102 protein-coding genes (2 of these 102 running past the window's edge) are annotated in these 115,343 nt (G+C 64.8%); 43 read left to right on the forward strand and 59 right to left on the reverse strand.

Annotation, left to right across the window (positions count from 1 at the left end):
• On the forward strand, window positions 1–133 hold the 3' portion of the coding sequence (gene rocD / locus K359_RS0103490; RefSeq protein ID WP_029078105.1) for an ornithine--oxo-acid transaminase. The gene continues 1,082 nt to the left of window position 1, outside the view; 133 of the gene's 1,215 nt are visible here — the last part of the coding sequence; the start codon falls outside the window, past its left edge; the stop codon is at window positions 131–133.
• Window positions 134–157: 24 nt separating this feature from the next.
• On the opposite strand, the gene K359_RS0103495 is transcribed toward rocD, so the two are convergent.
• The 10 genes from K359_RS0103495 to K359_RS0103540 all read right to left on the reverse strand — a co-directional run bounded on the left by K359_RS0103495 (window position 158) and on the right by K359_RS0103540 (window position 11,008).
• Window positions 158–1,303 (reverse strand): alpha-hydroxy acid oxidase, encoded by a 1,146-nt coding sequence (locus K359_RS0103495; RefSeq protein ID WP_029078106.1) that lies wholly within the window; start codon window positions 1,301–1,303, stop codon window positions 158–160.
• Window positions 1,304–1,415: 112 nt separating this feature from the next.
• Complete coding sequence (locus K359_RS0103500; RefSeq protein ID WP_029078107.1) at window positions 1,416–2,279, reverse strand: sugar phosphate isomerase/epimerase; 864 nt, start codon at window positions 2,277–2,279, stop codon at window positions 1,416–1,418.
• A complete protein-coding gene (locus K359_RS0103505; RefSeq protein WP_029078108.1) occupies window positions 2,279–3,472 on the reverse strand; it encodes a dihydrodipicolinate synthase family protein in 1,194 nt (397 codons plus the stop codon). Before K359_RS0103505 ends, K359_RS0103500 begins: the two co-directional genes overlap by 1 nt.
• Before the next feature lie 14 nt (window positions 3,473–3,486).
• Window positions 3,487–4,638, reverse strand: coding sequence for a Gfo/Idh/MocA family protein (locus K359_RS0103510; RefSeq protein ID WP_029078109.1), 1,152 nt, complete (start codon window positions 4,636–4,638; stop codon window positions 3,487–3,489).
• The gene (locus tag K359_RS0103515; protein WP_029078110.1) at window positions 4,635–6,041 is read right to left on the reverse strand and encodes a hypothetical protein; all 1,407 of its coding nucleotides are present in this window, start codon (window positions 6,039–6,041) and stop codon (window positions 4,635–4,637) included. Before K359_RS0103515 ends, K359_RS0103510 begins: the two co-directional genes overlap by 4 nt.
• Before the next feature lie 14 nt (window positions 6,042–6,055).
• Window positions 6,056–6,904 (reverse strand): ABC transporter ATP-binding protein, encoded by an 849-nt coding sequence (locus K359_RS0103520; RefSeq protein ID WP_029078111.1) that lies wholly within the window; start codon window positions 6,902–6,904, stop codon window positions 6,056–6,058.
• 169 nt (window positions 6,905–7,073) lie between these two features.
• Complete coding sequence (locus K359_RS0103525; protein ID WP_029078112.1) at window positions 7,074–8,072, reverse strand: ABC transporter substrate-binding protein; 999 nt, start codon at window positions 8,070–8,072, stop codon at window positions 7,074–7,076.
• A 58-nt stretch (window positions 8,073–8,130) separates the two neighbouring features.
• Window positions 8,131–8,940, reverse strand: a complete 810-nt coding sequence (locus K359_RS0103530) for an ABC transporter permease (RefSeq protein WP_029078113.1) — start codon at window positions 8,938–8,940, stop codon at window positions 8,131–8,133.
• Window positions 8,941–9,176: 236 nt separating this feature from the next.
• Entirely contained in the window at window positions 9,177–9,833 is a 657-nt protein-coding gene (locus tag K359_RS0103535; RefSeq protein ID WP_035975980.1) for a TetR/AcrR family transcriptional regulator, read from the reverse strand.
• A 314-nt stretch (window positions 9,834–10,147) separates the two neighbouring features.
• The gene (locus K359_RS0103540) at window positions 10,148–11,008 is read right to left on the reverse strand and encodes a VOC family protein (protein WP_029078115.1); all 861 of its coding nucleotides are present in this window, start codon (window positions 11,006–11,008) and stop codon (window positions 10,148–10,150) included.
• Window positions 11,009–11,342: 334 nt separating this feature from the next.
• Between K359_RS0103540 and K359_RS0103545 the strand changes: the two genes are divergently transcribed.
• Entirely contained in the window at window positions 11,343–12,236 is an 894-nt protein-coding gene (locus tag K359_RS0103545) for a sugar kinase (RefSeq protein WP_029078116.1), read from the forward strand.
• A gap of 22 nt (window positions 12,237–12,258) precedes the next feature.
• On the forward strand, window positions 12,259–13,194 hold the full coding sequence (locus K359_RS0103550; protein WP_029078117.1) for a ribokinase: 936 nt from the start codon (window positions 12,259–12,261) through the stop codon (window positions 13,192–13,194).
• Between the two features lie 94 nt (window positions 13,195–13,288).
• Here K359_RS0103550 and K359_RS0103555 read toward each other — a convergent pair whose 3' ends face one another.
• Window positions 13,289–14,506 (reverse strand): NAD(P)/FAD-dependent oxidoreductase, encoded by a 1,218-nt coding sequence (locus K359_RS0103555; protein ID WP_029078118.1) that lies wholly within the window; start codon window positions 14,504–14,506, stop codon window positions 13,289–13,291.
• A 257-nt stretch (window positions 14,507–14,763) separates the two neighbouring features.
• Between K359_RS0103555 and K359_RS0103560 the strand changes: the two genes are divergently transcribed.
• Entirely contained in the window at window positions 14,764–15,555 is a 792-nt protein-coding gene (locus tag K359_RS0103560; RefSeq protein WP_029078119.1) for an enoyl-CoA hydratase/isomerase family protein, read from the forward strand.
• 3 nt (window positions 15,556–15,558) lie between these two features.
• Here the strand turns inward: K359_RS0103560 and K359_RS0103565 are convergent, their stop codons facing one another.
• The 4 genes from K359_RS0103565 to K359_RS0103580 form a co-directional block, all read right to left on the reverse strand.
• Entirely contained in the window at window positions 15,559–16,899 is a 1,341-nt protein-coding gene (locus tag K359_RS0103565) for a TRAP transporter large permease (protein WP_029078120.1), read from the reverse strand.
• Window positions 16,896–17,480 carry a TRAP transporter small permease gene (locus K359_RS0103570; RefSeq protein ID WP_029078121.1) on the reverse strand — a complete coding sequence of 195 codons (585 nt, stop codon included), beginning with the start codon at window positions 17,478–17,480 and terminating at the stop codon, window positions 16,896–16,898. The genes K359_RS0103565 and K359_RS0103570 overlap by 4 nt, the downstream gene beginning before the upstream one ends.
• Before the next feature lie 181 nt (window positions 17,481–17,661).
• Complete coding sequence (locus K359_RS0103575; RefSeq protein WP_029078122.1) at window positions 17,662–18,663, reverse strand: TRAP transporter substrate-binding protein; 1,002 nt, start codon at window positions 18,661–18,663, stop codon at window positions 17,662–17,664.
• A 164-nt stretch (window positions 18,664–18,827) separates the two neighbouring features.
• Complete coding sequence (locus K359_RS0103580) at window positions 18,828–20,531, reverse strand: IlvD/Edd family dehydratase (protein ID WP_029078123.1); 1,704 nt, start codon at window positions 20,529–20,531, stop codon at window positions 18,828–18,830.
• A 172-nt stretch (window positions 20,532–20,703) separates the two neighbouring features.
• Here K359_RS0103580 and K359_RS0103585 point away from each other — a divergent pair, with 172 nt between their 5' ends.
• A complete protein-coding gene (locus K359_RS0103585) occupies window positions 20,704–21,396 on the forward strand; it encodes a GntR family transcriptional regulator (protein ID WP_035975986.1) in 693 nt (230 codons plus the stop codon).
• A gap of 34 nt (window positions 21,397–21,430) precedes the next feature.
• On the forward strand, window positions 21,431–22,000 hold the full coding sequence (locus tag K359_RS0103590; RefSeq protein WP_156928338.1) for an invasion associated locus B family protein: 570 nt from the start codon (window positions 21,431–21,433) through the stop codon (window positions 21,998–22,000).
• Here K359_RS0103590 and K359_RS0103595 read toward each other — a convergent pair whose 3' ends face one another.
• Window positions 22,001–22,822, reverse strand: a complete 822-nt coding sequence (locus K359_RS0103595) for an NAD(P)-dependent oxidoreductase (protein ID WP_029078126.1) — start codon at window positions 22,820–22,822, stop codon at window positions 22,001–22,003.
• A 125-nt stretch (window positions 22,823–22,947) separates the two neighbouring features.
• Between K359_RS0103595 and K359_RS0103600 the strand changes: the two genes are divergently transcribed.
• On the forward strand, window positions 22,948–23,910 hold the full coding sequence (locus tag K359_RS0103600; RefSeq protein ID WP_029078127.1) for an SMP-30/gluconolactonase/LRE family protein: 963 nt from the start codon (window positions 22,948–22,950) through the stop codon (window positions 23,908–23,910).
• A 231-nt stretch (window positions 23,911–24,141) separates the two neighbouring features.
• Here K359_RS0103600 and K359_RS0103605 read toward each other — a convergent pair whose 3' ends face one another.
• Both K359_RS0103605 and K359_RS0103610 read right to left on the reverse strand, forming a co-directional pair.
• Window positions 24,142–25,575 carry an aldehyde dehydrogenase family protein gene (locus K359_RS0103605; RefSeq protein WP_029078128.1) on the reverse strand — a complete coding sequence of 478 codons (1,434 nt, stop codon included), beginning with the start codon at window positions 25,573–25,575 and terminating at the stop codon, window positions 24,142–24,144.
• Between the two features lie 322 nt (window positions 25,576–25,897).
• Entirely contained in the window at window positions 25,898–28,264 is a 2,367-nt protein-coding gene (locus K359_RS0103610; protein ID WP_029078129.1) for a transketolase, read from the reverse strand.
• 142 nt (window positions 28,265–28,406) lie between these two features.
• Here K359_RS0103610 and K359_RS0103615 point away from each other — a divergent pair, with 142 nt between their 5' ends.
• Window positions 28,407–28,868, forward strand: a complete 462-nt coding sequence (locus K359_RS0103615) for an Lrp/AsnC family transcriptional regulator (RefSeq protein WP_029078130.1) — start codon at window positions 28,407–28,409, stop codon at window positions 28,866–28,868.
• A 237-nt stretch (window positions 28,869–29,105) separates the two neighbouring features.
• Complete coding sequence (locus K359_RS0103620; protein WP_156928339.1) at window positions 29,106–29,333, forward strand: hypothetical protein; 228 nt, start codon at window positions 29,106–29,108, stop codon at window positions 29,331–29,333.
• 470 nt (window positions 29,334–29,803) lie between these two features.
• Here the strand turns inward: K359_RS0103620 and K359_RS0103630 are convergent, their stop codons facing one another.
• A complete protein-coding gene (locus tag K359_RS0103630) occupies window positions 29,804–30,976 on the reverse strand; it encodes a fumarylacetoacetate hydrolase family protein (RefSeq protein WP_029078132.1) in 1,173 nt (390 codons plus the stop codon).
• 241 nt (window positions 30,977–31,217) lie between these two features.
• Here K359_RS0103630 and ppk2 point away from each other — a divergent pair, with 241 nt between their 5' ends.
• The 3 genes from ppk2 to K359_RS0103645 all read left to right on the forward strand — a co-directional run bounded on the left by ppk2 (window position 31,218) and on the right by K359_RS0103645 (window position 33,697).
• Window positions 31,218–32,081, forward strand: a complete 864-nt coding sequence (ppk2, locus tag K359_RS0103635) for a polyphosphate kinase 2 (protein WP_051345996.1) — start codon at window positions 31,218–31,220, stop codon at window positions 32,079–32,081.
• 141 nt (window positions 32,082–32,222) lie between these two features.
• Window positions 32,223–32,645, forward strand: a complete 423-nt coding sequence (locus K359_RS0103640) for a DUF6294 family protein (protein WP_029078134.1) — start codon at window positions 32,223–32,225, stop codon at window positions 32,643–32,645.
• 173 nt (window positions 32,646–32,818) lie between these two features.
• A complete protein-coding gene (locus K359_RS0103645) occupies window positions 32,819–33,697 on the forward strand; it encodes a transporter substrate-binding domain-containing protein (RefSeq protein ID WP_029078135.1) in 879 nt (292 codons plus the stop codon).
• A 192-nt stretch (window positions 33,698–33,889) separates the two neighbouring features.
• Here K359_RS0103645 and K359_RS0103650 read toward each other — a convergent pair whose 3' ends face one another.
• Window positions 33,890–34,558: an amino acid ABC transporter permease gene (locus K359_RS0103650; RefSeq protein ID WP_029078136.1), complete on the reverse strand. Its 669-nt coding sequence runs from the start codon at window positions 34,556–34,558 to the stop codon at window positions 33,890–33,892.
• Window positions 34,559–34,668: 110 nt separating this feature from the next.
• Entirely contained in the window at window positions 34,669–34,848 is a 180-nt protein-coding gene (locus K359_RS61045) for a hypothetical protein (RefSeq protein ID WP_245284499.1), read from the reverse strand.
• Between K359_RS61045 and K359_RS0103655 the strand changes: the two genes are divergently transcribed.
• Both K359_RS0103655 and K359_RS50970 read left to right on the forward strand, forming a co-directional pair.
• Window positions 34,836–35,594, forward strand: coding sequence for an SDR family NAD(P)-dependent oxidoreductase (locus tag K359_RS0103655; protein WP_029078137.1), 759 nt, complete (start codon window positions 34,836–34,838; stop codon window positions 35,592–35,594). The genes K359_RS61045 and K359_RS0103655 overlap by 13 nt on opposite strands.
• A 4-nt stretch (window positions 35,595–35,598) precedes the next feature.
• Window positions 35,599–36,747: an FAD-binding oxidoreductase gene (locus K359_RS50970; RefSeq protein ID WP_245284500.1), complete on the forward strand. Its 1,149-nt coding sequence runs from the start codon at window positions 35,599–35,601 to the stop codon at window positions 36,745–36,747.
• 172 nt (window positions 36,748–36,919) lie between these two features.
• Here the strand turns inward: K359_RS50970 and K359_RS0103665 are convergent, their stop codons facing one another.
• The 5 genes from K359_RS0103665 to K359_RS0103685 form a co-directional block, all read right to left on the reverse strand.
• Window positions 36,920–38,002 carry a zinc-binding dehydrogenase gene (locus K359_RS0103665; protein WP_029078138.1) on the reverse strand — a complete coding sequence of 361 codons (1,083 nt, stop codon included), beginning with the start codon at window positions 38,000–38,002 and terminating at the stop codon, window positions 36,920–36,922.
• A gap of 90 nt (window positions 38,003–38,092) precedes the next feature.
• The gene (locus tag K359_RS0103670; protein ID WP_245284501.1) at window positions 38,093–41,929 is read right to left on the reverse strand and encodes an autotransporter domain-containing protein; all 3,837 of its coding nucleotides are present in this window, start codon (window positions 41,927–41,929) and stop codon (window positions 38,093–38,095) included.
• Between the two features lie 190 nt (window positions 41,930–42,119).
• A complete protein-coding gene (locus K359_RS0103675; protein WP_051345958.1) occupies window positions 42,120–43,073 on the reverse strand; it encodes a DMT family transporter in 954 nt (317 codons plus the stop codon).
• A 255-nt stretch (window positions 43,074–43,328) separates the two neighbouring features.
• Window positions 43,329–44,168 carry an aldo/keto reductase gene (locus K359_RS0103680; RefSeq protein WP_029078141.1) on the reverse strand — a complete coding sequence of 280 codons (840 nt, stop codon included), beginning with the start codon at window positions 44,166–44,168 and terminating at the stop codon, window positions 43,329–43,331.
• Window positions 44,169–44,441: 273 nt separating this feature from the next.
• Window positions 44,442–45,926, reverse strand: coding sequence for an aldehyde dehydrogenase family protein (locus tag K359_RS0103685; RefSeq protein WP_029078142.1), 1,485 nt, complete (start codon window positions 45,924–45,926; stop codon window positions 44,442–44,444).
• Between the two features lie 117 nt (window positions 45,927–46,043).
• On the opposite strand from K359_RS0103685, the gene K359_RS0103690 reads away from it, so the two are divergent.
• Entirely contained in the window at window positions 46,044–47,129 is a 1,086-nt protein-coding gene (locus tag K359_RS0103690; protein WP_029078143.1) for a substrate-binding domain-containing protein, read from the forward strand.
• Between the two features lie 60 nt (window positions 47,130–47,189).
• Here K359_RS0103690 and K359_RS0103695 read toward each other — a convergent pair whose 3' ends face one another.
• Genes K359_RS0103695 through K359_RS0103705 form a run of 4 tightly spaced genes read right to left on the reverse strand, consistent with a single transcriptional unit; the run spans window position 47,190 to window position 50,089 of the window.
• Window positions 47,190–47,642: a DoxX family protein gene (locus K359_RS0103695; protein ID WP_051345959.1), complete on the reverse strand. Its 453-nt coding sequence runs from the start codon at window positions 47,640–47,642 to the stop codon at window positions 47,190–47,192.
• A 56-nt stretch (window positions 47,643–47,698) separates the two neighbouring features.
• Window positions 47,699–48,844: an MFS transporter gene (locus K359_RS50975; RefSeq protein WP_371261126.1), complete on the reverse strand. Its 1,146-nt coding sequence runs from the start codon at window positions 48,842–48,844 to the stop codon at window positions 47,699–47,701.
• A complete protein-coding gene (locus K359_RS64225; RefSeq protein ID WP_051345961.1) occupies window positions 48,742–49,056 on the reverse strand; it encodes an MFS transporter in 315 nt (104 codons plus the stop codon). The genes K359_RS50975 and K359_RS64225 overlap by 103 nt, the downstream gene beginning before the upstream one ends.
• 58 nt (window positions 49,057–49,114) lie before the next feature.
• Entirely contained in the window at window positions 49,115–50,089 is a 975-nt protein-coding gene (locus tag K359_RS0103705) for an amidohydrolase family protein (protein ID WP_029078145.1), read from the reverse strand.
• Between the two features lie 184 nt (window positions 50,090–50,273).
• Here K359_RS0103705 and K359_RS63115 point away from each other — a divergent pair, with 184 nt between their 5' ends.
• Window positions 50,274–50,825 carry a MarR family winged helix-turn-helix transcriptional regulator gene (locus tag K359_RS63115; RefSeq protein WP_051345962.1) on the forward strand — a complete coding sequence of 184 codons (552 nt, stop codon included), beginning with the start codon at window positions 50,274–50,276 and terminating at the stop codon, window positions 50,823–50,825.
• Window positions 50,826–50,846: 21 nt separating this feature from the next.
• Window positions 50,847–52,046 (forward strand): 3-hydroxybenzoate 6-monooxygenase, encoded by a 1,200-nt coding sequence (locus tag K359_RS0103715; RefSeq protein ID WP_029078146.1) that lies wholly within the window; start codon window positions 50,847–50,849, stop codon window positions 52,044–52,046.
• A 14-nt stretch (window positions 52,047–52,060) separates the two neighbouring features.
• Here the strand turns inward: K359_RS0103715 and K359_RS0103720 are convergent, their stop codons facing one another.
• The 6 genes from K359_RS0103720 to K359_RS0103745 all read right to left on the reverse strand — a co-directional run bounded on the left by K359_RS0103720 (window position 52,061) and on the right by K359_RS0103745 (window position 58,037).
• A complete protein-coding gene (locus K359_RS0103720; RefSeq protein ID WP_029078147.1) occupies window positions 52,061–52,960 on the reverse strand; it encodes an SMP-30/gluconolactonase/LRE family protein in 900 nt (299 codons plus the stop codon).
• 202 nt (window positions 52,961–53,162) lie between these two features.
• Window positions 53,163–53,585, reverse strand: coding sequence for a globin family protein (locus K359_RS0103725; protein ID WP_029078148.1), 423 nt, complete (start codon window positions 53,583–53,585; stop codon window positions 53,163–53,165).
• 102 nt (window positions 53,586–53,687) lie between these two features.
• Window positions 53,688–54,482 (reverse strand): ABC transporter ATP-binding protein, encoded by a 795-nt coding sequence (locus K359_RS0103730; protein WP_029078149.1) that lies wholly within the window; start codon window positions 54,480–54,482, stop codon window positions 53,688–53,690.
• Between the two features lie 11 nt (window positions 54,483–54,493).
• Complete coding sequence (gene ntrB, locus K359_RS0103735; RefSeq protein WP_029078150.1) at window positions 54,494–55,396, reverse strand: nitrate ABC transporter permease; 903 nt, start codon at window positions 55,394–55,396, stop codon at window positions 54,494–54,496.
• 64 nt (window positions 55,397–55,460) lie between these two features.
• Window positions 55,461–56,777 (reverse strand): CmpA/NrtA family ABC transporter substrate-binding protein, encoded by a 1,317-nt coding sequence (locus tag K359_RS0103740; protein ID WP_029078151.1) that lies wholly within the window; start codon window positions 56,775–56,777, stop codon window positions 55,461–55,463.
• Window positions 56,778–57,122: 345 nt separating this feature from the next.
• The gene (locus K359_RS0103745) at window positions 57,123–58,037 is read right to left on the reverse strand and encodes an intradiol ring-cleavage dioxygenase (protein ID WP_029078152.1); all 915 of its coding nucleotides are present in this window, start codon (window positions 58,035–58,037) and stop codon (window positions 57,123–57,125) included.
• A 144-nt stretch (window positions 58,038–58,181) separates the two neighbouring features.
• Between K359_RS0103745 and K359_RS0103750 the strand changes: the two genes are divergently transcribed.
• From K359_RS0103750 to K359_RS0103760, 3 genes are all read left to right on the forward strand, one after another.
• Entirely contained in the window at window positions 58,182–59,456 is a 1,275-nt protein-coding gene (locus K359_RS0103750) for a serine hydrolase (protein WP_029078153.1), read from the forward strand.
• A 177-nt stretch (window positions 59,457–59,633) separates the two neighbouring features.
• Window positions 59,634–61,142: a sensor histidine kinase gene (locus tag K359_RS0103755; protein ID WP_029078154.1), complete on the forward strand. Its 1,509-nt coding sequence runs from the start codon at window positions 59,634–59,636 to the stop codon at window positions 61,140–61,142.
• Between the two features lie 88 nt (window positions 61,143–61,230).
• On the forward strand, window positions 61,231–62,550 hold the full coding sequence (locus K359_RS0103760) for a dicarboxylate/amino acid:cation symporter (protein ID WP_029078155.1): 1,320 nt from the start codon (window positions 61,231–61,233) through the stop codon (window positions 62,548–62,550).
• Window positions 62,551–62,595: 45 nt separating this feature from the next.
• On the opposite strand, the gene K359_RS0103765 is transcribed toward K359_RS0103760, so the two are convergent.
• On the reverse strand, window positions 62,596–62,850 hold the full coding sequence (locus K359_RS0103765) for a hypothetical protein (RefSeq protein ID WP_084518272.1): 255 nt from the start codon (window positions 62,848–62,850) through the stop codon (window positions 62,596–62,598).
• A 640-nt stretch (window positions 62,851–63,490) separates the two neighbouring features.
• Between K359_RS0103765 and K359_RS0103770 the strand changes: the two genes are divergently transcribed.
• Window positions 63,491–63,886, forward strand: a complete 396-nt coding sequence (locus K359_RS0103770; protein ID WP_016844123.1) for a helix-turn-helix domain-containing protein — start codon at window positions 63,491–63,493, stop codon at window positions 63,884–63,886.
• A gap of 523 nt (window positions 63,887–64,409) precedes the next feature.
• Window positions 64,410–64,742, forward strand: a complete 333-nt coding sequence (locus K359_RS50985; protein ID WP_051345964.1) for a hypothetical protein — start codon at window positions 64,410–64,412, stop codon at window positions 64,740–64,742.
• Window positions 64,743–64,781: 39 nt separating this feature from the next.
• Here K359_RS50985 and K359_RS0103780 read toward each other — a convergent pair whose 3' ends face one another.
• The 8 genes from K359_RS0103780 to K359_RS0103815 form a co-directional block, all read right to left on the reverse strand.
• Window positions 64,782–65,864, reverse strand: a complete 1,083-nt coding sequence (locus tag K359_RS0103780) for an isocitrate/isopropylmalate dehydrogenase family protein (RefSeq protein ID WP_029078157.1) — start codon at window positions 65,862–65,864, stop codon at window positions 64,782–64,784.
• Between the two features lie 114 nt (window positions 65,865–65,978).
• Complete coding sequence (locus tag K359_RS0103785; protein ID WP_029078158.1) at window positions 65,979–67,049, reverse strand: alcohol dehydrogenase; 1,071 nt, start codon at window positions 67,047–67,049, stop codon at window positions 65,979–65,981.
• A gap of 84 nt (window positions 67,050–67,133) precedes the next feature.
• Entirely contained in the window at window positions 67,134–68,102 is a 969-nt protein-coding gene (locus K359_RS0103790) for an ABC transporter ATP-binding protein (RefSeq protein WP_029078159.1), read from the reverse strand.
• Entirely contained in the window at window positions 68,099–69,085 is a 987-nt protein-coding gene (locus K359_RS0103795) for an ABC transporter ATP-binding protein (protein WP_029078160.1), read from the reverse strand. The genes K359_RS0103790 and K359_RS0103795 overlap by 4 nt, the downstream gene beginning before the upstream one ends.
• On the reverse strand, window positions 69,082–69,951 hold the full coding sequence (locus K359_RS0103800; protein WP_029078161.1) for an ABC transporter permease: 870 nt from the start codon (window positions 69,949–69,951) through the stop codon (window positions 69,082–69,084). The genes K359_RS0103795 and K359_RS0103800 overlap by 4 nt, the downstream gene beginning before the upstream one ends.
• Window positions 69,938–70,888 (reverse strand): ABC transporter permease, encoded by a 951-nt coding sequence (locus tag K359_RS0103805; protein WP_029078162.1) that lies wholly within the window; start codon window positions 70,886–70,888, stop codon window positions 69,938–69,940. The genes K359_RS0103800 and K359_RS0103805 overlap by 14 nt, the downstream gene beginning before the upstream one ends.
• 6 nt (window positions 70,889–70,894) lie before the next feature.
• Window positions 70,895–72,436 (reverse strand): ABC transporter substrate-binding protein, encoded by a 1,542-nt coding sequence (locus K359_RS0103810; protein ID WP_029078163.1) that lies wholly within the window; start codon window positions 72,434–72,436, stop codon window positions 70,895–70,897.
• 236 nt (window positions 72,437–72,672) lie between these two features.
• Entirely contained in the window at window positions 72,673–73,848 is a 1,176-nt protein-coding gene (locus tag K359_RS0103815) for a CaiB/BaiF CoA-transferase family protein (protein WP_198031099.1), read from the reverse strand.
• 208 nt (window positions 73,849–74,056) lie between these two features.
• Here K359_RS0103815 and glgA point away from each other — a divergent pair, with 208 nt between their 5' ends.
• Together glgA and K359_RS0103825 are read left to right on the forward strand one after the other, a co-directional pair.
• Window positions 74,057–75,484, forward strand: a complete 1,428-nt coding sequence (gene glgA, locus K359_RS0103820; protein WP_035976088.1) for a glycogen synthase GlgA — start codon at window positions 74,057–74,059, stop codon at window positions 75,482–75,484.
• 181 nt (window positions 75,485–75,665) lie between these two features.
• Window positions 75,666–76,724 carry a class I SAM-dependent methyltransferase gene (locus K359_RS0103825; protein ID WP_035975996.1) on the forward strand — a complete coding sequence of 353 codons (1,059 nt, stop codon included), beginning with the start codon at window positions 75,666–75,668 and terminating at the stop codon, window positions 76,722–76,724.
• A 107-nt stretch (window positions 76,725–76,831) separates the two neighbouring features.
• On the opposite strand, the gene K359_RS0103830 is transcribed toward K359_RS0103825, so the two are convergent.
• The 5 genes from K359_RS0103830 to K359_RS0103850 all read right to left on the reverse strand — a co-directional run bounded on the left by K359_RS0103830 (window position 76,832) and on the right by K359_RS0103850 (window position 84,617).
• Window positions 76,832–78,460 (reverse strand): L,D-transpeptidase, encoded by a 1,629-nt coding sequence (locus K359_RS0103830; RefSeq protein WP_029078167.1) that lies wholly within the window; start codon window positions 78,458–78,460, stop codon window positions 76,832–76,834.
• 222 nt (window positions 78,461–78,682) lie between these two features.
• Window positions 78,683–79,921: an MFS transporter gene (locus tag K359_RS50990; RefSeq protein WP_035975997.1), complete on the reverse strand. Its 1,239-nt coding sequence runs from the start codon at window positions 79,919–79,921 to the stop codon at window positions 78,683–78,685.
• An 88-nt stretch (window positions 79,922–80,009) separates the two neighbouring features.
• Window positions 80,010–80,522, reverse strand: a complete 513-nt coding sequence (locus K359_RS0103840) for a PRC-barrel domain-containing protein (protein WP_029078168.1) — start codon at window positions 80,520–80,522, stop codon at window positions 80,010–80,012.
• A 48-nt stretch (window positions 80,523–80,570) separates the two neighbouring features.
• A complete protein-coding gene (locus K359_RS0103845; protein ID WP_029078169.1) occupies window positions 80,571–82,772 on the reverse strand; it encodes an amylo-alpha-1,6-glucosidase in 2,202 nt (733 codons plus the stop codon).
• 81 nt (window positions 82,773–82,853) lie between these two features.
• The gene (locus K359_RS0103850; RefSeq protein WP_029078170.1) at window positions 82,854–84,617 is read right to left on the reverse strand and encodes an ABC transporter ATP-binding protein; all 1,764 of its coding nucleotides are present in this window, start codon (window positions 84,615–84,617) and stop codon (window positions 82,854–82,856) included.
• A gap of 316 nt (window positions 84,618–84,933) precedes the next feature.
• Here K359_RS0103850 and K359_RS0103855 point away from each other — a divergent pair, with 316 nt between their 5' ends.
• The 6 genes from K359_RS0103855 to K359_RS0103880 all read left to right on the forward strand — a co-directional run bounded on the left by K359_RS0103855 (window position 84,934) and on the right by K359_RS0103880 (window position 90,885).
• Window positions 84,934–86,001 carry a glycosyltransferase family 4 protein gene (locus K359_RS0103855; protein WP_029078171.1) on the forward strand — a complete coding sequence of 356 codons (1,068 nt, stop codon included), beginning with the start codon at window positions 84,934–84,936 and terminating at the stop codon, window positions 85,999–86,001.
• Between the two features lie 301 nt (window positions 86,002–86,302).
• Window positions 86,303–87,556 carry an ABC transporter substrate-binding protein gene (locus K359_RS0103860; protein ID WP_029078172.1) on the forward strand — a complete coding sequence of 418 codons (1,254 nt, stop codon included), beginning with the start codon at window positions 86,303–86,305 and terminating at the stop codon, window positions 87,554–87,556.
• Window positions 87,557–87,572: 16 nt separating this feature from the next.
• Window positions 87,573–88,442 (forward strand): branched-chain amino acid ABC transporter permease, encoded by an 870-nt coding sequence (locus tag K359_RS0103865; protein ID WP_029078173.1) that lies wholly within the window; start codon window positions 87,573–87,575, stop codon window positions 88,440–88,442.
• Entirely contained in the window at window positions 88,442–89,428 is a 987-nt protein-coding gene (locus tag K359_RS0103870) for a branched-chain amino acid ABC transporter permease (protein WP_029078174.1), read from the forward strand. The genes K359_RS0103865 and K359_RS0103870 overlap by 1 nt, the downstream gene beginning before the upstream one ends.
• Window positions 89,429–89,438: 10 nt before the next feature.
• Complete coding sequence (locus tag K359_RS0103875) at window positions 89,439–90,188, forward strand: ABC transporter ATP-binding protein (protein WP_029078175.1); 750 nt, start codon at window positions 89,439–89,441, stop codon at window positions 90,186–90,188.
• Window positions 90,181–90,885, forward strand: a complete 705-nt coding sequence (locus tag K359_RS0103880) for an ABC transporter ATP-binding protein (protein WP_029078176.1) — start codon at window positions 90,181–90,183, stop codon at window positions 90,883–90,885. Before K359_RS0103875 ends, K359_RS0103880 begins: the two co-directional genes overlap by 8 nt.
• A gap of 143 nt (window positions 90,886–91,028) precedes the next feature.
• Here K359_RS0103880 and K359_RS0103885 read toward each other — a convergent pair whose 3' ends face one another.
• From K359_RS0103885 to K359_RS0103895, 3 genes are read right to left on the reverse strand one after another with little or no spacing between them, the layout of a single operon-like run.
• The gene (locus K359_RS0103885; protein WP_029078177.1) at window positions 91,029–92,972 is read right to left on the reverse strand and encodes an alkyl/aryl-sulfatase; all 1,944 of its coding nucleotides are present in this window, start codon (window positions 92,970–92,972) and stop codon (window positions 91,029–91,031) included.
• A 49-nt stretch (window positions 92,973–93,021) separates the two neighbouring features.
• Complete coding sequence (locus K359_RS0103890) at window positions 93,022–94,842, reverse strand: NAD(P)/FAD-dependent oxidoreductase (RefSeq protein ID WP_029078178.1); 1,821 nt, start codon at window positions 94,840–94,842, stop codon at window positions 93,022–93,024.
• 46 nt (window positions 94,843–94,888) lie between these two features.
• Complete coding sequence (locus K359_RS0103895) at window positions 94,889–96,133, reverse strand: acyl-CoA dehydrogenase family protein (protein WP_029078179.1); 1,245 nt, start codon at window positions 96,131–96,133, stop codon at window positions 94,889–94,891.
• A gap of 104 nt (window positions 96,134–96,237) precedes the next feature.
• On the opposite strand from K359_RS0103895, the gene K359_RS0103900 reads away from it, so the two are divergent.
• Window positions 96,238–97,026 carry an IclR family transcriptional regulator gene (locus K359_RS0103900; protein WP_029078180.1) on the forward strand — a complete coding sequence of 263 codons (789 nt, stop codon included), beginning with the start codon at window positions 96,238–96,240 and terminating at the stop codon, window positions 97,024–97,026.
• Between the two features lie 96 nt (window positions 97,027–97,122).
• Window positions 97,123–98,103: a tripartite tricarboxylate transporter substrate binding protein gene (locus tag K359_RS50995; protein ID WP_051345966.1), complete on the forward strand. Its 981-nt coding sequence runs from the start codon at window positions 97,123–97,125 to the stop codon at window positions 98,101–98,103.
• A 54-nt stretch (window positions 98,104–98,157) separates the two neighbouring features.
• Here K359_RS50995 and K359_RS0103910 read toward each other — a convergent pair whose 3' ends face one another.
• The 5 genes from K359_RS0103910 to K359_RS0103930 all read right to left on the reverse strand — a co-directional run bounded on the left by K359_RS0103910 (window position 98,158) and on the right by K359_RS0103930 (window position 104,289).
• Window positions 98,158–99,321, reverse strand: a complete 1,164-nt coding sequence (locus tag K359_RS0103910) for a GGDEF domain-containing protein (protein ID WP_029078181.1) — start codon at window positions 99,319–99,321, stop codon at window positions 98,158–98,160.
• Window positions 99,322–99,444: 123 nt separating this feature from the next.
• Entirely contained in the window at window positions 99,445–100,548 is a 1,104-nt protein-coding gene (locus tag K359_RS0103915; RefSeq protein ID WP_029078182.1) for an ABC transporter ATP-binding protein, read from the reverse strand.
• A 15-nt stretch (window positions 100,549–100,563) separates the two neighbouring features.
• Window positions 100,564–101,601 (reverse strand): ABC transporter substrate-binding protein, encoded by a 1,038-nt coding sequence (locus K359_RS0103920; RefSeq protein WP_245284502.1) that lies wholly within the window; start codon window positions 101,599–101,601, stop codon window positions 100,564–100,566.
• A gap of 25 nt (window positions 101,602–101,626) precedes the next feature.
• On the reverse strand, window positions 101,627–103,402 hold the full coding sequence (locus K359_RS0103925) for an iron ABC transporter permease (RefSeq protein ID WP_245284503.1): 1,776 nt from the start codon (window positions 103,400–103,402) through the stop codon (window positions 101,627–101,629).
• Window positions 103,403–103,926: 524 nt separating this feature from the next.
• Window positions 103,927–104,289 (reverse strand): darcynin family protein, encoded by a 363-nt coding sequence (locus K359_RS0103930; protein ID WP_029078185.1) that lies wholly within the window; start codon window positions 104,287–104,289, stop codon window positions 103,927–103,929.
• Between the two features lie 76 nt (window positions 104,290–104,365).
• Between K359_RS0103930 and K359_RS51000 the strand changes: the two genes are divergently transcribed.
• From K359_RS51000 to soxA, 9 genes are all read left to right on the forward strand, one after another.
• The gene (locus K359_RS51000) at window positions 104,366–104,989 is read left to right on the forward strand and encodes a TetR/AcrR family transcriptional regulator (protein WP_035976004.1); all 624 of its coding nucleotides are present in this window, start codon (window positions 104,366–104,368) and stop codon (window positions 104,987–104,989) included.
• A gap of 95 nt (window positions 104,990–105,084) precedes the next feature.
• Window positions 105,085–106,485: an MFS transporter gene (locus K359_RS0103940; protein WP_029078186.1), complete on the forward strand. Its 1,401-nt coding sequence runs from the start codon at window positions 105,085–105,087 to the stop codon at window positions 106,483–106,485.
• 155 nt (window positions 106,486–106,640) lie between these two features.
• The gene (locus K359_RS0103945) at window positions 106,641–107,090 is read left to right on the forward strand and encodes a (2Fe-2S)-binding protein (RefSeq protein ID WP_029078187.1); all 450 of its coding nucleotides are present in this window, start codon (window positions 106,641–106,643) and stop codon (window positions 107,088–107,090) included.
• A 10-nt stretch (window positions 107,091–107,100) separates the two neighbouring features.
• Entirely contained in the window at window positions 107,101–109,299 is a 2,199-nt protein-coding gene (locus K359_RS0103950) for a xanthine dehydrogenase family protein molybdopterin-binding subunit (RefSeq protein ID WP_029078188.1), read from the forward strand.
• Window positions 109,300–109,355: 56 nt separating this feature from the next.
• On the forward strand, window positions 109,356–110,630 hold the full coding sequence (locus K359_RS0103955; protein WP_029078189.1) for an NAD(P)/FAD-dependent oxidoreductase: 1,275 nt from the start codon (window positions 109,356–109,358) through the stop codon (window positions 110,628–110,630).
• 10 nt (window positions 110,631–110,640) lie between these two features.
• On the forward strand, window positions 110,641–111,072 hold the full coding sequence (gene soxX, locus K359_RS0103960) for a sulfur oxidation c-type cytochrome SoxX (RefSeq protein ID WP_035976008.1): 432 nt from the start codon (window positions 110,641–110,643) through the stop codon (window positions 111,070–111,072).
• Window positions 111,073–111,081: 9 nt separating this feature from the next.
• Window positions 111,082–111,546 carry a SoxY-related AACIE arm protein gene (locus K359_RS0103965; protein WP_029078191.1) on the forward strand — a complete coding sequence of 155 codons (465 nt, stop codon included), beginning with the start codon at window positions 111,082–111,084 and terminating at the stop codon, window positions 111,544–111,546.
• A complete protein-coding gene (gene soxZ, locus K359_RS0103970; RefSeq protein ID WP_029078192.1) occupies window positions 111,546–111,866 on the forward strand; it encodes a thiosulfate oxidation carrier complex protein SoxZ in 321 nt (106 codons plus the stop codon). Before K359_RS0103965 ends, soxZ begins: the two co-directional genes overlap by 1 nt.
• Window positions 111,863–112,636, forward strand: coding sequence for a sulfur oxidation c-type cytochrome SoxA (gene soxA / locus K359_RS0103975; protein WP_029078193.1), 774 nt, complete (start codon window positions 111,863–111,865; stop codon window positions 112,634–112,636). The genes soxZ and soxA overlap by 4 nt, the downstream gene beginning before the upstream one ends.
• 148 nt (window positions 112,637–112,784) lie before the next feature.
• Here soxA and K359_RS0103980 read toward each other — a convergent pair whose 3' ends face one another.
• Window positions 112,785–113,558, reverse strand: a complete 774-nt coding sequence (locus tag K359_RS0103980; protein ID WP_029078194.1) for a ferredoxin--NADP reductase — start codon at window positions 113,556–113,558, stop codon at window positions 112,785–112,787.
• A gap of 172 nt (window positions 113,559–113,730) precedes the next feature.
• Between K359_RS0103980 and K359_RS0103985 the strand changes: the two genes are divergently transcribed.
• Both K359_RS0103985 and K359_RS0103990 read left to right on the forward strand, forming a co-directional pair.
• Window positions 113,731–114,927 (forward strand): amidohydrolase family protein, encoded by a 1,197-nt coding sequence (locus K359_RS0103985; RefSeq protein WP_029078195.1) that lies wholly within the window; start codon window positions 113,731–113,733, stop codon window positions 114,925–114,927.
• Window positions 114,928–115,185: 258 nt separating this feature from the next.
• Window positions 115,186–115,343, forward strand: the 5' end (the start) of a protein-coding gene (locus K359_RS0103990) for a selenium-binding protein SBP56-related protein (protein WP_029078196.1). 1,243 nt of this gene lie beyond the right edge of the window; the window shows 158 of its 1,401 coding nt (coding positions 1–158); it begins with the start codon at window positions 115,186–115,188; its stop codon lies off the right edge, out of view.

The raw sequence follows: 115,343 nt of genomic DNA on the forward strand, positions 1-115,343 counted from the left end.
GGAGAAAGGCATCCTTGCCAAGGACACCCATGACCACACCATCCGCATCGCCCCGCCGCTGGTGATTACGCCCGATCAGGTCGATTGGGCACTGGAGCAGATCGGCGGCGCGTTGACGCAGGACCTCTCGTGACCGCGAGGTCGGCAGGATCAGCGGCTATCTGAACCGCAGGTTAGCGCGGGAGAGCTGGCTGATCGAGGAACACCCCATCAGCCGCATGTCCCGCACCAGCTCCGCCTGCAGCAGACCAAGCGCCCGCTCGACGCCGGCCTGGCCGGCCGATGCCAGCGGATAGAGATAGAAGCGTCCGAGGCCGACGGCCTTGGCACCCAGCGACAATGCTTTCAGCACATGGCTGCCCCGCTTGATGCCGCCGTCCATCATCACATCGATCCGGTCACCGACGGCATCGACGATCTCGGCCAGCTGATCGAACGCCGCCCGCGAGCCATCGAGCTGCCGTCCGCCGTGGTTGGACAGAATGATGCCGGTGCAGCCGATCTCGACCGCGCGTTTGGCATCCTCAACCGACATGACGCCCTTCAGGCAGAACTGGCCGTTCCACTGCCGGACCATTTGCGCGACGTCGTCCCATGTCATCGCGGGATCGAGCATTTCCGTGAAATAACGCCCGATCGACATGGCACCGCCGCTCATGTCGACATGCTCGTCGAGTTGCGGCAGCTTGAAGCTTTCATGGGTGACGTAGTTGATGGCCCACGCCGGCTTGATGGCGAATTGCAGCATGCCGCCAAGCGTGAGCCTGAAAGGAATCGAAAACCCGGTGCGCAGGTCGCGTTCGCGGTTGCCGCCGGTGATGCTGTCAACGGTCAACATCATCACGTCGACGCCGGCCTGCTTGGCGCGCTGCATCATCGCCGTGTTCAGGCCCCGATCCCGGTGGAAATAGAACTGATAGACCTGCGGCGTCGCGTAGGCCTTGCGCAATTCCTCCAGGCTCACGGTGCCGAGCGAGGACACGCCAAACATCGTACCGTATTTCGCCGCCGCGGCAGCGACGGCCCGTTCACCCTGATGATGAAACAGACGCTGCAGCGCGGTTGGCGAACAATAGAACGGCGTCGCAAGCTTCTGTCCCATCACGGTGACCGAGAGATCGACGTTCTCCACGCCGCGCAGGACATTGGGCACCAGATCGCAACGCTCAAAGCTTGCGGTGTTCTGCCGAAGCGTCGCCTCATCATCTGCCCCGCCGTCGATATAATCGAAGATCGGCCCCGGAAGGCGCCGCCTCGCCAGTTCGCGGAAGTCATGAAAATTGTGGCAATCGCTCAAACGCATGTCGTGCTCCGAAGGTCCGGACCGCGGAGTTCAACGGCCCCAGTGCGGTTCACACCCGCAGCACCCGGAATAACGGGCACGCTTCGCCTTGTCCACTGAACCTCTCGTTGGGTCAAACCACCGAGCGATGCCGCTCGATGCATGTCGTCAGGACCACATCCATCGGCTTCGTCCACCAGTCATTCGAAAAGATCTCTATTTCCGAATAGCCGGCAAAGCCCTGCGCCTCGACCGCTGCCCGCACCGATCTGATGTCGATCACACCGTCGCCCATCATGCCGCGGTCGTTGAGGATGTCCCTGGTCGGTACCAGCCAGTCGCAGACGTGGAACGCGAGCAGGCGGTCCTTGCCGGCGCGCGCGATCTGGCTCATCAGCTCGGGATCCCACCAGATGTGATAGACGTCGAGCGCGACGCCGAGCGCGCCGGTGCGGCCGGGGTCGAGCGCGTCGCAGATATCGAGCGCGTGCCTTGTAGTGTTCACGCAGGCGCGGTCGGCGGCATAGGCCGGATGCAGCGGCTCAATCGCGAGCGGCAGCTTTGCCTGTTTGGCATATTCCAGCATCTCGGCAATGCCGTCATGCACCAGGTTGCGTGCCGCCGCGATGTCCCTGGACGCGGTACTGCCCGGCCGTGAATATTGCGGCAGGCCGCCGGCGACGAGCACAATGCAGGGCGCGCCCAGCGCTATCGCCTCATCGACCGCGCGGCGGTTGTCGTCGCGCGCCTCGCCGCGATGCGCGCCGTCAGCCGTGAACATGCCGCCGCGGCAATAGCCTGACAGATCGAGCCCGGCGTCCTTGACCGCGCGCACGGCGCGATCGAGGCCGACGCTAGCGACCTGGTCGCGCCAGGGATCGATGGCGCGGATGCCATGCCGCGCGCAGGCCTCAATGATGGCGAGGAGGTCGCCCTGCTTGCGGACCGTCGCCGTGTTCAGCGAGAGCCAGCGATGGTCGTTGGAAAAATCGCGCATCAGGGCTCAACGCCGCGTGTGGCCAGGATCGTCGCCATCCGACGCGTCGCGGCTTCCGGATTGGCGAGCAGCCCCGCCCGGTCGGCGAGCCGGAACAGCTCGGCGAGATGCAAGGTCGAGCGCGCGCTCTCCTGTCCGCCGACCATCGTGAAGTGATCCTGGTGGCCGTTGAGGTAGGCCATGAACACGATGCCGGTCTTGTAGAAACGCGTCGGCGCCTTGAAGATGTGGCGCGACAGCGGCACCGTCGTCCCCAGCACATCGTGGAAGCCGGCCTCATCGCCCGCAGCCAGCCGCGACAGCGCGTAGGACGCAGCCGGCGCGATCGCATCGAAGATACCGAGCAGCGCGTGGGAAAATCCCCTGTCATCGCCGGCGATCAGTTCGGCATAGTTGAAGTCGTCGCCGGTGTACATTTTCACGCTGCTGTCGAGCCGCCGCCGCATGTCGATCTCGCGCTGCTTGTCGAGCAGCGACACTTTCACGCCATCAACCTTGGCCTCGTTGGCGTTGATGATTTTGACCGCCGTATCCATTGCTCTGTCGAGATCGGCCGTGCCCCAATAGCCCGTCAGCGCCGGATCGAACATGTCGCCGAGCCAGTGGATGATCACGGGCTCGCGGACCTGCGACAGCACCCGGTCATAGACCTTCGCGTAGTCCTCCGCGCTCTTCCCAAGCTTTGCCAGCGCCCGCGACGCCATCAGGATGATGCGGCCGCCGGCCTTTTCCACCGCCTCGATCTGCTCCTCATAGGCGCGGATCACATCGTCGATCGATTTTGCATTCTCCACCACGAGGTGATCCGTGCCGGCGCCGGAAAACACCAGTGCGTTGCCCTTGGCCTTCGCCGCCTTCACCGAGCGCTGGATCAGTTCGAGCGAGGTCGCCCAGTCCAGCCCCATGCCGCGCTGCGCGGTGTCCATGGCTTCGGCAACGCCGAGGCCGAGATCCCAGACGTGCTCGCGGAACGCGATGGTCCTGTCCCAGTCGATCGCAGCCATCAGCCACGGATCGACGTCGGCGCGCGGATCGGCCACCACATGCGCCGCCGAGAATGCGACGCGGTTCAGTGTGCCCGCGAGCTTCGCCGGAAAGGTCCGCGACGCCGCCAGGCGATAAGTCTCGAGGCCGCCATCGGCGGTTGGCAGCTTCAGCGACAGCGATAACCTCGGCAGGACTGGCTTGTTCATGGCAAAGTCCTTTCTCAGACCACGATCGGCGCAACGTCGATCCAGCGCCGTTCCTTCCAGCTCTTCAGCGCGCATTCGGCGAGTTGCACGCCCTTGGCACCTTCGAGCAGCGTGTATTTGTAGGGCGCATCCTCGCAGACGTGGCGGATGAACATCTCCCACTGCTCCTTGAAGCCGTTGTCGTAGACGACGTTCTCAGGCAGCTTCTGCCAGTCGGCATAGAAATCGTGCAGCCGCTTCTCGTCCGGATTCCATACCGGCCGGGGCGTTGCCTGGCGGGCCTGGATCACGCAGTCGGTCAGGCCCGCCACCGCAGAGCCATGGGTGCCGTCGACCTGAAAGGTGACGAGGTCGTCGCGGTAGACCCGCGTCACCCAGCTCATATTGATATGCGCGATCACGCCGCCCTTCAGGCGGAAGGTCGCGTAGGCGGAATCGTCGGCCGTCGCCTGATACTTCTTGCCCTTCTCATCATAACGCTCGGGAATGTCGGTGGTGCCGATGCAGACCACGCTCTCGACTTCGCCGAACAGATTGTCCAGCACGTAGCGCCAGTGGCAGACCATATCCAGGATGATGCCGCCGCCGTCCTCGGCACGGTAGTTCCAGGACGGCCGCTGCGCTTCCTGCCAGCCACCCTCGAACACCCAATAGCCGAACTCGCCGCGCACCGAGAGCATGCGGCCGAAGAAGCCGGAGTCGCGCAGGACGGCGAGCTTCTTCAGGCCCGGCAGGAACAGCTTGTCCTGCACCGTGCCGTGCTTGAGCCCCTTGGCGTTCGCAAGCTTCACGACCGCAACGGCTTCCTCGAGGTTGGTCGCTATCGGCTTCTCGCAATAGACGTGCTTGCCGGCATCGATCGCCTTGGTCAGCAGCGACGGCCGCGCCTGCGTGGTCGCGGCGTCGAAGAACACCGTGTCATTCTTGTCAGTCAGCGCGCGATCAAGATCGGTGGTGTGGCGCTCGATGTTGAAGCGTTTTGCCAATGCGGCGACCTTCTCGGCGTCGCGGCCGACCAGGATCGGATCGGGCATGATGCGGTCGCCGTTCGCCAAGAGGACGCCGCCCTGCTCGCGGATCGCGACGATCGAGCGGATCAGATGCTGGTTGAGCCCCATCCGGCCGGTAACGCCGTTCATGATCAGGCCGAGGCGTTTGGTCGTCATACTGTCTGCTCCTGCGAAACACGTGGTGTTGGCCGCTTGAGCGGCTGCATGATGGACCAGTCCGGATGGACCGAACTGGCAAAGCCCGGCGCGGCGGCGATCGATCCCGTCAGGAGATCGCCGTCATGGATCGCGAGGCGGACCTTGCCGCCCGCGCGGGTGTAGAGATCGGGATGCGCGGAGAGGAAGGCATCCGCTTCGTTCGCCGGCGTGTCGGCAAAGCCGTCGACATAATGGTGTCCGTTGCGTTCGGCGTGGGTAACGCCGATCAGCGCGCCGAGCGCGAGGTCCTGCTGCACGCCGAGTCCAGCCTGGCAGGTCAAGTCCTCGCCGCTGATGAAATACCCGGCGTCGTCGGCGCTCCACGCAGCGGCGCGCGTGGCGTTGATGATCGACTTGTAGATGCCTTTGCACGATTTCGAGGAGATGCCGCGATAGTCGAGCGCCCGCGCCGCCGGAAACGCGTCATAGGAATCGTCGGCTTCGTCGATGATGAATCTGCGTGCAGCCAGTTTCCCGAGCGGCGACGTCTTTGTGATATCGCGCGGCATCGGCTGCTCGATGTAGAGCAGGTTTGCGGCGATGGGTTGAAGCGCCACGTCATGGTCGAGCCGGTCGACCAGCGCGTTCAGCGCGGTGAGATCGGCATACTGCTCGTTAGCGTCGAGCGTGACCTTGATGCCGTAGGGCAGCCGTGCGAGCTCATTGCCGATCCGCGCGAGCCGCGCGGCGTCGTGCGCGGGATCGCCGTTCAGCTTGAGCTTGAAATAGCGCGCGCCGGCATTCTCGTTGGGGTCGGCGACGCCGCCCTCGCCTTCAACCTTGTCGTCCATCCCGACGGTGTGCCTGACGGCGACGCGATCGAGCCGATTGCGCGCCGAAAGGAAGCCCGTGATTGTCCGATCATCGAGATCGGGCGTCAACCGCGCGTCGATGCCGGCGATGTTGCCGGTCATGCCGTCGAAAAAATTAACACCGGCCGCGCGCAGCAGCGCATCCAGGATCGCCTTGTCGATCTCGACCGGGCCAAAGCCGGCAGCGAGCGGCGGAATGTCTTCCGCGGCGCAGGCCGCAAGTTGCGGGCCGATACACGAGGCGTGCAGGCCGAACGCCGTCTCAAAACCCCTGTTCGCCAGATAGAGCTCGCGCGCAACCGCCAGCGAGCGGCGAAGTCCGTCGAGCGACTGCGCTTCCGTCAAATGCGGCCGCTTGTCGAACCACTTTGGCGCCAGCATTTCGGCGCTGGCGCCCGTTGCACGTCCTCTGCCCTCCACCTCGATCTCGACCCGCACGAACAGCTGCGTCGACGCCGTGATCGTCACGGCGCCAAAGCGGAACGGCCGCGCGAACACCAGCGGTCGTTCGAAGAAGGCGATATCGTTGACTCTGAGGCGAAGCGTCATCGGAGGCTCAAGCGTTAGTCCAGCGACCCCTGTGTGAAGAAATGCTTCCGGATCCGCTGCACCAGTTCGGTGAAGACAGGATCGGACATCGTGTCAAGCGAGCGCGGCCGCGGCATCGGCACGTCGTAGATCGCGGCGATCCCGCCGGGCCGCTCAGTCATGACAAGCACGCGGTCGGCGAGGAACACGGCCTCGGGAATCGAGTGCGTGATCAGGAGCACGGTCTTGCCGGTCTCGCGCTGGATCCGCATCAGCTCGACATTCATCCGCTCCCGCGTCATGGCGTCGAGCGCGCCGAACGGCTCGTCCATCAGCATGATCTTGGGATCATGCACCAGCGCACGGCAGATCGAGGCGCGCTGCTGCATGCCGCCGGACAGCTGCCAGGGCAGCTTCTTCTCAAAACCTTCGAGCCCGACCAGCTTCAACAGCTCCCTGGCGCGGGCGCGGTATTTGTCCCGCGGCAGCTGCTTCATGTCGATCGGCAGCATCACGTTGGAGAGGATGTTGCGCCACGGCAGCAGCAGCGCGTTCTGGAACACGATGCCGACATTGCCGTGCGGCCTGGTCACCGGCTCGCCGTCAACCAGCACCTCGCCCGTCGTCGGCGGCAACAGGCCCGAGATCATCTTGAGCAGCGTGGACTTGCCGCAGCCGGACGGCCCGACCACGACAAAGAACTCGCCGTCATTGATGGTGAAGTCGAGCGGCCGCAGCGACGGCACATCACCGTCGCGCGACCGGTAGGTTTTCGACACGCCTGACAGTTTGATGCCCGGCATGGCGCCGGCAGCGCGGTCCGACACCAGGCGCAGATGCGCCCCCGGTTGGGTGATATCGGCTGGCTTGGTTGCAGGGTTCATCGCAGTCCTCTCCACCCGTCGTCCCTGCGAAAGCAGGGACCCATACGCCGTGCCCTCGCGTTCGGGCACGCGGGTAGAGACCTTCCGCAACAATTAAGGTCGGTGGTTATGGGTCCCTGCTCCGTGCGCAACAGCGCACTCGGCAGGGACGACAATCGGTGGCGGTGATTCACGAGTCACCCTTCGGTAGATAGTCGTTGGTGTAGAACGCCTTCGGATTGGCCTTGGCCTTGGCGTCGAGGCCGCCATACTCGACCATCAGGTTGACCGATTCGGTCATGTTCTGGTCGGTGACCTGGAACGGCCGCCTGGCCTTGGTCTCCGGCGTGCGATAGAGCGGGATCGTGAGCTCGAAACCTTGCGTCAGCGTGTCGATCTTGCCGCCCTTCGGATTGGCGTCGAGGATCGACTGCGCGGCGGCCTTCGGCTCCTTCTCCGCGGCTTCCACCGCCTTTGTCGTCGCCGACATGAAGCGGCGGACCAGATCGGCGTGGGCCTTCACATAGTCGGAGTTCGCGATGATGCCCGAGGACACCATGTTGATGCCGTAGTCGGCGAACTTGATCGGATAGACGTCCTTGCCCGTGGCGTCCTTGATCTTCATCGACTGGTCCATGACGTAGCCGAGCAGCAGATCGGCCTGGCCGTTGATGACCGCGTTGAGCTTGGTCTGGCCGTCGCCGGCGACGGTCTGGAAGTCGCTCTCCTTCAGGCCGGTCTTCTTCAGGAACAGCGGCCAGATCTGCGTCATCGAATCCGCCGGCGTGATCGCAACCGTCTTGCCCTTGATGTCCTCCGGCTTCCGGATGTTCTTGTCGGCAAGGCTCATCGCCGACATCGGGCTGGTCTGCAGCAGCACGCCGGTGGCGATGACAGGCGCGCCCTTCACCGCCGCGCGCATCATCGTCGGCACGTCGACATAGCCGAAATCCGCGGTCTTGGCCGCCACCGCCTGCGTGGTCGCGGCCGAGCCGCGGCCTTCCTGGATCTCGAGGTCGATGCCTTCGGCGGCATAGATGCCCTTGGCCTTGCCGTAATAGAACGGCGCGTGCTCGCCATAGACGTACCAGTTCAGCATCAGCACGACCTTGTCGGCCGCCGCTGCCGGCGCCACCGCAAGCGCGGTCCAGGCCAATGCGGCGCCAGCGACCGCAATCAAACGCTTCATGGTTGTTCTCCCTTTATTGTCCGCGACCCTTGCGTGGGCCGCTTGTCCGGTTGCTGCGCTAGGAAGCGAAGCTGATGTCGTCGCGCTGGCTGACATGCCAGGGGATCACCAGCCGCTCGATGCGGTCGACGATCCAGAACAGGATGACGCCGAGCAGCGCCAGGATCACCAGTGCGGCGAACATCGTCGGCAGGTCGAATGTCCCGATCGAGCGCTGCATCACATAGCCGATGCCGGAATTGGAGCCGACGAACTCGCCGACGACGGCGCCGACCACGGCGAGCGTCACCGAAACCTTCAGGCCGGAGAAGATCGCGGGCATCGCGTGCGGCAGGTTGACCGCGCGGAACACCTGGAAGCGGCTGCCCTGCATCGCGCGCGCCAGATCGACCATGTCGGGGTCGACCGACTTGAAGCCCTGCACCGCCGAGACCACGACCGGGAAGAAGCCGAGCAAGAAGGCGGAGATCACTTTGGGGATGATGCCGAAGCCGAACCACACCACGAACAGCGGCGCGATCGCGATCTTCGGTACCGATTGGGAGAACACCAGCAGCGGATAGACGTAGCTCTCGACCGTCTTTGAGCCCGCGATCAGCATCGCTGTGGGAATGCCGAACAGCGCCGAGAGCAGGAAGCCGCAGATCGTCGCATAGGTGGTCGGCCAGGACTGCCGCAACAGCTCCGGCCAGTCGCTCCAGAGCACCGCGACGACGTCGCCGGGCGACGGGATCTGATAGGCGGGTATGTGGAACAGGCGGATCGCGAGATCCCAGGCCGCCACGATGACGACCAGGAACAGGAACGGACGCAGCCACGCTGCGTTCAGCACCTTCGACACGCCCGAAGGGCTTTTTGCCTCCGCCACGTCACGCTCCCCTGCAGTCTTTCTGTTCGCGACGAAATTAACCCGTTGGATAAATACTGTCCAGCCCCTCGCGCGCGGCAAAATCGCGGTGAAGCACGTTACTTTCGTCAGGCGAGATTTTTTGGGCTTGAATGCTCTGTAGCCCGGATGAGCGAAGCGAAATCCGGGACCGGATTATCCGCGGATGCAGCTCCCCGGATGTCGCTTCGCTCATCCGGGCTGCGGGCTGCCAGCGTTCACACCACCCGGTGTTCCGCCGCGCGCAGCACCGGCATCGCGCCGCTAAAGGCGGCCGTCGACTTGCCGGTCAGCGCCGCCAACACCAGCGCGGTCATGTGCTCGAGGCGCTCGTCGCGGGCGTCCTTCTTGAGCAGGTCGCGGCCGAAGATCACGCTCAGCGTGGCGCTGTTGGAGAGATAGAAGAACGCCAGCCCGGCGATCGAGATATAGAGTTGCACCGGATCGACCGCGACGCGGAAATCGCCGCTTTCGACCCCGCGCGTCACCACGGTGCGGATCATCTCGACAAAGGGCGAGTGCATCGACTTGACCTTGGTCGAGCGCTTCAGGTGCTTTGCCTTGGCAAGGTTTTCCGTGTTGAGCAACGCCAGGAACTCGGGATTGCGCAGGAAATAGTTCCACGTGAAGTCGATCAGGCGCCCGATCGCCTCGGGCGGATCGAGATGTTCGAGATCGAGCGTGCGTTCTTCGGCGCGGATCTTCTCATAGGCGCCTTCCAGCACCTCGAGATAAAGATCCTCCTTGTTGCCGACGTGGTAGTACAACATGCGCTTGTTGGCGTCGGCATTGGCCGCGATGCGGTCGACCCGCGCGCCGGCGAGGCCATGGGCGGCGAATTCCTGCTTGGCCGCCTCGAGAATCCGCAGCCGCATCCCCGCGGGGTCGCGCTGCCATCGCTGTATTCGCTTTGCCTTGGCCAAATCGATCGCCCGTGATGCTGGGTTGATGAATGTAGCATGACACGCGACGTTTGAGAACGAATGTTGTTGTGATGGCCGTGCGGGAATATACCTCGCAGTTGCGACTTTCGTCATTCCGGGGCGTGCGCAGCACGAGCCCGGAATCCATCGAGCCGCACGCTCCGTTGATGAATGGATTCCGGGCTCTCGCTTCGCGAGCCCCGGAATGACGAACTCATTTTGCCCGCCGCGCCCGTTGCCGGGACGACGCGCGGATGCAATGCGGCCTAGTCTGGTTTTCCCTGCGAAGGCTGCACCAGAAGCGTCGGCACGCCGCACGTGCCGTTGCGCACCGTCATCACGCGCGTGCCCGGCTTGCGGCCGGTGCGAATCTCGGAGACGTCGACGCCCGTGGCAATCAGCCGCGCACGCGTGGCGTCGATGTCAGTAACGCGCCAGCAGATGCCGCGCAGCCGGTCCGGCGCGTCCGCCTCCACCTTGTTGTTTTCCTTGCCCGGCCGGTGCGTGACCTCGACCACGAGGTCGCCGCAGCGGAAGAACATCAGCCGGCCCCATTCGGGATGCGATCGGTCGAGCGCCATGTCGAGCCCGAGCCGCGCGCCATAGAGCGCGGCGGCGCGCTCGGGATCGGCGGTCGAGACCACCACATGATCCATCGCGGTGATCGAGCCGGGCGTGGTGCGCACCGACAGCGGCCGTTCCTGCTCCCGTTCCAGGAAGAACATGCGCACGCCCCGCGTCGTATCGGTCGCAGCGCGCGTGCGCTTCCATGACAGCGTGGCGCCGGTGGTCTCGTCGCGGCTCTCGACCTCGGCGACCGGCTCGGGCTTCAGCGTCAGCCGCTCGAGCCGGCGGTGTGTTTTCGCGATATCGCTGGTGCGGAAGCAGAGGCTCGCGAGCCCCTCGCCCTGGGTCACGAGCGCGCCGCGGACACGCTGCGCGGCGGCATCATCGCCATGCGGCGCCATCAATTCCAGCGTGGTGTTGTCGAGCGTGAACAGCACGCGGTCCGCGCCGTCGCCACTGTTGCGCCAGGCCGGCGTCCGCGCGAACAGCGTCTTATAGGCAGCGCTGGCCGAGGCGATGTCGCCGGTCAGGACGACGACGTGATCGAGGCCGGTGATCATGGAAGCGGCCTCCCCGAATCTGCCGTCATTGTGCTCTCCCCTGTGCAACCAGGAACCGTGGACCGCGACCGGCCGTTATGCCGCATGCCAGAGCGGCCCTCGATCCGCTCGCCCGCCACATCTCTACCCGCAAACCAAGCAGGGATGCGAATAATTTCAGCGATACCGGCCGACCAGCGGTGCCAAGGCGTTTTCGAGCGAAGTGGACACCGGTTCGCGTGAAGAAAACGCGCAAATGCCTGAATCTAGAGCTTCGGTTCTGATTTCAATCAGAACCGAAAATGCTCTAGTCTGGATGGTGGCCGGGACCACAGCAAGCCACGACGGAAAGCGAATGCAGGCTCTCTTCATCGGACAGACCTATATCGACGTCACCTTCATCACCGACCACATGCCCGTTGGCGACGAAAAACACGTCGCCGACGCCTATGCGGTATCGTTCGGCGGCAACGCGGTGACCGCGGCGTTCTGCTGCGCCAAGCTCGGCATCCAGCCGGACCTGATCGCCACCATGGCCAATGACTGGCTGGGGCGGATGTTCTGGGACATGGCCGACAGGTACGGCATCTCGTTCCATCCCCGTAAGGTCAATTCCTCCTCGTTGTCCTTCATCATGCCCAACGATGGCAAGCGCGCAATTGTCCGCTGCCGCGACGACCAGCACATCCATCCCTTTCCGTTGCTGAACATCAAGGGCTGCCGTGCGCTGCATATCGACGGCCATCAGCCGGACGCCGCGATCCACTACGCAAAGCTCTGCCGCGAGGACGGCATCATGACCTCGCTCGACGGCGGCGGCCTGCGCACCAACACCCATGAGTTGCTCGAATTCATCGACGTTGCGATCGTCGCCGAGCGCCTGTGCGAGCAGATGGACAAGACGCCGGAGCAGATGCTCGAGTATCTGAAGAGCCGCGGCTGCCGGGTCGGCGGCATCACCATGGGCGAGCGCGGCCTGCTCTGGTATGACGAGGCGGGCACGGTGCGCACGCTGCCGGCGTTTCCGATCCCGCGCGAGCGCGTGATCGACACCAACGGCGCGGGCGACGTCTTCCACGGCGCCTACATCTACTCTTACCTTTCGAACCCGAGCAAAGGCTGGCATGAGCATTTCAAGTTCGCGCGCGCCGCTTCGACCTTCAAGATCCAGAAGCTCGGCAACGAGGCCGGCCTGCCGACGCTCGCCGATATCGCGGCGGTCAAGCAGGAGTTTCGCACCGAGGCCTGACCGGGTCGATCGAGATTAGGCCATGGGGCGGGTCTTCGTCGCCGGCAGCATCAATATGGACGTGGTGGCGACCGCCGAGCGCCATCCGCGGGTCGGCGAAACCGTCGCCGGCGAGGCCGTACTCTATTTTCCCGGCGGCAAGGGTGCCAACCAGGCCGTGGCATCGGCCAAGCAGGGCATACCGACCACGCTGATCGGCCGGCTCGGCACCGATGCGTTCGGGAAGGAGCTGCGAACCTTCCTTGCCGCGCAAGGCGTCGATCTCGCTTTCGTCAAGGACACGGCCGGCACGCATTCGGGCACCGCGATCATCACGCTTGCCAATGCCGACAACACGATCGTCGTCGTGCCGGGCGCCAACGGGCTGGTCGATGCCGACGATGTCGCGGCACCCGTGCTTGCCAAGGGTGACGTCGCGGTCAGCCAGTTCGAGATCCCGCTGCCGACGATCACGGTGTTTTTCCGGCGCGCCCGCGCCGCCGGCGCCACCACGATCCTCAATCCGGCGCCGGCGAAACGGGCCGACAGGGCGCTGCTCGATCTCGTCGACATCCTTGTTCTCAACGAGACCGAACTCGGCTTCCTGACCGGAGCGGAGCTGCGGGACAGCGACACGCCGGAGCGCTTCTCCGAGGCGGCGCGGACCTTGGGGCACGGCAAGATCGTCTGCGTCACGCTCGGCAAGCGCGGCGTGCTGGCGCTGGTCGAGGGCCAGCCGCTGCTGGTGCCGGGGCGCGAGGTCAAGGCCGTCGACACCACCGGCGCCGGCGACTGCTTCGTCGGCGTCCTCGCCTCCCAGCTCGCCGTCGGCAAGCAGCTCGGCGACGCGCTGGCCTACGCCAACGTCGCCGCCTCGATTTGCGTGCAACGGATGGGCGCTGCGCCATCAATGCCGACGGCGCAGGACGTAGAGGACGCTCTCTCCACCCGTCGTCCCGGCGAAGGCCGGGACCCATAACCACGAATGTCAATTGTTGTGCAGCGCTGGAACGACGGTTCACAACACAGGCCGCGGAGTATGGGTCCCTGCTTTCGCAGGGACGACGATGTTGTTAGGTCAGCGCGCTCTTGAGATCAAACCCCGGGTCCGCCGCCTGCTCCGGCCTGATTGAACCGCCGGCGCCGAGCAGCCTGCGGCCGAACATGTGATCACCGGCGCGGTTGACCGACTCGATGCCGAGCAGTCTGTCGCCGCGATAGCAGAACGCCGAGAACGCCCCCTGCGCGCGGTCGCCACGCAGCACGACGCGATCGTAGCCGGTGGTGAGGCCCGCCATCTGCAGCTTGTCGGGGCCCTGGTCGCTCCAGAACCACGGCAGCCCGTCATAGACCTCGGTCTTGCCGGTCAGCCGCGCCGCCACACAGCGCGCATGATCGGTCGCGTTCTGCACCGACTCAAGCCGCAGCGACCCGCCGAAGCGCTTGCTGGTATAGAGCGCGCAATCGCCGATCGCGGAGATATCAGGATCGGCGGTCAACAGATGCTCGTCGACGATGATGCCGGATGCCACCGGCAGCCCGGCCTCCGCGGCAAGCTCGACATTCGGCAGCACGCCGACGCCGACCACGACGAGATCGGCCGGGATATGCGTGCCATTGCTCAGGCTGACTCCGGTGACCTTGGCGCCGTCGGCCTCGATCGCCGTGACCTGCACGCCGAGATGAATCCGGATGCCGGCCGCGCTGTGGCGGGATTGCGAGAACTCGGAGATCTCCGCGGTCACCGCCCGCGCCATCACACGGGAGGCGAGCTCGACCACGTCGACCTCGAGGCCCTTGCCACGCGCGGTCGCCGCGAATTCGAGCCCGATGAAGCCGGCGCCGATCACCACGACGCGCATGCCGGGTGCGATCAAATGGCGCAGCGCCTCGCTCTCGTCGAGGATGCGCAGGTAGCGGACGGCGTCGAGCTTCGCGTTGGGGATGTCGAGCAGCCGGTTCCGCGCGCCGGTCGCGAACACCAGATGGCCGTAGTCGAGCGATGCGCCGGAGGCCAGCGTCACCTTCCGCGCATTGCGGTCGATCGCATGGGCGCGATCGGTGATCAGCTCGATCTTGTTGTCCTGGTAGAATTTCTCGGGCCGGAACATCAGGGTCTCGGGCCCGCCGGTCCCCTTCAGATAGGCCTTCGACAAAGGCGGCCGCTGATACGGCAAATGGCCTTCGTCATTGAGCAGCGCGATGCGCTCGGAAAATCCGGCCTGGCGCAGTGACGCCGCGAGCTGGAAGCCGGCATGTCCGGCGCCGACGATGATGACCCCACCTGTCATCGGAACAACCCAAATGCGCGCGAGCAGGAGTGACCCATGCCGTTTCCTCTTGTCGATGTTAGCTTGCTTGCCTCCGTCCCCACAGCGCTCGTGTCTGCGTACCGAAGGCGGGGCTATTTGGCCTCATGGCTCGCGCCGATGCAAGGGGGTCTCTGGGCGAATCCGGGCGCAGAAACGTTCCTCGCGTCAGGGGGTGGATTGCCACCTCTCCCGGCAGGGCCTTAAATGCCGGGAACAACAAGCCTGAGGTCTTCAATATGCCAGAACCCACCTCCCCCAACGACCCCGCTTTGCTCCGGATCGACGGCGCCATCGCGACCATCACGCTGAACCGGCCGGCCGCGTTCAATGCGATCGACCTGACGATTGCCAAAAAGCTTGAACAGCTCAGTGCCGAGGTCGAGGCCAACAGGGACGTCCGCGTGCTGGTCATCGAGGGCGAAGGCCGGGCCTTCTGCGCCGGCGGCGATTTGCAGACCATCGGCGCCGCGGCCGAAGCCAACAATATCACCCCCGTGGTCAGCGAGATGCTTCATCACTACCACGCCTTCATCGAGACGGTTCGGCGGATGCCAAAGGTCGTGCTGTCGAGCGTGCACGGTTCGGCGGCCGGCGCCGGCATGGGCCTCGCATTCGTGACCGACCTCTGCATCGCCGCGGACGATACCCGCTTCACTCCCGCCTACGCCAAGATCGGCGTGTCGCCGGATGGCGGCAGCACGGTCGGTATCGTCGGCACCGTAGGTACCCGTCGCGCGCTGCAGATCTTCCTTGCGGAGGATGGCTTCACCGCGCAGCAAGCCTATGAATGGGGACTGGTCGTCAAGACGGTGCCCGCGACCGAACTGAAAGCGGCCACCCGGCAACTTGCCGAACGCCTGGCGAAAAATCCGCCCGCCGCGATCGCGGGGACCAAGTCACTGGTCTATCAGGCTGCGACCACGCCTACCAAGCAGCAGCTCGATGCCGAGGAACACAAGATCATCACGGCGATGCATACCGAGGACTTCCAAGTCGCGGTGAAGAAGTTCACCAGCAAGTCGAAATAGAGGCTAATTCGGGCAGATGTAGCCGGTGCCGCCGGGTGCCTTGAAGCAGCCGACCGATTCCGGGATCACCTGCTTGGGCAGCCACAGCACGACCTTCGGGAAATAGATCGTGAAGCAGATCGTGACCAGGAACACGACGTAGATCGGCAGCGCCGCCCGCAGCGCTTTTGCAAAGCTGATGCCGACGAATTTCGAGGCCATCAGCAGCACCAGCCCGTAGGGCGGCGTGATCAGGCCGAAGGCGAGGGTTGCGATCAGCACCACGCCCATATGCACGCCGTTGATGTCGCCGGCCTGGGTCAGTGCGTTGACCAGCGGCATGAAGATGATGATGGTCGGCACCGGCTCGATGAAGTCGCCGACCACGGTGAACAGCAGCACCATCAAGAGCATGATGAGGTGCGGATCATTGCCGGCGATGGAAGTAATCCAGTCGGCGATGTAGATCGCGCCGCGCAGATAGGCCAGCATCCAGCCGAATGCGTTCGCCGCCCCGATCGTGATCAGCGGCAGCGAGAAGATCAGGCCGGCGAGGCAGAAGTCATATGGGATCTTCTTCAGGTGCCCGCGGTTCAGCGCCGGGATCACGACCACGATGATGTACACGACCGCGACCACGCCGGCCTCGGTCGGCGTGAACCAGCCGGTCAGGATGCCGCCGAGCAGGATCACCGGAATCATCAGCGGCAGCGCGGCATCGCCGGCGGCGAAGGCGATCTGGCGCAGCGGCGCGCGCGGCTTTCGCAGGCCCGAGGGCCCGAAGAAATAGCAGTAGATCATCAGCCCGAAGCCGATCATCAGCCCCGGCACCACGCCCGCCATGAACAGGCCGGCGATCGAGACGTTGCCGACCGCGCCATAGACCACCGCCGTGATGCTCGGCGGCACCAGCGCCGCGATGGTCGATGCCGAGGCGATGATCGCGGCGATGAATGCCGGCTCATAACCCTCCCGCTTCATCGGCCCGGCCAGCGCCCGGCTCATCACCGCGACGTCGGCGGTGGTCGAGCCCGACATCTCCGAGAAGAACATGCTGAAGACGACCACGACCTGCGACAACCCGCCCCTGATGTGGCCGACCAGCGAGACCGACAGATTGGCGATGCGGACCACGACGTTCGCTGAGCTCATGAGCTCGCCGACCAAAAGAAAGAACGGGATCGCGAGCAGCGCCTCGGAATCGACGCCGTCGAAGATCTTCTGGATGATCGCCGCCAGCGAGACGTCAGACAGCAGCGCGCCGACGAACACGCCGGCCATCAGCGAGAACGGCACGGGCACGCCGAGATAGCCGAAGAACAGGAAGCAGGACGACATCAGCACAAGCACGACCGGTGCGCTCACGGCTGCGCTCCCGTGGTCGCGCCGGTGTTGATCGCCGGAATCGGAAGGTCGTCATCCGGCGGTTCCGGATGATCGAAGCCGTTGCGGACGCCGTTGACGAGCTGCTCGATCGTGAACAGGCCGATCAGGATGCCGGACAGCGGGATCACCGCGTAGAGGGACGCGATCGGCGTGCCCGACGGCAGGCGGAAACTGCCGAAGCCGCGGAGGTAGTTCTGATAGCCATACCAGACCAGGCAGAAGGCGACGCCCAGCACGACAAGGCGGATGACGATCTCGACAATCAGCCGCGGCGTCCCGTGCATCGCCTCCGAAATCGCCGTCAGATACAGATGATCGTTGCGCCTTGTCGCGACCGCGGCACCGATGAAGATCGCGTAGATGAACAGCGTTGAGGTCACCTCCTGCAGCCACAGCCAGGGGTGACCGATGGTGCGGGTGACGATGTCGGCGGTCACCGAGAGCGAGAAGCCGAGGCACAACAGGCCGCACAGCATCATCAGGATCAGCTCGAGCCGATCCAGCGCCCGCCACTTCAGATGCCGCTGCCGTCGCAGCACCAGTCGGTCGGCAATGGCCATGGCTCGAAGTTCCTCATCGTCACGGCCTAGTGCGCAATTGCGCACGGGGGCCAGGACCCATACCCCCCCGGCTCGAGTTGCGTGCAGAAAGTCGGCGACCTTAGTCGTTCAACTGAAAGGCCGCGGCGTATGGGTCCCGGCCCCCGTGCGCAATTGCGCACTAGGCCGGGACGACGCTTGTCTAGTTGATCGCGCGGATCAGGTTCTTGATCTTCTCCGCATGCGGGCCGAGGTCCTTGGCGAGCTTGTCGAGATAGGGATCGGCGATCGCGGTGAAGCCCTTCTTGTCCACGTCCTCGACCACCTTGACGCCGAACGATTTCAGCTTGGTCAGCGCGTTCCGCTCCAGCTCGAATGCTTTGCCCGGCTCCTTGGCGCTGACCTCGTTCGCGGCAGCCTGCACCCACTGCTTCTGCTCGGCGGAGAGGCTCTGCCAGAGCTTGTCGGAGACGAACAGCAGCGCGTTGTTGGCCTCGTGCTCGGTGATGGACAGCACCGGCGCGACCTCATAGTGCTTGTTGACGAGATAGACGTTGATGCTGTTCTCGGCGGCATCGACCACGCCGGTTTGCAGCGAGGTATAGACGCTGCCGAACGGCATGTGCACGGTCTGCGCGCCGTAGGCCGGGAACATGGTGTCCTCGGTCGCGGTCGCCTGCACCCGCACCTTCAGCCCCTTGAGGTCACCGACGTTGTGGATTTCCTTCTTGCTGTAGATGTGGCGCACGCCCTGCGATCCGGTACCGATCACATGCAGGCCCTGCGCGGTCTCGTCGATCATCGTCCTGATGGCGTCGAACACCTGCGGATCCGCCAGCGCCTTGATCACATGGGCGTCGTTGCGGAACAGGAAGTGCAGCGACATCACGCCGGCCTGTGGCGAGATCGTCGCGGTGTTGGCGGAGGAGATGATGGCAAACTCGATGTCGCCTGATTTCACGAGCTGCAGCAGCTGCGGCTCCTGGCCGAGCTGCGCGCCGGGATATTGATCGACGATCAGCGTCCCCTTGCTCAATTCCTTGAGCTTGTCGGCGAACAGATCGCCGGCGACCGAGTAGCCGGTGTTGCGCGGCTGGTCATAGGCGAAGCGGAGGTGCTTGACCTCCTGCGCGCCAGCGTTCGCCGGCAGCAGCAACGCTGCCGCGGCCATGGCGATCCCGACGATCCTGGCTGGATAGCCCATCGTGACGTTCCCCCTGTTCTTAATTGACGCGATCATCCCACCAGTCCCGCGGGATTGTCAATAAAACAGGAGAAATCAGGCAGCTTCCGGCGCCATTGAGCGCCGCATCGCCGGAATTATCGACAATACGACCGCTGTGACGAACAACGCCAGCTATTTGCCGGTTACTTCCCCTTGGCGCGCATGAAGTCGAAATCGCAGCCTTCGTCGGCCTGGAGGATCGTCTCATTGAACAGATGCGCGTAGCCGCGCTTGGCCCAATCTGGCGTGCCGGCCGGCGCCTGCGCCGTGCGACGCTTCTGTAGCTCGGCTTCGTCGACGAGGAGATCGATGCTGCGCTTGGCAACGTCGAGCCGGATCTTGTCGCCGTTCCGCACCAGTCCAAGCGGACCGCCGACGGCGGACTCCGGCGTGATGTGCAGCACGATGGTGCCGAACGCGGTGCCGCTCATCCGCGCATCCGAGATGCGCACCATGTCCTTCACGCCGGTGCGCGCGAGCTTCTTCGGGATCGGCAGGTAGCCCGCCTCGGGCATGCCCGGGGCGCCCTTCGGGCCGGCATTGCGCAGCACCAGCACATCGTCGGCGGTCACATCGAGCGCGGGATCGTCGATCCGCAGCGTCATGTCCTCGACCGACTCGAACACCACGGCGCGCCCGGTGTGCTGCAGCAGTTTTGGGCTCGCCGCCGACTGCTTGATCACGGCGCCGCGCGGCGCGAGATTGCCGTGCAGGATCGCCATCGCGCCTTCGGCCTTGATCGGGTTCGCCTTGGAGCGGATCGCATCCTGTCCGGGTACTTCTTCCGCGCCGGCAACGACCTCACGCAAGGTCTGGCCGGTGATGGTCCTGGCATCGAGGTCGATGAGGTCACCGAGCTGCGCCATCAACTTCGGCACCCCGCCGGCGTGATGGAAATGCTCCATGTAATGCTCGCCCGACGGCTTGAGGTCGACCAGCACGGGCACTTCGCGGCCCAGCTTGTCGAACGCCTCGAGGTCGATCTTGTAGGGCGAACGGTTGGCGATGGCGGTGAGGTGAATCAGGCCATTGGTCGAGCCCCCGATCGCCTGCATCACGACCTGGGCGTTGCGGAACGACGATGGCGTCAGGATCTCGCTCGGCTTCGGTCCCTTGGTCTTCGCCATCTCGGCGGCGACGCGGCCACTGGCCTCCGCCGAGCGGAAGCGCTCGGCGTGCGGCGCCGGGATCGTCGCGCTCATCGGCAGCGACAGGCCGAGCGCCTCGGTGATGCAGGCCATGGTGGAAGCCGTGCCCATCACCATGCAGGTGCCGACCGACGGCGCGAGACGGCCGTTCACCGCCTCGATCTCGTTGTCGTCGATCTCGCCGGCGCGATATTTGCCCCACAGCCTGCGGCAATCGGTGCAGGCGCCAAGCACCTCGCCCTTGTGATGGCCAACCACCATCGGCCCGACCGGGATCACCACCGTCGGCAGATCGGCGCTGATGGCGGCCATGAGCTGCGCCGGCAAGGTCTTGTCGCAACCGCCGATCACGATCACCGCATCCATCGGCTGGGCGCGGATCATCTCCTCGGTATCCATCGCCATCAGATTGCGCAGATACATCGAGGTCGGATGCGCAAAGCTCTCGGCGATCGAGATGGTCGGGAACACGAACGGCATCGCGCCCGACAGCATCACGCCGCGCTTCACCGCCTCGATGATTTGCGGCACGTTGCCGTGGCAGGGATTGTAGTCGCTGTAGGTGTTGGTTATGCCGACGATCGGGCGGTTGAGCGCATCGTCCGAATAGCCCATCGCCTTGATGAAGGCCTTGCGCAGGAACAGCGAGAAGCCGGCGTCACCATAGCTTGTCAGTCCCTTGCGAAGTCCGTCGGCCATTTTCTTCTCGTCCCGTGGTTGTTGGCCCGCACTTAAGGAGCGGCAGGAATTATTGTCAATATGAGATAATCTGGCGACCGAGCCTAGCTGCTCTGCGGCAAAATTACCCCCATTATTGACAATAACCATTGCGCCATGCTGACCTCAGGCATCGATCCGAAGCCCAGAGCGCATGACAGCCGAGCCCACATTGCCCGATATCCAGACCCCCTCGCGCGAGGAGGAGCAGGCGGAGGTGATCCGCCGGCTGGAGGAGGACATCATCTTCGGCCGTTTCGCCCCCGGCCTGCGGCTGGTAGAGGATACGCTGATGCAGCGCTACGGCGCGAGCCGGCATTTCGTCCGCCAGGCGCTGTTCCAGCTCGAGCGCCAGGGCATCGTGCTGCGCGAGAAGAATGTCGGCGCCACGGTGCGATTCTATTCGGCCGAAGAAGTGCGGCAGATCTACCAGGTGCGCGAGATGCTGACGCGCCAGGCCGCGCTGATGATCGCGCTGCCCGCGCCGGAAAGCCTGATCGACCAATTGAGCGAGCTGCAACGGCACTACTGCATCAAGGCCGACGCGCAGGACATGCGCGGGATTCATGAAACCAACGATGCGTTCCACCTCGCGCTGTTCTCCGCCTGCGGCAATCCCTATCTGGTCCGCTCGCTGCAGGACTACATGAACCTGACGTTGCCGATGCGCGCGAAGAATCTCGCCGACAGCGAGGGGCTCGCATTGTCGCGCCGCCAGCACGAGTTGATGATCGAGCTGCTGAAAGGCCGCGACAGCTGGGCGCTGGCGCAGCTCTGCGTCGATCACATGCAATACAGCAAGGCGGATTATCTCGTCCGCATCTCAAACGACAAAAAGCCGCAATAGCAAGATACGCGGCCTCCTCGTGAAGGAGACGGCGATGCGCTATGTGGCTTTGTTGATTGGATCGTTCGCCGCGCTGCTTGCGCTTGGCACTGTCGGTGAAGCGGCCGACCCGCGCGCGACGCAGCTCAGCTACGAGCCCTGGACCAAGACCTGCCTGACCCAGGCAAGCTGCTTCGTCGGCGCCGCCGCCCGCGGCCAATGTTCGCCGTCGGGTGGCAGCATCAGCGTTTCGCCGCAGACCAGCAAGCGCGCGATCGTCAGCGCCAATGTCGGAACGCGGACCATGCTGGAGGGCACGATCAGCCTGCGGATCGATCAGGACGAGCCGATCCAGATCGCCAGGCCGCATTGCTACACGCTCGGCTGCGGTGGCGCGCTCGAAGCCGACGGCGAGATGATCGAACGGCTGAAGCATGCGCAAACCATCGCCGTCGAGGCCAAGAGCCTGACCGGGCAGACCATCAGCCTCAACTTCCCCCTCACCCACTTCGCCGAGACTTTCGACGGGCCCGGGAGCCTGCCCAAGATATCCGGGCAGGGCTCGAAGGAGAGCCAGCGGGAGCACACCGAAGCGGTGAAGCAGCTGCCGCAATGCGAGGACTGATCACTTCTTCCAGTCGATCACCCTGCCCCTGTCGCCGTCGAACTCCATGCTGCAGAACGCGCCGCCCTGGTAATAGTCGCCGACGGGATCCGGCGGCAGCTTGGCCTGCTCGGCCATCGCGTGCTCGCGGAAATCTTCGCCACGACCGCTCGGGCGATAGCCGAGATCGTAGGCGCGGTGATTGTCCCACCAGGAGCGCTCATTGTAGGACGCGCCGTACAGCACCTCGAAATGGATGTCGGGATGCTCGAGCCCGATGCGGCAGAGCTGTACCAGATCTTCCGGCTTGAGCCAGATCGAGAGCCTGCGGTGATCTAGCGGCACCTCGCCGAAATTGCCTATCCGGATGCAGGTCACCTTTATGCCGTGCTTGTCGGCATAAAGCGCACCGACGCCTTCGCCGAACACCTTGCTCACCCCGTAACGGCTGTCCGGCCGCGCGGTGACCTCGGTGCCGATGCGGTGATGGCGCGGGTAGAAGCCGACGGCGTGATTGGACGAGGCGAAAATCACGCGCTTGACCCCCTTCTTGCGCGCCGCTTCGAACAGATTGTAGCAGCCGATGATGTTGGACTGCAGGATCGCATCCCAGGGGCCTTCGACCGAATAGCCGCCGAAATGCAGGATGCCGTCGACGTCCTCGCAGATCGCCTCGACCTGCGCGAGGTCGGCGAGATCGGCCGCCTTGAATGTTTCGTTGTTGCCGAGATCGGCCGGCGGCTTGATGTCGCTCAACAGCAGATCCGGATAGATCGGCGGCAGCAGCTTGCGCAGGCTCCTGCCGATTCCACCGGATGCGCCGGTCATCAATATGCGTGGCATTCCGTCCCTCGTCTTTCCTGTTCGCCCAAGTGATTCATTGGACCGAATTGCGGTCGCAGGCCGACAATGATAGCAAACCATGCGCTCAAGGAAACACCATCGAAACACAACAACGAGAACAGCAAATGTCCGATGTCCATTCCGCCGGCTGGCGTCCTGCGACCTACTATCCCGATCCCGCGATCCATGCGCTCGATCCGCGCTTCGAGAAATACTGGCTGAAACTCTCCGCCATTGAGCGCATCGCCACCGGCCTGCGCTGGGCCGAAGGCCCGGTGTGGTTCGGCGACGGCCGCTATCTGTTGTGCAGCGACATCCCGAACCAGCGCATCCTCAAATGGGAGGAAGAGACCGGCGCGGTCAGCATCTTCCGCAAGCCGTCGAACTTCGCCAACGGCAACACCCGCGACCGCCAGGGCCGTCTCATCACCTGCGAGCATGGCGGCCGCCGCGTGGTGCGCACCGAATATGACGGATCGATTACGGTGCTGATCGACTCCTTCGGCGGCAACCGGCTGAACTCGCCGAACGACGTCGTGGTGAAATCCGACGGTGCGATCTGGTTTACCGATCCGATCTTCGGCCTGCTCGGCAATTACGAGGGCTACAAGGCCGATCCCGAGATCGCGCCCAACGTCTACCGGCTCGATCCCGCGACCGGCAAGGCCAGCATCGTCGCCGAGGGAGTGCTCGGCCCGAACGGGCTGTGCTTCTCGCCGGACGAGAAGATCCTCTACGTCGTGGAATCCCGCGGCGAGCCGAACCGCAAGATCCTAGCCTATGACGTCTCCGCCGACGGCACGACGATTTCCAACAAGCGCGTCTTCATCGATGCCGGCCCCGGCACGCCCGACGGCATGCGCTGCGACATCGACGGCAATCTGTGGTGCGGCTGGGGCATGGGTGATCCCGAGCTCGACGGCGTCGTGGTGTTCGCGCCCGACGGCGTCATGATCGGCCGCATCGCGCTGCCGGAACGCTGCGCCAACCTCTGCTTCGGCGGCGTCAAGCGCAACCGCCTGTTCATGGCGGCGAGCCAGTCGATCTATGCGCTCTACGTCAACACCCAAGGCGCGCTCGGCGGTTAAGTCTCCTTCGTCGTCCCGGCCGAGTGCGCGATTGCGAACGGAGCCGGGACCCATAACCACCGATGGATCTTGGATTGGCAGGTGGGGCCGCAATCTTCGCAAAACGAAGGCCTGTGGTAATGGGTCCCGTCCTTCGCCGGGACGACGATAAAAACTTCTACCTTCCAAAACGTCTGACGCCGGAGCGGTGATCCGCCCCGGCGCCAGAAATCGTGTCACTCGTGGATCGGCTTACGCGGCGTTGTAGCCGGCGACGGCCTTGGCCTCGAGATATTCTTCCAGACCGTAGCGGCCCCACTCGCGGCCGTTGCCGGACTGCTTGTAGCCACCGAACGGCGCAGAGCGCTCGTTCGGCACGCCCTGCAGGTTGACGTTGCCGGCGCGGATCTGGCGGCCGACGCGGCGCGCGGTTTCCACGGAGTCGGCCGAGACGTAACCGGCGAGACCATAGGGCGTGTCGTTGGCGATCTTCACTGCCTCGGCTTCGTCCTTGGCGCCGAGGATGGTCAGCACCGGTCCGAAGATCTCCTCGCGGGCGATCGTCATGTCGTTGGTGACGTCGGCGAAGATGGTCGGACGGACATAGAAGCCTTTGTTGACGCCCTCAGGCAGGCCCGGGCCGCCGGCGACGAGCGTTGCGCCCTCGTCGATGCCCTTCTGGATCAGCGCCTGGATCTTGTCCCACTGGCCGCGGTTCACGACCGGACCGATCGTGGTGCCGTCGGCACGCGGATCGCCGGCCTTGGTCTTGTCGGCGACGCCCTTCGCGATCGCGGCCACTTCCTTCATCTTGGAGAGCGGCACGATCATGCGCGACGGTGCGTTGCAGGACTGGCCCGAGTTGTTGAACATGTGCATCACGCCGCCGGTCACCGCCTTGGCTAGGTCGGCGCCCTCGAGGATCACGTTCGGCGACTTGCCGCCGAGCTCCTGGCTGACGCGCTTCACGGTCGGTGCTGCACGCTTGGCGACGTCGACGCCGGCGCGGGTCGAGCCGGTGAACGAGATCATGTCGATGTCCGGGTGCTCGCTCATCGCAGCACCAACCTCCGGGCCGAGGCCGTTGAGGAGGTTGAACACGCCCTTCGGCACGCCGGCTTCATGGAGGATTTCCGCGAAGATCAGCGCCGAAGTCGGGGTGAACTCCGACGGCTTGAGGATCATGGTGCAGCCGGCGGCGAGCGCAGGCGCGACCTTGCAGGCGATCTGGTTGAGCGGCCAGTTCCAGGGGGTGATCATGCCGATCACGCCGACCGGCTCGCGCACGATCACGGCGGTGCCCATGGTCTCCTCGAACTCGTACTTCTTGAGCACTTCGAGGGTGTTCATGAGATGGCCGAGGCCGGCGCCGGCCTGCAGCTTCTCCGCCATCGGCAGCGGCGCGCCCATCTCGTCGGAGACGGCGGCGCCGATCTCCTTCATGCGGCCCTTGTAGACCTCGATGACCTTGGTGAGCAGCGCGACGCGCTCTTCGCGGCTGGTCTGGGAAAACGTCTCGAACGCGCGCTTGGCGGCGGCGACTGCCTTGTCGACATCGGCCTTGGAGCCGAGCGCAATCTCATACATCGCTTCTTCGGTCGCCGGATTGACGACAGGGGTGGACTTGCCTTTGACGACCGGATCGACCCAGGCGCCGTCGATGTAGAATTGCATGCGATTGACCATCGGAAACCTCTTGTACGGGGCGTATGGAATGGGGAACGAAAGCGTTCGGCAGGCATCCTTGCACGAAAGCCCGGCGAATTGAACCCGCCATATGCGGGACGCGGCTCGTGCGCGCCCGCGAGATATAAGGTCCGAGGCAAGCGGCTGGCAAGGCTTCAACCGTCGCCCCGGCGAAAGCCGGGGCCCATAACCACCGATGTTGATGCGGTGGAAGGCTGGGGCAACGAGTCGCGTTCACAACGCCCATTCGTGGTTATGGGTCCCGGCTCCCCGTGCGCAATTGCGCACTAGGCCGGGACGACGATGGGGAGCCAGCAACGCCTCACACCGCCATTTTGCGATGCCGCACCGGCGCACCGACGGAGAGGCTTTCCGCCGCGTCGATGATGGCGTTGGCGTCGATGCCGTAGTGGCGATAGAGGTCGCCGATCGTGCCGGTCTGGCCGAACTGCTCGACACCCAACGCCTCGAGGCGGTGGCCGCGCACGCTGCCGAGCCAGCCGAGCGAGGCCGGATGGCCGTCGATCGCGGTCACAATGCCGCAGTCGCGGCCGAGCGGCGCCAGCATCCGCTCGATGTGACTCAAATGCTGCACGCCGCGGCGGTCGCGCCGCAAATTCCGTGCGGCGGACCATCCGCCATAGAGCCGGTCGGCCGAGGTTACCGCCAGGAGACCGACGTCGCGGTGGCTCTCGCCGATCAGGCCGACCGCCTCGATAGCCTCCGGCGCGACGGTGCCGGTATAGGCAATGACGATGTCGCAGTTCGGACCCGGCTTGCGCATCCAGTAGGCGCCGTCGGTGATGTCGCGCTGCAGGTCCGGCGTCATGATCCGTTGCGGCTGCTCCAGCGTTCGCGTCGAGAGTCGCAAGTAAACCGAACCGCCCTCGGCGCCCTCGCGCTGCATGTGGCCGAAGCCCCAGCCCATGATCACGGCAAGTTCATCGACAAAGGCCGGATCGAACGAGGCGAGTCCGTCCTGCCCTAGACCGATCAGCGGCGTCTTGATCGACTGATGCGCGCCGCCTTCCGGCGCCAGCGAGATGCCCGACGGCGTCGCCGCCACCATGAAGCGGGCGTCCTGGTAGCAAGCATAGTTCAACGCATCGAGGCCGCGCTCGATGAAGGGATCGTACAGCGTGCCGACCGGCAATAGCCGCGCGCCATTGATCTGGTGCGACAACCCAAGCGCCGAGAGCATGATGAACAAATTCATCTCGGCGATGCCGAGCTCGAGATGTTGTCCCTTCGGCGAATATTCCCAGGTGAAGGCGGATGGGATCTTCTCCTGCCGGAACAGGTCGTGGTTCTCCGCCTTCGCGAACAGGCCGCGGCGGTTGACCCAGCCGCCGAGATTGGTCGACACCGTGACGTCGGGCGACGCGGTGACGATGCGCGAGGCCAGCTCGCTGTCGCCGCGGGCCAGTTCGTGAAGCACGAGGCCAAAGCCCTGCTGCGTCGACATCTGCGCCGAGGCCTTGAACGCCAGCCGCTCCGGCAAGTCGATTTCAGGTGCCGACAGCCGGCGGCGCCCCTCGCGGTTGAACGGCGCTTCCGACAGGAAAGCCTCGAGCTTCGTCGGCTCCTGCGACAGGCCCTCGAACTTGTCCCACTCATGGCCGGTGCGGATGTTCTGCGCGGCGCGCCACCTCTCCATCTGCGCCACCGTCATCAAGCCGGCGTGGTTGTCCTTGTGGCCCTGCATCGGCAGGCCGACGCCCTTGATGGTGTAGGCGATGAAGCAGACCGGGCGGTCGTGATCGACAGCCTCGAAGGCCTCGATCATGCTCGCCATGTCGTGGCCGCCGAGGTTCGACATCAGCGCCAGCAACTGGTCGTCGCTGCGGCGATCGATCAGGGCCGTCACCTCGCCCTGGTCGCCGATATCGTCGTGCAGATGCTTGCGGAACGCAGCACCACCCTGGAAGCAGAGCGCCGCGTACATCTGGTTCGGGCAATTGTCGATCCAGCGCCGCAACGCCTCGCCGCCCGGTTCGGCGAACGCCTCGAGCATCAGTCTGCCGTACTTCACGATCACCACGTCCCAGCCGAAATTGCGGAACATGGTTTCGAACTTGGCCCACAACCCTTCGCGCACCACGGCATCGAGCGACTGGCGGTTATAGTCGACCACCCACCAGGTGTTGCGCAGGCCGTGCTTCCAGCCTTCCAGCAGCGCCTCGAAGATATTGCCCTCGTCCATCTCGGCGTCGCCGACCAGCGCGATCATGCGGCCCTCAGGCCGGTCCTTCATCCAGCCATGCGCCTTGACGTAATCCTGCACCAGCGAGGCGAACAAAGTCTGCGCCACGCCGAGGCCGACCGAGCCGGTGGAGAAATCGACGTCGTCGACGTCCTTGGTGCGCGACGGATAGGACTGCGCGCCCTTGTAGCCGCGGAAATTCTCCAGCTTGTCGCGGGTCTGGTGGCCGAACAGATACTGGATCGCGTGGAACACCGGGCTCGCATGCGGCTTCACCGCGACGCGGTCCTGCGGCCGCAGCACCGAGAAATACAGCGCCGACATGATGTTGGCGAGCGAAGCCGACGACGCCTGGTGACCGCCGACCTTCAACCCGTCGCTATTTTGCCTGACATGGTTGGCGTGGTGGATGGTCCATGACGACAGCCACAGCACCTTGCGGGCCAGGGCTGTGAGCATATCGAGGCGTTCAGGCGCGATTCCCATGACGATGTTCCTGGCGATGCTCCGGGCGATATCTCCGATATTACTGCCGCGGGGACCGGCGAAAATCTCAATTCCACGCGACAACACAGAAAAAATTGGGATAAATTCCCACGATCCGGCCGCAACCAACGAGTTCATCTCAATGCCTGCCCTCGACGCCATCGACCGCAAGATCCTGAGTCTGCTCCAGACCGACAGCCGCATGACCATGCAGGAATTGGCCGACAAGGTCGGGCTGTCGGTGTCGCCCTGCCACCGCCGGGTCAAGCTGCTCGAGCAACGCGGCGTGATCTCTCGCTACATCGCAACCGTCGATCAGAAATCGATCGGGCTGCATGTCTCGGTCTTCATCTCAATCAAGCTGGCGCGGCAGAAGGAGGAAGATCTCAACCGCTTCGCCCGCGCGATCTCGAAATGGGACGAGGTGCTCGAGTGCTACCTGATGACCGGCAACCGCGACTATCTGCTGCGCGTCGTCGCCGCCGACCTCTCCTCCTATGAAGCATTTTTGAAGAACAAGCTGACCCGGCTCGACGGCATCGCCTCGATCGAGTCGAGCTTTGCGCTGAGCCAGGTGAAGTACTCGACCGCGCTGCCGGTGTGAGTGTCGCTTGCATCTGAATGGTGCCATCGGTCGCGCCAAAATGTACACCGTCGTCCCGGCGAAGGCCGGGACCCATACGCCGCAGCAGTTGTTGTGAGAGGTCGAGGTGCAACCCCGGAAGCAGCCCGGAGCCGTTGTCCACCGGGCGCCTTCACGGGATTTGCGATATGGTCGCGAGCGATCCCCCCGCATTGGTCTCCCGGACACCTGGAGGAAACCGCCGCGAAAGCCTCGTCAATGGCCGCAATGATTGTCGTCGCCCTCGCCTCAACCGCGGCGGCAACCGCACAAAATGCCGGAGATCCACCAGACAACAAGAAGCCTGTCGCACAGCGCAAGCAGCAGGCGAAGGACCAGCCCTCGGGCCAGATCTTTTGCAAGAACGGCGTCCCTTGTCGCCCGGTGAGGAAAGGCTGCCATCTTGAGCAGCAGTCCGGCGGCTTCAACGAGGAAGTCTGTCCGTGACCGGGGCACGCCAGCGCCGAGACCGACACGGCGCAACAGCCCAGCTACGGCGCGATCCACACGCCGGTCACGATGATGGCCAATGCGACGGCAATCACCAGCATATCCGTTGCAAGCCAATCGGGCAGTCCCTTTGACCATTCGCGCATGTCCGCGACTCCTTCTGTTCGCGTCCGAGCCGATATGCTGACACGGATCATGCGCCGGCGAGCGTGAAGCAGATCACACAAATCGGGAAAAAGTGGCAATCCAAATTTCGCTGCGCGCAGCGCGCTCAAGTTGCAGCACACGATCGACCTGCCGCGCAGGTTTCTGAACATGTTCGGGCTGAGTGCGCTTGCGCTGCGCGTCTCCGGAGACGCAACCCACCGTGCCGCTCGCGGCGAAGATGGTGGGTTACGCCTTCCGCCTTCGCTCGTTGAGCTACGGCGGACGTGGTCGGCTAACCCACCCTACGCTCTGCCCGCGCCCTACAGCACCTTGCGCTGTGCCAAATTCTTCATCAGCGCACCGACGCCGAAGGTCCAGGGCTCGCATTCGTCGCTGCCGCGCATGCGGTTGACGAGCTTGCCGAGCTGGGGCGCGGCAATGGTGACGATGTCGTCGCGCTTGTGGGTGAAGCCCTCACCCTTGGCGTCGCGGTCCTTGACCGGCGCGAACATCGTGCCGAGGAACAGCGCAAAGCCGTCGGGATATTGGTGCACGGGGCCGATGGTCTGGGCGACCAGATCGGTCGGGTCGCGGCTGATCTTTGAGATCGAGGAATGGCCTTCGAGCACGAAACCGTCCGCGCCCTTCACGGTCAGGCCGACATCCATCTTCCTGACGTCGTCGAGCGAGAAGGTCTGGTCGAACAACCTGAGCAGCGGGCCGATCGCGCAGGACGCGTTGTTGTCCTTGGCCTTCGACAATAGCAGCGCCGAGCGGCCTTCGAAATCGCGCAGATTGACGTCGTTGCCGAGCGCGGCGCCGACGATCTTGCCGGCGCCGGACACGATCAGCACGACCTCCGGCTCCGGATTGTTCCAGGTCGACTTCGGATGCAGCCCGGCATCCATGCCGGTGCCGACCGAGGACAGCGTCGGCGCCTTGGTGAACACTTCCGCGTCCGGGCCGATGCCGACCTCCAGATACTGGCTCCAGGCGTTCTGGTCGATCAGCACCTGCTTCAGCTTCATCGCCTGCTCGGAGCCGGGCTTCAGCTTGGAGAGATCGTCGCCGACCAGCCGCACCACCTCGGTGCGGATCGCTTCCGCCGAGGACGGATTGCCGCGCGCCCGCTCCTCGATCACGCGCTCCAGCATCGAGATCGCGAAAGTGACGCCGGCGGCCTTCAGCACCTGCAGATCGATCGGCGCGAGCAGATGCGGTTTTGCGCCGTCGCGGCGATCCGGCGGCGTGTTGGCGAGGATCGCGTCGAAATCGCCGAGCCGCTCGCCTTTGGTCGCGCGCAGCGCCGCGGCGGGATCGCTCTCCTCGCACAGCGCACTCACCGTCGGGAACCGTGCCGTGACATCGAACACGCCGTCCGTCCGCACCGCGACTACGGCCGGGCCGCCGGCCTGCGGCAGCCAGACCCGTCCGACCAGCGTGCCGGCGGTCGCGTCCTCCGGCAGGACGTCTTTTGGCGTGAGCGAAATCATCGGCGTCTCCCATTGTTGTCGGCGCTTGTTAGCACAGTCCCGCCGCCTGCGTGAAACAGCGGTCATGCCATTGTCATAGAGGGGTAACATCGCCCGTCAATGCTTCCGTCGATCCATCTAACACACTGAAAGACGGACCTGCATGACCGCCCCCCACCTCACCGACGAAGCCTCCCGAGATGAAGCCTTGCGTGACGAGGCCTTGCACGACGAAGCCTTGCGCGCCCGCATCCACCAGGAGATGGCCGACAGCCTCGATGAGGAACTCGAGCTTGAGCTCGACGACGACAGGCTCAACGGGCTCGACCATGACGGGGCCGCTGGACATCCGTCGATCGACCGCAAGATCTATTTCCGCGAATTGCTGCGGCTGCAGGGCGAGCTGGTGAAGCTGCAGGACTGGGTGCAGCACGAGAAGAAGAAGGTCGTGGTGCTGTTCGAGGGTCGCGATTCCGCCGGCAAGGGCGGCGTCATCAAGCGCATCACCCAGCGGCTCAACCCGCGCATTTGCCGTGTCGCCGCGCTGCCGGCGCCGAACGAGCGCGAACGTACGCAATGGTATTTTCAGCGCTACGTGTCGCATCTGCCGGCCGGCGGCGAAATGGTGCTGTTCGACCGCAGCTGGTACAACCGCGCCGGCGTCGAGAAGGTGATGGGGTTCTGCACCGACGAGCAGTATGAGGAATTCTTCAATTCGGTGCCGGAATTCGAGCGCATGCTGATCCGCTCCGGCACCATCCTGTTGAAATACTGGTTCTCAATCACCGACGAGGAACAGGCGTTCCGCTTCTCGATGCGTATCCATGACCCGCTGAAGCAGTGGAAGCTGAGCCCGATGGACGTCGAGGCGCGGACCCGCTGGGAGCTCTACACCAAGGCCAAGGAGACGATGCTGGAGCGCACCCATCTGCAGGACTCGCCGTGGTGGATCGTCGACGCCGTCGACAAGAAGCGCGCCCGGCTCAACTGCATCTCGCATCTGCTCGACCAGATCCCGTATCAGCAGGTCGTACACCAGCCGGTCGTGCTGCCGCCGCGGGTGCGCAACCCCGACTATCACCGCGGCCCGATCCCGCCGGAGATGTATGTGCCGGGACGGTATTGATCTAACCACATGCGCGCCCGCCCCCCGGGGAAGATCACTAAATCGCGATCGTAGATTGTGAGGCAGCTCACTGGTCTTCTTGCACGCCCACCTTAAACCAGAGGTTGTCCGCAATTCGCGGGCTAAAAGGAGGCGTAGGCAATGTTGAAGGAACATCGCGAAAGCAAGAGTTCATCGACCGACCAGCCGGAAACTCATAAGGGTGTTGCGACACATGCTGTCCAAACCCTTGACCTCAGTTGGAGCGCGCCTATCCGTTATGGCGATTGCAAGCTGTCCGGCTTCTTGAACGGCACCCTGAACAACGGCCCAACGCTCAGGCTTCGTTCTGACGGAACAGCAGAATTGTTGGCGAAATTTTTCTCAACTGACGACGGTGATGTTTGGGTCATCGATCGTCTCGTTCTTTTGGATATTCACGGGACGGTCCTTTTTCAGTTTCCACACCTTTCAAGCCCCGAAACCCAGACCGACAACCAAGTGCTCGATTGGGTCGCCGAACTAAGCTTCCCCGCCGTTTTCTTTTCTTCGGTCACAGGGGCGAACATGACCTATCGTTGCTAAGCCCAAAGGGCGCGGTTCGAGGCCTTATTCGACCTCCCCCACAAGCGGGAGAGGTGAAGTTCAGAACATAGGCAACCGCGCCCTCGCCTCGCCTACTATTGGCGCAGGCCCGCACTATTGCTGTGGCCAAATCCCGACGCTAGGCTTCCCCGATCTGGTGCAGGGAGGCCCGCTTGACTCAATCCGACGACATCACAATTTCCGAAGATCGCCGTGACGCGCTGCGCTATGCGCTCGGGATCGGCAGTGGCGCCGCGCTGGTCGCCGCGTTGGCAACCCCGGCCGCGGCGCAGACACCTGCCGACAACACGCTGGACCGTATCCGCGCCAACAAGGTGCTGCGGATCGCCGTACTGCCGGGCGAGCTGCCCTATTTCAACAAGGATCTCGCCTCCGGCACCTGGTCCGGCTTCTCGATCGAGATGGCCAACGACCTGGCAAAGCTGCTCGACGTCAAGCTGGAGTATGTCGAATCGACCTATGGCAATTCAATTCTCGATCTGCAGGCCAACAAGATCGATCTCGGCTTCGCGCTCAACCCGACGCCGCAGCGGGCACTGGTGGTCGATTTCACCAATCTGGTGTTCCCGCATCCGTTCGGCGCGATGCTGAAGAAGGGGCTGGAGGCCAAGACCTGGGCCGACATCAACAAGCCGGAGGTCAGGATCGCGGTCGACGTCGGCTCGGCCAACGAGGCGGTGGCGCGGCGCTTTGCGCCGAACGCCACCATCAAATCGCTGAAGTCGCGCGACGAGGTGATGCTGGAAATGTCGTCGGGCCGCGTCGATTGCGTAGTCAACGCGCTGGTGCTCGGCCTGACCGCGATCGCCAAGAACCCCAATCTCGGCAGCTACAAGATCCTGGCCTCGCCCTCGGTGACGATCGCGAGCGGCATGGCGGTGCGCCGCGAGGGCGACAAGCGCTGGCGCGACTTCCTGTCGGTGTGGGTCGACTATAACCGCGGCATCGGCCAGATGCGCGAATGGTTCGTCAAGGGCCTCGGCCTCGCCGGCGTCAAGCCGGAGGACGTGCCGGTGGAGTTGAGTATTTGAGGTAAGGCTGCGCCAACATCGGCACTGCGCTCCCTCTCCCGCTTGCCGGGGAGGGTCGGGGTGGGGGTATCGCCACAAGCGGCGCTCTTTCCTTGGAGAGAGCCCCCACCCGCAGTGCATCTTCGATGCACAGCGACCTCCCCCGCAAGCGGGAGAGGTGAACCGCCGATGCCGCAGCAACTAAGATGCTACTCACACCTTGTCGTACGTCAGCCCGCGCTCCAGCCGCCGCGCCACCAGCGTCGACGGGAACAGGATCGCAAAATAGATCAGCGCCACGATGGTGTAGACCTCGAGCGGCCGGTAGGTGTCGGCGTTGATCAGGGTCGCGTTGTAGACGAGGTCGGGCACCGCGATGATCGAGACCAGCGAGGTGTTCTTCAGCTGCGTCACCGACTGGTTGACGTAAGGCGCCATCATCGGCTTCAGCGCCTGCGGCAGGATCACGAGCCGCATCAAGCGCCAGCCGCGGAAGCCGAGCGCCTTCGCGGCGTCCCACTGTCCGGCCGGCACGCTCTCGATCGAGCCGCGCACGATCTCGGCATAGAATGCGCCGCCATAGAGCGACAGCACGCTGACGGCCGCGACATGCGCCGGGATGTTGACGCCAATCACGACCGGAAACGCGTAGTAGAACCAGATGATCTGCACCAGCAGCGGCGTGCAGCGAAACAATTCGATATAGGCGATCAGCAGCCAGTCGATCACGGGAATCCGCCGCAGCCGCAGCATGCCGACGATCAGGCCGATCAATGTCCCCAGGATGATCGTGCCGATCGTATAGGCCATGGTCCAGCCGAGCCCGAGCCAGAACAGATGGCTGTACTTGCCAAGGATCGCGAAATCCCAAACGTAGTTCATCCTGCCCCTCGGTTGACTCTAGTTTTGATGCGTTTTCTTCACGCGAACCGGTGCCCACTTCGCTCGAAAACGCTTTGGACGCCTCAGCATCGCAGGCGGCCTCGCGCGAGTCACGCGATATACCGGTCCGGCGAGAACGCCTTCACCTCGAATGGCGGCGCATCGCCCGCGATCATCGCCGCAACCGCGGCGCCCGTTCCGGGGCCGGTGGTGAAGCCGATATGCTGGTTGCCGAAGGCGAGCCAGAGGCCGCGATGCCGCGGCGCCTCGCCACCGCATGCGCGTTTCAATCATCACGGGAGGCGGCTCCGGCATCGGCGCCGCGATTGCACGCCGACTCGCCGGCCCCGATCAGGGTCTGATGCTGCACGGACAGGGCGCCGAGGCGGCCGGGCTGGCGCGGCTGAATTTGGTTGCGGAGGAATGCCGCAGCAAGGGCGCCAAGGTCGAGGTCGGCACAGGCGATCTCGCCAGGGCCGGCGCGGGCGCGGCACTGGTCGCGGCAGCGCGCACAGCGTTCGGGCCGATTGATGCGATCGTGCACGCTGCAGGCTTTGCCGACCGGCGCGACTTCGCCAGCCTGCCGCGCGAGGCGCTGGAGCGCGCCTTTGCGGTGATGGCGGCCGCATTCCACGAGATCGCAGCGGCCGCGCTGCCCGACCTCGCGCGCAGCGCAAAGGGCCGCGTCGTCGCGGTCTCGAGCTTCGGGCCGCATCGTTTCGTGCCCGGCGCCACCTATCCGGGATCGGCCGCCGCCAAGGCCGCGCTCGAGGTGCTGGTGAAGTCGCTCGCCATCGAGCTCGCTGCATCCGGCGCCAACGCCAACGCCGTGATGCCCGGCTATACCCGCAAGGATCCCGGCCTGTTCGGCGCGCTTGACAGCGCGACCTGGGAGCGCGTGGCAAAAGCCAATCCGATGCAGCGCCTCGCCGAGCCGGACGAGGTCGCCGCCGTCGTCGCATTCCTGCTGTCGCCGGAAGCAGGCCACGTCACCGGCGCCACGCTGCCGGTCGATGGCGGCCTGACCTTGATGTGACGGGATGAGCGAGGGCGTTGCTGCGCAACAAGCTGACGTCGTCGTGCTCGGCGCCGGCATGGTCGGCGTCTCGGCAGGCCTCGCCGCGCGGCAACGCGGGCTCTCCGTCATCGTCGTCGACCGCCGCGAGCCGGGCAGTGAAACCTCCTATGGCAATGCCGGCATCATCTCGTCGGGCTCGATCCTGCCACTCAACACGCCCTCGCTGCTGAAGAACCTGCCGAAATATCTCACCAACACGCATCCGGCGCTGCGCTGGAATCTGCCGTGGGCGCTCGCCAATGCCGGCTGGGTGATCCGCTTCCTCGCCGCCGCCGTGCCGTCGAAGACCAGGCCGCGCGCCGCCGCGCTGCACGGCCTGATCGGCACCTCGCTGCAACTGCATCGCGACTGGATCCTGCAGGCCGGCGCCGGGCATCGCATCCGCGAGACCGGCTGGCTCAAGGCCTGGCGCAACGATGGGCTCGCGGCCGCCAGGGCCGAGCAGGCGGCGCTCGCCGAATTCGGCATCCGGAGCGAGGTGCTCGACCGCCAGGCGATCTCCGCGCTCGAGCCTGGCATCATCCCTGCCTACAGCACCGGCCTGCTGCACACCCAGACGGCATCGGTGGATTCACCAGGCGCGGTGGTGAAGGCTTATGCGCAGATGCTCGCCGGTCACGGCGGCACATTCAGGCAATCCGAGATCCGGCGGATCGAGCAACACAACGACGGCTGGCGCGTGCAGCTTGCCGACGGCGAGATCGCCGCGCGCCATGTCGTGGTCGCGCTCGGCCCATGGTCGGCCGAATTGCTGCGGCCGCTCGGCTATCGTGTGCCGCTGGCGTTCGAGCGCGGCTATCACCAGCATTTCGTGCCGAACCCGGAACGCAAATTGCTGCGGCCGATCCATGATGCGGAGGGCGGTTTTCTGATGACGCCGATGGAGCAGGGCATTCGCGTCACCAGCGGCGTCGAGCTCACCGCGCGCGACGCGCCGTCGAATTATGCGCAGCTCGAGGCCGTGGTGCCGATGGCGCGCAGCGTGGCCGAATTCGGCGATGCCATCGGCGAGCGCTGGCGCGGCGCGCGGCCGACATTGCCCGACAGCCTGCCGATGATGGGCGTACTGTCAGACTTCCAAGGACAACGAACTATAGGTTCGGTGTCATGAAATGCAAACCGCGTGCCTGAGCAACGGTGTGTAGGGTGGGTTAGCCGAAGGCGTAACCCACCGACTTCGTGCCGCGAAAAGATGGTGGGTTACGCGGAGCCTGTCATCGGGCCGCGCCTTGCGCGGACCCGTTGGCTAACCCACCCTACAAAATCGGGCTCACCGCCAAAGCTTACCGCCACGGCTCGACCAGGATCTTGGTGTGCGCCTCGGGATTGGCGAGATCGGCAAAGGCCTGCGCGACGCCGTCGATGCCGACGCGGCCGGTGACCAGCGAGGCGGCATCGACCTGGCCTTCCGCGATCAGGCGCAGCGAATAAGCAAACTCCTCCGGCGTATAGCCGAGCACATACTGGACGTTGAGCTCCTTGATGATGCCGAGCATCGGCTCGGACTTGTCGGTCTCCATGCAGACGCCGACCACGACGATGCGGGCGCTGCGTGGCGCGCCTTCGAACAGCTGTTGCAGCACACCGGGCACGCCGACGCATTCGAAGATCAGCGCCGGCTTCAGCGGCGGCAATAGCGCCTGCATCGGCGGCCGCGCGGCCTTCTCCGCTTCCGTCATCTGGGCGTGCTCGGCCCAGCTCGCATAGGGCTGCGTCCTGGCCGGATCGACCACGACATCGGCGCCCATCTTCTCGGCGAGCAGGCGCCGCGCCGGCGAATAATCGGCCGCAACGATCGGGCCGATCCCCCTGATCTTCAGCGCTGCGATCACCGCAAGGCCGACCGGCCCGCAGCCGATCACCAGCGGCACCTCGCCGCCTCTGATGTTGGCCATCGCCACCGCATGCACGCCGACGGCAAGCGGCTCGGTCAGCGCCGCGTGCTCGGCGGCAAGCCCGTTCGGCACTTCGAGCAGTAACGGCTCGCTGAGCAGCATCTGCTCGGCATAGGCGCCGACATAGTCGTTGGAATAGCCGATGCCCTTGGGGCCCTCCGGCGTCAGCACCGCCGGCAGCGAGCACACGCGCGTGCCGGGCTTCAGCTTGCGCGTGGTATCAGGGCCGTAATCGAGGATCTCGCAGCAGAACTCGTGGCCGAACACGACGTCGCGCGACAGATCCATCGGCGTACGTCCCGGAAGGAACTTGCTCAGCTCCACCATGCGGTGGGCGTGCTTGCGCGCGTGCAGATCGGAACCGCAGATGCCGCAGGCGAGCGATTTGACCAGCACTTGGCCTGCGCCCGGCTTCGGTTCCGGCATCGTGCCTACGACAATCTCGCCGTTCCTGAAGATCGCTGCGCGCATCGGTCCTCCCGCGTGGGTTTGGCCCACTCATTGTTGCGTTTTCTTACTGAAGGGATAGCCGCTTCAGGCGAAAACGCAAGTGCAGGAGTCTTACCAGGCGTAACGCACCACGCCCTTGCCGGCGTAGGACTGGGTAACGCTGGAGAATTCGCCTTCGAAGGTCGCCGCCGCCGACCAGCCGTTGCGCCACTTCAGCTCGGCCGAGGCCGTGGTCAGCGCGGAGTCGCTCGCCTGCGCCGCACCGTTGACCACGAAGGCCGCGCCCGGCAGCGTCTGGAACACGGCGCCCACATTGCGGTCCGGGTTGAAGTCATGCGCCCAGGCAACGCGGCCGCGCAGCGTCACGATGCCGCTGTCGACCGCGAAGGATTTGTCGGAGCGCAGGCCGAGCTCGCTGCGGGTGTCGGTGACGCTCTTTGCGGCATAGTTGAGCGCGAAGGCGCCGCCGCCGGAGACCACGGTCTCGGCATAGTTCGGCAGCTCGAAGCTGGTGAACTGCGCGGCGGCGTAAGGCGTCAGCCCGATCCATGGCGTCGCATATCGATAGCCGCCCTCGAGCCGGCCCGACCACGCATTGGCATTGAAGTTGGCGCGCAGGTGATCGGCGCCTGCGGCGGTAACGATGCGATCGGTGGTGATGTCCTGCCAGCCATAGGCGAGCGCCGCACTTAAATACGCCGCGCCGACGCTGTGGCGCACGAAGGCGCCGGCCTGGAACAGATCCGAGCGGCCCCAGCCGAGACCGTTGACGCTGAAGCTGGTGCCGCCGCCGGCGAGCGCGAAGCCGGCAATGGTGTTCGGCGACAAACGATAGTCGGCGCCGACCGCGGTGCCTGAGAGGCTGCTCGTGGTGTTGTTGGAGCCGAGCACGGCATTGCCGCTGGTGGTCTGCGAGCCGCCATAGCCGGCCGCCCAGACGCTCCAGCGCTGCGCGAAGTCGACCTGCTGCGGCGGCGCCTTGGCATAAATCGCGGCCAGCGCGTCGCGCGAATCGTTCTTGCGCGCCGCATAAGCCAGCGACGCGCTCTCCTCGGCAAACGGCGTCGCACCCGCGCCACCACCGAAGCCGCCGTCGCGTCCGGCGACGAACGGATCGGTCAACAGGCCGAGGAACTGGTTCATCGCATTAAACGTCGTCTGCTGCGATCCGGTCGCGCCCTCGCCCGAGGCCTGGGTCAGGCCGTTCGGCGAGAGCCCTGCAAACACTGCGCTGATGCCGCCATTGGCATTGAAGAAGTTCTGCAGCGTGGTGGCAACGTTCTGCTGATTGATGTTGAGCTTCGATGCCGCGCCGTAATCGAGCGCGAAATTGAGATAGGCATTGTTCGCGTCGTAGCCGAGCGTCGCCACGAGATTGGACGGCAGCCCGGTTGAATCGACGCCTGCAAACGCTCCGCTGCGACCGCCGGCCGCCGAAAGGATGGTGTATTGCTTGGCAACCGTACTGCCGGCGGCGGCGCTGACGCCGACTGAACCGGCAAGCGTCGCGGTGCCGGTCACCTTCGCGAAGGTCGATGCGGTCGAGCCGATGCTCACCAGGTACAGCGCACCGGACTGGAACGCGAGATTGCCTCCCACGGTCAGGTAGGTGCCTGGCGTCGCATTGCCGGGCAGCAGGATGCCGCCGCTTGCGATCGTCGTATTGTTGACGGTGCCGATGCCCGAGAGCGTGCCGCCGGCATTCACGGTGGTCAGGTACGACGAAGCGATCCCGCCGTCGACTTGCAGTATGCCGCCATTGACCGTGGTGGTGCCCGAATAGGTGTTGAAGCCCGACAGGGTCAGCGTGCCGCTGCCGGTCTTCTCCAGATTGCCATCCCCGACCGGGAAGCAACAAAAACTGTGATCGGCGATCACGCCGCTGACAGTGGTCGACAGATTGTTGCCGCCGACGGTCAGCGTGTTGCCACCGCCGATGTAGTAGGTGCCCGACCCTGCGATCGAACCTGCCGCGATGCGGCCGTCGCCATTCGGACCAACTGTGCCGCCGAAGTCCACAGAGCCGGTTCCCTGGGTGATGAACTGCGCGGTACCGCCTGTCGAATTGCCGAGGAAGGTGACCGTGCCGCCGCTCTCGGTCGTGATGGTGGCGTTGTCGGCCGTCGCATAGTGCTCAAAGTACAGCGCGCCGCCGGAACGGTTGGTGATATTGGCATTGCCCGCGGTCGGCGTGTCAACACCGCTAAACCCACCGAAAATGGTAGTGCCGCTATTGTCGATCGTGGCGTTCGCCGCAGTGCTGTGTTGGACAAAGCCGAGACCGCCATTGGCTTCGACAATAATCGTTGCCGATGCAGCCGACGAGAACTCGAAGAACTCGGTCAAACCGCTATCGCGATTAATGATGGTCGCCTGTCCCGCATTGGTGTGGCCCAGGAACACGGCGCTGCCACCGCTATGGTTGTCGATCACGGCCTTGGCGGCCGTGCTGGTGTCGGTGCCACCAGGAGGACCAAGCGCGTCGCCGAACACCACGGCGCCGCCAGTGCTGTTGGTGAACGTGGCACTGCCGGCGGAGCTCGTGTCGCGGAAGATCGTGAGCGCACCGTTGGTGTTGCTCACGGTGGCATTGCCCGCGGTGCTGCTGTCGCGAAACTCCGTGATGCCGAAATTCTGGTTGACGATCGTCGCTGTCGACGCCGACGTCGCATTGTAGAACGTCGTGGTGGCAATTCCATTGAAGCCGTCGTTGACGATCTTGGTGATTCCAGACGTGTTCGCGTTGACGATGTCGAACTTGCCGTCGACGGTAACCTCGCCGACGATCGAGGCGGTGTGGGTGGCGTCGCCAAGCTGCAGCGTCGCGCAATCGCAGATCGTGGTGTCGCCAGTATAAGTGTTGGTGCCTGATAGCACCACACGGCCGAGGCCGCCCGAGCTGTCCAGCACCGTCAGCTTGCCGGGGCCGTTGCCGTCGGCGATGTTGCCGGCGATCGTAAGGATCGCGCCGTTGGCGTCGATCGCGCTGCCGATCGGCGACGTGTTGATCTTGAAATTGTTGCTGAAGGTCAGGTTGCTCAGGCCGTCGGCCTGGAACGCCGCACTGTCCAGCGTGACCGTGCCTGACCCGACCGACTTGTTGTTGGTGACGACGACGGTCGTATCGACCACCAGCGTGCCTCCGCTGTAGGTGTTCACACCGGAGAGCTGAATGTTGGAGAATCCTGACGCGGAGGAGTCGATCAGTCGCAGCACGCCGCCGCCGGCACCGTCGGCGATGACGCCCAGCAGATTGACCTGCGCGCCGTTCGCATCGACCGTGCCGCCGGTCGCGTTGACCGCAATGTTGTTGGAGAACGCGACGCTCGAGACGGTCGGCGACTGCATCTGGAAGGTGCCGCCGTTGAGCGTGATGGTGCCGGTGCCGACCGAATCCGCATTGGTCACCTGCACGGTGCCGGCCGAGATCAGCGTGCCGCCGGAGTAGCCGTTGCTGCCCGCGAGCACCAGCGTGCTGTTGCCGAGCTGTTGCACCATCACCCCGGGCGCAAGGCCGTCGTTGATGTTGGCGCTGATGGTGATGGTCTGGCCGCTGTTGGCCCGGTTGATCAGACCGCCGGTTGGCCCCGTCAGAGCGAAGTTAACCGGGTTGCCGCTGATTGTGTACGACTGCGAATTGGCGGTGAAGGTCCAGGAGTCCGGCAGCATCGGACCTGGGCCGATGGTGACCGTCGCCGATCCCGTCGAATCGAAAATCGCGGATTGGGTCGGGAGGATCGGCGGCGCACCGGCCGACGTTGTCGACCAGTTGGTCGGGAGCTGGTAGTCGGCACTGCTCGTCGTACTGCCGCTTCCGCCCCAGGTAAAGCTCTGGGCCTGTGCCGGGTTGACCGGAAACAGGCTGACGGCCGCCGAGACAAAGGCCGCCGAGGCTATCGCACGACGAGACGACCGACCCAACAAGACAAAGAACAAACCAAAATGCACTGCACCGCCCCCAAGCGCTCTGCGGCGCTGTTGGGGTCAGGTTAGCATGCGGCGAACTGCGAGATTGCCGATCGTTTCCGAAACCCTTCGATTCAGCTTGCGGAGATCGAAGTTTCGGCCCGACTGTTGTACCCGCGCAACGTTAGCGGAGGCTGCGTTCGCAACCAGCGCACGATTTTCGGTACCGCGGTCAGGCGTTGGGCGACGGCTCGCTCGCCACGGTTAACAATTGCGAGCGGCGGATTCGCTCGCGATGCGCGGTGTAGAGGCCCGAGGCGACGATGAAGCCGGCGCCGAGGATAGTCCAGCTGTCCGGCAGTTCGCCGAAGATCAGGAAGCCGAGGATGCTGACCCACAGCAGCTGCGTGTAAGAGAACGGCGCGAGCACCGAGGCATCGCCGTAGCGGAACGCCAGCACCACGATCCACTGTCCGACGGTGGACGCGACGCCGATCAGGATGCCGAACATGATGTCGTGCCAGCTCGGCGTGACCCAGACGAACGGCACCAGCGCGCTGACGATGGCGACGCCGACAATCGACGAATAGGTCATCACGGTGAGCGGGCGTTCGCTGCCGCTCATCATGCGCGTCAGGATCAGCGTGCCGGCCCAGGCCAGCGCCGAGACGAGCGGGAAGATAGCGGCGGGATGGAAGGCGCTGGTGCCCGGCCGCAGGATGATGAACACGCCGACGAGCCCGACCGCGGTCGCGATCCAGCGGCGCATGCCGACCCGCTCGCCGAGGAATGCGATCGACAGCGCGGTGACGAACAGCGGCGAGACGAAGCTGGTGGCGGAGGCTTCGGCGATCGGCAGGAAGCTCAAGCCGGTGATGAAGATCAGGGACGAGCCGAGCAGCGCGGCGCCGCGCAGCACATGCAGCCCGGGACGGTTGCTGCGCAGCGCGAACAACGGCGAGCCCGGCAGCATCGCCGGCACCATGATCAGTGCGAACACCACGAAGCGGATCCAGGTGATCTCGATCGGGGGCAGCGTCTTCGACAGGTATTTTGCTGTCACGTCGGAGGTGCCGAGAAACACCGTCGACAACAGGATCAGCGCAATGCCCTTGAACGGCCGGTCGGTGCGCGCAAGCGCCTTGCGCGCAATGCTTATCGTTGCGGGCGCCGTCTTCTCGGACAATGGAAATGAAACGCTGTCCAGCCTGGCGGCTGCTGCGGGAGGCGGAGTCACGGCAATCTCGAAAGCAACAAGGGGGAATCTGCTGCTGTCACAAAACGCCAATTCCGCCGCAAGGACAATGCCCGAAAACGGGACTCCGATATGCATCGGGGTGCGCGACGGCCTGCCGCAGCCGGTGCGCGGCCGCAACTGCAACAGTTTGTTAAGAACTGTGTGGAGCGAAGCGGCGCAAACCCCTGATTTTGCGCATCCCGTTCAGAGCATCGGCAGCGAGCGCGGCTTTGGCCCGCGCGGGAACGCCTTGTCAAGCGCTGATATCTCGCCATCACTGAGCTTGAGCGCTCCTGCCGCTGCGTTCTCCGCGGCATGCTCGGCGTTCGACGCCTTCGGGATCGTGAGCACCGACGGCAACCGCGTCAGGAAGCTCAGTGCGACCTGGCGCGGCGTCGCCTGATGCGCCTCAGCGATCAATTGCAGCACCGCGCCGCCCTTGCTCGACGGCGCGGGAAAATCATTGTGGCCGAACGGCGAGTAGGCGACCACGGCCACACCGTGCTGCTCGCACCACGGGATCACGGCGTGCTCGATGGCGCGTTCCCGCAGATGGTAGAGCACCTGGTTGCAGGCGATCTTGCCCTCGCCCGCGACATCGCGCAGTTCATCGAGATCGTCTGCGTCGAAATTGCTGACGCCCCAGGAACGGATCTTACCGGCGGCGATCAATTCGTCGAAGGCGGCGATCGTCTCGGCAAATGGAGTGGTTCCGCGCCAGTGCAGCAGATAGCAATCGAGCCGATCGGTCTTCAGCCGCTTCAGCGAGCGCTCGCAGGCGGTCATGGTGCCGCGCCGCGAGGCGTTGCTCGGCAAGACCTTCGAGACCAGGAACAGCTCGTCGCGCCGGCCAGCAATCGCGTCCGCGATCACGAGCTCGGCGTCACCATACATCTCGGCGGTGTCGATATGGGTCATGCCGGCATCGATGCCGCGCTTCAACGCAGCGACGGCTGTCTTGCGGTCACCGCGATCGAGATACCAGGTGCCCTGCCCGATCACCGAGACCTGCGGGCCGTTGTTGCCGAATTTTTTTGTCTGCACGATCGCCTCGTCTGTCTTTGGAACCGCGGGTGGACCATAGACCATGCGAACGATAATGTCGCCACGCCGTCGTCCCGGCGAAGGCCGGGACCCATTACCACCGCTGTTCGATGCGGACCACGCTGCGGCCCCAGCATCGCACCACAACTCGCATTCGTGGTTATGGGTCCCGGGTCAAGCCCGGGACGACAGCGGAATATGTGGCGCGCTCTCGCACAATCCCATCAGCGCGGATCCTCCGATCCGCGCCCGTGATGCCCGCGTTACGCGCGGTCACACGTTGAGATTCATCCACACCGCCTTCGGCTCGGTGAAATTGTCGAGCGCGGCGGTGCCGTGCTCGCGGCCGAGGCCGGAGTCGCGCTCGCCGCCCCACGGCAGCCGCACGTCGGTGTAGCCGTAGGTGTTGATCCACACCGTGCCGGCGCGGGCCTTTTTGGCGAAGCGCTGCACGCGGCCCATATCCGCGCTCCAGACCCCGGCGGCGAGGCTGTAGGCGGTGCCGTTGGCGATGCGCAGCGCATCGGCCTCGTCCTTGAACTTGATCACACTGACGACGGGGCCAAAAATCTCCTCCTGCGAGATGCGCATTTCGTGCGCGACATTGGCGAACACCGCGGGGCTGATGAAATAGCCACGGTCGCCGACCCGTTCGCCGCCGGTGGCGAGCTGCGCACCTTCATTCTTTCCGATCTCGACATAGTCGAGGATCGAGCGCATCTGCTTCTCTGAGATCACGGGCCCGAGCACGGTGGCGCGATCCGCGGGATCGCCGATGCGCAGGCTTTCGGCACGGGCCACCAGGCGTTCCACCACCTCGTCATAGGCCTTCTCCTGCACCAGCACGCGCGAGCCGGCCGAGCAGACCTGCCCGGCGTTGAAGAAGATGCCGGCGGCGGCGGCCTTGGCGGCGGCTTCGAGATTGGCATCGTCGAAGATCACATTGGCGGACTTGCCGCCGAGCTCGAGCGAGACGCGTTTGAAATTGCCGGCCGCACCCTTCATGATGCCGCGGCCGACACCGGGCGAGCCGGTGAACGTCACCTTGTCGACGTCGGGATGGTTGACCAGCGCGTCGCCGACGACGCGGCCGGGGCCGGTCACGATGTTGAGCACGCCCTTCGGCAACCCGGCCTCGAGCGCGAGCTCGCCGATCCTAAGCGCCGACAGCGAGGTCAGCTCGGCCGGCTTCATCACGACCGTGCAGCCGCAGGCCAGCGCCGGCGCCAGCTTCCACATGCCGATCATCAGCGGGAAATTCCACGGCACGATCGCGGCGACCACGCCGACCGGCTCACGCACCGTATAGGTCAGCGCGTCGTCGCGCGTCGAGACGACATCACCGCTGATCTTGTCGGCCCAGCCTGCGTAATAGGTCAGCGTGTCGATGGCGGCCGGAAGATCCTGCCGCAGCACGGCTGCGATCGGCTTGCCGGCATCGGCGCTCTCGAGCGCTGCGATCTCGTCGGCGTGCTGCTTCAAGAGCTCGGCCCAGCGCAGGAGAATGTGGCCGCGTTCGGCGGCGCGCATGGTGCGCCAGGGCCCTTCGAAGGCGCGGCGGGCGGCGGCGACGGCGCGGTCGACATCCGCCTCATTGCCTTCGGCAATCGTTGCGATCACCTGCTCGGTGGCGGGATTGAGCGATTTGAAGGTTTTTCCCGAGAGGGAGCGGATTCGGGCGCCGTCGATCAGCAGCAACTCTTCCCGGACGGTCGGGGCGTGGCGGGCGTCGCGCTCATAGTCATATGCAACCGACATCATATTTCCTCCTGGTGTTGTGCTTCAACGTAGGAGGCTTTGATCAGCAGTAAATATGATATCTTGTGCCTATTGGTGTACCAGGATATGAAGTCAACTTCATAAGTGGTGACCACGATGCTGCAGATCGAGATCGAGACCGTCTGGCGCTTTCGCAAAGAGAACTCACCGCAGACCGCGGTCGTGATGCTCGGCATCCTCAACGAGATCCGGAAGACCGGGAAGATCACCAGCGCCGCCAGCGACGCGCATCTGTCCTATCGCCATGTCTGGAACCTGATCGAGCAGTGGACCGAATTCTTCGGCGTGCCGCTGGTGGAGACGCAGCGCGGCAAGGGCTCGAAGCTGACGCCGTTCGGCGAGAAGCTGGTGTGGGCCGGCGAGCGCATGCAGGCGCGGCTCGGGCTGCAGCTCGAGAACCTTGCGCAGGAACTGGTCACCGAGATCAAGCCGTTCCTGGAGCAGCGGCCGTCGGTGATCCGGGTCCATGCCAGCCATGGCTTCGCGGTGTCCAAGCTGCGCGAGTTCCTCGATCGCGAGGGCGGCGTCGGTGTCGATCTGCGTTACGTCAGCAACCAGAATTCGCTGGTCTCGCTGGCGCAGGGCGCCTGCGATCTCTCCGGCGTGCATCTGCCGCGCGGCGAGTTGCGCGCGCAGGGCATCAAGGCCTGCCGGGAATGGCTCGATCCGCGCGAGGATCGCGTGATCAATTTCGTCACGCGCGAGATGGGCCTGATGCTCAAGCGCGACAATCCCTTGAAGATCACGTCGCTGAAGGACCTGGTCGACCGCAAGGCCCGCTTCGTCAACCGCGACCATGATTCCGGCACCAGGATGCTGTTCGATCAGTTGCTGGCGCAGCACAAGATCCCGGAAAGCAAGATCAACGGCGCCCAGCACATGGAGTTCACCCATGCCGCGGTCGCCGCCTATGTCGCGAGCGGCATGGCGGATGCGAGTTTTGGTGTCGAAGCCGCTGCCCGGCAGTTCGGCCTCGATTTCATCCGCCTGCTCACGGAAGATTACTTCTTCGTCTGCAAGCGTGCGTTCCTCGAGACCGAGCCGATGCAGCGGGTGCTCGACATCATGAAGAGCAGCGAGTTTCACAAGGCAGTGGGCGCCCTGCCCGGCTATGTCGCCTCGAATACCGGCGCGGTCAGCGGCGTGAAGGAGTTTCTCGAGAAGATGCATTCCGACCGCTGATCAGCCACGCGCGGTGGCGGCTGGACTCGGCGCGCCTCGAAAGCGGATCGTCGGGCGAAGCTAGGTGCGCTTCACGCCGGCTCCCGCACCAACCGCATAGCTCCCGGGCCCGTAGACCGCGATCAACGCGAGCGCGCCGAGCAGGCCGAGATTCTTCAGGAAGTTGATGGTCTGGGTCACGACCTGCGCCTCCGGCGCGGCCCAGAAATTGTGAAACATCAGTGTCGCGGCGATCGTGAACAGGAACAGGACGATGGCCGCCTGACGTGCGAACAGGCCGAGCACGAGCGCGATGCCGCAGCCGAGCTCGACCGCGGTCGCACCGGCCGCAAGGATCGCGCCGATGCCGTCGGCGCCGCCGAGGCGTCCGGCGGTCGCCGAGAACGCCATCAGCTTGCCGATGCCGCTGTAGAGAAACAGCGGCGCGATCGCGAGCCGCGCAAACAGCAGGACCCAGGATGGGGAAAGCCGCGCGGCTTTGTCATCGGCCGCAATGTGAGTTGTCGTGGACATGCGTTGTCTCCGTTGGTTCTATACTTGCCTATGCGGCGTTTGATATGGATCCGTCGTCACTCCGCGGGCGCCGTATCGATGGCCGCGGGCCGCGGCGCGGCGGCGAGGCCAAGCGAGCCGATCGCAAACGCGCCGACGATCGCGGCACCGCCGATCACCCAGAACACGATGTCGGGGCCGCCGGTCATCTGTTGCAGCAGTCCGATCACGTAGGGACCCAGGATCGCGCCGACCCGGCCGACGCCCAATTCCATGCCGACGCCGCTGGCGCGCAACAGCGTCTCGTACGAGCCTGCGGTGAAGTTGTTGAGCACATGCTGCGCGCCGATGATGCAGAAGCCGGCGATAGCGACGATCGCGAGATTGACGCCGTGACCGCTGACGAACACAAGCGCCAGCACGGCAATGCCGCCGCTCAGCCACCATGTGGCGAGGTAGCGCGGCGTCAGCGACAGATTGCGGTCGGCCAGCATCGCGAGCGTCAGCCCGCCGACGAACGACATCGCCTGCATCAGCGCGCCGAAGCCGAACGACGCTGCAAAGGTCTCGCCGCGCTTCTGCATCACCGTCGGGATCCAGCCGGTCAGGCCGAAGATCGCGAACAGGCTGAGGAACGCGGTGATCCAGATCGTCAGCGAGACGCGGCGATAGCGCGGGCTCAGCAGCGCCGCGATCGGGTTCGACACGCCGCCGGCGCCGACTGATGCAAAGGTCGCGTTGCGATAGGCGGCGGCCCGTTCCGGGCGCAGCCGCGCGAGCAAAGTGCGCAACTCCTCGGTGCGGCGCCGCGCCGCCAGGAATTGCGGGCTTTCGGGCAGCACGGCGTGCGCCACAAATGTCAGCGGGATCGACAGCGCGCCGAGATAGTACAGGATCTGCCAGCCGTAATGCGGCGTCAGATAGACGCCGACGAGCCCGGCACAGACGCCGCCGAGCGACCAGCCCAGCGTCACGCCCCACAACGAGAATGCGTTGCTGACACGGCGCGGCGCCAGTTCGTTGACGAAGGTCGTGCCCAGCGGCAACAACACGCCGAGACCGAGGCCGGTCGCGAAGCGCAGCGCGCAGAAGCTCCAGAAGTCGCTCGCGACCGTTGCGGTCAGCAGTGTGAAGAGGTTGACACCCAGAGCCCGGCCAGCAGCGTGCCGCGCCGGCCGAGCCGGTCGGCGACCGTGCCGTGTCCGACCGCGCCAAACAGGAATCCGACGAGGCCCGAGCTCACGAGGAAGCCCGCCTGGCTCGGCGACAATCCCCAGGGTTTTGCCACGTAGTGGATGACATAGGCCGGATTGAACGTGTCATAGCCATCGAACAGCGTAATCAGCGTGATCAGGATGCCGAGCACGATGTGCAGCCGGCCGATGGCCGCACCGGACAATTCCTCGTGCACGTCGATGTCGGGCGAAGTGCTCACGGTTTCCTCCCTTGCTGATGATGCGCCCTGCTCTGCGGCAGGTTGGCACGGCGTGTCGTTAGAGCTTGAACAGCCCGCGCGCGTTGTCGCGGCCGATCTTGAGGCGGTCACCTTCGGCGATGGTCGCGGTGTCGAACCATTCGGCGGCGTGGTCGATGTTCTCGAACGGCCAATCGGCCGAGAACAGGATGCGGTCGGCGCCGATCTCGAGCATCGCGTCGATCAGCGCCTGGGTGCGGAAATTGCCTGATGTCGTGATGTAGAAATTCTCCCGGAAGTAATCGGCGATCTTGCGCCTGGCGGGATAGACGTTCTGCGCGCGCATCCACTTGTTGTGGTTGTCGACGCGCCACATCGAATACGGCAGCCCCTCGCCCATATGGCCGAGGATGATCTGCAGCCGCGGATGAGCATCGAACAGGCCCGAGCCCATCAGGCGCAGCGCATGCACCGCGGTTTCCTGGCCGAAGGCCCAGGTCGGCCCCATCAGCCAGCGATGGCCCTCATAGATCGCGGCATCCTTCGCCAGCGGGTTGCGCGGGTGCAGATAGAACGGCACGTCGAGGCGCTCGACCTCGGACCAGAACGGCCAGAACTCCTTGCGATCGTAGTAGACCGCGCCGTCGTGGCCTTCGACCTCGCTGAAGCCATTGACGAGCGCGCCGCGGAATTTCAACGCGCTCACGCAGCGATCGAGCTCGCGCGCGGCGGCTTCCGGATCCTGCATCGGCAGCGCGGCCAGGCCCTGGAAGCGCTGCGGCCGCCGCGCGACCTGCTCGGCCAGGAAATCATTGGCGCGGCGCGACAGCTCCAGCGCGCGGCTGCGGTCGGGGATAGCCTGGATCGCCGGCGCATTGAGCGACAGCAGCATCAGCTCGATGCCGTGCGCATCCATCTCGGCAAGGCGGCGGTCCTGAATGTCGAGCAGCCGGGCCTTGAGCTCGACCCAGTCGTCGGCCGGCGAGAAGCCCGCGCTGTCGCGAACCGTCTCCTCGATGGCGAAGTGCTCCTCCAGCGCGATCTTTCCCTGCATGGCGTCGTCCCTTTCCGGCCCGCGGCGCGTTTCCGTGTTGACAGAGCAAAACATCCGGTCCAATTATTTGTCAATGAGAAGGTTGCAAATGCAAATGATTGAGACGCAACTGTTGTCGATGCGAGGACCGGCGGCTATTCCGGGCGGACGCCTCCCGCCAGGAACCAAGCCCGGACCTAAGCCCATGTACCGATTTTCGAATTCGCTGCCCTATCTGCTCGCCCGGCTCGGCGTGCGGATGGGCGATCTGTTCGTCCGCGTCATCCGTCACGAGAAGTTGACGCTGCCGATGTACCGCGTGCTCGCCGCACTCTCGGAGCAGGGACAGCCGCTGCGGCTCGGCGAAATCGCCGAACTGACATCGGCCGACGTCTCGACCTTGTCGCGCATCGTTGCCGAGATGAGCCGCGCCGGCCTCCTGACGCGCGACCGGCCGGAGAACGACCAGCGCAGCCTGCAGGTCGCGCTGACGCCGAAGGGCGCCGAGCTCGCAGGCCGGCTGATGCCGATCGCGCAACACTATGAAGAGGTCGCAACCGGTGCGATGTCGGCGAAGGAAGCCGCCGAGCTCAAGCAGGTGCTGGTCGAGCTCTACAAGAATCTCGATCGGCTCGAGCGCGAGGTCGAGGCCGGCCTGATCGAGGTGCCCCCGCCGGCGGCGCCGAAAGACGTTCGCGAGGCGAAGTTTGACGCCAAAGGCACGGCCGGCCGCCGGCGCAAGATACCGAGGAAATAGCACCAACGTCAGGGAGAGGACATGCGCAGGGATCCGATCATCATTGCAGGCGGCGGCATCGGCGGACTGGCCGCGGCGGTCGCGCTGGCCCGCAAGGGATTTCAGGTCACCGTCCTGGAACGCGCGCCGCGCTATCAGGAAATCGGCGCCGGCATCCAGCTCGGCCCGAACGCCTTCCATGCCTTCGACCATCTCGATCTCGGCGATGCCGCCCGCGCAATCGCGGTGTTCATCGACCAGTTGCGGCTGATGGACGCGATCTCGGCCGATGAGATCACCAGCATCGATCTGACCAGCTATTTCCGCCGGCGCTTTGGCAATCCCTATGCGGTGGTCCATCGCGGCGATCTGCACGGCATCTTCCTGCGCGCCTGCGAGGCGCATCCCGGCATCACGTTGCGCAGCGATTGCGATGTCGTCGGATATGACCAGGACGGCGAGGCCGTCGTCGCGCAGCTGAAATCCGGCGAGCGTGTCAAAGGCCGTCTCTTGATCGGCGCCGACGGGCTGAGGTCCCGGATCCGCCAGCAGATGGTCGATGACGGCCCGCCGCGGATCGCCGGCCACACCACCTATCGATCGGTGATTCCGACCGAGCAGATGCCGGAGGATCTGCGCTGGAACGCCGCGACCCTATGGGCCGGCGCCAAGTGCCATCTGGTGCACTATCCGCTCTCGGGCTGGAAGGTCTTCAATCTCGCCATCACCTGCCACAACGACCCGCCGGAAGCCTTTGCCGCGAGGCCGGTCACCCATGAGGAGGTGCTGGAGGGCTTTCGCGACGTCCATCCACGCGCCAAGGCGATCATACACCACGGCAAGGATTGGAAGGCGTGGGTGACCTGCGATCGTGATCCAACCGAACGCTGGGTCGACGGCCGCGTGGTCCTGCTCGGCGACGCCGCGCATCCGATGCTGCAATATTTCGCGCAAGGCGCCTGCATGGCGCTGGAGGACGCGGTCTGGCTTGCGGAGCTGCTCGGCGCAACGCCTGACGCCTTCGAACACGCGCTGGAAAAGTATCGGCAGGTTCGGCTGATGCGAACGGCGCGGGTTCGGCTACAGGCGCGCGAACTCGGCACCCATGTCTATCATCCGGCCGGCGTGCACGCGCTGCTGCGCAACCAGCTGATCCGCGACACCAGCCTCGAGCAGTTCTGCGATAACCTGGCGTGGTTGTACGAGTCGCCTTTTCCCGAACGCCCGAACCTCGCTGCATAAGCCGGATAGACGGATCAGCCGAGCTCGCTGATGTCGGCGACCAGCACCGACCCCGTCACCGATTCCGTGATGTAGAGCCGGTCACGGTTGGCGCCGCCGATCGCGACATTGGTGCAGCTCTGCCCGGCGCATGACTTGATCCGGGCGACGCACTCGCCGTTCGGCGCAAACACGAAGACATGGCCGAGCGAGGCGTGCGCGACGAAAAGCCGCCCTGCTTTGTCCATCGTCATGCCGTCGGGCCCGCTCGGACCGAACAGCGAGCAGAAGCGTCCGACCTTGGACACGCTGCCGTCTTTCATGAACGGCGCGCGCCAGACCGCATTGTCGCGGGTCATCGCGACGAACAACACCGCTTCGTGCGGATCGAGCACCAGGCCGTTCGGGCTGATCCCGGTATCGATCAGGCAATCGAGCTGCCCGCTCGCGCGCAGGCGATAGACGCGGCCGGTCGGATCGTGCAGGCCGGTCTGGCCCTGGTCGGTGAAATAGATGTCGCCGTTCGAGGCGATATGAAGGTCATTGCAGCCGCGGAACGATTCCGAATTGCGCGAACGCAACAGCGGCGTGACCTTGCCCGATCCGGCATCGAACTCCATCAGGCCGTGCCGATAATCGGCGATCAGGATGCGGCCCTTGGCGTCGATCTTCAGCCCGTTCGGCCAACCGTCATATTCGGCGACCTGCGACCATGACTTGTCCGGCGCGATCCTGAAGATACGGCCGAAAGGAATGTCGACGATATAGAGATTGCCCGACGCATCGAATGACGGGCCCTCGATGAAGCAGTCGGTCACCGCGCCCGGCCGGTTGGCGTCGGCCCATTCGCTCGCCACCTTGCGGCGAAACTCGGCGGGAACTGTGGAGAATATCTCGGTCGGAATCAGTTTCGGCGGCGTTTCCAGGAACATCATTTTTTTGGTTCACCCGTTGGCGGAGCGAGTGAACCTTAGATCGTTCCGTTCGTCATTGCGAGGAGCGATAGCGACGAAGCAATCCATCTCTCGGCAAGCGGAGGTATGGATTGCTTCGCTACGCTCGCAATGACGGGCGAGAGAGTTCTAGTTTGCCGCCAGCTGCGATTTGGCAGTAGCGGCCGGCCCCTCCACGATTCCCCTACTCTGCCGCCTGCGCACCGTAGGCTTCCGAAATCATGTAACCGGACAGCGTGCCGTAGGCCGCGGTCCACGCGGCGGCGACGTCAGGCGTCCAGGCATCACCGAGGCCCTTCTCCAGCGTCCACAACAATGCGCCGCCGACCACCGGATAATGTTCGGGCCTGGCGCCATAGCCGACATGGCGCTTGGCGAGTGCACTCGCGGCGGGCAGAATCGCGTCGAGATTGCTCAGCCCGTTGACGACGACGGCGAGCGTCGTCATCAACTTCTTGCGCTGCTCTTTCATGTCTGCCGGAAACATCGCCTTCACGGCGGGCGCGACTTCGAACAAGCGATCGTAGAAAATAACCGCGGCTTGCTCCGCAATCGGCGCGACCTTGCCAAAGCTATCCTGAACCAGCTTGATTTGGGCCGGATTCATTTCAACTCTCCGTGGTTCTGAATGACTTTGCAAAATCCGAGCATTGGTCGTGGACCACGGCGTTTCGGTTCAAGGCCGAAACGCCTGATGTCGACATTATCTTCAAGCCGCCTCGACGAAGCTGTGGCGCTCATAGAGGAATTCGAGCACGCGCTGCCGGCACTTCAGATAGCCGGGGTTGTTCGCGAGTTCGAGCCGCTTGCGCGGACGCGCCAAGGGCACCTCGAGCACCTCGCCGATCCGTGCGCTCGGACCATTGGTCATCATGACGATGCGGTCCGACAGCAGCACGGCTTCGTCGACGTCGTGGGTGATCATCAGGATGGTGTTGCCGAGCTTCTGATGCAGCGCCATCACCGAATCCTGCAGATGCGCCCGGGTCAGCGCGTCGAGCGCGCCGAACGGCTCGTCGAGCAGCAGCACCTTCGGCTCCATCGCGAGCGCACGCGCGATGCCGACGCGCTGCTTCATGCCGCCGGAAATCTCGCTCGGCCGCTTGTCCTTGGCGTGCGCCATCTGCACCAGGCTGAGATTGTGCATCACCCAGGCGTCGCGCTCGGCCCTGCTCTTGGTTTTGGCAAACACCTTGTCGACGCCGAGCTTGACGTTTTCGTAGACGGTCAGCCACGGCAGCAGGCTGTGGTTCTGGAACACCACGGCCCGGTCGGGCCCCGGCGAATTGACCTCGCGGTTCTCCAAGAGCACGCAGCCATTGGTGGTGCCGGTGAGGCCCGCGACGATGTTGAGCAAGGTCGACTTGCCGCAGCCGGAATGGCCGATGATCGAGACGTATTCACCCTTCTGGATCGTCAGGTTGATGTCCTTCAGAACCTCCGTGGTGGCGTTGCCGCGGGTAAAAATCTTGTCGATGTGGTCGAGCTTCAGATAGGCCTGCATGACTTGTCCCCTCAGTTCGCAGCCGTGCCGCGGGTCACGATCTTGCCCAATCCCGCGATCAGGCGGTCGAGCACGAAGCCGATGATGCCGACATAGAACAGCGCCAGGATGATTTCGCTGATGTGCGAGGAATTCCACGCATCCCAGATGAAGAAGCCGATGCCGACGCCGCCGATCAGCATCTCAGCCGCGACGATCGCGAGCCAGGACAGGCCGATGCCGATACGCAGGCCGGTGAACATGTAGGGCGCGGCCGCCGGGATCATGATCTTGGCGAAGAACTCCAGCGGATTGAGCTGCACCACGGCGGCGACGTTGCGGTAGTCCTGCGGGATGTTGCGGATGCCGACCGCGGTGTTGATGATGATCGGCCACACCGAGGTGATGAAGATGACGAAGATCGCCGATGGCTGGCCGTCGCGGAATGCGGCGAGCGACAGCGGCAGCCAGGCGAGCGGCGGAATCGTGCGCAGCACCTGGAACAGCGGGTCGAGACCGCGCATCGCCCAGACCGACTGGCCGACCAGCGTGCCGAGCGCAATGCCCGCGATCGCCGCCAGCGAATAGCCCAGCGCGACGCGCTGCAGGCTCGCCGACAGGTGCCAGAACAGGCCTTTGTCGATGCCGCCGTGATCGAAGAACGGATCGAGGATCAGCTCCTTGGTATCCTTGAACACGCGCGAAGGCGGCGGCAGGGCCGAGCCCGCGCGCCGGCACACCAGCTCCCAGACGAGCAGCAGCAGCGCGAGGACGATCAGCGGCGGCACGACGCGCACTGCCGCCTCCTTCGCCATCTTGGCATATGTCTCGGCACGCGGCGGCCGCTTGGGCGTCATCGTCACGACCGGCGCCGCGGTTGCAGCAGCCGGAACGATCGCTGCGGTGAGTTCGGTCTTCATGGCAGGCATTGACATCGACAAAGTATCTCCGTGGTCAAATGGGTGGGCCGCGCGCGAGGAGCGCGCAGCCCTGCTCAAATCAGACGTCCACGCGCTTGATCGACAGCGACTTCAGGTATGCGGCCGGATTTTCCGGATCGAACACCTTGCCGTCGAAGAAGGTCTCCTTGCCGCGCGAGGTCGAGGTTGGAATTTCGGATGCGGGCACGCCGAGATCCTTGGCGGCCGCACGCCAGATGTCCTCGCGGTTGACTTTGCCGATCAGGCCCTTGGTATCGAATCCCGCTTCAAACTTGCCCCAGCGGATGTCTTCGGTGAGGAACCAGAGCTCGTGGCTCTGGAACGGATAAGACGCGAAGTCGCGCCAGTACTTCATGATGTGCGGCGAATTCTCGACCACCTTGCCGGTGCCGTAGTCGAACTTGCCCGCGGTGCGGTCATAGACGTCCTCGACCGGGCAGTTGATCCACTGCCGCTTGGCCATGATTGCCGCGAGCTCCTGCTTGTTCTCGGCCTTGTCGGCCCATTGCTGGGCTTCCATCACCGCCATCAGGATGGCCTTCGCCGCGTTCGGATATTTGTCGACCCAGGCGGCGCGCATCGCGAACGACTTCTCCGGATGCTTGTTCCAGATCTCGCCGGTGTTGACCGCGGTGTAGCCGATGTCCTGATGGATCAGCTGCAGATTCCAGGGCTCGCCGACACAGAAGCAGTCCATGGTGCCGACCTTCATGTTGGCGACCATCTGCGGCGGAGGCACCACGATGGTCTCGATATCCTTGTCGGGATCGATGCCGCCGGCGGCGAGCCAATAGCGAATCCAGAGATCGTGGGTGCCGCCCGGGAAGGTCATCGCGGCCTTCACCGCCTTGCCCGACGCTTTCTTCTTTTCCAGCGCCGTCTTGAACGGCGATGCGTCGGTCGAGAGCTTGAGGTCAGCATATTCCTTTGCGACCGAGATACACTGCGCATCGAAATTGAGCCGCGCCATGATGTACATCGGCGTCGGCTGGTTGTTCTGCGTCACCTTGCCGGCCGAGATCAGATACGGCATCGGGGTCAGGATGTGCGCGCCGTCGATTCCGTTGCCTTCGGAGCCGAGCACGAGATTGTCGCGCGTGGTGCCCCACGAGGCCTGCTTCTGCACATCGACATCGGGCACGCCATACTTGGCGAACAAGCCCTTGTCCTTGGCGACGAACAGCGGACCGGCGTCGCTCAGCGCAATGAATCCGAGCTTGGCGCCCTTCACCTCGGGGCCTGCACCTTGCGCGAATGCACCGGCGGGAAAGTTGAGCCTGGCTGCGGCGAGCAGCGCGGCGGCGCCACTGCTTGCCTTCAGGAGCTGACGGCGGCTGAGGCCACGGCCTGAGGGCTTGTTGGTGGGCTTGGTCATCGGTCGTCCTTTGCGTCGTTGCGTTGCGGTATTGCGTCTTTGCGTCGAGCGCCCTCCTTCGGGTGGCGACGCTCGCAGGGCGCAAAAGGGCATGCACCGGGGAGGCCCCGGTCTGGCGGCGTCAGAAATCCGATGGGGTGGCCTCGAGGGACGGCTTCAATGGCGTCGGCTATTGACTATTCAAGCCTTGTGCCAAGCTACCGCAGTGCAAAAATTGATTTTATTGCAAAGTCTTGCGCAACATGTCGCAGCGCGCGCAAACTTTCCGCGCGCTCCCAAAATTTGCGATTCGCTCAATTCTTGTGCGGCGCACAAGAATTGAGCAGCTGGCTTCAACGATAGCGATCAGGCGTCCTCGGCGACCTTGGTGCCGAGCGGCGCGGGCGCCATTCCGCCACCGGGTTTCACATGGAATTCGTAGTTCATCAGGTGCCACGGACCATCCGAGCGCTGGCCATCGGGCATCGCCGGATCGGTGCGCCGTTCAACCTTGGCGATCAGCTCGTCCTTCACGCCGAACACGACATCGGAGTCGATATATTTGTCGCCTTCCATGAAAACGTGCGTGATCAGCGGCTCATGGCCCTTGGCATTGACCAGGAAGTGCACATGCGCTGGCCGCATCGGGTGACGGTTGGTCTGCGTGATCATCTGCCCGACCGGACCGTCGGTTGGAATCGGATAGCTGCACGGCACGATGGTGCGGAAGAAGAAGCGGCCGTCGGCATCGGTGACGAAGCGCGCCCGCGACGACGGGCCTTCGGTGGCATAGCTCGGCTTCTGCGAGTCGTAGAATCCGTCGTCGTCCGCGTGCCAGACATCGACCGGCACATTGGCCAACGGCTTGCCCGTGAGGTCGGTGACGCGGCTCTGCACGAACATGCGCTCGCCGGGCAGGCTTGCCGAGATGTCGGTGCCGTGCGGCGTGACCTTGTGCTCGCCGACATAGAACGGGCCGAGCACAGTGGTCTCGGTCGCGCCGTCGCGATCGCGGTGGTTGACCGCATCGACCAGCATCGACACGCCGAGCACGTCGGAGAGCAGGATGAACTCCTGGCGGATATCGGTGCACTTCTGTCCGGTACGGGTCAGGAAGCCGATCGCGTGGTCCCACTCCTCGAAGGTGAGATCGGTCCTGCGCACATAATCGTGCAGCGACTTCACCAATTCCTGCAGCAGGAACTTGGCCCGCGGATCGGGTGTCTGGTCGAAGCTGCGGATCACGGCGGTGGTGAGCTCGGTTTCGTTGAACTGGGTCATCTCGGCGTTTCCCTGGAGCCCCTGAAGGGCGCGATTGCAACGGCGACCGTACACCACCGGCCCGTTGCCGGTAAGCGCCAGCCACTTGGTGCAGCGGACACTTTTCGGCTATCAAGACGGCCTTGCCAGCCGGAGAAACGCCCGATGTTAGCCCCCACGCCTGCCTCGCCCGAATCCGCGGGAATGTCGACCACTGCCCTCAACCGCCTCGAAGCGCATCTGAAGACCCGCTATATCGACGGCGGCCGCTTTCCCGGCACCCAGCTCCTGATCTACCGGCGCGGCAAGATCGTGCATTCCGCGGTGCAGGGCTTTGCCGATCTCGAGCGCAAGGTGCCGGTCAAGGACGACACCATCTTCCGCATCTATTCGATGACCAAGCCGATCACGTCGGTCGCCTTCATGATGTTGGTCGAGGAAGGCAAGGTCGCGCTCGACGAGCCGGTCGCCAAATACATTCCGGAGTGGAAGAACCTCAGCGTGTTCGTCGCCGGCACCGCGCCCGCCTTCCTCACCCGCCCGCCGAGCCGGCCGATGCTGATCGTCGACCTGTTGCGCCACACCTCGGGCCTCACCTACGGCTTCCAGCAGCGCTCCAACGTGGACGCGGCCTATCGCGAGAACAAGATCGGCGAAGTCATCAAGGCCGGCACGCTCGACAGCATGATCGAGGATCTGGCGAAAATCCCGCTGGAGTTCTCGCCGGGTGAAGCCTGGAACTACTCGGTCGCCACCGACGTGCTCGGCTACCTCATCGGCAATATCTCAGGGATGCCGTTCGAGAAGTTCCTGAAGGAGCGCATCTTCAAGCCGCTCGGCATGAACGACACCGACTTCTTCGTGCCGGCCGACAAGGTGCATCGCTTCGCCGCCTGCTACTCGGCCGACCCGCAGGGCGGCATGACCTTCCACGCTACCGAGCGCAAGGGCACGCTGACGCTGCAGGACGACCCGACGACCAGCTCGTTCCTGTCACCGCCCTCGCTGATCTCGGGCGGCGGCGGTCTGTGCTCGACCGCCTCAGACTATCTCACCTTCTGCCGCGCCCTGCTCAACGGCGGCGAGCTCGGCGGCGTCAGGCTGCTCGGCCCGAAGACGCTGAAGCTGATGGCCTCCAACCATCTGCCCGGCGGCGTCGACCTGCCGGCGATGTCGCGCTCGCTGTTCTCCGAAGCCGCCTATAACGGCATCGGCTTCGGCCTTGGCTTCGCCGTCACGATGCATCCGGCGCAGACCCTGATCGCGGGCAGTCCGGGCGAATTCAACTGGGGCGGCGCCGCGACGACGTCGTTCTTCATCGACCCGGCCGAGGAGCTGATCACGATTTTCATGACCCAGGTGCTGCCATCGAGCGCCTATCCGCTCCGGCGCGAGCTGCGCACCATGGTCTACGCCGCGATCACCGAGAGCAATCTCTGACAGACGCCTTTCCGCGGCGCACACCCCTCGTTTAAGCATGATCCTTTCGGAAAACCGCTTCACACTTTTCCGGATCATGCTCTAAGCGCCGCGGAACCTTTCCAATCACCAGCTATTTCCTTTGGCGGACTTTTCCCGCTTCCCCTAAGCTCAGAGCAGCACCGACCCGGGGACTTCGTGCCGAAACTGACATTGCCAGTCCGTCTCGCGCTTCTGGTCGCGGGAACGATGTTGCCGCTGATCGTTTTCGCGGTCGGCATAGTCTTCCACAATTACCAGCAGGACCGCCAGGCCGCCACGCAGCGTGTGCTCGAGACCGCGCGCAACATCCGCCTGCTGCTCGATGCGGAAATGCAGCGCATGACCGGCGGGCTGCAGGTGCTGGCGCTGACCAATTCGCTGCGCAACAGCGACTTCGACAATTTCCGCCGCGTTGCGGTCGGCTTCATCGACCAGTACGGCAAGGACGGCGTGGTGCTGGTCGCCGACCGCAGCGGACGCCAGGTGTTCTCCTCGCTGACGGCGGATACGGCGAGCCTGCTGCCGCGCAACAATCTCGAGATCCTTGGGAAGGTGTTTGCGACAAGGCAGCCGCAATATTCCAATCTGTTCTTCGGCGCGGTGAAGCAACGCCTGATCATCACCGTCGAGGTGCCGGTGATGCGCGACGGCGAGGTGCTCTACGACATCTCGTTCAGCCCGCCGATCGAGGTGTTCCAGACCATCATCGAGAAGCAGCGCCTCAACCAGGACTGGACCATCTCGATCTTCGACAGCGACGGCGTCAACCTGGCCCGCGTGCCAAATCCGCAGGCGACGATCGGGCAGCGCGCCGCGCCGTCGCTGTTCGCCGAGATGTTCCGCCGCAGCGAGGCGACGCTGCCGACCGTCTCGCTCGAAGGCGTGGCGCTGATCACCGGCTTCACGCGGTCGCGCGTCACCGGCTGGACCGTCGCCGCGGGAATCGCCGAGAACTCGCTGGTGGCGCCGCTGTGGCGCTCGCTTGCGATCACCAGCGTGATCGGCGGCCTGCTGTTGCTGGTCGGCCTCGGCTTCGCGGTACGGATGGCGACCACGATCGCGCGCGCCGAGATGCTGCACGACCTGCTGATCGAGGAGCTCAACCACCGCGTCAAGAACACGCTGGCGATCCTGCAATCGATCGCCACGCAGACCTTCCGCACCGCGAGCCGCGCCGAGCGCGACAAGTTCGAGGGGCGGCTCGGCGCGCTTGCCGAGGCGCACAACCTGCTCTCCACCGACAAATGGCAGGGCTCCGACCTGCAGGACGTGGTCAGCCGGGTGTTGCGGCCCTATCTGATCAACGCCTCCGAGCGGGTCAAAATGTTCGGACCGCGCGTGCCGCTGTCGCCGCGGCTTGCCCTGGTGCTGTCGATGCTGCTGCACGAAATGGCGACCAACGCCGCCAAATATGGCGCGCTGTCCAACGACACCGGCACGGTGACGCTGGACTGGGAGATCCTGGACGAAGGCGCCGGACCGAAGCTCCGGATGATCTGGACCGAGGCCGGCGGTCCGCCGGTCACCGCGCCGGTGCAGCGCGGCTTTGGCTCCCGCCTGATCGAGCGCAGCGCCCGCGACCAGCTCGGCGGCGAAGCCACGGTGGATTTCCTGCCCCAGGGCGTCGTCTACACCGTGACCAGCTCCCTCGAACCGGGCGATTGACCCGATAATGGCGGCCGAACCTGCGACATCTTGGCACGCAAGTTGCTAAGATAGGCGGGTTCGGCCGGCCAGAAACAGGGGGAAGTTCATGTCGACCATCGCAGCGGAAGCCAGTGTGGCACGAAAGCCGCTTTACACGTCACTGTTCGTGCAGGTGCTCGTCGCGCTGTTGCTCGGCATCATCATCGGCATGGTCGCGCCCGATTTCGCGATCGGGTTGAAGATCTTCAGCGATGCCTTCCTGAAGCTGATCTCGATGATCGTGGCGCCGATCGTGTTCTGCGTGGTGGTGCACGGCATCGCGGGCGCCGGCGACCTCAAGAAGGTCGGACGCGTCGGCGTCAAGGCGCTGGTCTATTTCGAGGTGATGACGACGGTCGCTTTGGTGGTCGGATTGATCCTGGCCTACCTGTTCGGGCCCGGTCACGGCATGAACATCGACACCTCGACGCTGGATCCCAAGGCGCTCGGCAACTATGCCAGCAACGCGCAGAAGCTGAAGGGCGAAGGCGTCGGCAGCTTCCTGCTCAACATCATCCCGACCACCTCGTTCGACGCGCTGTCGCGCAATGACGTGTTGCAGGTCCTGTTCTTCGCCATCATCTTCGGCGTCAGCCTGGCGCTGGTCGGCGGCGAAAAGGGCGAGAAGATCTCCTCTCTCATCGACGCGGTCTCGACCGTGCTGTTCCGCGCCATGGGCCTGATCGTGCGCATCGCGCCGATCGGCGTGCTCGGCGCCGTCGCCTACACGGTCGGCAAATACGGCGTCGGCTCGCTGAAGCAGCTGCTGTCGCTGGTGGCGCTGTTCTACGTCTCGGTCGCGATCTTCGTGCTCGGCGTGCTCGGCGGCGTCATGGCGCTCGCCGGCATCAACATCCTCAAATTCCTCGGCTACCTGCGCGAGGAGCTGACGATCGTGGTCGCCACCGCATCCTCCGACGCCGTGCTGCCGCAGATCATGCGCAAGCTGGAGCGCCTCGGCGTCAAGGACTCTGTGGTCGGCCTCGTGATCCCGACCGGCTATTCCTTCAACCTCGATGCGTTCTCGATTTATCTGACGCTTGCGGTCGTGTTCATCGCGCAAGCGACCAACACGCCGCTGTCGTTCGGCGACCTGCTGCTGGTGCTCGGCGTGTCGCTGATCACCTCGAAGGGCGCGCATGGCGTGCCGGGCTCGGCGATCGTCATCCTGGCGGCGACGCTCAATGCGGTGCCGAGCATCCCGGCGATCGGCCTCGTGCTGGTGCTCTCGGTCGACTGGTTCATCGGCATGGCGCGCGCGGTCGGCAATTTGATCGGCAACTGCGTCGCCACCGTCGTGGTCGCGGCATGGGAGGGTGACCTCGACCGTGACAAGGCCCGTCGCGTGCTTGAAGGCGCAGAGGCAGTCGACGTCACCGCCGGCTGAAGTCCCACGGCACAGGACCGGCAGCGTCCCGCGCGCGGCGCTGGCTTACTTGACCAGCCTCAGATACGGCGGCAATTGCCGGGTCGCCGGTTCCGGCATCGGCTCGTCCGACGCGATCATGTCACACAGGGCCTTCAGCTCGGAATCGGTCACCTTGTGGAGCTCCATCCGGAGCTCGAGGATGGCAAGGGACAATAGCCGCGCCGTCTCCGTATTGGTCCGGTCGGTCAGGAAGGCCTGACACTCTTCCAGGGTTGCGAGCAGCGCCAGCAACCGTTCTTCCGTATTTGCGACCGGCATATCTTCCACTCCCGAAGCCGCGAGGTAGAGTCGAGGCGTTCCCCTCTTCCGCTTCATTGGCCTCTCCCGCCAGAGTTCGCCGGCTTGTCGTAGGCGCACATTGGTTCCCGATGATCGAGAACTTTCAGGCAATTGTCCAGCAACATTCCGAAAGCCCGACTTGGACTTAGGTCAAACTTTTCGCCTAGCAGGCCGTTCCGTCAAGCAACCGCCGACCCGTCTGCGCGACCTCAGGATGCACTAGCTGGGGTTGCATCCACGCAAAGACGCCCGTACAATATAGTTGCCCGTAGAACTACGGGCGCAGTGCACGGCCGCCCGGTAAGCATGCGTGCAAAATCTGTGGCGATCAAACTCGCGCTAGTTGTGGTTTGGTCAATATTTTGCCAAATGTAGAGGGCGGGGTGTCGAGAGACACCTAGGCGCGGTCGACTTCAGGTAGTTGGCTGTGTCGGTAAAAGGTGCTTCCAATACGTATGCTTCCAACAAGGATGTGCGTTTGGATACCATCCCGCGATCTTCTTGGATTTTCGTGGTTCACGACGAACTGACGATCCACTCGAGCTTAACGCGGTACATCATGAACGTGTCCCTGACCCGGCCGGGCCAGGGATTCCCGATTGAAGGACGGGTCACAAGAATGAACAGATCAGCAGCAAAGAAGATGAAGCAGCGCAGTGCCGGCAAGCCGGACATTGAGTTGGGCAAGCGGATTCGCCTGCGCCGTGTCGAGCAGAAGATCTCGCAGGCCGAGCTCGGCGACAAGCTCGGCGTCAGCTTCCAGCAGGTCCAGAAGTACGAGAAGGGCGTGAACCGCGTCGGCGCCGCCCGCCTTCAGCAGATCGCGACCGCGCTGGACGTGCCGGTCACCTTCTTCTACGACGGCGACAACAAGGCCCGCGAAGTCGAGAGCCTGCTGTTCCTCGACAGCGCGTTCAGCCTCCGGTTGCTGCGCGCCTACAGCAAGATCAAGGATCAGACCGTGCAGCGCCAGCTGGTGTCGCTGATGGAATCGATCGCCGCCAACGAAGACTGAGCCGCGGGTCTGGTCGCGACGCCGCGAACGCGATCCACCACGCCGCATCGGCCGGTTGCCGGTCACCGCGACCGCCATACGCCGGTCGGGCCGGGACATAACAAAGCGCTGCCATCGGCGATGGCGGCGCTTTTTCTTTTGCCGAGGCAGTCACTCAAGGACTTGTGATCGAGGCGAGATTCTCAGTCTCGCGTCCGAATGCGCGGTCATGAAGCGACGGCAAGCACGGCGTCAAGATATCACAACTCGACTTGAGCACGGTCTTCGCGCACACCGTTGCGTATCAGCGCAGGCCTTTCCAGCTCACGCTTTGACTGCACATCTCATGCGGCGCATGCACGCGCGACGCGCCGCCATTCTGTCGCGCGGCCAATTGCCGCCCGCACACAGCGCGACCTCACAACTCCCGTATTTCCTGCGTTGAACCGGCGTCCCTTAGAACCAAGTGCACAGGCGCATCTTTTTTGTCGCAGCAACGAAGTGGCCGCATGGACGTTTTCAGGCTTCAACCAAGGAGATCTCGATGAATATCAAGCTTGCTGTTGTTGGACTGGCCGCGCTCGGAAGCGCAGCGCTGATGTCCGGCACGGCGTCAGCGATGCCGAACGGGCTGCCGCAGGCCGGCCACATCGCAGGCGAAACGTCCAATGTCGACAAGGTCCGCCAGGTCTGCGATCGCTGGGGCCGCTGCACCTGGCAACCGGGCGGTTACGGCTACTACGGACCGCGCCATCACGGATGGCATCATCGTCCGCACTACCACCATCGCCACCATCATCACGGGCCGCGGCATCATGGCGGCCATCACGGCGGCGGACACCATGGCGGCGGGCATCATGGTGGACACCGGCGCTGATCATCAACGAGGGGGCTCCGGCCCCCTCACCCTCCCGTGCTAAAGCGCCGCCAGCACTGCCTTCGCGACATCAGAGGTGCCGTTGCTGCCGCCGAACTCGAACGGCTTGATGCCGTCGGCATAGACCCTGTCGACCGCGCGCTCGATCCGCTCCCCGGCTTCGGCAGCGCCTTCGAGACCGTGCTTGTCGGCGAGCCAGTCCAGCATCATCGCGACCGAGAGGATCATCGCGGTCGGATTGGCCTTGCCCTGCCCCATGATGTCGGGCGCCGTGCCATGGCACGGCTGAAACACCGCGTAGCGATCGCCGATATCGGCCGACGGCGCCATGCCCATGCCGCCGATCAGGCCGGCGGTGAGGTCGGACAGGATGTCGCCGAACATGTTCTCGGTCACCATGACGTCGAAGTCCCAGGGACGCTTCACCAGCGCGGCGGTAGTCGCGTCGATGTAGAGGTGATCGGCCCTGACGTCGGGATGACGCTTCGCCGTCTCGTCGAAGATGTTGCGGAAGAATGCGAACGCCTTGAACACGTTTGCCTTGTCGACGCAGGTCAGCCCGCCGCCGACGCGGCCGCGCGCCTTGCGGCGTTCGGCCAGCCGGAACGAGAACTCGAACAGCCGCTCGGAGGTGCGGCGCGTGATCACCATCGTCTCGCGCGCCTCGCTGTCGGTGACGACGCCCTTGCCCATGGAGGCGAACAGGCCCTCGGTGGATTCCCTGATCACGACGAGGTCGATGCCCTTCTGATCGGCGCCGACGATCGTGCTCGGCACGCCCGGGATCAATCGCGCGGGCCGCACGCCGGCATAGAGATCGAAGATCATGCGCAGTTCGATCTGCGGCGCGATCTCGGTGTTGTCGGGGTAGCGCACCGACGGCAGGCCGCAGGCCCCGAGCAGGATCGCATCGGCCTCCTCGCACAGCCGGATCGTGCTCTCCGGCATCGACTTGCCGGTTTCCCTGTAATAACCGGCGCCGGCCGGCGCCTCGGTGAAGCGGAATTTGAGGCCGGCCGACGCCTCGATGCTGCGCAGCACCTCGAGCGCCGGCGCCATCACTTCGGGGCCGATGCCGTCGCCACCGAGGACTGCGATGTGAAGTGCGTCGTTGGCGGACATGAGAATCTCCGGAAGATGGTCGTCATTCCGGGGCGATGCCTCAGCATCGAACCCGGAATCTCGAGATTCCGGATCTGGTGCTGGCGCACCATCCCGGAATGACGGTGACTTGGACTACGGCGTCAGCACCGCGCGGCCGACGAGCTGGCCCTTCTGCAGATTGGTCAGCGCCTCGTTCGCCTTCGCCAGCGGCATTGGCGTGACCGGGATCGCCGGAATCTTCTTGGTCCGCACCAGATCGAGCAGCTCCTGCGTCTCGCGCAGATTGCCGACATAGCTGCCCTGGATGGTGACCGCCTTGATCGGGATCAGCGGCAGCGCCCAGGTCGCGCCGCCGCCGAACAGGCCGACGATCACGAGCTTGCCGCCCTTGGTCAGGCAGTCGAAGCCGAGCTGCGAGGTCTGGGCGTTGCCGACCAGATCGATCGCGGCGCGGATCGGCTGGCCGGCCTTCTTGACGAGCTGCTCCAGCGCGTCGGGCGCCTTGCCGTCGACGGTGGCGAGCGCGCCGGCGGCCTCGGCCGCCTCGCGCTTCCTGGCGTCGATATCGACCACGATCGCGCCCTTGCCGCCCATCGCTTTCAACAGCGAGAGCGCCATCAGGCCAAGACCGCCGGCGCCGAAGATCACGATCGGCGTGTCGAGGTCCTTCTCGACCTTCTTCAGCGCGCTGTAGGTCGTGACGCCGGAGCAGGCGTAAGGCGCCGCCGTGACCGGATCGAGTCCGTTGAGGTTGAGCAGATATTTCGGATGCGGCACCGTCATGTGATCGGCGTAGCCGCCGTCGCAGTAGACGCCGAGCGCATTCGGCTTGATCGCGCACATGTTCTCGTCGCCACCGAGGCAGGTCGGGCATTTGCCGCAGCCGAGCCATGGATAGGCCAGCGCGACATCGCCGAGCTTGAGACCGCCCTTGTCGGCATCCTTGACATCGGGCCCGAAGGCGACGATTTCGCCGACCGTCTCGTGGCCCATCGTGCGCGGCAACGAGACGCCGCGATCCTTCAGCGACAGCGGCTTGCGGCCATGGCCGAGATCATAACCGCCTTCCCAGATATGCAAATCGCTGTGGCAGACACCGGCGGCCTTGACCTTGATCAGCACCTGGGTGCCGGACGGCTGCGGCGTCGGCTGATCGACCTCTTTCAAGGGGGCGTTGAAATCGACGACCTGGAAACTCTTCATCGCTGCTCTCCCGAAGCTTGTTCTTGCGGCGGACCTTGCCACGCCTGCCCGTCGGGGACAAACGCGGTGTTGGTCTCCCCATATTTAGATCAAGGGATGATGGCAAGCCGCGAACTGGCCTGGTGCAACCACGCGCAGTTCCGGCATCTCGCTGGCGCAGCGCGCATCGGCCCGCGGGCAGCGGGTGCGGAATCGGCAGCCGGACGGCGGCGCGATCGGCGACGGCGGCTCGCCGACCGGCACGCTCCGGGTCGGACGGACATCCGGATCGGGCACCGGGATCGCTTCGATGAGCAGCGCGGTATAGGGATGCGCCGGCTGTGCAAACAGCTGTTCCGACGGGCCGACCTCGCAGAGCCGGCCGAGATACATCACCGCGACGCGATCGCTGACCGCCTTCACCACGGCGAGATCGTGGGCGATGAACAACAGGGTCAGGCCGTAGCGCGCCTTCATCTCCTCCAGGAGATTGAGGATCTGCGCGCGGATCGAGACGTCGAGCGCGGACACCGGCTCGTCGCAGATCACGAATTCGGGATTGAGCACCAGCGAGCGGGCAATGCAGATGCGCTGGCACTGTCCGCCGGAGAATTCATGCGGCAGCCGTCCGCTCACCAGCGCGGGATCAAGGCCGACCGCCGACAGCACCTCGTTGACGCGGCGCCCTCGTTCCTCGGGATCCTTGACGCCCGCGATCACCAGCGGCTCGGCGACGATATCGCCGATCCGCCGCCGCGGATTGAGCGAAGCGATCGGGTCCTGGAAGATCAGCTGCACGCGCCGGCGCATCATGCGCAGCGCCTCGCCGCGCAGGGCGGTGAGATCGTGGCCGTCGAACAGCACCTTGCCCGAAACGGCCTGGCGCAATTGCAGCACGGCGCGGCCGAGCGTGGACTTGCCGCAGCCGGATTCACCGACCAGCCCCAGCGTCTCGCCACGGGCGATTTCGAGGCTGACGTCGGACACGGCATGGATGGTCTTGCCCCCCACCGAATACTCGACGACGAGGTTCTCCACCTTCATCAGCGGATCGGATGCGGCTTGCTGCATCATGCGCCGACCCCCGCCGCGATCGGATGGAAGCAGGCATAGAGATGGTCTGATGTCTCCGCCGCGCAGAGCGGCGGCTTCTCAGTGCCGCAGCGCCCGGCGGAATAGCGGCAGCGCGGCGAGAACGAGCAACCTTTCAGCGGCCGGGTCGGATCGGGCGGCCGCCCCGAAATCGCCGGCAGCGGCGTATGTGGCGGGACGTCGAGCTTCGGCAGCGCGGCGAGCAGCGCCTCGGTATAGGGCATCCGCATCTGCTTGAACAATGCCGGCGTTGGCGCGCGCTCGACGACGCGCCCGGCATACATCACCGCCACCTCGTCGGTGCGGCCGGCGACCACGCCGAGGTCATGCGTGATGATGATCATCGCCATATGGCGGCGCTGCTGCTCGCGCGCCAGGAGATCGAGGATCTGCGCCTGGATCGTGACGTCGAGCGCGGTGGTCGGCTCGTCCGCGATCAGGAGTTTTGGCTCGCAGGACAGCGCCACTGCGATCGCGACGCGCTGGCGCATGCCACCGGAGAGCTGATGCGGATATTGCGTCAGGCGTTGCTCGGGTGCCGGAATGCCGACGGCGGCCAGCAGTTCGATGCTGCGCTGCCTCGCCTCGGCAAGATCGAGCTCGAGATGTTCCACAATGGTCTCGATCAGCTGGGTGCCGATGGTCAGCACCGGATTGAGCGAGGTCATGGGATCCTGGAACACCACTGCGAGCGAGCGGCCGCGCAGCTTGCGCAGTTTCTCCGGCGACAGCCTTGTCAGGTCCTGCCCGTCGAACATGACCCGGCCGGATAGTTTCGCCTTCTTGGGCAGGAGTTGCAGGACAGCGCGCGACAGCATGGTCTTGCCGCAGCCGGACTCGCCGACAATGCCGAGCGTCCTGCCCGCACCGACGGCGAGATCGACGTGATCGACCGCCCGCAGATTGCCGCGCGGCGTCGGCAGGTCGACCACCGCGTTCTCGACCGAAAGCAGCGTGCCGCTCATAGCGCACCCTGCCTGGGGTCGGTCAGCGCGCGAATGGTGTCGCCGATCAGGTTGAAGGAGAGCACGGTCAGGAACATCGCAATCGCCGGAATGAAGGCGAGCCGCGGCGCCACGTCGAGGCTTTCACGGCCCTCCCCGATCATGCTGCCCCAGCTCGAGATCGGCGGCGGCACGCCGAGGCCTAGGAAGGACAGCGCGCCCTCGACCACGATGGTGACGGCGACGCCGAGCAGGAAGAAGGCGAGCAGCGGCAGCAGCACATTCGGCAGCAATTCGCGCAGCAGGATGCGAGCATGCGAGGCGCCGAGCGCCTCTGCCGCGATGACGAATTCGCGCCGCGCCAGCGTCAGGGTCGATGCCCGCGCCACCCGCATGAAGGCCGGAATGCCGAGCACGCCGAGGATGCAGGTCAGGTTGAAGATCGACTGGCCGAGATAGGCGGTCACCGCAAGCGCGAGGATCAGCGGCGGGAACGCCAGCAGCACGTCCATGCTGCCCACCACGATGGATTCGAAACGGCCGCGGAAATAGCCCGCGAGCATGCCGAGCGCGCCACCGATGGTGACCCCGATCACCGGTGCGCAGAGCCCGACGATCAGCGATATCCGCGCGCCATAGATCAGCCGCGACAGCTCGTCACGGCCGAGACCGTCGGTGCCGAGCCAATGCTCGGCGGAAAACGGCGCCCGCCGCTCCAGCATGTCCATGTCGGTCGGGCTCGGCAGCGGCAACACATCGGCAAGGATCGCGACCGCAAACACCAGCACCATCCAGCCGATCGCGATCCAGAACAGCGTGCCGAGCCGGCGCTTGCGCCGTGCCGGGGCCGCGGTGGTCTCATCGAGGCTGAGCTCAAGCGTGGCCATGGCGGATCCTCGGGTCGAGCACGGCGTAGAGCAGGTCGACAATGAAGTTCATGATCACGAAGCCGGCGGCGACCAGCAACACCACGCCCTGCAGGATGATGAGGTCGCGGGTATAGATCGCGCCGACCAAGAGGCGGCCGATGCCGGGCAAGGCAAAGATCGTCTCGACGATCACGGCGCCGCCGATCAGGCGGCCGATATTGATGCCGGTGATGGTGACGAGCGTCAGCGACGACGGCTTCAGCGCGTGCACGAACAGGATGCGCGACGGCTTCAGGCCTTTCGCCTTGGCGAGCGCGATATAATCCTCCTGCAGTGCCGCGATCATGTCGGAGCGCAGCACGCGCATGATGCCCGGCCACTCCGCAAGCGCGAGCGTCAGCGCCGGCAGCACCATGAAGCGCAGATTGGCGAGCGGATCCTCGCTGAACGGCACGTAGCCGGTCGCCGGCAGCCAGCGCAACTCGACCGCGAACAAATAGATCAGCAGGATCGCGGACAGGAAGGTCGGCACCGACAGCATGCCGAAAGCCGAGCCGGTCATCAGGCGGTCGAACGCGCTGCCGGCCTTGGCCGCGCAGGCGATCGCGAGCGGCACGCCGATCGCAAGCCCTATCAACTCGGCAAGGATCATCAGCTCGATGGAAACCGGCAGCCGCTCGCTGACCGCCTGCAGCACGGTCTGCCCGGTGCGGAACGAGCGCCCGAAATCACCCTGCAGGATGTGCCAGAGCCAGCCGAGATAGCGCAGCCAGATCGGCTGATCGAGCCCCATATCATGGCGCAGCGCCGCGACGTTCTCAGGCGTCGCCTGGTCGCCGAGGATCACGTAAGCGAGATCGCCCGGCAACAGCGACGCAATCACGAAGGTCAGTAGCGAGACCGCGATCAGCACCGGCACCAGGTACAGGAGCCGGCGCGCGACGAAGAACAGCATGCAGCGCTATTCCTTCCAGGCGTAGGAAACGTCGAGCACCCCGTTGAACATTTTCGGCACGCCCTTCACCTTCGCGCTCGATATCGCATAGTAGGTGTTCTGGAAGGTCCAGAACCAGATCGCCTCCTTGTTGATCAGGCGGCTGATTGCGCAATAGTCTTCGGTACGCTGGGCGACGTCGGCCGTGGTTCGCGCATGCTCCAGCAACCGGTCGAGTTCCGGATTGGAGTAGTTCGCCAGCGCCACCGGGCTGCCAGTGTGGAAATTGGCGTACATCTGCGGATCGGGATCGGCGAGATCGACGATGCGCCACGGCGTGAGCTGGAACTGGCGCATGAAGGCGCGCGGCGGAATGGTCGCCTGATCGACCTGCTCGATCTCCATGTTGGCGCCTACGCGCTTCCAGAATTGCTGCAGGACCTGACCGCCGGTGCGGCCGCGCGGCGTCGCCGTGACCAGCATCTTGAACTCGACCGGTTTGCCGTAGTCCTTGATGAGCGCCTTGGCCTTTTCGACATCGAAGGGCAACGCGCCGTCATCCTTGCACTTAACCCAAGAACCGTCGCCGTAGGGATTGCTGGCCGGTCGCGCCAGGCCATTGGTAATCGCTTGCGACATCTTGTTGCGGTCGAGCGCCATCACCAGCGCTTGGCGCACGCGCACGTCGTCAAACGGCGGAACCTTGGTGTTGAAGGCAGCGACTGAAGCCCCCGAGCCTTGATAGGTATGCACGGTTAGACTCGCGTCCTTGCGCGCCTTGATAATGTTGTCGGCGTCGGCCTCGTCGTCCCAGATGATGTCGGCCTCACCCGATTGCAGCGAGGCAAAGCGCGACTGCGCATCCGGTAGCGGCTTCAGGATGATGCGGTCGAGATAGGGCTTGCCCTTGTCCCAATAGTCCGGGTTCTTCTCCAGCACCATGCGATCGCCGGCGGCCCAGGATTTCAGAATGTAGGGGCCGGTGCCGACCGGATTGCGGTTGTAGTCGTCGCCCTTGGTTTTCCATGCGGTCGGCGACTGCATCACGTTGTTGGAGCTCTGGATCGACTGGGTCGCCGGAAAGTTCACCGACGGATCGCTGAAATTGTAGACCACCGTGAGGTCATCGACCGTGTTCACGCTGATGGTGCTCGTGATGTAGAAGGCGCAGCGGCACTTGTTGGCCGGGTCCTTCTGGCGGTCGAAGTTCTCCTTCACTGCCTGCGCATTGAACGGCGTGCCGTCGTGGAATTTGACGCCGGGCCGCAGCTTGATGGTCCAGGTCTTGAAGTCGTCGGAATGCGTCCACGACAGTGCGAGCTTCGGTTTCGGCTCGCCCTTGTCGTCGAGGGTGGTCAGCGTGTCGAAGATCGCGGCTGCCGCGGTGTTGGCCGAGGTGTCGTAGACGCCGACCTTGAGCGGGTCGAAGCCCGCAATGTCCAGCTCCTGGCCGACGTTGAGCGTGCCGCCCTGCTTCTGCGCGCTGGCGGGTGCAACGAATGTTGCCGCACCTAATCCCGCCACAAGAAATATGCGCGCAACCGCGTGCGCGCGCCCGGCCAGCTTCATCGGTGGTCCCTCCCAGGTGGGCGACGTCCGGTGTTCCGGATCGTCGTGTGTTGGGCGGCAGCTTGTCCGGAATCGCCGCGCGCGACAAGACCGTAATACGGATGAAAAGCCGCAGGGAGATCACGATGCGATCACGCAAGATCGCATCATGATCTCATCGACTTGTTTGAGCATGATCTTTCGGAAAACCGGTGTCCACGTTGAGCAAACGCGACCCGCCAGGTCCGGATCATGCTCTAGCTGCGCGCAGTTTTCGCCGGTTGCGCTGCGAAGCCTGCGATCTGATCGTCGGAGAGGCCGATCTCCTTCAAATAAGACAGCGTGTGCTCGCCGAGCGTCGACATCCGCTTGGCGGCGCCGACCGCAGCGCCCGACATGCGGAACGGCAGGTTGAGCACCTTGAAGGCGCCGCCGCCGTCCTCGACCTCGGCCAGCGCGCCGCGATGGTCGATCTGCGGATCGGCGAGCGCTTCGCGCACGGTGCGATAGGCCGACGACGGCACACCATATTCATTGAGCGCGGCGAGGCAGGCCTGCGTGCTCACCGCGCGCGACCACGCCTCGACGCCCTCCATCAGGCCCGCCCAGTTCTCCCGCCGATCGGAATATTTGGCGAAGCGCGGATCGGAGACCCATTCGCCATGGCCGATCACCTGCATCAGGTTCTGGAACGTCTTCTCGCTGGCGATCGCCACCATGACGTAGCCGTCGGTGGTTTCGATCGGGCCGAACATCGGGCGCTGGGTTTGCTTGACCTCGAATTGTGACCACTGCAACTCGTTCAAGGTCAGGCTCAGCATCGATTCCAGCATCGAGACGTCGATATGCTGGCCCTTGCCGCTGGCGCTGCGCTGATAGAGCGCCGCCGAGATCGCACCGAAGGCATAGACGCCGGTGAGCACATCGGCGTGATAGATGCCGCAATAGTCCGGCCGGCTGCGGCCCGGCTGATAGGCGAGATGCGCCATCTCATAACCCGAGGCGGCATGGATCACCGGCGCATAGGCCGGCAACTCCGCCGACGGGCCGGTCTGGCCGTAGCCGGAGATCGAACAGTAGATCAGCTTCGGATTGATGTCCCTGATCGAGGCATAGTCGAGTTTCAGCCGCCGCATCACGCCGGGGCGGAAATTCTCCACCAGCACATCGGCGGTCGCGATCAGCCGGCGCACGGTTTCGACGCCGGAGGGCGACTTCAGGTCGAGCACAAGACTGTTCTTGCCGACATTGAGCTGGCCGAACGCCGTCGAGCAATTGTTGCGCAGCGGCGGCCGCGTCCGCATCGTCTCGCCTTCGGCGGACTCGATCTTGATCACCTCCGCGCCCATGTCGGCGAGCATCCGCGTGCAATGAGGTCCGGCGATCGTGGTCGAAAAATCCAGCACCCGAAGGCCGTCGAAGCTCCGTGTCAAATTCCCCTCATCGTCAGCAGCTATTGTTGTGGCCAAGGCTTCCTCCACCGCGTGGTTCTCATTGTTCGGCGCCGCGACCCTAAAGTGAGCCGCCCTGACAGGAAAGCGTCTCGTCCAGACCGGACCCGCGGGCCGTCTTGCATTTTACTCAAAGGCAGATTGGACCCGATCTTGCATAGCCCTGTCACGGGCTGGAACGAGGGCGTTGTTGAAGGTCTTATTCGTCACGACGGAGATGGACGATTTCGTCCGCGTGGGCGGGCTTGCCGCCGTTTCCGCTGCACTTCCCCGGGCGCTCCGCCTATGGAGCGACGTCAGGATTATGCTTCCCGGCTACCGGGACGTGGTCGAGCAATTCACTCACATTGAAATCGTTGGACAATGCCCTGCGCTCGCCGAGATGCCCGCCTGCACGCTCGGGCGCGCATCGACCAAGGACGGCATGCCGGTCTATGTGCTGCTGTGCCCGCAACTGTACGACCGGCCGGGCAATCCCTACGGCGATGAGTCCGGCCGCGACTGGCCGGACAACGACATCCGCTTCGGCCGCTTTGCCTCCGCCGCTGCCGAACTTGCGGCCGGAACGCTGGACAAGAATTGGGCAGCCGACCTCGTTCACGCCAACGACTGGCAGGCCGCGCTCACACCGGCCTACCTCGCATGGCGTCAGCTGCGGATTCCGTCGATCCTGACCATCCACAATCTCGCCTATCAGGGCCTGTTTCCGAGGGACTCGCTGCGGCGGATCGGTGCACCGGAAAGCTCCTTCCACATCGACGGGCTGGAATTCTACGACCAGCTGTCTTTCCTCAAGGGCGGCCTCGTCTACGCCTCGCATTTGACCACCGTCAGCGCGACCTATGCGAAGGAGATCACGACCGCGGAGCTCGGCTGCGGGCTGGAGGGCGTGCTGCGCCTCCGCTCCGACGCCGACCAGCTGACCGGCATCCTGAACGGCATCGACGAGAGCTGGGACCCGCGTCATTGCGCGCAGCTCGCGCAGCCGTTCGGCGCCGGCGACTGGAAGGGCAAGCAGGCCAACGCCGACTATGTGCGGCGGCAATTCGGGCTTGCGGTCTCGCGCGGACCGATCTTCGGCCTGGTTGCGCGCCTCGTGCATCAGAAGGGTGTCGACCTCGTGCTGTCGGCCGCCGATCAGATCATCCGGGATGGCGGTCAAATCGTCGTCACCGGCAGTGGAGAGCCCGCCCTCGAGGACGCGCTGGTCGCCGCACACCGGCGCCGGCCGGACGCGATCGGCGTCATCATCGGCTTCAACGACGCGCAGGCGCGCCGGATCTTCGCCGGCAGCGATTTCACCCTGATGCCGTCGCGCTTCGAGCCCTGCGGCCTCAGCCAGATGTATGCGCAGCGCTTCGGCTCGCTGCCGATCGGCCACCAGACCGGCGGCCTTGCCGAAACCATCGCCGACGGCGAGACTGGCTTCCTGTTCCCGCAGCCGTCGGCGGAATCCTTCCTCGGCGGGGTCAGACGTGCCTTCGACGCCTACCGCGCCAAGGACCGCCTCAACGCCATGCGCTCCAGCGCGATGGCCAAGTCCTACAGCTGGGACCTGTCGGCCGCCTGCTACAGCGCGCTATACAAGAGGCTGGTCATGCTGCGGGCGGCGGCGTAGGCCGCCCGCCTCGCAGGCTTGTGACATCGAGCCCATCTGGGATCCCAGCAGCCCAGTAACAATCGCTTCATTGCGCCGAACCTTTCATGCGATCGCGTCGCCCCATGGCTGTACGACGACGCATGCGTGAAATTGCGAATGATGGACTTTTGGCCAAACGCGATTGCGATGGAGGAACATCATGGACGTCAACGAGGAGCGCCTCAATTTATTCATGGGAAAGATGATCGGCGATGTCGGCGCGGCGATGAACGCCTCGCTGATGCTGCTGGGAGACAAGCTCGGGCTCTACAAGGCTCTTGCGCAGGGCGGACCAATGAATGCCGCGGCGCTGGCCAAGGCAACCGGAACCGCCGAGCGCTACGTTCAGGAATGGCTCTCGGCGCAGGCCGCCTCGGGCTACATCGAATACGACAAGGCGTCCGGAAAATTCTCGATGCTGCCCGAGCAGGCGCTCGCGCTCGCCGACGAGGAGAGCCCGGTGTTCCTCGGCGCCGTCGGAAGCCTGGTCGGCGCGACCTTCCTCGACGAGCCGAAAATTACCGACGCGTTCAAGACCGGCAAGGGTGTCGGCTGGAACAAGCGCAGCGAGTGCCTGTTCTGCGGCACCGCCCGCTTCTTCCGCACCAGCTACAAGCACTATCTGGTCCAGGAATGGCTGCCGGCGCTCGAGGGCGTCGTCGACAAGCTGAAGAAAGGCGCCGTCGTCGCCGACGTCGGCTGCGGCCACGGCGTCTCGACGCGGTTGATGGCGGAGGCGTTTCCGAAGTCCACCTTCTACGGCTTCGACTATCACGACGGCTCGATCCAGACGGCACGGGCCTCGGCGAAGGAGGCGGGATTGTCGGACCGCGTCCATTTCGAAACGCATTCCGCCAAGACATTCCCGGCCAAGGGGTATGACCTGGTCTGCTTCTTCGACTGCCTGCACGACATGGGTGATCCGGTCGGCGCCCTCAAGCACACCCGCTCCACCCTCGCAAATGACGGCACCTGCCTGCTGATCGAGCCCTTCGCCAACGACCGGCTGGAGGACAACCTCAATCCGATCGGACGGGTCTACTATGCCGCCTCGACGATGATCTGCACTCCTGCCTCGCTCGATCAGGAAGTCGGGCTTGCGCTCGGCGCACAGGCCGGAGAGGCAAGACTGCGTGAGGTGGCGCGCCAGGGCGGCTTCTCCCGCTTCCGCCGCGCGGCGGAAACGCCGTTCAACCTGATCCTGGAAGCTCGCCCGTAACGCAAGGCAACCGCACTGCGCAGTTGGACGGCGGCATCACGCCGCCGTCCAATGCACACAGGGTTAGTCGGATTCCTCGGCTGGCGTCCTACGCCGGCAGCGCCCTGCTACCAGTCCTGCTGCGATTGCCAATAGGGCTGGCCGCCGCGCCGGCGCGGATTGGCGGCTTGAGGGTTGCCATAAATCTGAGGATTGCCGTACTGCGGATTGCTGTATTGGCGGCTGCCGTACTGGGGCACGCCGTACTGGGTGCCGGATTGGGGATTCCAGCTGCGCTGATAGAAGAAGCCGAAACCGTCCTCATTGCTCGCAACCATGTCGTCGGGCGCCATGGGCCGGGTAGGCTTGCGCGTGATGAAACCGCCCTGCGGCTGGTTGCTCAGCACGGCGACGAATTCGGTGCGGTAGTTGGTCTCGCTGCTCAGCGGCTCGTCCGAGACGATGATGGACGAGCGTGCCACCACGGTCGGCGCAATGCGATCCAGCACGACCTGCGGGATGGTGATGCGGTCGAGCGCGTCCTTGGCGTTGTCGCCCTCGTCGATCGTCACCTCGGTCCAACGCAGGCCGGTGTCGTTACGCGCCATCGCCGTGAAGATATGCGTGCCGATCGGCTTGTCCGGATCGCGGATCGTGACGGGAACCTCGATGCTTGAATCGAACACCTCGCCGCCATCAGCCCACGGCTTGTGGGTGTTGCGGCGGACGTAGAGCTTCTGCGTCGCGCGGCTGATGTAGACCGAGACCGGCTCGAGCGCGAGCTTCGCCTCGGTCGCCGCCTTCGCGGTGTCGGCCTTCTTGGTCTCGGCCGCCTTGGCGGCGTCCTTTGCGGCTGCCGCGGCGTCGAGCTTCGGCTTGGCGTCGCCCTGGGCCGCTTCGAACTGCGTGGTCGCTTCCGCGGCCCTGACGGCGGCCTTCTGCTTCAGATCCTCGGCGCGCGCCCTAGTCTGGTCGGTCTTGGCATTGGCGAGCGTCTTGTCGGCGAACGCCAGCTCGGCGTCGGCACGGGTCTTGGCCTTTTCCAGCTTGCGCAGTGACGCAGGCGTGAACAGCGCGGCTTCCTTGGTCGCGGCTGTGGAGGCCTTCTTGGCTTCGTCGGCCGCCTTGGCGGCATCCGCGGCCTCGCGAGCAAGCGTCTGGGCGCGCGCCGGAGCAGCCGCGATGGCCTGCGCATTCGGCACGAACAGCGCCGGGTGGGTAAAATCGACCGGCGCCGGATCGTTCGGCGCGATGATCACCCGCATCCCGATCCGCGTCTTGTCGAACAGCTTCTCGGCAAAGTCGTAGGGCATCCGCACGCAGCCATGCGAGGCCGCATATCCCGGCAGCGGCCCGCCATGCAGCGCGACGCCGTTCCAGGTGATGCGCTGCATGTTCGGCATCCAGGCGTCGTCATAGAGCGTCGAGTGGTGGTCCTTGTCCTTCTCGAGAAGCGCAAAGACGCCGGCCGGCGTCTCGCGTCCCTTGACGCCGCTCGACACCGGCGCGCGGTAGATCCAGCCGTCGGCGTCGTAGAACGTGACCTTCTGGGCCTTGATCGACACGATCGCCATGATCGGCTCGCCCGCGGTGCGTGGCGCCGTCGCCTCGACGGTTGGCTCGGGACGCTGCTGCTTCGCGGCGGCGCCGCCGGTCAGCGCCGCAAATGTGACCATCGTCGCAAAGGTCACAAAGGCGGGATGCCCCCAACGCCGCATCGCTCCGGTGGTCTGCGCCGTCGTCGTTCGATTTACCATGCCATTCCTCGGTCGAAATGCCTGCTCGCGCTGCGTCGATCCGTACCAGATCGCGATTTTGGATTGATTAATCCGGGGGAGCATCGGCTCGTTCCAGCAGCAAATCACTCATATATGACAGCGCGTGCATGAGGAAGGGTGCGGCACGGCCAAACCGCCCCATCGTCGCCGGTATCCCTTGTCTGGAAGGTAGCGGCCCATGGCGCCGCGGCCGCGCACCCGTCATGCCGTCCGCCGCGTCTCCGGCATCACCAGCCAGATCACGAACAGCCCGAGCGCGGCGACGCCGGCGAGGCCCATGAAGGCCGTGCTGCTGCCGAGCTTGTCGCTGACATAGCCCGCCAGCACCGTGCTGAGCGAGGCGCCGATGCCGACCGCGGTACCGACAATGCCCTGCGCCAGGTTGAAATGGCCGCTGCCGAACGCGACGTCGGCCACGATCAGCGGCACCATCACGCTGAAGATCGCCGCGGTGATGCCGTCGAAGATCTGCACCGCAACCAGCAGATAGGGATCGCGCACGGTCGCGAACAGCAGGCCGCGGATCACCAGCGAGGCGAACGCGATCAGGAGCAGCGGCCGGCGGCCCCAGGCCTGGGCCTTGCGGCCGACCGAGGGCGAGCACAACGCGACGATCGCCTGCGGCACAATGATGCAGGCGGCGATCAGGACCGGCGCCCATTGGCTCGACCGCGTGGTGACCACGCCGGCCATCAGCGGCAGCATCGCGGCATTGGCGAGCTGGAACAGCATCATCGCGCCGGCAAAGATCAGCAGCGACCGCTGCCGCACCAGGCCGACGACGCTGGTGGCGCGCTTGTCCGGAACCTCGCGCTTCACCTCACCATGGGCCTGGGCGATGTCGATCTCGCGCTCGCGGATCCGCACCAGCGACAACAGGGTCGGGATCACCAGGATGAAGGTGACGAGGAACACCGAGCGGCTCGACAGGAAATAGCCGCAGGCGCCCATCAGCGCCGCGGCCGAGCCGCTGCCGAGCGAGGCGAAGCGCGCGTTGCGGCCGAGCCGCTCGCCGATCGCAAGCGGTCCGACCAGCCCGAGGCTGATCGCGGCGATCGCCGGACCGAGCACGCAGCTTGCGAGCGCGTGCAATGTCGCGGCGAGCGTCACCACGGGAAAGATCGGCCAAAGCGCATAGGCGAGCGCGCTGGCGCCGATCGCGGCCACCGCACAGCCGGCCACCACCCGCTCCGAGCGCGCCGCATCGACGATCGCTCCACCGGGCATCTGGCCAAGCAGGCCGATGATACCGCCGATCGAAAGCACGAAGCCGATCTCGACCTGGGTCCATTTCTGCGTCGTCAGATAGACGGCGATGAACGGGCCGAAGCCGGTCTGCACGTCGGCCAGAAAGAAGATGAACCAGTCGAGCCCGCGCTGGCTTTCGCGCGACGGCGTGCGCGATTCCTCAGGACTGGACTGATCGGGGACACGCGGCACAATTTTGGTGCCGCCGGCTGATCGCTCGCCACGACCGTCGCCAACCGTCTCGAAGGAAGAGTTCGGACGCGCGACCAGCTCGAGCCCCCTAATGTTCGTAATCCCATGGATGGAGACTGCCGGCCGCGCCCAGCACGATCAGCGGCGTATCTTCCTTGTATTCCGGCGCAGCGCTCACCTGCTGCTTGTTCAGGTCCAGCGTGATGCTGTCGCTCTTGCTGGAAACGCCGGCGAAACGCAGGGCGTTCCAATCGACCACGATCTTGCGGCTGCCGACGCCGAGGAACCCGCCGAAATCGATCACGGCGGCGCGGACCTTGCCGTCGCGGTCGACGATGACGTCGACGATGCGGCCCATGTCCTCATTGGCGGAGCTGCGCACATCGCGCCCGAGAATGCCGTGCGCATCGCGCGCGCCGATCACGGTCACCGACGGCGGCGGCGAAGGCTCCTTCGACGGCTCTTTGGCCTGCTCCTTCGGTACGACAGGAGCCGCTGGCGGCGCCTGGGCTGCCGTCGGCGTCTCATCGTCGGCGGCGCGGACACCAGCGAATGTCAGCAGCGCGGCTGCGACCAGCATAACCATGAACCTCGGACGCATGTAGCTCTCCCCACGATATCCTGGCGCGCGCGTGCCGTGCGACGACGCTCAATGCGTCAGCACGATCGACACCTGGATCTGGCCGCGCGTGCGCAACACTTCGAGTGACACTTCGTCGCCGTGGCGGCGCAGCCTCAGATCGACGCTGGAAGCGCCAAGCCTGAGGTTGCGCAGCACCACGTCGTTGAGGAATTCCGGCAGTCGCGGATCGCGCAGGCGGATCTCGCCGCGTGTGGTGTCGAACTCGATTCCTAGCGCCGCCTCCAGCAGCGTGAACGGCGTCGCGCTCGCCCAGGCCTGCGGCGCGCAGGCGACGGGATAAAGCACCGGGCCGCGCCGGCGCTCGCGGCGGAAGCCGCAGAACAGCTCCGGCAGCCGCCGCAGCTCCATATAGCTCGCGGCGTCGAACAGGCCCTTGAACAGATGCGCGACCGAATGCTTGAGGCCGTAGCGGGCAAATCCGAGCGCGATCAGCGCATTGTCATGCGGCCAGATCGAACCGTCGTGATAGGACATCGGATTGTAGCGCGCTTCGCCCGCGGCAACGGTGCGGATGCCCCAGCCCGAGAAGAATTTCTGGCTCATCAAATCGGCCGCGACCCGTCGCGCGCGGTCCTCGCGCACCATGCCGGAAAACAAGGTTTGTCCGGCATTGGACGTGCGCACCTTGCATTGCCGCTTGGCGCCGTCGAGCGCAAGCGCATAGGTACCGAGCTCCTCGCACCAGAACGCCTCTTCGAAGCGCTCGCGCAGCCGCTCGGCCTCGGCTTCCAGATTTGCGGCCTTGTCCACAAAGCCGAGCTTGCGCGCCGCGCGCGCGGCAAGCTGCTTGCCCGCGAACACATAGCCCTGCACTTCCGCCAGCGCGATATTGCCTTCGGCGAGCGTTCCGTCGGCATGGAAGATGGCGTCGAAGGAATCCTTCCAGCCCTGGTTCCGCAAGCCATCCTCGGTCGCGCGCTGGTATTCGACGAAACCGTCGCGGTCGGGATCACCCGGGCCGTCGATCCATTGCAAGCCGGCCTCGACCGCCGGCCACAGCTCGCGCAGCGTCTCCATATCGCCGGTGCGCTCCAGGTAGAGCCCGGCGAGCAGCACGAACAGCGGGGTCGAATCGACGCTGCCGTAATAATGCGCGAACGGCACCTCGCGAAGCGCGGCCATCTCGCCGCCGCGCATCTCGTGCAGGATCTTGCCCGGCGCGGCATCGGCCAGCGGATCGACCGTCTTGGCCTGAAACAGCGCGAGCCGCTTCAGCACGCCCTTGGCGATCCGCGGATCGAGCCACAGCATCTGCAGCGCGGTGATCAGCCCGTCGCGGCCGAATGTCGTCGAATACCAGGGAATGCCGGCATAGGGGTAACGGCCCTGCGGCGTCTCTGTCATCAGCATGTTGAGGTCGGCCATCGCCTGGCACAGCACCTCGTTGAAGATGTTGTTCGAGGTCTCGATGCTGGCCGCGCCGGCCGACGAAATTCGCATCTCGCGGCGGTGCGCCAGCAGCCCGCGGAAGAACGGCACCGGCTTCTGCATGATCGGCTTGTTGCAGGAGACCGCGACGAACAGCGAGGTGACGTGCCCGGGCTCGAGCTCGAAATGGTAGGTTGCCGCATTGACCGACAGCCGCGTCGGCCGCGGATCGAAATGCAGCGCGGTGATCCGCGACTGTTCGTCGAGGCCGCAATATTCGAGCACGACGTCGGTCGGGCCCAATAGCTTGCTCGAGCCGATGCCACGCCGCGGCCGGCGCTCGCCACGCACCTCGAACAGATCGGCGAAATCATTGTCGAACAGCAGCGTGAGATCGAAGCTCGCGGCATGCTCGCCGTGATTTTGCAAGCCGATGCGCTGATAGGCGGTGCCGCGCCACAGGAAGATCGAGCGCACGATGTGCAGCGTGTCCTTCTGCAGGGTCAGACGGTCGTCACGATAGACATCGGAATTGGTGAGGTCGACCGTCAGCGCCGAATTGTCGTCGCGCATGTTGGAGCCGAGCAGCAGCGGCTGCACGTTCTCCAGCACCATTTCCAGCCGCGCGAGGTAGCGCGTGTCGGCGTTGAACAGGCCGTCCGGCCCGCCGGCCGATGCGCCGATATCGCCATGGCTGTCGAGCACGATGAAGGTGTCGTCATGCTTGAGCGAGCGCCGCGGCCGCGCCGCGGGCCCGGTCATCGGAATGTAGAACGGCGATTCGGCGACGTGCTCAGTGATGCGAGCAGTGATGATCTGCGTAACGACGTCAGCTGCCATCTGAACCTCTGGCGACTTTGATTGGCCGTTTTCCTGACTCGAACGAACGCACCGGAACGCAACAGGCCTGATGACGCGGGGTCAGGCCGCGCTGGTGGAGAGGCGGCCCATTTCGCGCGCGACCAGGTCGCGGTAGGGGCCCCTTCCCTTCACGAGGATATCGGGCGGACCGTCCTCGACGATGCGGCCGCCCTGCAGCACGAGCACGCGGTCGAAGCTGCGCAGCGTCGCGAGGCGGTGCGCGATCGCCACCACCGTACGCCCGCGCATCAGCCGCGACAACGCCTCGCGGATCGCCTCCTCGGAATCCGCATCGAGCGCCGCGGTGGCTTCGTCGAGCAGCAGGATCGGCGCGTCCTTCAGGAAGGCGCGCGCGATCGCGATCCGCTGGCGCTGGCCGCCGGAGACCTTGACGCCGCGATCGCCGACGATGGTGTTCATGCCCTCGGGCAAGGTTTCGATGAAATCGCAGCGCGCCGCGATCGCCGCCCGCAGCACCTCGTCGTCTGTGGCATCCGGCCGGCCATAGCGGATGTTCTCCATGATGGAACGATGGAACAATGAGATGTCCTGCGGCACCACCGAGATCGCCGCGCGCAGGCTCTGCTGGGTGACGCGGGAGATGTCCTGGCCGTCGACCGTGATGTTGCCCTGCTCGACGTCGTAGAAGCGCTGCAGAAGGGTAAACAATGTTGACTTGCCGCCGCCGGACTGGCCGACCAGGCCGACGCGCTGGCCGGGCTGGATCCGCAGGCTGAAGCGCTCGAACACCTGAAGGCCGCCCGGATAGCGGAACCCGACGTTGTTGAAGGCGATCGCCGCGCCGCTCTTCACCAGCGCCTCGGCTTCTGGATGGTCCTTCAGCTCGTGCGGCTGCAGCAGCGTCGCCAGCGCCTCGGTGAGACGGGCGACATGCTGGGTGACGTCGACCAGCGCAACGGCGAGATCGCGGGTGGCGCTGAGGATCGAGATGCCGAGCGTACAGACCAGCACGACGTCGCCGGTGGTCGCCGCGCCCTGCTGCCAGAGCGAGAGAGCCCAAGCCAGCATCGCGATCGTCAGGATCACGGTCACGCCGGCGTGAAAAAGGCGAAGCTTCTCGAGATAGCGCAGGGAACGGCCGCGCGCGACGAGTTCCCGATTGACGGTCGCGTCGAAGCGGTCGTGCTCGTAGCCGAGGCCGCAGAACGCACGCACCAGCGGCAAATTGTTGATGACATCGACCATTTCGCCGTCGACGGCGGCGGCCCTGTTGGCGAAGTCGTCATGTAGCGGCCTGCCGGCGGCCGCCAAGCGGAACATGATCGCCACCATGGTTCCCGCGATCAGGATCAGCACCGCTGACATTGTCGCGCTGACGGTTCCAACCAGGGTGATCGCCGCGAAGGTCGCGATGCAAGGCGGCAACACGTTCCATACGAACATGTTCTCGACCGTGAACACCGCGTTCGACGTCGCCGTGATCCGGCTCGTCAGCATGCCCGGCAGCCGGTCCGTGAAATAGCTCGGCGCGTGGCCGGTGAGATGGCGGAACATGTCGCGGCGAAGGTCGCCGGTGACGCTGACAAAGGTGTAGCTCGCGGTCCAGCTCGCGATCCGCCACATGAAGTTGTCGGCGGCGATCAGCGACATGAGCAGAGCGAATGCCAGCCATACGCCATTCGCGGCCGACGGCCCCGCCGACAAGGCGTCGACCAGATTCTTCACGCCGTATTGCGTGCCTACCGAGCAGGCAACCGCCGCAACGACCGCCGACAGAATGACGACATGCGACGGGAGCCTTCGGCGCAGATAGCGCAGCACGAAGGGAAAGGGGCGATGCGCATAGCCTGACAGATGGTCCATGACGTCCTGCAAAACCTGTTGAGGGTGAACGAGAAATTTTTAGTCGAAACTCTCGTGCACGATGACGTGAAGAGCAGCGGCGGGATTCCTTGATGCAGCCATCACTGCGCGACAATTTTGCAACGCTGGCGTCGGCAAAAACGTGTTGGAGCGTGATGGCATCAGCAAGACCACAGTGTGATGGAAGAAAGAAGCGGGAATTCACCCACCCATAAGGAACCTCGCACGTGCGAGAACGTTCCCGTCTTCGGCATGTCAGTGCCATCACAGGGCTGAGGGGTCTGGTTCATCCCACTACAAAACAGGAGACGGAGAAATGCGCATCGCGCAGGTTGCCCCGCTGACGGAGGCTGTTCCCCCGAAACTCTACGGCGGCACCGAACGGGTCGTGCACTGGCTGACCGAAGAACTTGTAACACTTGGACATGACGTGACGTTGTTCGCCAGTGGCGATTCACAGACCTCCGCGAAGCTCGATGCGACCTGGCCGAAGGCACTGCGCCTCGACGGCTCCGTCCGCGATCCCAATGCGCTGCACATGGTGATGCTGGAACGCGTGCGGCAGAAAGCCGACGACGATGAATTCGACTTCCTGCACTTCCATCTCGACTATTACCCGTGGTCGTTGTTCGCGCGGCAGCCGACGCCGTTTGTCACCACGCTGCACGGCCGGCTCGACCTGCCGGAACACCAGCCCGTCTTCAACACCTTCTCCAAGATCCCGGTGATCTCGATCTCCAACGCGCAGCGGCGGCCGGTGCCGCAGGCGCATTGGGTGCGCACCATCCATCACGGCCTGCCCGAAAATTTGCTGACGCCGCAACCGGTCAAGCCATCCTATCTCGCCGTGCTCGGGCGCATCGCGCCGGAGAAAGGAGTCGATCGCGCGATCAAGATCGCAACCCGCTGCGGCATTCCGCTAAAGATCGCGGCCAAGGTCGATCGCGCCGACCAGGAATATTATGACGAGCTGATCAAGCCTTTGATCACGAGCAATCCGCTGGTCGAGTTCATCGGCGAGATCAGCGACCGCGAGAAACCGGATTTTCTCAGCGGCGCGATCGGGCTCCTGGTTCCGATCGATTGGCCCGAGCCGTTCGGCCTCGTGATGATCGAAGCCATGGCCTGCGGCACGCCGGTCATCGCCTATAACCGCGGCTCGGTGCCCGAGATCATCGAGGATGGCCTGACCGGCTTCATCGTCGAGGACGAGATCAGCGCTATCTCCTCCGTCGGCCGCCTTGCGACGCTCAATCGCGACGCGATCCGCAAGCAGTTCGAGACCCGCTTCACCGCGCGCCGGATGGCGCTGGACTATCTCGCCGCCTATCGCGGCCTGACGGAAGCCAAGCCGCGCTTCAAGCTGGTGTCGAGCGCGGAGTAGGAGTTGCAGCGGCCGATCGAATGATCCGGCGGGCCGGCCGGCACCACCGTGCCGGTCCGTCGGGTCATTCGATTGTCAATAATACCGTCGTAACCGGCAGCAACTCCCACGCAGCGACGCCATCCGACTGCGCGCGCCGCGCGATTGCTGCAACGCACCAGTCGTGACAGCTTTCCCCATGCGCTTGGCCGATATCGCCTTTGCGATTGCCGAATTACGTGCTCTTATGCTTCCTGCTTGAGCAAAAAATAATAAGCGAGCGGACGGGGCAACCGTGCCGCGGTCGCGCAGGGGGAACGCCATGACAGGGGACCGCAAGCCGTCGGCCATTAATAATGCCGCGCCGGCCAAAGCCTCGCAGAACAAGCTGAACCGCCGCAAATTCCTGGTCAAAACCGGCGGCGTGCTCGCTGCCGGCGCGTTCGGCGCCGTTCCACTGCGGGGCTGGGCCGCCGACCCGATCAATATCGGCGCGCTCTATCCGACCACCGGCAGCATGGCGCAGATCGGCACTGGCTGCGTCGCCGCGGCCAAGCTTGCGGTCGACATGGTCAACGAGGCCGGCGGCATCAAGTCGCTCGGCGGCGCCAAGCTCAACCTGATCGTCTCGGACGTGCAGAGCGACACCACGGTGACGCGCACCGAGACCGACCGCCTGATATCAGGCAACAAGCTGTCGGCGATCCATGGCTGCTACGCCAGCGCGCTGACCTTGATCGCGAGCGAGGTCTGCGAGCGCGCCAAGGTTCCGATCATCACCGGATCGAGCTCGGACCAGCTCAACAAGGGCCGCACCTACACCTTCACGCCATTCGCACGCGCCTCGCAATTCGCCAAGGCGCAGTTGCAGATGGCCAAGCTGGTCAGCGAGCAGGCCAAGGTCGCCGTCATCTTCGAGAACACCGCGTTCGGCACCTCGACCTCGAACGGGCTGAAGGAGCTGGCGCCGGGCGAAGGCGTCGAGATCGTGATGTTCGAGCCCTACTCGGCCGGCTTCACCGATGCGAGCCCGCTGATCAACAAGGTCAAGGCCTCCGGCGCCAACACGCTGTTCTCGCTGTCCTATCTCAACGACCTCATCCTGATCGTGCGCACCGTGAAGCAGGTCGGGCTCAACATCGCGATCAATGGCGGCTCCGGCGGCTTCGTGATGCCGGACTTCTACAAGAATGTCGGCAAGGCCGCCGAAGGCCTGCAAGGCGTCGCGCACTGGAACCACGATGTCAGCGACGATGCGCAGAAGGTCAACGTCGAGTTCAAGAAGCGCACCGGCGAATTCGCGTTCGAATATGCCGGCGGCCTGGTCGCACAGACCTTCATGCTGGCCGACGCGCTGGAGCGCGCGGCCTCCGCCGATCCCAAGAAGGTCCGCGAGGCGCTCTCGACGCTGGACGTCTCCTCGGGCTACGCCGCGATGGCGCCGGGCGGCAAGGTGAAGTTCGGCCCTGACGGCAAGAACGTCTATGGCCGTCCTGTCGGCGTGCAGTGGCAGAACGCCGACCTCGCCAGCATCTTCCCCAAGGAAGACGCCCGCGCCCCGCTGATCAAGACCTGAGCAGCGGTCGTATCGCATGTGGGAGACACTGGCCCAGGCCGTGATCAACGGCCTGCTCATCGGCGGCATCTACGCGCTTGTCAGCATCGGCGTCACGCTGATCTTCGGCGTGGTCAAGATCGTCAATTTCGCCCAGGGCGAGTTCGTGATGATCGGGATGTATATCTCGTTCTTCCTCGCCACCCAGTTCGGCGTCGATCCGCTGGTCTCGCTCGTGGTCTCGATGCCGGTTCTGTTCCTCGCCGGCGTCCTGATCCAGCACTTCCTGATCCGCAGGGTGCTTGGGCCGAACGACATGCCGCAGATCTTCCTGACCTTCGCGCTGTCGCTGTTGCTGCTCAATCTCTCGCTGATGCTCTTCACCGCGAATTACCGTACGGTCCATACGTCCTATTCGGATGAAGCGTTCCACATCGGCGGGCTCTACATCCCGGTGGCAAAACTGATCGCCTTTGCGGTCGCGATGGCGCTGAGCGGCCTGCTCTGGGTCTTCCTGCACACCACCGACCTCGGCCGCGCGATGCGCGCAGCGTCGCAGAACCGCGACGTCGCGATGCTGATGGGGATCAATCCCAACCGGGTGTTCGCGGTTGCGTTCGGCACTGCGCTGGCGCTCGCCGGTGCGGCCGGCTCGCTGCTGATGCCGTTCTATTCGGCCTATCCATTCGTCGGCCAGGTGTTCGTGCTGATGGCATTCGTCGCGGTCGTGATGGGCACGCTCGGCAATGTGATGGGCGCGCTGGTCGCAAGCCTGATGATGGGCGTGGCGGAATCGCTCGGCATCCAGTTCGTCGGCGCCGATTCCGGCCTGATCGTGGTGTTCGCGCTGCTGCTGCTGACGCTCGCCTTCAGGCCGAGCGGCCTCGGTGCCAGGAGGGGCCGCTGATGCAAAAGTCAGGCAACATGAAATGGCTGTGGCTGGCGGTCGGTGCCGTCGTCATGATCGCCCTGCCCCAGCTCGTGACCTCGTCGTTTGCGATCGACATCTTCATCCGCATTCTGCTGTTCTCATTCATCGGCGTCGCCTGGAACCTGATGGGCGGCTATGCCAAGCAGCTGTCGCTCGGGCACGCCGCCTATTTCGGGCTCGGCGCCTACACCTCGACCATCATGCAGGTGAACTACGGCATCTCGCCCTGGATCGGGATGATCGCGGGCGGCGTGGTGGCGATGCTCGCAAGCCTGCCGATCGGCTGGCTCTGCTTCCGCCTGCGCGGACCCTACTTCACCATCGCGACCATCGCGACCGCCCAGGTGCTGATGCTGATCTTCCTGAAGTTCCGCGACTTCGCCTGGGGTGCCGAAGGCACCACGATCCCGAACCTCGGCAGCGCGCCGCTGATGATGCAGTTCGAGGAGAAGTCGTCCTATTACTATGTCGTGCTCGGGCTGCTCGTCATCGGCCTCTGGATCACCCACCTGATCGAAAAGTCCTGGATCGGCTACTACCTCGTCGCGATCGGCGAGGACGAGGACGCGGCCGAGGCGATCGGCGTCAACGCGCCGAAGGTCAAGCGCGACATCTACATGATCAGCGCGTTCCTGACCGCGCTCGCCGGCACCTTCTACACCCAGTACATCTACTTCATCGATCCCGCGACCGCGTTCTCCTTCAGCGTCTCGATCGAAGCGGCGCTGGTGTCGATCGTCGGCGGCATCGGCACGCTGTGGGGTCCGGTGATCGGCACCGTGCTGCTGGAAACCACCTCGGCACTGCTGCAGAGCTGGCTCGGCAGCTCGGTGGGCGGCATCCAGCTCACGGTCTACAGCCTGATCCTGATGGCCGTGATCCTGTGGCGGCCGACCGGGCTGATCGGATTCGCGACCGACGTCTATCACCGCACCATCCGGCGCAAGCCGGCGCGCGCCTGAGGTCGTTGCGATGGCAGAAGCACTGGTCATCAAGGGTCTCAGCAAGCGCTTCGGCGGCCTGCGCGCGGTGCAGGACGTCAGCTTCACGGTGCAGGAGAACGAGACGGTCGCGCTGATCGGGCCGAACGGCGCCGGCAAGACCACGAGCTTTCATTTGATCACGGGATTTCACCGGCCGGACTCCGGCTCGGTGCTCGCCTTCGGTCAGGAGGTCGTGGGCCTCAAGCCGCATGACGTCTGCGCCCTCGGCCTTGCCCGCACCTTCCAGGTGGCAAAGCCATTCGGCGCGATGACGGTGCTGGCCAATGTGATGACCGGGGCCTTCCTGCGCGACCGGCATGTCGCTGCCGCACGCAACAAGGCGCTGGAGGCGATCGAGTTCGTCGGCCTCGGCGCCAAGGAGCAGACGCCGGCCAAGGACCTCACCACAATCGACCAGCGCCGGCTGGAGATGGCGCGCGCGCTGGCAACGCAGCCGAAGATCCTGCTGCTCGACGAGGTGATGGCCGGGCTCAACCCGGCCGAGATCGACCAGGCAGTCGCGCTGGTGAAGAAGCTTTCCGCCAGCGGCCTGACCATCGTGATCGTCGAGCACGTGATGCGCGCGATCATGGCGGTGGCGCGCCACATCGTGGTGCTCGACCACGGCCAGAAGATCGCCGAGGGCGCGCCGAAGGAGATCGTGGAGAATCCGGAAGTGATCCGCGCCTATCTCGGCTCCTACGTGCACCCGCCGGCGCAGGGAGACGCCCATGCTTGAGCTCTCCCGCGTCAGCGCCAGCTACGGCTCGGTCCCCGCCATCACCGACGTCAGCATCTCGATCGGCGAGGGCGAAGCCGTCGGCCTGCTCGGCGCCAACGGCGCCGGCAAGAGCACGACGCTGCGCGCCGTCTCCGGCCTCGTCAAACTGTTCGCCGGCAAGGTGACGTTCGATGGCGTCGATCTCGCAACCCTGCCGCCCTACCGGATCCCCGAGCTCGGCATCGCGCATGTCCCGGAGGGACGCCAGGTGTTCCCGGAAATGACGGTGCAGGAAAACCTCGAGATCGGCGCCTATACGCCCAAAGCCAAGGCGGACCGCGCGCGCACAATGGAGCTGGTCTACAGCATCTTCCCGCGGCTCGCCGACCGCAAGAAACAGCTCGCCGGCACGATGAGCGGCGGCGAGCAGCAGATGCTCGCGGTCGGCCGCGGCCTGATGCTGAAGCCGCGCCTGCTCATGCTGGACGAGCCTTCGCTCGGCCTGGCACCCGTGATGACCGACGTGACCTTCGAGAAGATCGGCGAGATCCACAAGATGGGCACGGCGATCCTGCTGGTCGAGCAGAATGTCAGCCGCGCGCTGTCGCTGGTGCAGCGCGCCTATGTGCTGGAAAGCGGCAACGTGATCATGCAGGGCACCAGCGCCGAGCTCGCCAACAACAAGCAGGTGCAGGCGGCGTATCTGGGGATTTGAGCGCGCATTTATCGACCCGTCATCCTGAGGAGCGCGCTCTTGCGCGCGTCTCGAAGGATGCACGGCCACCAGCCGGGCCGTCGACCCTTCGAGACGCGCTTTGCGCTCCTCAGGGTGACGGTCGACGTTTTTAGTGTGCGGCCCTAAGTCACCACCGTCCGCTTCGGCTCGACGATCTCGAACATCCGCGGGAATTCGTCCATCAGCGCCATCAACTCATCGAGCCGCGACGGATCACCCGCCGCCTTGATCTTGCCGGCGCCAACCGCCTCCGGGAACGTGGTCAGCTTGGCGATCGCCTCGTCCAGCACGCTGCGCGCCAGCGTAAAACTGGCGTGCGCATCTTCTGCCTGCGCGCCTTTGACGTAGGTCAGCGCTGAATTCTCGAGGTTGAGCACAAACGTCTCGCCCGTATCCGTAAAACTCCAGTTCAGCACGATGCGCTTGCCTTCGGCCTGGGGGCCGTTGAGGCGGATGCCGAGCACGTCCCAGAGCTGCTCGGTGCGCAGCGCAGCCAGCGTCTCGCGCGGCATCGGCGAGCGCGGCGGCGCCTTCGGCATGCCCTGCCGCAGCTCCTGCGCACCGAACAGATAGGCGTTGCGCCAGGTCGAGCTTTCCGCGGCGTAGCCGAGCTGCTCGAACGTATCGGCCAGCAATGCGCGGGCCGCCTGATTATCCGGTTCGGCGAACACCAGATGGCTGACGGCCTGCGCCACGAAGCGGAATTCACCCTTGGCGAAATCGGCCGCGGCGCGCTTCAGGATCGCGTCGGCGCCGCCCATATACTCGACATACTTCTTCCCGGCCTCGACCGGCGGCAAGGAATCGAGATTGACCGGATTGGCGTCGTACCAGCCGAGATATTTTTGGTAGATCGCCTTCACGTTGTGCCTGATGTGGCCGTAGTAGCCGCGGCCGTGCCAGGCGCCTTCGAGGCTCGAGGGCAGCCGGATCGTCTCGGCAATCTCGGCTGCGTTGAGCCCGTGGTTCATCAGCCGGATGGTCTGGTCATGCGCGTATTTGTAGAGATCGCGCTGCTGCCGGATCATGGTGTCGATCCGCTCCCGCCCCCACACCGGCCAATGATGCTGGCCGCACATCGCTTCCGCCTTGCCGCCCCACATCTGCAGCGCCTCGCCGAGATATTTCGACCAGGCCAGCGCATCGCGCACATCGGCGCCGCGGAACGGCAGCAGATTGTGGAAATTATGCGTGCAGTTCTCGGCGAGGTTCAGCAGCTTGTAGCGCGGGATGAAGAAATGCATCTCCGCCGGCGCCTCGCTGTTCGGCGCCATCTGGAATTCGAGCGCGACGCCGTCGATGATGCGCGTATCGCCGGTCGCGATGATCAAATCGGTCGGCCGCAGCAGCGCCACGCCGCCCGCCGCCATGGTCTTGCCGAGGCCGCAATCGACCTGGCCGCGGACGCCCTTGGCGAGGAACGGCCCGAACTGGTACTGCGCGCGGCGCAGCATTGCCGGACCCGCGATGATGTTCTCGGAGACCGCGTGCTCCATGAAGAAGTTCGGCGCGATAATCGGCACGCCCGCCGCCAGCATGTCGTCGTCGAGCACGCCGCGCGCACCGCCCCAATGATCGGTGTGGGTGTGGGTGAAGATCACGGCGGCGACCGGCCGTTTGCCGCGATGCTGGAAGTACAGCTCCATCGCGGCGCGTGCGCCCTCGATCGAGGTCAGCGTGTCGACCACGGTGACGCCCTTGTCGCCCTCGATCAGCGTCATGTTGGCGATGTCGAGCCCGCGCACCTGGTAGACGCCCGGCACCACCTCGTACAGGCCGTGATGCATATTGAGCCGCGACTGCCGCCACAGGCTCGGATCGACGGTCGCAGGCGCCTTCTCGTCGGTGAGGAAGCCGTAAGGCTCAAGGCTCCAGACCACCCTGCCCTGGGCCGAGGAGACGCGCGCGTTCTCGATGGTGCCGAGGAAGCCGCGCGCGGCGTCGTCGAAATCCCTGGTGTCGGCGAACGGCAACGCCTTCAGCGTCGCCTCGTGTTGCGCGATGACGGACGCGGAGGCTGGCTTCGGAAGTCCGTGCGACATTTCGGCGGCGGTTGTCTGGGTCATCCTCAAGCACTCCCTTGACTGGCGGAAATCGGTCTCGATCGCGCTTCACTCAGCGGAATTGCACGCCTTCGAACTGGCCGCTGTTGCGCCAGCCGTCGATGTATTTGAAGTAGGCCAACGCGCCCGAGGGATGGCCGACATTGAGCTTGGCAGCTGGACCCGGCTCGCGGCCCTCGTTGTTGTAGTAGCCGGGTGTGCAATCGGGTCCGCCGATCATCCGGCCGACGCTGGTCAACAGCAGCTCGACCCAGCGATCCTCAGCCTCTTTGCTGACTTCGATCTCCTTGAAGCCGTTATCTTTGGCATGGCCGACCATCAAGGCGATGGTGCGCGCCGCTTCGGTCAGATTGTGCGGCACGTTGGAGATCAGATTGGCGCCCTGCGTCGGCTGCACGAAGAAGACGTTCGGAAAGCCATGCACGTGGATGCCGTGCTTGGTGCGCATGCCCTCGGCCCAATGCTCCGACAGCTTGATGCCGTCGCGGCCGGTCAGATCGAAGCCCGCGCGCCTGCGGTATTCGGTCCCGACCTCGAATCCCGACGCGTAGATGATGCAGTCGAGCGCGTATTCCTTGCCCGCGACGACGATCCCGTTCTCGGTGATCTCCTCGACGCCCTTGCCGTCGGTATCGACCAGATGCGTGCCCGGCGTGTTGAAGGCCTGAAGATAGGCGTCGTGGAAACATGGCCGCTTGCAGAGCTGGCCGTACCAGGCCTTGAGGTTCTTGGCCGTCTCGCGGTCGCCGACGATGGTGTCGACCCGGTTGCGGATTTCCTCCATCTTTTCGAAGTCGGAATCCTCGAAGGCAGCCCGCATGTTCTCCAGGGTCCTCTGCTCGCGCGGCAGCAGCATGACCTTGGCGCGGATCCGCTTCGACAGATCGGTCCAGCCGTCCTGCACCAGATCTTCCTCGGCCGATCCGCCGGCCTGGTTGGCGGTGAAATTCTCCAGCCAGCGTTGTTGCCAGCCCGGCGTCGCGATATCGGCAAACCAGTCGGGATCGATCGGGCCGTTGCCGCGCACGTCGACCGACGATGGCGTGCGCTGGAACACGTAGAACTCCTTGCAGGCGCGCGCGAGGTACGGAATGCACTGCACCGACGTTGCGCCGGTGCCGATGATCCCGACGCGCTTGTCGGCAAGCTTCGTCATCGGTGCGCCCTTGGGATCGCCGCCGGTGTAATCGTAATCCCAGCGGCTGGTGTGGAACGAGTGGCCCTTGAAGCGATCGATGCCGGGAATGCCGGGCAGCTTCGGCACATGCAGCGGCCCAGTGCCGATGCCGACATACTGCGCGGTGAAAACGTCGCCCCTGGTGGTGCGGACGATCCAGCGCGATTGCGCCGCATCCCAATCGAGGCTCGTCACCTCGGTGTGAAACAGCGCATTGTCGTAGAGATTGAACTGCCGGCCGATCCGCTGGCAATGCGCGAGGATTTCGGGCGCGTGCGCGTATTTCTCCGACGGCATGTGGCCGGTCTCTTCCAAGAGCGGCATGTAGACCATCGAGGCCGTGTCGCATTGTGCGCCGGGATATCGGTTCCAGTACCAGGTGCCGCCGAAATCGCCGCCCTTCTCGACAATGCGGACATCCTTGACACCGGCCTCGGTCAGCCGCGCCGCGGTGGCGAGCCCGGCAAAGCCGCCGCCGATGAAGGCGAAGGTGACGTGATCGGTCTTCGGCGCACGCTCTGCGACCGGCGTGTAGGGATCGTCGAGATAGTGCGCGAGCTGGCCCTTGATCTGGAGATACTGGTCATTGCCGTCGGGACGCAGCCGCTTGTTGCGCTCCTCCTGATATTTCAGGCGCAGCAGCTCCTTATCGATCGCGGAGGGTTTTGCGTCGCGGGCTTGCTCGGTCATCGTCATCGGAAAGCGCCTCTTTCAGGAAATTCGGTGGACACTGTAGCGCCGCTCAGGCGGGATGTGCAGCAAGATAGGGCGAGCTGGCGATCGACCATTCCGGCATCGGCTCCATCCGGAAGATCTGCCGCAGATGCACCTCGTCCGGCCCGTCGCCGATCCGCAGCAGCCGCCCCCACGCCAGCGCCTGGTGGATCGGCGTGTCGTCGGAGCCGCCCATCGCGCCGAACACCTGCATCGCGCGGTCGGCGATCTTCTGCAGCATCGCGGGCACCGCGACCTTGATCAGCGAGACGTCGCGCCAGGCGCCGTGATGGCCGGCCCGATCCAGCCGCCAGGCGCAGCGCCAGGCAAGTAACCGCGCCTGCTCCAGCTCGACGCGGGCTTCGGCGATCCAGCGTTGCACGGTATCGTACTGGATCACCGTGCGGCCGAACGCGCTGCGCTCCGCGGCGCGCGCCATCATCAGCTCGATCAGCAGCTCGCAAAGCCCGATCGAGCGCATGCAATGGTGGATACGCGCCGGCCCGAGCCGGGTCTGCGCGACCTTGAAACCCTCGCCTTCGGCGCCGAGCAGATTCTCCGCAGGCACCCGGACATTGTCGAACACCAGCTCGCCGATCGGGGCTGTATGATCTTCGCAGCCCATCCAGCGCAGCCGCCGCACCAGCCGCACGCCCGGTGCATCCATCGGCACGATAATGCAGGAATGCCGGCTGGTGCGCTCGGCGCCGGCATCGGTCACACCCATCACGATCAGGAAGCTGCAGCGCGGATGCGCGGCACCGGTGATGAACCACTTCCGGCCGTTGATGATGTAGTGATCGCCGTCGCGGACCATCCGCGTTGCGATGTTGGTGGCATCGGACGAAGCGACATCGGGCTCGGTCATGCCGAAGGCGGAGCGGGTCTCGGCGTTGAGCAGCGGATGCAGCCAGCGCTGCTTCTGCTCCGGCGTCGCGCAGGCCTGCAACGCGATCATGTTCGGCACATCGGGCGCCTGGCAGTTGAACACCTCCGGCGCCCAGAACAGCCGCCCCATGATCTCCGCCAGCGGCGCGTAGTCGAGATTGGAGAGACGCGTGCCCGGCTCATCGGTGGCGAGCTCGGGCAGGCCGAGATTCCACAGGCCCGCCGCGCGCGCCTTCTGCTGCAGCTCGGCCATGAACGGCGGCGTGTCGCTGTGCTCGCGGACGTGGTCGAGCCAGGCGCGGTGGCGCGGCAGCACCTCCTTATCGAAGAAGGCCGATAGATTTTGTCGCCACTGCTCCGACTGTTCGGACAGATCGAAATCCATGCCGCCTCCCGTCCTTTTGGCCGGAAGATAAGGCTATATCGAAACGATTTGCAAATCCATTTCGATATATTGACATTCCAGAGCATTTAAGACCATTATTTCGCATGGCGGCATTGTCCTCGCTCGAACCCCAAGCGGATCCCTCCTTTGCGACCACCCTGGCGCATGGGCTCGATGTGTTGGCCGCCTTCCGCAACCACACAGGTCCGCTCTCGAATGCCGAGCTGGCCGAGCACACCGGCCTGTCGCGGCCGACGGTCTCGCGCCTGACCTACACGCTGGAGCAGCTCGGCTATCTCAGGCGCGACGCCAAGGGCCGCTTCGTGCTCGGGCTCGGCGTGCTCGCGGCGGCCTATCCGGTGCTGTCGTCGCTGAAGGTCCGCCAGCTCGCGCGCCCCCTGATGCGTGACTTCGCCGCCTACACCGGCGGCACGGTGTCGATCGCGATGCCGTTCGGGCTCGACTTCATCTATGTCGAAACGCTGCGCACGACCGACGCGGTGCCGCACGTGCCTGATGTCGGCTTTGTCTCCTCGCTGGCGCCGACCGCGGTCGGGCGCGCGCTGCTGTCGCTGTTCACCAAGGACGAACTTGACGCCTATGTCGCCCGCGTGAAGGCCGAACGCCCCGAAGAGCTCGACTATGTCGAACGGCGCACGCTGCCGGACATCGCGCTCTGCAACGAGCGCGGCTTCGCGGTCTCGCTCGGCGAATGGCGGCGCGAGATTTTCGGCGTCGCCGCGCCGCTCTATCGCACGCCCACCGGCGAATGCCTGTCGGTCAATTGCGGCATCCCCTCGTTCCGCTTCAGCGCCGAGCAGATCGAGCGCGAATGCGGGCCGCGCATCCTCGGGCTCGCCCGCAGCATCCGCTCGCTGGTGGCCAATAGCTAGAGGCATGATCCGGAAAAGTGTGAAGCGGTTTTCCGATAAGATCATGCCCAACAAGACGCATCGCACCAACGATGCGGGAGACATCGGGAGGGAGAGATGCGCGGCATCACAACCGCCATGGCCTTGCTTGCGGCCATGATCGCGGCGGCATCCGGCAGCACGGCGGCTTGGGCGCAGGACAATTATCCGAGCCGGCCGATCCACATCATCGTGCCCTACCCTGCTGGCGGCATCGTCGACATCGTCGCGCGCGCGGTGACCGAGCAGGTCGGCCGCGACTGGAAGCAGACCGTCGTGGTGGAGGCGCGGCCCGGCGGCAACAGCAATATCGGCACATCGGCGGTCGCACGCAGCGAGGCGGATGGCTACACCTGGATCGTCACCGGCCCGGCGCTGCTGGTCAACCCGGACCTCTACAAGGATGCCGGCTGGAACGCGGCAAAGGATTTTCGGTGCGTCGGCCTTGCGGTCTGGAATCAGAGCGTAGCGCTGGTGCATCCGTCGATGCCGGCGAAGACCATCGGCGAGTTCGTCGAACTGGCCCGCAAGCAGCCCGGACAGTTCAACTTCGGCAATCCCGGCACGGGCTCATCGATCGACCTTAGCGCACAGAAGCTGTTTCAGGTGGCGGGCATCAAGCTGACCAATGTCGGTTACAAGGGCCAGCCGCAGGCCCTGATCGACCTGATGACGAACCTGATGCATTTCGAGATCGTCTCGCTCGAGCTTGCGCTGCCGCACATCAAGGCCGGCAGCGTCAAGCCGCTCGCGGTCTTCACCGACAGGCGCGTGCCCGACCTGCCCGATGTCCCGACCATCGCGGAAGCCGGGTTCGCGGAAGCTGCCTACGTGCCCTGGTACGGCATCTACGTGCCGGCGGCGACGCCGGCGCCGCTGCGTGCCAAGATCAATGCGGCCATCAACAAGGCATTGCAGAACCCCGACGTGCAGCGCCAGCTGTCGCTCGCCAACATTCCGGGCAAGCCGATGTCGCTCGATGAACTTGCCGAACTGATGAAGGCCGACCAGCAAAAGCTGACGACCGTGATCAAGACCGCGGGAATGGCGCTGCAATAGATCCTGGTTTGCATCATTCCGCGATGATCCGAATGCGCCTGGCCTTCGGCGACGTCAGGCGGCGCGCTGGCGGCTGCGATCGCCATTCGCGCGTGCCGGCTCGGCCGCGAAGACGTAGCCGCCGCGACGCTCCTTCGCCCGATACAGCGCCGCGTCGGACCGGGACAGCAGCGCCTCGACGGTCCTGCCGTGGTCCGGCGACAGGGCAATGCCGATGCTGGCCCCGATGACGATCTCATGATCGCCGACCCGATAGGGCGCGCTGACCATCTCGTATATCCGCTGCGCCATGGCTTCGGCATCGCCGCGGGACTGCGGCGCCCCCTGCAGCAGAATGAATTCGTCGCCGCCCATGCGGATCACGAGATCGGATCGGCCGGCAAGCGACGACAATCTTGCCGCCACCTGCCGCAGCAGGGCATCGCCGACCGGATGACCAAAGCGGTCATTGGCGGCTTTGAAATGATCGAGGTCGATGGCATGGACCGCGACCATCGCGCTGCCGCGTTCTACGATGATCTCGGCAAGGTCGGTGGCAAGCACCGACCGGTTGAGCAGGCCGGTCATGGGGTCGAGACGCGCAAGCTGTTCGAACTTCCGCTTCAGCGACATCTGGTTCAGCGTATTGTCGTAGGACAGGCGAACCATCTCGACGCCCGCGACGATGAAGACCAGGAACATGACGCCCAGCGCGATATGCGGCACATCCGATGCTTTCATGAAGCTCGCAACGACCGCAGGCAGACCCACCGCCGCGAAATCCAGGATCGCCACCACCGGCCGCAACGACAGCCGCGCGACGGTCCCCGCGCTGAAGCCAAAGGCGATGCCGACCGCCATCACTAGGCAGATGGCGTCGCCGACGAACAGGCTCCGGCCGGCCAATAACCCGATGATCAGGGCGGTGGCGACGCTACCGACCGCGTAACGCCATTCCCAGACGGCGGCCTCGGCCCGATCAAGCAGCGGCCTGCGACGCGTTTCGGTCCGGAATGCAAGCACGCCGAGCAACCGTACGACAGCGACGACAACGCCAACGATCGTCGGTGCCGCGGAGAGGCGGTCCCCGGTCGCGCTGACCGAGATCGCGCCGACAATCGCCAGGCAACCGCCTGCAATCAGGATCGGAACCGTGGTCCCGTAAAGATTGCCGATAACCTCCAGATAGACGGCATCGGAGATCGATGCAGCGCCAGACTTGAATCTCCCGAACGGCATGGTCTCCCCCGATACGACCGGCAGCATACCGGAAGGACGTAAAAGTACCGGGGTCCAGGTCGCTAAAATTGAATCGACTTCAGCGCATTCAGGATGCGTTAACTCCATCCGACCGGGGCGCCATTAGTCATGCGATGCCGGCCCGTTGTCGCGATAGGCCCACAGGCATTCACGCGGCAGCGCGACCTGTGCCTCGACGCCGACCTGATGGCGCGCGGCGGTGCCGAGCTCGATGGCCTCCAGCCGTTTGCCGAACAGCTCGATGCCGTAGGCGGTCTGGGTGCCCTGATAGCGACGGTCCAGCACCTTTGCCGAGAACGTGTTGGCGCCATCGGGGCGGCCGATCGCGATATTCTCGGGCCGCAGCGCGACGCGGACCTTCTCGTCGGGTTTCAGCGTCTGGCATAGGGCGACCTCCCCTTGCCTGCCGTCGCCGAAATCGACCATGCCGTAGCGGTCGTTGCAGGCGACCAGCGTGCCCGCGAGCTCGTTGGTCGCGCCGGTGAAATTGGCGACGAACAGATCGGCCGGGTGGTTGTAGATCATGTCGGGCGTGTCCATTTGCAACAGCTTGCCGTCGCGCATCACGCCGATCCGGTCGCCGAGCACGACCGCCTCGGCCTGATCATGGGTGACATAGAGCGCGGTCATCCCGGTCTGCTTGAGAATGACGCGGAGGTCGTCGCGCAGCCGCAGGCGCAATTTCGCATCGAGGTTCGACAGCGGCTCGTCGAGCAGCAGAAGTTGCGGTCGGTACACCATGCTGCGCGCGAGCGCGACGCGCTGCATCTGGCCTCCCGACAGCGCAACCACCGGCCGGTCGGCATACTCGGACAGTCCGACCAGCGCCAGCGCCTCCTCGACCATGCGCCCGGCGTCAGCACGCCCGATCTTCCGATGCTTCAGCGGATAGATCACGTTCTGCCGCACAGTCATATGCGGCCACACCGCATAGGACTGGAACACCATGCCGAGGTTGCGCGCGCGCGGCGGCACAAGGATGCCGCGCGCCGGCGACGACACCACCCGCCCGGAAATGCTGATCTCGCCGCCGGTTGGATGCTCGAGCCCGGCGACGCAGCGCAACGTCGTGGTCTTGCCGCAGCCGGACGGCCCGAGCAGCACCACGATCTCGCCTGCCGGCACGGCAAAGCTGACGCCGTCGATCGCCGGGCGGCCGATCGCAAACTGCTTCCTGAGATCGCTGACCTCGAGCGTCGCCGTCATCGCTTCACCATCAGCTTACTGCCGGTAACCGAACGTCTTGTCCCACTCCGCAACCCACGCCGCGTGCAGCTTCACATAGTCGTCGAACTTCGGATACCAGAGCTTGACCACCTTGGGATCGAACCCCTCCGGAAACGCCGGCGGCTCCTTCAACGAAGTGAGATTGCCGAGCTCCTTGATCATGAAGGTCTGCCCTTCCTTCGACAGGCACCAGTTCAGGAACAGCTTTGCCGCGTTGGGATGGGCGGCCGTCTTCGGAATGCCGCTCGCATAGGGATTGACCGGAGCGCCTTCGGGCGGAAAGAAAATCTCGATCGGCGCGCCGTCCTTCTTCTTTTGATAGATCACGTTGTAGAGCAGCGGAGCTATCGCGATCTCGCCACGCACCAGGGCATCGGCCGTCGGCGCGCCGGAGGGATAAAGCACGGGATGGGTCGCGGCCTGCCTGGCCCAGTACCCCTCGCCGAGCACCTGGCGCTCGAACATGATCCGGGTCCACGTCGTGCCGCCGGACTGCGCGAACACCTGCCCGATCAGCTTGTCATATTGCGGCTTGGTCAGATCCATCCAGGATTTCGGCGGATCCTTCACCAGCTCGGTGTTGTAGCCGATCGACCAGGCGATGGTGGCGCGGGGCCAATATTTTGGCGAGATCAGCGCGTGCGGATCGTAATCGGCCGCGTTCGGCGGCGCATAGTCCTGGAACAAGTCTTCCAGCGGCTGCATCAGCGCGCGGTCGGAGTGGTCGACGACATCGGCGATCAGCTTGCCGGCGGCGGCCTCCGTCTTCACACGGGTGATCAGCTGGCCGCCGGGGGCGCGCACCATCTCGACCTTGATCTCCGGAAAGCGCTTGTTGAACGCCTTGATCACCTGCTGCTCGATCTCGGCGAAGTTCGCGGTGTAGAAGACGAGCTTGCCTTCGGCCTTCGCGGCTGCGATCAATTCCGGCGACCCGAACTCCTGCGCCGATGCGGCCGGCGCCGGCGCGAATGTCGCGACGCCCGCCAAGGCGAGTATAGTGGCCAGTGTGGTGAAGGTCCGTCTATCCATCGCCAATCCTTCCCTCTTCTTGTTATTATCCGGTCCGCGCCACATTGCCCTGTGCGGCACCGCGCGACAGCCAGTTGGCGCCGCCGATCAGGACACCGAGCAGCACCGTCTGCACCAGGCTGAAGGCCGCGGTCTTTCCGATATTGCCGCCCTCGTAATAGTCGAGCAGCAGCACCGACATCACCATGGTGTTGCTGGTGTAAAGGAACAGCGACGAGCCGAGCTCGCGGATCGCCAGCACGAACAGCAGCGTCATCGACGCCAGCACGCCCGGCCGCGCCAGCGGCAGCACGATCGTCCTGATGGTACCGAGCATGCCCCGGCCGCAGACCCAGGCGGCCTCCTCGAGCTCGCGATGGATCTGCAGGAACGAGGTCGACAGCGCCTTCACGGTGTCGGGCATGAAGCGCGCGATGAAGGCCAGCGCGAGAATCCAGATCGTGCCGTAGAGCCCGCCGGGCACGCCGATCCAGGCCCAGAGATAGGCGACGCCGACCACGAGCCCGGGGATCGCGACCGGCACTGTCGAGATCAGATCGATGGCGCTGCGGCCGCTGACGCGGGTGCGATGGATGGTGTAGCCGATCGCAAAGGCGAGCGCGCCGCCGACCACCGCCGTGATGACGCCGACCTCGACCGCGTTGTAGATCGACCGCATCGTCAGCGGATTGTCGAAGATGCTCTCGAAATGCACCAGCGAATACTGCCGCATGTCGAACAGGCTCGCGGCGTCGCGGATGAACATGAACTTGCGGAACGCCGCGACGATCAGCGCCAGCGACGGCAGCACCACGACGATGAGGAGATAGCCGATCCCGAGCGCGAAGGTCAGCCAGCGCCACGGCCCGAGATCGAGGCTGCGCGGCCGGAACGCCTTGCCCGCCACGGTCGTGTAGCTGCGTCCGCTCAGCAATTTCTGCTGGAGATAGACCAGGAGGCCCGTGACCACCATCAGGATGATCGCCACGGCGGCTGCGGTGTTGTAGAGCGGCGGCGACCAGTTGGTGAGCTTGAAGATGTAGGTCGTGAGCACGTTCAGGTTGGTCGGCGCGCCGAGCACGGCGGGAATGCCGTAGATGCCGAGCATCACGATGAACGACAGCAGCATGCCCGAGACGATCGCCGGCATGATCAGCGGGAACGTCACCGTGAACAAAGTGGCGAACGCGCTGGCGCCGGAGATTTCCGCGGCCTCCTCCAGGCTCGGGTCCATGTTGCGCAGCGCCGAGGAGGTGAACATGTAGACATAGGGCGCGTAGTAGATGCCGAACACGAACACCAGGCCCCACATCGAATAGAGATCGATGCGCAGGTCGGAGCCCATCCACTTGAACATCGTGTTGATCAGCCCGGTCTTTGGCGAGCCGAGGATGGCCCAGGCCACGCCGGCGACCAGCGGCGGCGCAAACAGCGGCAGGATGCTGGCCGCGGCGATGAAGCCCTTGAAAGGCGTGTTGGTGCGGACCACGATCCAGGAGAACAACAGCCCGATCGCGACCGCGATCACGGTGCCGCCGCCGCAGGCGATCAGCGTGTTGAGCAGCGCTTCGGCGACGTTCGGATTGGCGAGCACGGCGAGGAAATTGGCGATCGACAGATGGCTCAGGCTGAGACGGATGCCGTCGACCACCGGATTGGTGTCGGTGAGCGCGCCGAGCAGCAGCATGAAAACGGGATAGATCACCAGGAAGGTGAGGATCGCCAGCAGTGCTGCGACCCAAAGGCCGGTGAATGCGCGGCGCCGAGTTCCCTCGCCGGCGCTTCGCATGGCATCGCTGCGCCCGTCGGCCTGTCCGTGCAATGCGCGCGTCCCCTCTTGCGGCGCGATCTGACGTCGCGCCTGCTTGCATACCAAGCGTAGTCGATCGCGACTGTGACGCAAGCTATCCGAAAGTCGTCTCGGCGCGATTCTGTGACGCAGCGCGGGACACGAATTGAATGTTTGGACGCCGCTGCTATCAGTCCCGTCATCCCCGCGCAAAGGCTCCGCCTTTGTGCGGGGATGACGGGTCGGTTTGATTCACCTGTCAAACGGCTAGTTCGGTGTCATCACCCGCGAAAGCGGGTGATCCAGTATTCCAGAGACGTCGGTGATTGAGCCGATGGGCCGCGGCGTACTGGATCGCCCGGTCGAGCCGGGCGATGACAATGTGGGCCATAGCTTCGCATTCTCGCGACATGATTTGTCCGAGGTTTGCTTCTCGTTTCACCCTCTCTCGATCAGAGAGATAATTCTGAAAAAGCGAAGAAACTTCACCGCAAGAGCGCCCTCGGCCGCACCCTGCCGACGCGCCGGCCCGAAACGATCCGGGCCGGCGTTCGGCTCTAGGCGAGATAATTGCCTTCGAGCGCCGGCATGATGTCGAGCACTTCGAAGTAATGATCCCAAAACCTCGTCTCGCGCAAATGGTCGCAGAACCAGGCCCAGGCCGAGAGGTCGCTTGTTTCACAGATCATGACGTCGGTCGCCCTGGTCGAGAAGGCCTCCGGCTCGAACCAGCGCACCCTCAGCTCGGGACGGCGCCGGAGCAGCGGAATGACCTCCTCGTGCAGGAAGGCGAGGCGCTGCTCGGTCTTCAGATCGAGCCAGTGCCGCGTGGTCTTGACCATGACGAAGATGTGAAAATTGTGCGGATCGTCCGCGTGCTCGGGAAGCACGGGGGACGACGTCGTTTGCGGTGTGACCATTGATCAGTTCTCCTTTCACGTTCATAATGTGAGCAATTACTCATATTCTGCAACTCGCGTTCAGGAGCGACTCTCAATGCCGGCGAAGCGGCGCATAAAGGCCCGAAAACAGCCGCTGCAGCAGCGTTCGCGGGAAACCGTGGCGGTCATTCTGGAAGCGGCGGCTCGCGTTTTGGAGCAACGCGGGCTCGAGGGTTACAACACCAATGCGGTGGCCGAGCGCGGCGGGATCAGCGTCGGCTCGGTCTACCAGTACTTTCCCAACAAGGACGCGCTGACGCTGGCTTTGATCGGCCGGTTCGAGGACGCGCTGCTGGCCAAGGTGCGGGACGCGGTCGCAGCGTCCGAGGGCAGGAGCCTGACCGCGTCGCTCAACCTCATCATTCGCGCTCAGCTCGAGGCGCATGCCGAGCGAGCCGGGCTCAACCGCATCCTGGAGACCGAGGAGGATCGCCTGCGCCCGGCGTCATCAGACTCTTCGGCGGCCAGCGAATTGAAGGAGTTGGTCGCCGCCCTGCTCGCCCGGCACCGTCGCGAGATCGCAAGGCCCGTCGACGACGAAATCATCGAGGACCTGATCGTGATCAGCCGCGCCATGGTCGACCATGCCCTGCAGCAGGACCTGTCAAATGCCGCCGCGAACCGCCGGGTCCTGCGCGCGATCGAGGGTTATCTGTTCGGGCCGCACCGGGACCACTGACCGCGCCCGGCCGCTTCGCATACGCATCATGCAGCGGCGCGGCTGGGGAACGGGGTGCCGGCGTAGTACATGGCGCCCCGGAGACATTGTCAGGCATGCTCGAAAAGACCCCCACCACCGGCGCGGCTGCGGCGCCTATCACCGATGGATTGCCGTGGGAAACCCGACGCTGGGCGGTGGCGGCGATCTTCACGGCGCTGGCGATGGCCTCACTCGATACCGCGATCGCCAACATCGCGCTGCCCGCGATCGCCAACGATCTGCATGTCAGCCCCGCCGAGGTGGTATGGGTCGTCAACGTCTATCAGATCGCCCTGGTCGCGACGCTGCTGCCGCTCGGCGCGCTCGGCGAAATTGTCGGCCATCAGCGCATCTATCTCGGCGGCCTCCTGCTGTTCACGTTGGCATCCCTCGGCTGCGCTCTGGCGTGGTCGCTGCCGAGCCTGTTGGTCGCGCGCACCTTGCAGGGGCTCGGCGCCAGCGGCCTGATGAGCGTCAACACCGCGCTGGTGCGCTTCGTTTATCCGAGCCGGATGCTCGGCCGCGGCTTCGGCCACAATGCGCTCGTCGTCGCGACCGCGTTTACGTTGGGACCAACGATCGCGTCGGGAATCCTCGCTGTCGGTCCATGGCCCTGGCTGTTCGCCGTCAACATTCCCTTCGGCATCACAGCCTTGCTGATCGGCATGAAGACGCTGCCCAAGACACCGCGCGCCACCCACGCCTTCGACTTCGCCGGCGCCGCGCTGGCCTGCGCCTGCCTCGGCCTCTTCATCATCGGCATCGGCAGCGCCGCCCACAAGACGGCGCCTGCGCTTGTCATCGCCGAGCTTGTCGGCGCGATCCTGTTCGGCTGGATCCTGACCCGGCGGCATGCCGATCATCCGGCGCCGATGCTGCCGATCGACCTGTTTCGCCGGCCGATCTTCGCGCTGTCGGCCGCGACCGCCGTCTGCTCGTTTGCTGTGCAGGGCCTCGCCTTCGTCTCGCTGCCGTTCTACTTCGAGGACATACTGCACCGCTCGCAGGTCGAGACCGGCTTTTTCATGACGCCGTGGCCGCTGGTGGTTGCCTTCATGGCGCCGATCGGCGGCCGGCTGTCCGACCGCTATCCGGCCGGCATCCTCGGCGGCATCGGCATGCTGCTGCTCGGGCTTGGCATGGTGCTGCTCGCGACCCTGCCGGGAGAGCCCAGCGTCGCCAACATCGTCTGGCGCACGATGATCTGCGGCATCGGCTTCGGTTTCTTCCAGACCCCGAACATGAAGGCGATCATGTCGAGCGCCCCGTCACATCGCAGCGGCAGCGCCAGCGGCATTGTCGCGACCGCGCGGCTGACCGGGCAGACCACCGGCGCCGCACTCGCCGCACTCTGCTTCGCACTGGCCGACCGCGAGGGCGCCATCGTCGCGCTGGCACTCGGTGCCGGATTTGCCGCGCTCGGCAGTGTCATGAGTTTCCTGCGTTTGGTAGTCGCCTCACCGCAAAAGACATGACAGCCATGTTGCGCGCGCGGGGCGCGCGACCAAACACCACGTCATCAACTTTCTTCCGCGTTGCGAGCGCATTTTCTTGATTTGAACCGTTCCAGTTTCAAGGCCACCATCGCGCCGCAGTCCAATCGGTGGATTGGACTATTCAGGGAAAAGCGATGGCAAATCTCAAAATAAACGGCAAAACAATCAACGTAGACGTCGAGGACGACACGCCACTGCTGTGGGCGATTCGCGAGAATGTCGGACTGACCGGGACCAAATACGGCTGCGGCATTGCACAGTGCGGCGCCTGCACCGTTCACATCGACGGCGTCGCGATGCGCTCCTGCGGCGTCACGGTGAGCGAAGCCGCCGGCAAGGACATCACCACCATCGAGGGCCTCGCGGCGGGCGGCGTGATGCACAAGGTTCAGCTCGCCTGGATCGCCGACGACGTGCCGCAATGCGGCTATTGCCAGAGCGGCATGATCATGGCCGTGGCGGCGCTGCTGAAGGAGAACCCGAAGCCGACCGACGACGACATCAACGACGCCATCACCAATATCTGCCGCTGCGGCACCTTCCAGCAGGTGCGCGAGGCGATTCATGCTGCCGCGAACGCATGAGGAAGCAGCAATGAATCAGCACGTCATGCCAAAGCTCTCTTCAAGGCTCAATCGCCGCGCCTTCGTGATCAGCACGGCAACCGCCGGCGCCGGTCTCGCGCTCGGCCTCGATCTTCCGTTCGGCGGCCCCTCCGTGGTGCGCGCGGCCGACGGTGCACCGGAAGTCAACGCTTGGGTCGTGATCCGGCCCGACGACACCGTGGTGATCCGCATCGCCCGCTCCGAGATGGGACAGGGCACCCTCACCGGCCTCGCCCAGCTCGTCGCCGAGGAATTGGAGTGCGACTGGTCGAAGGTCACCACCGAATATCCGACGCCCGGCCAGAGCGTCGCCCGCAAGCGCGCCTGGGGCGATTTCTCGACCGGCGGCAGCCGTGGCATCCGCACCTCGCAGGACTATGTCCGCAAGGGCGGCGCCATCGCACGCGTGATGCTGATCCAGGCGGCGGCCAATGAGTGGAAGGTGCCTGCTTCCGAATGCAAGGCCGCGAAGAGCGTCATCACCCACACGCCGTCGGGCAAGACCACGACCTACGGCAAGGTCGCGGAGGCGGCGGCCAAGCTCGAGCCGCCGGCCGACGTCAAGCTGAAGGACCCGAAGGACTGGACCATCGCCGGCAAGGGCCTGAAGCGGCTCGACACCGTCGACAAGACCACCGGCAAGATGACCTACGGCATCGACGTCAAGCTGCCGGGCATGCTGAACGCCGCGATCAAGGACTGCCGGGTGTTCGGCGGCAAGGTGAAGAGTTTTGACGAAGCCAAGATCGCCGGCATGAAGGGCGTCAAGAAGGTGGTGCCGGTCGGCGACAGCGCCGTTGCCGTCGTCGCCGACACCTGGTGGCACGCCAAGACCGCACTGGATGCGCTGCCGGTCGTCTGGGACGAAGGCCCCAACGCAAAAGTCTCCAGCGAGACGATTGCGAACTGGCTCGCCGAGGGTCTCGACAATGCGCAGCCGGCCTATGTCGGCAACCAGAACGGCGACGCAAAGGCGGCCATCGCCACCGCAGCCAAGAAGGTCGAGGCGGTCTACAGCTACCCCTACCAGAACCACGCCACGATGGAGCCGATGAACGCCACCGTGCTCTACACACCTGATAGATGCGAGGTGTGGTGCGGCACCCAGAATGGCGAGGCGGCGTTCGCCGCAGCGCTCGAGGCCTCGGGCCTGCCGGCGGACAAGGTCGACGTGCACAAGCTGATGCTCGGCGGCGGTTTCGGCCGGCGCGGCATGACCGACTATGTGCGGCAGGCGGTCGCGATCGCCAAGCAGATGCCAGGCACGCCGATCAAGCTGTTGTGGTCGCGCGAAGAGGACATGCAGCACGGCAAGTATCACCCGATCACGCAGTGCAAGCTGACCGGCGCGTTCGATGCCGACAACAACCTGGTCGCGTTGCACTACCGGCTGTCCGGCCAATCCATCCTGTTCTCGGTGCGCCCGGAAGCGCTGCAGAACGGCATGGACCCCGCCGCGTTCCAGGGCGTCGCACAAGCCGGCGAGGCCGCGATCGGCTATTCGGTGCCGAATCTGCTGGTCGAGCATTCGATGCGCAACCCGCACGTCCCGCCGGGCTTCTGGCGCGGCGTCAACGTCAATCACAACGCGATCTACATGGAATGCTTCATGGACGAGCTGGCGCTGGCTGCCGGCCAGGACCCGCTCGAATTCCGCCGCAAGCTGATGGGCAAGAACCCCAAGCATCTCGCGGTGCTCAACGCCGTGGCCGAGAAGATCGGCTGGAGCACGCCGGCGCCGCAGGGCGTCTATCGCGGCATCGCGCAGGTGATGGGCTATGGCAGCTATGTTGCCGGCGCCGCCGAGATCTCGGTGACCGACGGCAGCAAGATCAAGGTGCACCGCATCGTCGCCTCCACCGATCCCGGCTATGTCGTCAATCCGGCGCAGGTGGAACGGCAGATCGCGGGCTCGTTCGTCTACGGCCTCAGCGCGCTCTTCTACGGCGGCTGCACCGTGAAGGACGGCCGCATCGAGCAGACCAACTTCGACACCTACAACTCGATGCGCATCAACGAAATGCCGAAGGTGGAATCGGTGATGGTGCCGAGCGGCGGGTTCTGGGGCGGCGTGGGCGAACCGACCATCGGCGTCGCGGCGCCGGCGGTGCTCAACGCCTATTTCGCGGCGACGGGAAAACGCATCCGCAGCTTCCCGCTGCGCAACCAGAACATCAGCTTCGCCTGATCAAACCAGAAGCGGCGGCCCGAGCGGCCGCCGCCCCCTCCTCAGGATTATCGTGCATGGCCGTCTCGCGTCTTCAGACGCGCAGGGATGTCGTCCGTGGCGCCGCTGCCATCGCAGCAGCGGCCGCATTGGCGCGTCCGTCATTGGCGCAGGGCGCGCCGCGGATCGCGGTGATCGGCGGCGGCTTCGGCGGTGCGGCCTGCGCGCGGGCACTGCGGCGGCTCGATGCAAAATTCCAGGTCACGCTGATCGAGCCGAACAAGATTTTCACCGCCTGCCCGTTCAGCAACGAGGTGATCGCAGGCCTGCGCGAGCTTTCCGCGCAGCAATTCACCTACGGCAAGGTCGCAGCCGACGGCATCGCAGTTGCCGCACAGGCAGCCACCAAGGTCGACGCGCAGGCGCGCAGCATCGTTCTCTCTGATGGCACCTCCCTCTTCTATGACCGGCTTGTCCTCGCCCCTGGCATCGACATGCGCTTCGACGCGCTCTCCGGCTATGACGAGGCGGCGGCGGAGAAGATGCCGCACGCCTGGAAGGCCGGCGCGCAGACCATGCTGCTGCGCGGGCAGCTCGAAGCCATGGACGATGGCGGCCTCGTCGTGATCGCCGTCCCCGCCGCGCCGCTACGCTGCCCGCCGGCGCCCTACGAGCGCGCCAGCCTGATCGCGCATTACCTGAAGGCCCGGAAGCCACGTTCAAAGATCCTGGTGCTCGACGCCAAGGACAATTATTCGCAACAAAAGCTGTTCGAGAGGGCCTGGGCGGAACTCTATCCCGGCATGATTGAACGAATTGCCTTGTCACAGGGTGGACGGGTGACGGCGGTCGATCCGGCGACGAACGAGATCGTCACCGACTTCGGCAACTACACCGCCGCGGTCGCCAATGTGATCCCGCCGCAGCGAGCCGGCCGCATCGCCGAGATCGCCGGTGCCGCCGACCACACCGGCTGGTGCCCGATCGATCCGGTCAGCTTTGCCTCGAAGCTCGTGCCCAATATTCACGTCATCGGTGATGCCGCGATCGCCGGCGGCATTCCGAAATCCGCCTCCGCCGCGGCCGCGCAAGGCCGCGCCTGTGCGGCGGCGATCGTGAATTCACTTGCAGGCAAGGCGCCGGAGACGCCGCGGCTCGATGGCGCCTGCTACAACACGGTCGCCCCGGGCTACGCCTTCTCGCTGAAGGGCATCTATCAGCCGAAGGAAGATCAATATGCCGAAGCCGAGGTGACCACGAGCCCGGTTGACGCGCCGCGCGAGGTGCGCCAGCGCGAGGCCGATCAGGCGCTCGACTGGTTCAGGACCATCACGGGAGAGGCCTTTGGCTAGGCTCTCCCTCATGGCACTGCTCGCAGCGGTCGCACTCGCGGCTTGCGCACCTGCCGGCGCCGAAGCACTGCGCCCCTATACCGTGGTCGGCGATGCGATCCCGCAACCGCTGACGGCAACAAAGGGCGACGCGACTCGTGGCCGTGCGCTGATCGTCGAGCGTTCCTCGACTTGCATCCTCTGCCACAGCGGCCCATTTCCGGAGCAGGCGTTCCAGGGCGACCTCGCGCCGAACCTCACTGGGAGCGGCGCCCGCTGGTCGGAAGGACAGTTGCGGCTCCGGCTGGTCGATGCGGCGCATCTCAACGCGGCGACGATCATGCCGTCCTACTATCGAGTCGATGGGCTCACGCGCGTCGGCACCTCATGGCGCGACAAACCGATCCTGTCGGCGGAGCAGATCGAGGACATCGTGGCCTATCTGGTAACGCTACGGAACTAGGACCTAGGAATGACGAATTCGGAGCACACCACACGTCGCACATTCCTGAGCCTCACGGGCGGTGCCGCAGCGCTGGTGATCGTGCGGCCGGCCGACGCCACGCCCGCGACGCTGCAGTCCGCGATCCGCAATGTCGTCGGCGAAGCCAACGTGCGGACCGGCAAGGTCAAGCTCGACATCCCGCCGCTGGTCGAGAACGGTAACACCGTGCCGGTGACGGTTAGCGTCACCAGCCCGATGACGGCAGACGAGTATGTGAAGAGCATCCATATCTTCAACGAGAAGAACCCGCAGCCGAACATCGGCAATTTCTATCTCACACCGCGCGCCGGGCGCGCTCAGGTGTCGGCCCGCATCCGCCTCGCCGACAGCCAGAAGGTCACGGCCATTGCACGGCTCTCCGACGACACGTTCTGGTCGGCGACCGCTGATGTCGTGGTGACGCTCGCCGCCTGCACCGAGGAGGCGATCTGATGCCATCGGCTTTGATCAACGTGCCGGCCAAGGCCAGGCGCGGCAGCGTCATCGAGATCAAGACGCTGATGTCGCACATCATGGAGACCGGCTATCGCCACACCGCGTCGGGCGACGTGGTGCCGCGCGACATCGTCACGAGCTTCACTTGCCGCTTCAACGGCACCGAGATCTTCCGCGCCGATCTTTATCCTGCGATCGCCGCCAATCCGTTCATCACCTTCTTCACGACGGTGACCGAGAGCGGCAAGTTCGAATTCGAGTGGATCGGCGACAAAGGATTTTCGGAGACCGCGCAGGCTTCGATCACGGTCGAATGAGGATTGCCGGCTGCATCGCGCTGCTGACGGCGATGGCGGGCGCAGCGCTCGCCACCGAGATCCCGCAAGTCGAGCGCCGCTCCGGCTATAGCTTCATGAGCGCGGACACCAGGGCGATGCAGGACGAAGACACTGCCAATCCCGGCATGCTCTTTGTGCTCGACGGCGAGGCGCTGTGGAAGCGCAAGGCCGGCAGCGCGGACAAGGCCTGCGCCGACTGTCACAACGATGCCCGCGTCAGCATGAAAGGCGTCGCGGCGCACTATCCGGCCTTCGAGAAGGCACTGGGAAAGCCTGTTGACCTCGAAGGGCGGATCAACCTCTGCCGCGCCAACCACCAGCAGGCGTCGCCATTCGCCTATGAAAGCCGCGAACTGCTGGCGCTATCAGCCTATGTCGCGCAGCAGTCTCGTGGCGTGCCGATCGCGGCCGGCGACGATCCGGAGCTCGCGCCGTTTACCGAGAAGGGCCGCGCGCTGTTCATGCAGCGGCAGGGCCAGCTCAATCTCGGCTGCACCAACTGCCACGACGATAATTGGGACATGAAGCTCGCGGGCAGCGCGATCACGCAGGCGCAGCCGACCGGCTATCCGCTCTATCGGCTGGAATGGCAATCGCTCGGATCGCTGCAGCGGCGGCTGCGCGCCTGCATCACCGGCATCCGCGCGCAGGCCTACGACTATGGTTCGCCGGAGCTCGTCGAGCTCGAGCTCTACCTGATGTCGCGGGCGCGCGGCATGCCGATCGAGACGCCGGCGATCCGGCCGTAAGCCGCATCAGCTTTGTCAAGCGGAGCGAAGCAATCCATTGCTTCCGGCTGTACCGGAAGATGGATTGCTTCGTCGCTTCAGCGCAAAATTGCATTGCAATTTTGTCGCGAACTCTTCGCAATGACGGGGCTGGAGATCAGTGCGAAGATCAGCGCTCGGCGAACGCTTTCTCGACCACGAACTGCGCGGGCTCGCCGTGATTGCCCTCGACGAAGCCGCGGCCATTCAGCAGCGTGCGGGTGTCGGCGACCAGCGCCGGCGAGCCGCAGATCATGACGCGGTCATGCGCGGGATCGAGCGCTGGCAGGCCGATGTCGGCGAACAGCTTGCCCGAGGTGATGAGGTCGGTGATGCGGCCGCGGTTGCGGAAAGGATCGCGCGTCACGGTCGGGTAGTAGATCAGCTGGTCGCGCACCAATTCGCCGATCAATTCGTCCTGCGGCAGCCGCTCGGTGATCATCTCGCCATAGGCGAGCTCCTTGACGCGGCGGCAGCCGTGCAGCAGCACGACCTTCTCGAAGCGGTCATAGGTCTCGGGATCCTTGATCACGCTGAGGAACGGAGCAAGGCCGGTGCCGGTGCCGACCAGGTAGAGGTTGCGGCCGTCCTCGAGGTTGTCGATCACAAGCGTGCCGGTGGCCTTGCGGCTGACGATGATCTCGTCGCCTTCCTTGAGATGCTGGAGACGCGAGGTCAGCGGGCCGTCCGGAACCTTGATCGAGAAGAACTCCAGCGTGTCCTCGTAATTCGCGCTGGCGACGCTGTAGGCCCGCAGCAGAGGCTTCTCGCCGACCTTGAGGCCGATCATGGTGAACTCGCCGTTGCGGAAGCGGAACGACGGGTTGCGGGTGGTGGTGAAGGAGAACAGCGTGTCGGTCCAGTGATGAACGCTGAGGACGCTTTCCTGGTTGAAATTGCTCATCGCACCAATCCCTGATCTGTGCTGCGGCGGGGCGAGAACTTGAACCCCGTTGACCGGCCGGATCGTTTGTATACGATCGTTCGTATACAAACGAATAATCCGGCTTGATCCGAAAGTCAAGCCGGGCTCAAATTCCCGGGCAATTTTCGGCAGAAACAGAAGGAAAACACCCATGGCTCACGACGCGCCCCAGACCACCGGCCCCAGCAAGCTGGTGGTCCGCAATATCGGGCTATTGCTGTCGGGAGCCTTGGAAAGGCCGATTCTGGACGCCGATACCATCGTCGCGGAGAACGGCAAGATCACCGCGATCGGCCGTCTCAAGGACGTCGATACCGAAGGCGCCACCACCATCGTCGACGCCAATGGCACGACGGTCGCGCCCGGCCTGATCGACAGCCATGTCCATCCCGTCGCCGGCGACTGGACGCCGCGGCAGAACCAGACCAACTGGATCGACAGCTATCTGCATGGCGGCGTCACCACCATGATCTCCGCCGGCGAGGTGCACATGCCCGGGCGGCCGCGCGACGTGGTCGGACTGAAGGCGATGGCGATCTTCGCGCAGCGCGCGTTCTGGACGCTGCGTCCGGGCGGCGTGAAGGTGCATGCCGGCGCGCCGGTGATCGAATGCGAGATGGTGGAGGACGATTTCAGGGAATTGGCCGCCGCCGGCGTCAAGCTGCTCGGCGAGGTCGGGCTCGGCGGCGTCAAGGACGGCCCGACGGCGCGGAAGATGGTCGGCTGGGCGCGCAAATACGGCATCCAGAGCACGATCCACACCGGCGGGCCCTCGATCCCGGGCTCCGGCCTGATCGACAAGGACGTGGTGCTGGAAGCCGACACCGACGTGGTCGGTCACATCAATGGCGGCCATACCGCACTGCCCGACGACCAGATCCGCTGCATCTGCGAGGGCTGCAAGCGCGGACTCGAGCTGGTGCATAACGGCAATGAGCGCTCGGCGCTGTTCACGCTGCGCACCGCGCGCGAGATGGGCGATTTGCATCGCGTCATCCTCGGCACCGACGCGCCGGCCGGCTCCGGCGTGCAGCCGCTCGGCATCTTGCGGATGGTCTCGCTGTTGTCCTCGCTTGGGGAGCTGCCCGCCGAACTGGCGTTCTGCCTCGCCACCGGCAACACCGCGCGGATGCGCGAGCTCGATTGCGGCCTGGTCGAGGTCGGCCGCTCCGCCGATTTTGTCATCATGGACATGGCGCAGCACTCGCCCGGCAAGAACCTTTTGCACAGCGTTCAGCTCGGCGATCTCCCGGGCATCGGCATGACCATCATCGACGGCATCGTCCGCACCCAGCGCAGCCGCAACACGCCGCCCGCCGGCAAGGTGCCGGAGATCGTGGCGAAGTAATCCGACCCGGAATTTCCTACCGACAATTTCCGGATTCCGGGTTCGCGACTTCGTCGCGCCCGGAATGACGTGACCCGTGCATTATGTGCCATCTTACCGCACCGGGACGTTGCTTTCACCTGTCACCATTGGGGTGTATCGTGCAGCCACGCGACCTAGCCGGCGGCACTCACAAGAGACACGCGACGATCCGGATTAGTTCCTGCCGCATGCCGCCGCGCCGTGTTGGTCCACACCAGACAAACAGGAGGCAGCACGATGACGATGAGGCCAGATCCCACGTTGCACGCCTCGCCGAAGCTTGCGATGGAAGCTCCGGCAGAGAACTTCGCCTACACCGTGCTGCTCAGCCCGGACTTTTCAAAGCCCGACGCGCTCGCCGTCATCGACGTCAAGCCGGGCTCGCCGACCTACAG

The organism is Bradyrhizobium sp. th-b2 (genome assembly GCF_000426785.1).
Taxonomy (GTDB): Bacteria; Pseudomonadota; Alphaproteobacteria; order Rhizobiales; family Xanthobacteraceae; genus Bradyrhizobium; species Bradyrhizobium septentrionale.

Bases quoted from the DNA above. Each gene is read 5' to 3' on its own strand.
- K359_RS0103600 (WP_029078127.1), top strand. From the start codon at position 22,948: ATGTCCGATGTCCATTCCGCCGGCTGGCGTCCTGCGACCTACTATCCC.
- K359_RS0103855 (WP_029078171.1), top strand. From the start codon at position 84,934: ATGCGCATCGCGCAGGTTGCCCCGCTGACGGAGGCTGTTCCCCCGAAA.
- K359_RS0103945 (WP_029078187.1), top strand. From the start codon at position 106,641: ATGGCAAATCTCAAAATAAACGGCAAAACAATCAACGTAGACGTCGAG.
- K359_RS0103810 (WP_029078163.1), bottom strand. From the start codon at position 72,436: ATGAAGCTGGCCGGGCGCGCGCACGCGGTTGCGCGCATATTTCTTGTG.
- K359_RS0103605 (WP_029078128.1), bottom strand. From the start codon at position 25,575: ATGGTCAATCGCATGCAATTCTACATCGACGGCGCCTGGGTCGATCCG.
- K359_RS0103875 (WP_029078175.1), top strand. From the start codon at position 89,439: ATGGCAGAAGCACTGGTCATCAAGGGTCTCAGCAAGCGCTTCGGCGGC.
- K359_RS0103830 (WP_029078167.1), bottom strand. From the start codon at position 78,460: ATGGTAAATCGAACGACGACGGCGCAGACCACCGGAGCGATGCGGCGT.
- K359_RS0103570 (WP_029078121.1), bottom strand. From the start codon at position 17,480: ATGGCCATTGCCGACCGACTGGTGCTGCGACGGCAGCGGCATCTGAAG.
- K359_RS0103525 (WP_029078112.1), bottom strand. From the start codon at position 8,072: ATGAAGCGTTTGATTGCGGTCGCTGGCGCCGCATTGGCCTGGACCGCG.
- K359_RS0103880 (WP_029078176.1), top strand. From the start codon at position 90,181: ATGCTTGAGCTCTCCCGCGTCAGCGCCAGCTACGGCTCGGTCCCCGCC.
- K359_RS0103515 (WP_029078110.1), bottom strand. From the start codon at position 6,041: ATGACGCTTCGCCTCAGAGTCAACGATATCGCCTTCTTCGAACGACCG.
- K359_RS0103940 (WP_029078186.1), top strand. From the start codon at position 105,085: ATGCTCGAAAAGACCCCCACCACCGGCGCGGCTGCGGCGCCTATCACC.
- K359_RS0103595 (WP_029078126.1), bottom strand. From the start codon at position 22,822: ATGCCACGCATATTGATGACCGGCGCATCCGGTGGAATCGGCAGGAGC.
- K359_RS0103900 (WP_029078180.1), top strand. From the start codon at position 96,238: ATGGCGGCATTGTCCTCGCTCGAACCCCAAGCGGATCCCTCCTTTGCG.
- K359_RS0103805 (WP_029078162.1), bottom strand. From the start codon at position 70,888: ATGCTGTTCTTCGTCGCGCGCCGGCTCCTGTACCTGGTGCCGGTGCTG.
- K359_RS0103750 (WP_029078153.1), top strand. From the start codon at position 58,182: ATGTTAGCCCCCACGCCTGCCTCGCCCGAATCCGCGGGAATGTCGACC.
- K359_RS0103910 (WP_029078181.1), bottom strand. From the start codon at position 99,321: ATGCCGTTCGGGAGATTCAAGTCTGGCGCTGCATCGATCTCCGATGCC.
- K359_RS0103930 (WP_029078185.1), bottom strand. From the start codon at position 104,289: ATGGTCACACCGCAAACGACGTCGTCCCCCGTGCTTCCCGAGCACGCG.
- K359_RS0103685 (WP_029078142.1), bottom strand. From the start codon at position 45,926: ATGTCGGTTGCATATGACTATGAGCGCGACGCCCGCCACGCCCCGACC.
- K359_RS0103915 (WP_029078182.1), bottom strand. From the start codon at position 100,548: ATGACGGCGACGCTCGAGGTCAGCGATCTCAGGAAGCAGTTTGCGATC.
- soxA (WP_029078193.1), top strand. From the start codon at position 111,863: ATGAGGATTGCCGGCTGCATCGCGCTGCTGACGGCGATGGCGGGCGCA.
- K359_RS0103620 (WP_156928339.1), top strand. From the start codon at position 29,106: ATGGCCGCAATGATTGTCGTCGCCCTCGCCTCAACCGCGGCGGCAACC.
- K359_RS63115 (WP_051345962.1), top strand. From the start codon at position 50,274: ATGTACCGATTTTCGAATTCGCTGCCCTATCTGCTCGCCCGGCTCGGC.
- K359_RS0103505 (WP_029078108.1), bottom strand. From the start codon at position 3,472: ATGAACAAGCCAGTCCTGCCGAGGTTATCGCTGTCGCTGAAGCTGCCA.
- K359_RS0103655 (WP_029078137.1), top strand. From the start codon at position 34,836: ATGCGCGTTTCAATCATCACGGGAGGCGGCTCCGGCATCGGCGCCGCG.
- K359_RS0103550 (WP_029078117.1), top strand. From the start codon at position 12,259: ATGGGGCGGGTCTTCGTCGCCGGCAGCATCAATATGGACGTGGTGGCG.
- K359_RS0103825 (WP_035975996.1), top strand. From the start codon at position 75,666: ATGGACGTCAACGAGGAGCGCCTCAATTTATTCATGGGAAAGATGATC.
- soxZ (WP_029078192.1), top strand. From the start codon at position 111,546: ATGCCATCGGCTTTGATCAACGTGCCGGCCAAGGCCAGGCGCGGCAGC.
- K359_RS0103785 (WP_029078158.1), bottom strand. From the start codon at position 67,049: ATGAAGAGTTTCCAGGTCGTCGATTTCAACGCCCCCTTGAAAGAGGTC.
- K359_RS50970 (WP_245284500.1), top strand. From the start codon at position 35,599: ATGAGCGAGGGCGTTGCTGCGCAACAAGCTGACGTCGTCGTGCTCGGC.
- K359_RS0103845 (WP_029078169.1), bottom strand. From the start codon at position 82,772: ATGGCAGCTGACGTCGTTACGCAGATCATCACTGCTCGCATCACTGAG.
- K359_RS0103690 (WP_029078143.1), top strand. From the start codon at position 46,044: ATGCTGCAGATCGAGATCGAGACCGTCTGGCGCTTTCGCAAAGAGAAC.
- K359_RS0103800 (WP_029078161.1), bottom strand. From the start codon at position 69,951: ATGGCCACGCTTGAGCTCAGCCTCGATGAGACCACCGCGGCCCCGGCA.
- K359_RS50985 (WP_051345964.1), top strand. From the start codon at position 64,410: ATGAATATCAAGCTTGCTGTTGTTGGACTGGCCGCGCTCGGAAGCGCA.
- K359_RS0103695 (WP_051345959.1), bottom strand. From the start codon at position 47,642: ATGTCCACGACAACTCACATTGCGGCCGATGACAAAGCCGCGCGGCTT.
- K359_RS0103955 (WP_029078189.1), top strand. From the start codon at position 109,356: ATGGCCGTCTCGCGTCTTCAGACGCGCAGGGATGTCGTCCGTGGCGCC.
- K359_RS0103770 (WP_016844123.1), top strand. From the start codon at position 63,491: ATGAACAGATCAGCAGCAAAGAAGATGAAGCAGCGCAGTGCCGGCAAG.
- K359_RS0103520 (WP_029078111.1), bottom strand. From the start codon at position 6,904: ATGAACCCTGCAACCAAGCCAGCCGATATCACCCAACCGGGGGCGCAT.
- K359_RS0103895 (WP_029078179.1), bottom strand. From the start codon at position 96,133: ATGGATTTCGATCTGTCCGAACAGTCGGAGCAGTGGCGACAAAATCTA.
- K359_RS0103610 (WP_029078129.1), bottom strand. From the start codon at position 28,264: ATGGGAATCGCGCCTGAACGCCTCGATATGCTCACAGCCCTGGCCCGC.
- K359_RS0103510 (WP_029078109.1), bottom strand. From the start codon at position 4,638: ATGACGACCAAACGCCTCGGCCTGATCATGAACGGCGTTACCGGCCGG.
- K359_RS50995 (WP_051345966.1), top strand. From the start codon at position 97,123: ATGCGCGGCATCACAACCGCCATGGCCTTGCTTGCGGCCATGATCGCG.
- K359_RS0103540 (WP_029078115.1), bottom strand. From the start codon at position 11,008: ATGATCACCGGCCTCGATCACGTCGTCGTCCTGACCGGCGACATCGCC.
- K359_RS51000 (WP_035976004.1), top strand. From the start codon at position 104,366: ATGCCGGCGAAGCGGCGCATAAAGGCCCGAAAACAGCCGCTGCAGCAG.
- K359_RS0103980 (WP_029078194.1), bottom strand. From the start codon at position 113,558: ATGAGCAATTTCAACCAGGAAAGCGTCCTCAGCGTTCATCACTGGACC.
- K359_RS0103795 (WP_029078160.1), bottom strand. From the start codon at position 69,085: ATGAGCGGCACGCTGCTTTCGGTCGAGAACGCGGTGGTCGACCTGCCG.
- K359_RS0103535 (WP_035975980.1), bottom strand. From the start codon at position 9,833: ATGCGGCTGCGGATTCTCGAGGCGGCCAAGCAGGAATTCGCCGCCCAT.
- K359_RS0103720 (WP_029078147.1), bottom strand. From the start codon at position 52,960: ATGATGTTCCTGGAAACGCCGCCGAAACTGATTCCGACCGAGATATTC.
- K359_RS0103865 (WP_029078173.1), top strand. From the start codon at position 87,573: ATGTGGGAGACACTGGCCCAGGCCGTGATCAACGGCCTGCTCATCGGC.
- K359_RS0103890 (WP_029078178.1), bottom strand. From the start codon at position 94,842: ATGACGATGACCGAGCAAGCCCGCGACGCAAAACCCTCCGCGATCGAT.
- ppk2 (WP_051345996.1), top strand. From the start codon at position 31,218: ATGGCCGACAGCCTCGATGAGGAACTCGAGCTTGAGCTCGACGACGAC.
- K359_RS0103745 (WP_029078152.1), bottom strand. From the start codon at position 58,037: ATGACCCAGTTCAACGAAACCGAGCTCACCACCGCCGTGATCCGCAGC.
- K359_RS0103560 (WP_029078119.1), top strand. From the start codon at position 14,764: ATGCCAGAACCCACCTCCCCCAACGACCCCGCTTTGCTCCGGATCGAC.
- K359_RS0103705 (WP_029078145.1), bottom strand. From the start codon at position 50,089: ATGCAGGGAAAGATCGCGCTGGAGGAGCACTTCGCCATCGAGGAGACG.
- K359_RS0103575 (WP_029078122.1), bottom strand. From the start codon at position 18,663: ATGGGCTATCCAGCCAGGATCGTCGGGATCGCCATGGCCGCGGCAGCG.
- K359_RS0103630 (WP_029078132.1), bottom strand. From the start codon at position 30,976: ATGATTTCGCTCACGCCAAAAGACGTCCTGCCGGAGGACGCGACCGCC.
- K359_RS0103965 (WP_029078191.1), top strand. From the start codon at position 111,082: ATGACGAATTCGGAGCACACCACACGTCGCACATTCCTGAGCCTCACG.
- K359_RS0103585 (WP_035975986.1), top strand. From the start codon at position 20,704: ATGACAGCCGAGCCCACATTGCCCGATATCCAGACCCCCTCGCGCGAG.
- K359_RS0103790 (WP_029078159.1), bottom strand. From the start codon at position 68,102: ATGATGCAGCAAGCCGCATCCGATCCGCTGATGAAGGTGGAGAACCTC.
- K359_RS0103580 (WP_029078123.1), bottom strand. From the start codon at position 20,531: ATGGCCGACGGACTTCGCAAGGGACTGACAAGCTATGGTGACGCCGGC.
- K359_RS0103640 (WP_029078134.1), top strand. From the start codon at position 32,223: ATGTTGAAGGAACATCGCGAAAGCAAGAGTTCATCGACCGACCAGCCG.
- K359_RS0103850 (WP_029078170.1), bottom strand. From the start codon at position 84,617: ATGGACCATCTGTCAGGCTATGCGCATCGCCCCTTTCCCTTCGTGCTG.
- K359_RS0103715 (WP_029078146.1), top strand. From the start codon at position 50,847: ATGCGCAGGGATCCGATCATCATTGCAGGCGGCGGCATCGGCGGACTG.
- ntrB (WP_029078150.1), bottom strand. From the start codon at position 55,396: ATGTCAATGCCTGCCATGAAGACCGAACTCACCGCAGCGATCGTTCCG.
- K359_RS0103985 (WP_029078195.1), top strand. From the start codon at position 113,731: ATGGCTCACGACGCGCCCCAGACCACCGGCCCCAGCAAGCTGGTGGTC.
- K359_RS0103545 (WP_029078116.1), top strand. From the start codon at position 11,343: ATGCAGGCTCTCTTCATCGGACAGACCTATATCGACGTCACCTTCATC.
- K359_RS0103500 (WP_029078107.1), bottom strand. From the start codon at position 2,279: ATGCGCGATTTTTCCAACGACCATCGCTGGCTCTCGCTGAACACGGCG.
- K359_RS0103870 (WP_029078174.1), top strand. From the start codon at position 88,442: ATGCAAAAGTCAGGCAACATGAAATGGCTGTGGCTGGCGGTCGGTGCC.
- K359_RS0103615 (WP_029078130.1), top strand. From the start codon at position 28,407: ATGCCTGCCCTCGACGCCATCGACCGCAAGATCCTGAGTCTGCTCCAG.
- K359_RS0103650 (WP_029078136.1), bottom strand. From the start codon at position 34,558: ATGAACTACGTTTGGGATTTCGCGATCCTTGGCAAGTACAGCCATCTG.
- K359_RS0103780 (WP_029078157.1), bottom strand. From the start codon at position 65,864: ATGTCCGCCAACGACGCACTTCACATCGCAGTCCTCGGTGGCGACGGC.
- K359_RS0103860 (WP_029078172.1), top strand. From the start codon at position 86,303: ATGACAGGGGACCGCAAGCCGTCGGCCATTAATAATGCCGCGCCGGCC.
- K359_RS0103495 (WP_029078106.1), bottom strand. From the start codon at position 1,303: ATGCGTTTGAGCGATTGCCACAATTTTCATGACTTCCGCGAACTGGCG.
- K359_RS0103740 (WP_029078151.1), bottom strand. From the start codon at position 56,777: ATGACCAAGCCCACCAACAAGCCCTCAGGCCGTGGCCTCAGCCGCCGT.
- soxX (WP_035976008.1), top strand. From the start codon at position 110,641: ATGGCACTGCTCGCAGCGGTCGCACTCGCGGCTTGCGCACCTGCCGGC.
- K359_RS0103760 (WP_029078155.1), top strand. From the start codon at position 61,231: ATGTCGACCATCGCAGCGGAAGCCAGTGTGGCACGAAAGCCGCTTTAC.
- K359_RS0103665 (WP_029078138.1), bottom strand. From the start codon at position 38,002: ATGCGCGCAGCGATCTTCAGGAACGGCGAGATTGTCGTAGGCACGATG.
- K359_RS0103730 (WP_029078149.1), bottom strand. From the start codon at position 54,482: ATGCAGGCCTATCTGAAGCTCGACCACATCGACAAGATTTTTACCCGC.
- K359_RS0103725 (WP_029078148.1), bottom strand. From the start codon at position 53,585: ATGAATCCGGCCCAAATCAAGCTGGTTCAGGATAGCTTTGGCAAGGTC.
- K359_RS0103765 (WP_084518272.1), bottom strand. From the start codon at position 62,850: ATGCCGGTCGCAAATACGGAAGAACGGTTGCTGGCGCTGCTCGCAACC.
- K359_RS0103555 (WP_029078118.1), bottom strand. From the start codon at position 14,506: ATGACAGGTGGGGTCATCATCGTCGGCGCCGGACATGCCGGCTTCCAG.
- K359_RS0103950 (WP_029078188.1), top strand. From the start codon at position 107,101: ATGAATCAGCACGTCATGCCAAAGCTCTCTTCAAGGCTCAATCGCCGC.
- K359_RS0103840 (WP_029078168.1), bottom strand. From the start codon at position 80,522: ATGCGTCCGAGGTTCATGGTTATGCTGGTCGCAGCCGCGCTGCTGACA.
- K359_RS0103590 (WP_156928338.1), top strand. From the start codon at position 21,431: ATGCGCTATGTGGCTTTGTTGATTGGATCGTTCGCCGCGCTGCTTGCG.
- K359_RS0103885 (WP_029078177.1), bottom strand. From the start codon at position 92,972: ATGACCCAGACAACCGCCGCCGAAATGTCGCACGGACTTCCGAAGCCA.
- K359_RS0103920 (WP_245284502.1), bottom strand. From the start codon at position 101,601: ATGGATAGACGGACCTTCACCACACTGGCCACTATACTCGCCTTGGCG.